Annotated in this window: 87 protein-coding genes (1 of these 87 cut by a window edge); 36 read left to right on the top strand and 51 right to left on the bottom strand. The window is 49.7% G+C overall.

What is annotated here, in order from left to right:
* From purD to envZ, 6 genes are all read left to right on the top strand, one after another.
* Positions 1-1,112: the 3' portion of a phosphoribosylamine--glycine ligase gene (gene purD / locus G441_RS0109880; protein WP_026376203.1), read on the top strand. Its footprint begins 175 nt before the window's first position; the window shows 1,112 of its 1,287 coding nt (coding positions 176-1,287); its start codon lies beyond the left edge, outside the window; it ends in the stop codon at positions 1,110-1,112.
* A 114-nt stretch (positions 1,113-1,226) separates the two neighbouring features.
* Complete coding sequence (locus G441_RS0109885) at positions 1,227-2,177, top strand: ion transporter (protein ID WP_026376204.1); 951 nt, start codon at positions 1,227-1,229, stop codon at positions 2,175-2,177.
* An 89-nt stretch (positions 2,178-2,266) separates the two neighbouring features.
* Entirely contained in the window at positions 2,267-3,172 is a 906-nt protein-coding gene (locus tag G441_RS0109890; RefSeq protein ID WP_026376205.1) for a phosphoribulokinase, read from the top strand.
* A gap of 125 nt (positions 3,173-3,297) precedes the next feature.
* Positions 3,298-4,227 carry a GAF domain-containing protein gene (locus G441_RS0109895; RefSeq protein ID WP_026376206.1) on the top strand — a complete coding sequence of 310 codons (930 nt, stop codon included), beginning with the start codon at positions 3,298-3,300 and terminating at the stop codon, positions 4,225-4,227.
* A gap of 106 nt (positions 4,228-4,333) precedes the next feature.
* The gene (gene ompR / locus G441_RS0109900; protein WP_026376207.1) at positions 4,334-5,068 is read left to right on the top strand and encodes an osmolarity response regulator transcription factor OmpR; all 735 of its coding nucleotides are present in this window, start codon (positions 4,334-4,336) and stop codon (positions 5,066-5,068) included.
* Positions 5,069-5,077: 9 nt separating this feature from the next.
* Complete coding sequence (gene envZ / locus G441_RS0109905) at positions 5,078-6,376, top strand: two-component system sensor histidine kinase EnvZ (RefSeq protein ID WP_026376208.1); 1,299 nt, start codon at positions 5,078-5,080, stop codon at positions 6,374-6,376.
* A gap of 1 nt (position 6,377) precedes the next feature.
* Here the strand turns inward: envZ and G441_RS0109910 are convergent, their stop codons facing one another.
* The 3 genes from G441_RS0109910 to hslR all read right to left on the bottom strand — a co-directional run bounded on the left by G441_RS0109910 (position 6,378) and on the right by hslR (position 9,486).
* Positions 6,378-7,940 carry a phosphoenolpyruvate carboxykinase gene (locus G441_RS0109910; protein ID WP_051275471.1) on the bottom strand — a complete coding sequence of 521 codons (1,563 nt, stop codon included), beginning with the start codon at positions 7,938-7,940 and terminating at the stop codon, positions 6,378-6,380.
* Between the two features lie 239 nt (positions 7,941-8,179).
* The gene (gene hslO, locus G441_RS0109915; RefSeq protein WP_026376210.1) at positions 8,180-9,070 is read right to left on the bottom strand and encodes an Hsp33 family molecular chaperone HslO; all 891 of its coding nucleotides are present in this window, start codon (positions 9,068-9,070) and stop codon (positions 8,180-8,182) included.
* Positions 9,071-9,081: 11 nt separating this feature from the next.
* Positions 9,082-9,486 (bottom strand): ribosome-associated heat shock protein Hsp15, encoded by a 405-nt coding sequence (hslR, locus tag G441_RS0109920; protein WP_026376211.1) that lies wholly within the window; start codon positions 9,484-9,486, stop codon positions 9,082-9,084.
* A gap of 113 nt (positions 9,487-9,599) precedes the next feature.
* Here hslR and gspC point away from each other — a divergent pair, with 113 nt between their 5' ends.
* The 13 genes from gspC to G441_RS0109985 are packed head-to-tail and all read left to right on the top strand — an operon-like array spanning position 9,600 to position 21,297.
* Complete coding sequence (gene gspC / locus G441_RS0109925; RefSeq protein ID WP_026376212.1) at positions 9,600-10,529, top strand: type II secretion system protein GspC; 930 nt, start codon at positions 9,600-9,602, stop codon at positions 10,527-10,529.
* 11 nt (positions 10,530-10,540) lie between these two features.
* On the top strand, positions 10,541-12,580 hold the full coding sequence (gspD, locus tag G441_RS0109930; RefSeq protein WP_034474792.1) for a type II secretion system secretin GspD: 2,040 nt from the start codon (positions 10,541-10,543) through the stop codon (positions 12,578-12,580).
* A gap of 53 nt (positions 12,581-12,633) precedes the next feature.
* Positions 12,634-14,157: a type II secretion system ATPase GspE gene (gspE, locus tag G441_RS0109935; RefSeq protein WP_276201944.1), complete on the top strand. Its 1,524-nt coding sequence runs from the start codon at positions 12,634-12,636 to the stop codon at positions 14,155-14,157.
* Between the two features lies 1 nt (position 14,158).
* Entirely contained in the window at positions 14,159-15,373 is a 1,215-nt protein-coding gene (gene gspF, locus G441_RS0109940) for a type II secretion system inner membrane protein GspF (RefSeq protein ID WP_026376215.1), read from the top strand.
* A gap of 12 nt (positions 15,374-15,385) precedes the next feature.
* Positions 15,386-15,811, top strand: a complete 426-nt coding sequence (gene gspG / locus G441_RS0109945; RefSeq protein ID WP_026376216.1) for a type II secretion system major pseudopilin GspG — start codon at positions 15,386-15,388, stop codon at positions 15,809-15,811.
* A gap of 16 nt (positions 15,812-15,827) precedes the next feature.
* Positions 15,828-16,436 (top strand): type II secretion system minor pseudopilin GspH, encoded by a 609-nt coding sequence (gspH, locus tag G441_RS0109950; protein WP_276201943.1) that lies wholly within the window; start codon positions 15,828-15,830, stop codon positions 16,434-16,436.
* Complete coding sequence (gene gspI / locus G441_RS0109955; protein WP_026376218.1) at positions 16,433-16,819, top strand: type II secretion system minor pseudopilin GspI; 387 nt, start codon at positions 16,433-16,435, stop codon at positions 16,817-16,819. The genes gspH and gspI overlap by 4 nt, the downstream gene beginning before the upstream one ends.
* Positions 16,816-17,439, top strand: coding sequence for a type II secretion system minor pseudopilin GspJ (gene gspJ, locus G441_RS0109960; RefSeq protein ID WP_034474794.1), 624 nt, complete (start codon positions 16,816-16,818; stop codon positions 17,437-17,439). The genes gspI and gspJ overlap by 4 nt, the downstream gene beginning before the upstream one ends.
* Entirely contained in the window at positions 17,436-18,419 is a 984-nt protein-coding gene (gene gspK / locus G441_RS0109965; protein ID WP_338028393.1) for a type II secretion system minor pseudopilin GspK, read from the top strand. The genes gspJ and gspK overlap by 4 nt, the downstream gene beginning before the upstream one ends.
* Positions 18,420-19,616: a type II secretion system protein GspL gene (gspL, locus tag G441_RS0109970; protein WP_026376221.1), complete on the top strand. Its 1,197-nt coding sequence runs from the start codon at positions 18,420-18,422 to the stop codon at positions 19,614-19,616.
* A gap of 1 nt (position 19,617) precedes the next feature.
* On the top strand, positions 19,618-20,097 hold the full coding sequence (gspM, locus tag G441_RS0109975) for a type II secretion system protein GspM (protein WP_026376222.1): 480 nt from the start codon (positions 19,618-19,620) through the stop codon (positions 20,095-20,097).
* A complete protein-coding gene (locus tag G441_RS0109980) occupies positions 20,094-20,843 on the top strand; it encodes a type II secretion system protein N (protein WP_026376223.1) in 750 nt (249 codons plus the stop codon). The genes gspM and G441_RS0109980 overlap by 4 nt, the downstream gene beginning before the upstream one ends.
* Before the next feature lie 43 nt (positions 20,844-20,886).
* A complete protein-coding gene (locus G441_RS0109985) occupies positions 20,887-21,297 on the top strand; it encodes a CBS domain-containing protein (protein ID WP_338028394.1) in 411 nt (136 codons plus the stop codon).
* Here G441_RS0109985 and yrfG read toward each other — a convergent pair.
* Positions 21,294-21,983, bottom strand: a complete 690-nt coding sequence (gene yrfG / locus G441_RS0109990; protein WP_026376225.1) for a GMP/IMP nucleotidase — start codon at positions 21,981-21,983, stop codon at positions 21,294-21,296. The two genes, G441_RS0109985 and yrfG, sit on opposite strands and share 4 nt — an antisense overlap.
* 110 nt (positions 21,984-22,093) lie before the next feature.
* Between yrfG and nudE the strand changes: the two genes are divergently transcribed.
* The 3 genes from nudE to G441_RS0110005 are packed head-to-tail and all read left to right on the top strand — an operon-like array spanning position 22,094 to position 24,069.
* Complete coding sequence (gene nudE, locus G441_RS0109995) at positions 22,094-22,666, top strand: ADP compounds hydrolase NudE (protein ID WP_026376226.1); 573 nt, start codon at positions 22,094-22,096, stop codon at positions 22,664-22,666.
* Positions 22,667-22,670: 4 nt separating this feature from the next.
* Positions 22,671-23,495: a 3'(2'),5'-bisphosphate nucleotidase CysQ gene (gene cysQ / locus G441_RS0110000; protein WP_026376227.1), complete on the top strand. Its 825-nt coding sequence runs from the start codon at positions 22,671-22,673 to the stop codon at positions 23,493-23,495.
* Between the two features lie 7 nt (positions 23,496-23,502).
* Entirely contained in the window at positions 23,503-24,069 is a 567-nt protein-coding gene (locus G441_RS0110005; protein ID WP_026376228.1) for a YceI family protein, read from the top strand.
* A gap of 70 nt (positions 24,070-24,139) precedes the next feature.
* Here G441_RS0110005 and G441_RS18400 read toward each other — a convergent pair whose 3' ends face one another.
* Positions 24,140-27,403 (bottom strand): VPS10 domain-containing protein, encoded by a 3,264-nt coding sequence (locus tag G441_RS18400; RefSeq protein ID WP_051275475.1) that lies wholly within the window; start codon positions 27,401-27,403, stop codon positions 24,140-24,142.
* 196 nt (positions 27,404-27,599) lie between these two features.
* Positions 27,600-28,175, bottom strand: coding sequence for a cupin domain-containing protein (locus tag G441_RS19300; RefSeq protein WP_051275476.1), 576 nt, complete (start codon positions 28,173-28,175; stop codon positions 27,600-27,602).
* Between the two features lie 273 nt (positions 28,176-28,448).
* Between G441_RS19300 and G441_RS18410 the strand changes: the two genes are divergently transcribed.
* Entirely contained in the window at positions 28,449-28,787 is a 339-nt protein-coding gene (locus tag G441_RS18410; protein ID WP_240485117.1) for a DUF2750 domain-containing protein, read from the top strand.
* Positions 28,788-28,919: 132 nt separating this feature from the next.
* Here the strand turns inward: G441_RS18410 and G441_RS0110030 are convergent, their stop codons facing one another.
* The 6 genes from G441_RS0110030 to G441_RS0110055 form a co-directional block, all read right to left on the bottom strand.
* Positions 28,920-29,273, bottom strand: a complete 354-nt coding sequence (locus G441_RS0110030; protein WP_026376230.1) for a gamma-glutamylcyclotransferase family protein — start codon at positions 29,271-29,273, stop codon at positions 28,920-28,922.
* Between the two features lie 40 nt (positions 29,274-29,313).
* Positions 29,314-29,547 (bottom strand): YheU family protein, encoded by a 234-nt coding sequence (locus G441_RS0110035; RefSeq protein ID WP_026376231.1) that lies wholly within the window; start codon positions 29,545-29,547, stop codon positions 29,314-29,316.
* Positions 29,544-30,590 (bottom strand): hydrolase, encoded by a 1,047-nt coding sequence (locus tag G441_RS0110040; protein WP_034474801.1) that lies wholly within the window; start codon positions 30,588-30,590, stop codon positions 29,544-29,546. Before G441_RS0110040 ends, G441_RS0110035 begins: the two co-directional genes overlap by 4 nt.
* Positions 30,587-31,045, bottom strand: a complete 459-nt coding sequence (locus tag G441_RS0110045) for a TIGR02444 family protein (RefSeq protein ID WP_026376233.1) — start codon at positions 31,043-31,045, stop codon at positions 30,587-30,589. The genes G441_RS0110040 and G441_RS0110045 overlap by 4 nt, the downstream gene beginning before the upstream one ends.
* On the bottom strand, positions 31,035-32,939 hold the full coding sequence (gene abc-f, locus G441_RS0110050; RefSeq protein WP_026376234.1) for a ribosomal protection-like ABC-F family protein: 1,905 nt from the start codon (positions 32,937-32,939) through the stop codon (positions 31,035-31,037). The genes G441_RS0110045 and abc-f overlap by 11 nt, the downstream gene beginning before the upstream one ends.
* An 81-nt stretch (positions 32,940-33,020) precedes the next feature.
* Complete coding sequence (locus G441_RS0110055) at positions 33,021-33,311, bottom strand: YebG family protein (protein ID WP_026376235.1); 291 nt, start codon at positions 33,309-33,311, stop codon at positions 33,021-33,023.
* A 131-nt stretch (positions 33,312-33,442) separates the two neighbouring features.
* Between G441_RS0110055 and G441_RS0110060 the strand changes: the two genes are divergently transcribed.
* Positions 33,443-33,646: a YheV family putative zinc ribbon protein gene (locus G441_RS0110060; RefSeq protein ID WP_034474803.1), complete on the top strand. Its 204-nt coding sequence runs from the start codon at positions 33,443-33,445 to the stop codon at positions 33,644-33,646.
* A gap of 17 nt (positions 33,647-33,663) precedes the next feature.
* Here G441_RS0110060 and G441_RS0110065 read toward each other — a convergent pair whose 3' ends face one another.
* Both G441_RS0110065 and G441_RS0110070 read right to left on the bottom strand, forming a co-directional pair.
* Positions 33,664-33,888: a SlyX family protein gene (locus tag G441_RS0110065; protein ID WP_026376237.1), complete on the bottom strand. Its 225-nt coding sequence runs from the start codon at positions 33,886-33,888 to the stop codon at positions 33,664-33,666.
* Positions 33,878-34,879: a WD40 repeat domain-containing protein gene (locus G441_RS0110070; protein ID WP_034474805.1), complete on the bottom strand. Its 1,002-nt coding sequence runs from the start codon at positions 34,877-34,879 to the stop codon at positions 33,878-33,880. Before G441_RS0110070 ends, G441_RS0110065 begins: the two co-directional genes overlap by 11 nt.
* Positions 34,880-35,011: 132 nt before the next feature.
* Here G441_RS0110070 and fkpA point away from each other — a divergent pair, with 132 nt between their 5' ends.
* Complete coding sequence (gene fkpA, locus G441_RS0110075; RefSeq protein WP_026376239.1) at positions 35,012-35,770, top strand: FKBP-type peptidyl-prolyl cis-trans isomerase; 759 nt, start codon at positions 35,012-35,014, stop codon at positions 35,768-35,770.
* Positions 35,771-36,109: 339 nt separating this feature from the next.
* Here the strand turns inward: fkpA and greB are convergent, their stop codons facing one another.
* The gene (gene greB, locus G441_RS0110080) at positions 36,110-36,592 is read right to left on the bottom strand and encodes a transcription elongation factor GreB (RefSeq protein WP_026376240.1); all 483 of its coding nucleotides are present in this window, start codon (positions 36,590-36,592) and stop codon (positions 36,110-36,112) included.
* A gap of 124 nt (positions 36,593-36,716) precedes the next feature.
* On the opposite strand from greB, the gene G441_RS0110085 reads away from it, so the two are divergent.
* Positions 36,717-39,032 (top strand): Tex family protein, encoded by a 2,316-nt coding sequence (locus G441_RS0110085; RefSeq protein WP_026376241.1) that lies wholly within the window; start codon positions 36,717-36,719, stop codon positions 39,030-39,032.
* A gap of 23 nt (positions 39,033-39,055) precedes the next feature.
* Here the strand turns inward: G441_RS0110085 and G441_RS0110090 are convergent, their stop codons facing one another.
* The 3 genes from G441_RS0110090 to bioH all read right to left on the bottom strand — a co-directional run bounded on the left by G441_RS0110090 (position 39,056) and on the right by bioH (position 41,300).
* Positions 39,056-40,072, bottom strand: coding sequence for a putative metalloprotease CJM1_0395 family protein (locus G441_RS0110090; protein WP_026376242.1), 1,017 nt, complete (start codon positions 40,070-40,072; stop codon positions 39,056-39,058).
* Between the two features lie 4 nt (positions 40,073-40,076).
* Positions 40,077-40,409 carry a hypothetical protein gene (locus G441_RS0110095; protein WP_026376243.1) on the bottom strand — a complete coding sequence of 111 codons (333 nt, stop codon included), beginning with the start codon at positions 40,407-40,409 and terminating at the stop codon, positions 40,077-40,079.
* Positions 40,410-40,523: 114 nt separating this feature from the next.
* Positions 40,524-41,300, bottom strand: coding sequence for a pimeloyl-ACP methyl ester esterase BioH (gene bioH, locus G441_RS0110100; RefSeq protein WP_026376244.1), 777 nt, complete (start codon positions 41,298-41,300; stop codon positions 40,524-40,526).
* Positions 41,301-41,375: 75 nt separating this feature from the next.
* Between bioH and G441_RS18415 the strand changes: the two genes are divergently transcribed.
* A complete protein-coding gene (locus tag G441_RS18415) occupies positions 41,376-42,083 on the top strand; it encodes a ComF family protein (protein WP_084407336.1) in 708 nt (235 codons plus the stop codon).
* Here the strand turns inward: G441_RS18415 and G441_RS0110110 are convergent.
* Positions 42,061-44,640, bottom strand: a complete 2,580-nt coding sequence (locus tag G441_RS0110110) for a M14 metallopeptidase family protein (protein WP_084407337.1) — start codon at positions 44,638-44,640, stop codon at positions 42,061-42,063. The genes G441_RS18415 and G441_RS0110110 overlap by 23 nt on opposite strands.
* 188 nt (positions 44,641-44,828) lie before the next feature.
* Between G441_RS0110110 and nfuA the strand changes: the two genes are divergently transcribed.
* The 4 genes from nfuA (at position 44,829) to G441_RS0110130 (ending at position 47,009) form a co-directional block, all read left to right on the top strand.
* Positions 44,829-45,407: a Fe-S biogenesis protein NfuA gene (gene nfuA, locus G441_RS0110115; RefSeq protein WP_026376246.1), complete on the top strand. Its 579-nt coding sequence runs from the start codon at positions 44,829-44,831 to the stop codon at positions 45,405-45,407.
* Entirely contained in the window at positions 45,407-45,670 is a 264-nt protein-coding gene (locus G441_RS0110120; protein WP_051275484.1) for a hypothetical protein, read from the top strand. Before nfuA ends, G441_RS0110120 begins: the two co-directional genes overlap by 1 nt.
* A gap of 93 nt (positions 45,671-45,763) precedes the next feature.
* Positions 45,764-46,246, top strand: coding sequence for a DUF2165 family protein (locus G441_RS0110125; RefSeq protein ID WP_051275486.1), 483 nt, complete (start codon positions 45,764-45,766; stop codon positions 46,244-46,246).
* 76 nt (positions 46,247-46,322) lie between these two features.
* Complete coding sequence (locus G441_RS0110130) at positions 46,323-47,009, top strand: SDR family NAD(P)-dependent oxidoreductase (protein ID WP_026376249.1); 687 nt, start codon at positions 46,323-46,325, stop codon at positions 47,007-47,009.
* A 7-nt stretch (positions 47,010-47,016) separates the two neighbouring features.
* On the opposite strand, the gene G441_RS0110135 is transcribed toward G441_RS0110130, so the two are convergent.
* A complete protein-coding gene (locus tag G441_RS0110135) occupies positions 47,017-48,276 on the bottom strand; it encodes an MATE family efflux transporter (RefSeq protein ID WP_084407338.1) in 1,260 nt (419 codons plus the stop codon).
* 161 nt (positions 48,277-48,437) lie between these two features.
* On the opposite strand from G441_RS0110135, the gene G441_RS0110140 reads away from it, so the two are divergent.
* The gene (locus tag G441_RS0110140) at positions 48,438-49,427 is read left to right on the top strand and encodes a polysaccharide deacetylase family protein (protein WP_240485118.1); all 990 of its coding nucleotides are present in this window, start codon (positions 48,438-48,440) and stop codon (positions 49,425-49,427) included.
* Here the strand turns inward: G441_RS0110140 and G441_RS0110145 are convergent.
* From G441_RS0110145 to G441_RS0110170, 6 genes are read right to left on the bottom strand one after another with little or no spacing between them, the layout of a single operon-like run.
* Positions 49,424-50,011 (bottom strand): GNAT family N-acetyltransferase, encoded by a 588-nt coding sequence (locus tag G441_RS0110145; RefSeq protein ID WP_026376251.1) that lies wholly within the window; start codon positions 50,009-50,011, stop codon positions 49,424-49,426. The genes G441_RS0110140 and G441_RS0110145 overlap by 4 nt on opposite strands.
* Positions 50,008-50,664 carry an SCO family protein gene (locus G441_RS0110150; protein ID WP_026376252.1) on the bottom strand — a complete coding sequence of 219 codons (657 nt, stop codon included), beginning with the start codon at positions 50,662-50,664 and terminating at the stop codon, positions 50,008-50,010. Before G441_RS0110150 ends, G441_RS0110145 begins: the two co-directional genes overlap by 4 nt.
* On the bottom strand, positions 50,661-51,578 hold the full coding sequence (gene cyoE / locus G441_RS0110155; RefSeq protein WP_026376253.1) for a heme o synthase: 918 nt from the start codon (positions 51,576-51,578) through the stop codon (positions 50,661-50,663). Before cyoE ends, G441_RS0110150 begins: the two co-directional genes overlap by 4 nt.
* 10 nt (positions 51,579-51,588) lie before the next feature.
* The gene (locus G441_RS0110160) at positions 51,589-52,566 is read right to left on the bottom strand and encodes a COX15/CtaA family protein (protein ID WP_026376254.1); all 978 of its coding nucleotides are present in this window, start codon (positions 52,564-52,566) and stop codon (positions 51,589-51,591) included.
* An 11-nt stretch (positions 52,567-52,577) separates the two neighbouring features.
* Positions 52,578-53,141, bottom strand: coding sequence for a hypothetical protein (locus G441_RS0110165; RefSeq protein WP_026376255.1), 564 nt, complete (start codon positions 53,139-53,141; stop codon positions 52,578-52,580).
* Positions 53,125-53,892, bottom strand: coding sequence for an SURF1 family protein (locus G441_RS0110170; RefSeq protein WP_084407339.1), 768 nt, complete (start codon positions 53,890-53,892; stop codon positions 53,125-53,127). Before G441_RS0110170 ends, G441_RS0110165 begins: the two co-directional genes overlap by 17 nt.
* Positions 53,893-53,920: 28 nt before the next feature.
* Here G441_RS0110170 and G441_RS0110175 point away from each other — a divergent pair, with 28 nt between their 5' ends.
* Positions 53,921-54,130: a DUF2909 domain-containing protein gene (locus tag G441_RS0110175; protein ID WP_026376257.1), complete on the top strand. Its 210-nt coding sequence runs from the start codon at positions 53,921-53,923 to the stop codon at positions 54,128-54,130.
* A 50-nt stretch (positions 54,131-54,180) separates the two neighbouring features.
* Here the strand turns inward: G441_RS0110175 and G441_RS0110180 are convergent, their stop codons facing one another.
* From G441_RS0110180 to G441_RS0110285, 23 genes are all read right to left on the bottom strand, one after another.
* Positions 54,181-55,062 carry a cytochrome c oxidase subunit 3 gene (locus G441_RS0110180; RefSeq protein ID WP_026376258.1) on the bottom strand — a complete coding sequence of 294 codons (882 nt, stop codon included), beginning with the start codon at positions 55,060-55,062 and terminating at the stop codon, positions 54,181-54,183.
* 12 nt (positions 55,063-55,074) lie between these two features.
* A complete protein-coding gene (locus G441_RS0110185) occupies positions 55,075-55,656 on the bottom strand; it encodes a cytochrome c oxidase assembly protein (RefSeq protein WP_026376259.1) in 582 nt (193 codons plus the stop codon).
* Positions 55,657-55,665: 9 nt separating this feature from the next.
* Positions 55,666-57,279, bottom strand: a complete 1,614-nt coding sequence (gene ctaD, locus G441_RS0110190; RefSeq protein ID WP_026376260.1) for a cytochrome c oxidase subunit I — start codon at positions 57,277-57,279, stop codon at positions 55,666-55,668.
* A gap of 13 nt (positions 57,280-57,292) precedes the next feature.
* Positions 57,293-58,408, bottom strand: coding sequence for a cytochrome c oxidase subunit II (gene coxB / locus G441_RS0110195; protein WP_051275488.1), 1,116 nt, complete (start codon positions 58,406-58,408; stop codon positions 57,293-57,295).
* 367 nt (positions 58,409-58,775) lie between these two features.
* A complete protein-coding gene (gene lexA / locus G441_RS0110200) occupies positions 58,776-59,399 on the bottom strand; it encodes a transcriptional repressor LexA (RefSeq protein WP_026376262.1) in 624 nt (207 codons plus the stop codon).
* An 82-nt stretch (positions 59,400-59,481) separates the two neighbouring features.
* Positions 59,482-59,646 carry a hypothetical protein gene (locus G441_RS19675; RefSeq protein ID WP_169726071.1) on the bottom strand — a complete coding sequence of 55 codons (165 nt, stop codon included), beginning with the start codon at positions 59,644-59,646 and terminating at the stop codon, positions 59,482-59,484.
* A 92-nt stretch (positions 59,647-59,738) separates the two neighbouring features.
* A complete protein-coding gene (locus tag G441_RS0110205; RefSeq protein WP_026376263.1) occupies positions 59,739-60,977 on the bottom strand; it encodes an ABC transporter permease in 1,239 nt (412 codons plus the stop codon).
* Between the two features lie 2 nt (positions 60,978-60,979).
* A complete protein-coding gene (locus tag G441_RS18420) occupies positions 60,980-61,678 on the bottom strand; it encodes an ABC transporter ATP-binding protein (RefSeq protein ID WP_034474808.1) in 699 nt (232 codons plus the stop codon).
* 274 nt (positions 61,679-61,952) lie between these two features.
* Entirely contained in the window at positions 61,953-62,945 is a 993-nt protein-coding gene (locus G441_RS0110215; RefSeq protein ID WP_026376264.1) for an AgmX/PglI C-terminal domain-containing protein, read from the bottom strand.
* Positions 62,942-63,457 (bottom strand): ExbD/TolR family protein, encoded by a 516-nt coding sequence (locus tag G441_RS18425; protein WP_034474809.1) that lies wholly within the window; start codon positions 63,455-63,457, stop codon positions 62,942-62,944. The genes G441_RS0110215 and G441_RS18425 overlap by 4 nt, the downstream gene beginning before the upstream one ends.
* On the bottom strand, positions 63,457-64,017 hold the full coding sequence (locus tag G441_RS0110225; RefSeq protein ID WP_026376265.1) for a biopolymer transporter ExbD: 561 nt from the start codon (positions 64,015-64,017) through the stop codon (positions 63,457-63,459). Before G441_RS0110225 ends, G441_RS18425 begins: the two co-directional genes overlap by 1 nt.
* A gap of 12 nt (positions 64,018-64,029) precedes the next feature.
* Positions 64,030-64,692: a MotA/TolQ/ExbB proton channel family protein gene (locus G441_RS0110230; protein WP_034474810.1), complete on the bottom strand. Its 663-nt coding sequence runs from the start codon at positions 64,690-64,692 to the stop codon at positions 64,030-64,032.
* 133 nt (positions 64,693-64,825) lie between these two features.
* Positions 64,826-65,128, bottom strand: coding sequence for a hypothetical protein (locus tag G441_RS18430; RefSeq protein WP_034474812.1), 303 nt, complete (start codon positions 65,126-65,128; stop codon positions 64,826-64,828).
* Complete coding sequence (locus G441_RS19305) at positions 65,118-65,789, bottom strand: tetratricopeptide repeat protein (RefSeq protein WP_156896339.1); 672 nt, start codon at positions 65,787-65,789, stop codon at positions 65,118-65,120. Before G441_RS19305 ends, G441_RS18430 begins: the two co-directional genes overlap by 11 nt.
* A complete protein-coding gene (locus G441_RS0110245) occupies positions 65,786-68,593 on the bottom strand; it encodes a tetratricopeptide repeat protein (protein ID WP_169726072.1) in 2,808 nt (935 codons plus the stop codon). The genes G441_RS19305 and G441_RS0110245 overlap by 4 nt, the downstream gene beginning before the upstream one ends.
* A 65-nt stretch (positions 68,594-68,658) precedes the next feature.
* On the bottom strand, positions 68,659-70,635 hold the full coding sequence (locus tag G441_RS0110250) for a coiled-coil domain-containing protein (RefSeq protein WP_026376268.1): 1,977 nt from the start codon (positions 70,633-70,635) through the stop codon (positions 68,659-68,661).
* Positions 70,632-71,174 (bottom strand): hypothetical protein, encoded by a 543-nt coding sequence (locus G441_RS18440; protein WP_051275492.1) that lies wholly within the window; start codon positions 71,172-71,174, stop codon positions 70,632-70,634. Before G441_RS18440 ends, G441_RS0110250 begins: the two co-directional genes overlap by 4 nt.
* Before the next feature lie 7 nt (positions 71,175-71,181).
* Positions 71,182-72,312, bottom strand: coding sequence for a DUF3570 domain-containing protein (locus tag G441_RS0110260; protein ID WP_026376269.1), 1,131 nt, complete (start codon positions 72,310-72,312; stop codon positions 71,182-71,184).
* The gene (locus G441_RS0110265) at positions 72,299-72,541 is read right to left on the bottom strand and encodes a DUF4266 domain-containing protein (protein ID WP_026376270.1); all 243 of its coding nucleotides are present in this window, start codon (positions 72,539-72,541) and stop codon (positions 72,299-72,301) included. Before G441_RS0110265 ends, G441_RS0110260 begins: the two co-directional genes overlap by 14 nt.
* A gap of 4 nt (positions 72,542-72,545) precedes the next feature.
* Positions 72,546-73,061 carry a TlpA family protein disulfide reductase gene (locus G441_RS0110270; protein ID WP_026376271.1) on the bottom strand — a complete coding sequence of 172 codons (516 nt, stop codon included), beginning with the start codon at positions 73,059-73,061 and terminating at the stop codon, positions 72,546-72,548.
* A 15-nt stretch (positions 73,062-73,076) separates the two neighbouring features.
* Positions 73,077-73,706: an outer membrane beta-barrel domain-containing protein gene (locus tag G441_RS0110275; protein ID WP_026376272.1), complete on the bottom strand. Its 630-nt coding sequence runs from the start codon at positions 73,704-73,706 to the stop codon at positions 73,077-73,079.
* A complete protein-coding gene (locus G441_RS0110280) occupies positions 73,676-74,332 on the bottom strand; it encodes an SH3 domain-containing protein (protein WP_240485119.1) in 657 nt (218 codons plus the stop codon). The genes G441_RS0110275 and G441_RS0110280 overlap by 31 nt, the downstream gene beginning before the upstream one ends.
* Positions 74,333-74,415: 83 nt before the next feature.
* Entirely contained in the window at positions 74,416-77,097 is a 2,682-nt protein-coding gene (locus G441_RS0110285) for an HzsA-related protein (RefSeq protein ID WP_169726073.1), read from the bottom strand.
* Positions 77,098-77,662: 565 nt separating this feature from the next.
* On the opposite strand from G441_RS0110285, the gene G441_RS0110290 reads away from it, so the two are divergent.
* From G441_RS0110290 to G441_RS0110300, 3 genes are read left to right on the top strand one after another with little or no spacing between them, the layout of a single operon-like run.
* Positions 77,663-78,805 (top strand): hypothetical protein, encoded by a 1,143-nt coding sequence (locus G441_RS0110290; RefSeq protein WP_156896345.1) that lies wholly within the window; start codon positions 77,663-77,665, stop codon positions 78,803-78,805.
* A complete protein-coding gene (locus G441_RS0110295) occupies positions 78,806-81,268 on the top strand; it encodes a LamG domain-containing protein (protein ID WP_051275496.1) in 2,463 nt (820 codons plus the stop codon).
* A 25-nt stretch (positions 81,269-81,293) separates the two neighbouring features.
* Positions 81,294-82,910: a hypothetical protein gene (locus tag G441_RS0110300; RefSeq protein WP_026376277.1), complete on the top strand. Its 1,617-nt coding sequence runs from the start codon at positions 81,294-81,296 to the stop codon at positions 82,908-82,910.
* Positions 82,911-83,063: 153 nt separating this feature from the next.
* Here G441_RS0110300 and G441_RS0110305 read toward each other — a convergent pair whose 3' ends face one another.
* On the bottom strand, positions 83,064-83,273 hold the full coding sequence (locus G441_RS0110305) for a hypothetical protein (protein WP_026376278.1): 210 nt from the start codon (positions 83,271-83,273) through the stop codon (positions 83,064-83,066).
* A gap of 173 nt (positions 83,274-83,446) precedes the next feature.
* Positions 83,447-83,760: integrase core domain-containing protein (locus G441_RS0110310; protein WP_026376279.1), on the bottom strand; the 314-nt coding region annotated here is incomplete at its 5' end.

Consider the following 83,760-nt stretch of genomic DNA (forward strand, 5'->3'; position numbering starts at 1 on the left):
TTGCTCAAGAAAATCACATTGACCTGACCATTGTTGGTCCAGAAGCACCGCTGGTGGCAGGTGTTGTCGACAAATTTACTGAGGCTGGGCTGGCGATTTTTGGTCCAACACAAGCCGCCGCTCAGTTGGAAGGTTCAAAAGCGTTTACCAAAGATTTTCTGGCTCGTCACAATATTCCGACAGCGGAATATCAGAATTTTACCGACATTGATGCGGCAATTGCTTACGTGCATGAAAAAGGCGCGCCTATCGTCGTCAAAGCGGACGGACTTGCCGCGGGTAAAGGCGTTATTGTAGCGATGACAGTCGAACAGGCCGAGGAAGCCATTCGTGACATGCTGGCCGGTAATGCATTTGGTGAAGCCGGAAGCAGAGTGGTGATTGAAGAATTTCTGGACGGCGAAGAAGCCAGCTTTATTGTCATGGTAGATGGTCAGCATGTATTGCCTTTTGCGACCAGTCAGGACCACAAGCGCGTTGGAGACGGGGACAGTGGCCCTAACACAGGAGGCATGGGCGCCTACTCACCGGCCCCAGTGGTAACACCTGATATCCATCAGCGTATTATGCAGGAAGTCATCTTGCCAACGGTTGAAGGTATGGCTTCGGAAGGCATGCCATACACGGGCTTTTTATATGCCGGACTGATGATCATGGCAGATGGTACACCTAAAGTGATCGAGTATAACTGCCGCTTTGGTGACCCTGAGACCCAGCCCATTATGTTGCGCATGCAGTCTGATCTTGTTGAACTGTGTCTGGCTGCCTGTGCAGGCAAGCTAAATACGCAAACCATCGAATTTGACGCTCGCGCAGCAGTGGGAGTGGTGCTCGCCGCAGGCGGTTACCCAGGCAGCTATGCTAAGGGTGAGATCATTTCAGGCCTGCAGGTCTGTGAATCTATGCCTGGCAAAGTATTCCATGCCGGTACGGCTCGGCAGGGCGACGATGTTGTTACCAGCGGCGGTCGGGTACTTTGCGCGACCGCGCTTGGAGAGTCAGTGACTGACGCCCAGCGGGATGCGTATGAACTGGTCAAGGCAATATCATGGCGTGACCATTTTTATCGTACAGACATCGCGTATCGGGCTATCGCTCGCGAGCAGAACTAGCGACATTAGCGCAGCTATAAAGGCGACCTCGGTCGCCTTTTTTGATCCACCACACTCGACAGGGTGCTGCTATTCTGTATGGTAAGTAGCAGCACAACCTGTTTTGTGAAATTTATGTCCGGTTTTCGTCAGCGCACAGCTGAATTATTACAAGTCCACAAACGCGGTGACCATGTCAGTCACCTGTTCGACTGGTTTCTTATTTCACTGATAATACTGAATATTATCGCTGTCATGCTGGAAACAGTGGACAGTATTCATAACAAATATCACCTGCAACTGATTTGGTTTGAGCTCTTTTCTGTGGCTATTTTCACTATCGAGTACATCGCACGGGTCTGGTCCTGTATCGAGCTTGAGGAAAGTGATGAACCGCCGTGGAAACAGCGCATGCAATATATGTTGACGCCAATGGCGCTGATTGATTTGGCCGCTTTCCTGCCATTTTATTTAGGCTTTTTTATCAACGCCGATTTGCGCACCTTGCGTATTTTCAGGCTACTTCGTTTAATCAAACTCGGCCGCTACTCATCGGCAATGCAGTTGCTGTTTCAGGTCTTTCAGCGTGAATATCGGGTGCTGGTCGCTGCCCTGACGGTGTTGTTAATGATCATGGTGCTTGCCTCTAGCGGCATTTATCTCATTGAACATGACGTGCAGCCTGACAAGTTTGGTAGCATTCCTGCCGCCATGTGGTGGGCGATGGCGACGCTGACGACCGTCGGCTATGGTGATGTGACTCCCATTACGCCATTGGGAAAGTTCTTTGGTGGTGTGATTACATTGATGGGTGTCGCCATGTTTGCTCTACCAGCAGGTATCCTGGCTTCCAGTTTTTCCGACCAGCTCAGCAGACGACGCAATAAATTCAGTCAAAAAGTGCGTGAAGCATTGGCAAATGGCCACTTGGACTTTCATGATCTACGGGAGCTTGAAAAATGGCGCTTGCAACTCGGACTGGAACACGACGATGCAAAAATATTGATGGATGCCATCAAAGCCGGCACGCAGTCTCAGGAGCCCACACAATGCCCTCATTGTGGAAAGTCCTTGCATGAAAAATAGCCTGCATCAGAGAGCTCAACGTGCATTGCACTTGACCAACCGCACCCGCTTGCTTATAACTGACGTTCGCAAGCCACAACGGGCCGCCTATGTCTGTCAAACATCCGATCATTGCCATCACTGGTTCATCGGGAGCAGGAACTACCACTACGACTAACGCCATCAGGCATATTTTTCGTAACCTCCGAGTCAACGCTGCCGTCGTTGCAGGCGACAGTTTTCATCGCTATACCAGACCCGAGATGGAAGTAGAAATCCGTAAGGCGCAGGAGCAAGGCAGGCACATCAGCTATTTCGGTCCCAAAGCGAACGATTTTGCCTTGCTGGAAAGCTTATTCAAGGAATATGGCGAGACAGGCACCGGCAAGTTCAGACAATATCTGCATACTTTTGATGAAGCGGTGCCCTTTAATCAGATGCCGGGCACCTTTACACCGTGGCAAGACCTGCCGGCTAATACCGATCTTTTGTTTTACGAAGGATTGCATGGCGGTGTGGCGACCGAAGATATTGATGCATCTAAATTTGTTGACTTACTGGTAGGCATGGTACCTATCGTTAACCTGGAATGGATCCAAAAAATCGTTCGCGATACGACAGATCGTGGCCATAGCCGTGAGGCGGTAATGAGCAGCATCGTTCGAAGCCTGGATGACTACTTTAATTACATCACACCGCAGTTTAGTCGCACCCACATCAATTTTCAGCGAGTGCCTACCGTTGATACCTCAAACCCCTTCTCTGCCCGTGAAATTCCCACGCAGGATGAAAGCTTTGTGGTAGTGAGATTCAGGCGGGAAATGCGTAATGTAGATTTTCCCTATCTGCTGCAAATGATTGATGGTTCTTTTATGTCCAGGATCAATACGTTAGTTGTGCCAGGCGGTAAAATCAGTCTTGCCATGGAGCTAATCCTTGCGCCTCTGATTGAGGAGCTGATGGATAAAAAGCGCCGGGCCGGATTCCAGATGGATTGGTTAGCCGAAGGCGAATAGTTTTCAATATCGGTTGAGATTAGATTACACTTAATTAGTGTCCTTAAAGCCCGTGTGGTTAATGTGATCTATTTTCTTTGCCATACTCGTATTGTTTTCGTCATTGCTCATAAATGTGGTGTGTGATGTTACATCCTGAGTTACCTGCCAATGAAAACCAGCGTATTGCCACGTTGCAATCGTTAAGTTTGCTGGATACCCCGGCCGAAGAAAAGCTCGACCGCATTACGCGCATGGCATCGAACATCTTCGATGTGCCCATTGCTTTAGTGAGCCTGGTGGATGCCAATCGTCAGTGGTTTAAATCCAAGGTCGGTCTAGACGCATGTGAAACCAGCCGGGAAATCTCGTTTTGTGGCCATGCAATCGCGCAAGGCGAGCTGCTGTGTATAGAAGATGCGCAGCAGGATGAACGCTTTGTCGACAACCCTCTGGTGACCGGCGACCCAAATATTCGTTTTTACGCGGGCCAACCGCTACGCCATCCTAATGGTTCGGCACTGGGCACCTTGTGCCTGATTGACTCTAAGCCCCGACACTTTAGCGCGGACGATGCGTCTCGTCTTAAAGAGCTGGCGGCAGTAACAGAGCTGGAGTTGTTACGCTCTTCATCGCCGACTATGGATGACATATCACAACTTACCAATAAAGAAGGCTTCCTGACCCTGGGCAAATTCAGTCAGGCCGTGTGTAAGCAATACAACCTTTCAATGTCTGTGGCGTTTTTACACTTGCAAGGGTTATTGGCCATCAAATACGACGAACAGAACTATCATCGGGCAGTAAGAAAGATTGCCGATAAATTTAAGGGGCACTTTCGAGGCTCAGATTTGGTCGCGCGCTATGACGAATTTAGTTTTGTAGCGCTAGTCCCCAATGCCTCTAAAGAATCGGTGTCTGTGCGACTCAATCAGGTTATCAACGAGCTCAATATTGAGTTTGCTCAATCTGAAAATTTCTCCGACTTACAACTGTGCGCGGGTTATGCGTCTTCTGTGCCGGACACATCTCTCGAATCATTGGTATTCGACGCATTTGCTTCCATCCAAATCTAAGTAACAGACACTATTTGTAACAAACACCCTACGTCCCTTACACAAGTCGACTTTTTCCCTGTCGTTATTTGACTTATAGTGAAGAAAAAACATAAGAGTCAAAGTTATGGGACAGGAAACACCTAAGATTCTGGTTGTTGATGATGACATGCGCCTGCGCAGTCTTCTGGAGCGCTATCTTGTTGAGCAAGGGTTTCAGGTACGCTCGGCAGCGAATTCAGAGCAAATGGACCGCCTGCTTGAACGCGAAAACTTCCACCTGATGGTACTGGATCTTATGTTGCCTGGCGAAGACGGTCTGTCGATTTGCCGACGTCTGCGCCAAAAAGAAAACCCGCTTCCTATCATCATGCTCACTGCTAAAGGCGATGAAGTTGATCGCATCATCGGTCTTGAAATGGGGGCTGACGACTACCTGCCCAAGCCGTTTAACCCACGAGAGCTGCTTGCCCGCGTAAAAGCCGTATTGCGTCGTAAAACGACTGAAGCGCCGGGAGCGCCTTCTCAGAACGCACAGTTGGTCGAATTCGGTCGCTATCGACTCAATCTGGCGACCCGCGAAATGACATCAGACGGCAAGCCGATGCCATTAACCAGTGGTGAATTTGCCGTACTGAAGTCTTTGGTCAACCATCCTCGCGAGCCACTGTCCCGCGATAAATTAATGAACCTGGCACGTGGTAGAGACTACAGCGCGCTGGAAAGAAGTATTGATGTACAGGTATCCAGGCTGCGTCGTATGTTGGAAGAGGATCCGGCGAACCCCCGTTATATTCAGACAGTCTGGGGGCTGGGGTACGTATTCGTGCCTGATGGTGAATCTGATTCAAACAACCCATAACCGGCCATCGTGAGGCTGTTTCCTACCAGTGCCTTTGGGCAGACTGTACTGCTAATAGGCGTTCTGCTTCTAATCAATCAGGTAGTGTCTTATCTGTCGGTCACCTATTACTTTATTCAGCCCAGCTATCAACAAATTAATGGGTTATTGGCGACACAGGTCAAGAGTCTGCTCTCCGAGCCAGATGTATTGCAAAATAAAGGGCTCCAGCAACGCATATTAAGTAGTTCAGGAATAAAAGTTCTTGATGAAAATGAAGCGCTAAAACAGGGGCTTGAACAAGCTACTTATTATCAGTTCATGTCTTCTCAAATAAGTCAGGAACTGGGTGGTGAGGCAGACGTTCGGATCAGCACCGGCGAGCCCTATGTCGCATGGATAAATCCGCCGCAGTCTGAGTCCACCTGGATTGCGATTCCTATTCTTGGCACAGGTGACGCCGATTTCTCTCCTTTGACCATGTATCTGCTGGTCATCGGCGTGCTATCTGTCGCCGGTGGGTGGCTGTTTGTACGCCGATTAAATAAACCGTTGCAGGCGCTACAGGTGGCGGCCAGACAGGTAGGTCAGGGCCGTTTCCCCGAACCATTAAAGCAGGAAGGTACCGATGAGCTGATTGCTGTGACCTCGGCGTTTAATCAAATGTCTCGTGGCATCAAACAGCTGGAGCAGGACCGTAACCTGATGACAGCAGGTATTTCTCATGACCTGCGTACGCCACTTACTCGGATTCGCCTCGCCACAGAGATGTTGCCTGACGATCAGGACTGGGTGAAAGACGGGATCATCAATGATATTGAAGACATGAACGATATTATTGATCAATTTATTGACTACGCCCGCTTCGACCAAAAAGAAGAGTTAGAAACAACCAACCTGAATGACCTGATTAAAGCCGCGACGCAGGCGCGTGACGTGGACAATGTCCATACTATCGATTTGGATCTGCATGCCTTGCCTGATATGGAAATTCGCAGAGTGGGCGTAAAGCGGGTGTTAGATAACCTGATCGAGAACGCGTTTAAATATGGCAGTGAACATATCATCATCCGCTCCCGATACGACAAAAGACAGCGCAGAGTTGAGTGTCAAATACGGGACTTTGGCCCGGGCATCCCTGAGCAGGAAATCAGCTCAGTGTTCGAGCCCTTTACGCAGGGAGATAAAGCAAGGGGAAGCGTCGGTTCGGGACTGGGGCTGGCGATAACCAAACGTATTGTCGATATGCATGGTGGTAGGGTAGTGCTGGCGAACCATCCCAATGGAGGGTTAGTCGCCAGCTTCCAGCTACCGCTTAATCAACCGTAGGTCACTCGCTACGCGGACCAGCGTTGCGGATCTCGTCCGACACGTCATACTTTGCGAAATTCTGAGCAAACTGAGCCGCCAGGTTTTTCGCAAACTCATCGTACTTCTGTTTGTCCGTCCAGGTTTCACGAGGATTCAGCAGCTTGCTGTCTACGTTTTCAACCGCAACCGGCACATCCAGATTCAACACATCGATATGCTGCGTTTCGACGTCACTTAGCGTGTCATTCACGATCGCATCTACAATAGCGCGGGTGGTTGGGATGTCGAAACGTTTACCTTCTCCATACGGACCACCGGTCCAGCCGGTATTCACCAGATACACTTTAGAGCCAAACTCACGCACACGCTTAATCAGAAGCTCTGCGTATTCGCCCGCCGGACGTGGGAAGAATGGCGCCCCAAAACAGGTCGAGAAAGTAGATTCGATATCAGCCGTTGAACCAATTTCAGTAGAGCCGACTTTTGCTGTGTAGCCACTCAGAAAGTGATACGCCGCAGCGTGCTCTGAAAGAATGGATACGGGTGGTAGTACACCACTGACGTCACAGGTTAGGAACACGACGGCTCTAGGCTCGCCACCACGGTTTTCCAGCACGCGCTTTTCAATATGCTCAAGTGGATAAGCGGCACGCGTATTTTGGGTGAGACTCACATCTTCGTAGTCTGGTACACCGTTTTCATCCAACACCACATTCTCAAGAATGGTGCCACGCTTTATAGCATTCCAAATCACCGGCTCATTCTTTTCTGACAAGTGAATACACTTCGCGTAGCAACCACCTTCGAAGTTAAACACGCTGCCTGGTGCCCAGCCGTGTTCATCATCACCAATCAGGAATCGCTTTGGATCGGCAGAAAGTGTGGTTTTGCCGGTACCGGACAGACCGAAGAACAACGTGACATCACCTTCCTCACCAACATTCGCCGAGCAGTGCATAGGCAATACCTGATGTGCTGGCAGTAGGAAGTTAAGCACTGAGAACATCGCCTTTTTCATTTCACCGGCATAGCGCATACCGGCAATCAACACCTTGCGTGCAGCGAAATTGATGATAACGGTGCCGTCGCTATTGGTACCGTCACGCTCGGGAACACAGGTAAAACCAGGCACATTCATGATTTGCCAGGGTTGTTCATCTTTAGGGTTCCAGTTATCCGGAATAATGAACAAATTACGCGCAAATATGTGCTGCCAGGCTGTTTCAGTGCGAACCACCAGGGGCAGCGCGTGTTGAGGGTCTGAACCAACCTGCAAATGAGATGTGAAGTAATCGAGGCTGTCGAGGTGCGATTCAACGCGAGCCCACAGTGCGTCAAATTTGTCGTCTGCAAAGGGTCTGTTTACCGGCCCCCACTCAATGTGATCCTGGGTTGTAGACTCTTTCACAATAAACCGGTCGGCTGGCGAGCGACCTGTGCGCTCACCGGTTTCCACGACCAGCGCGCCGTTTGCAGCAAGTCGGCCTTCGCCTCGCTCCAGTGCATATTGAATGAGAGCCTCGGTGTCGAGGTCAACGCGAGAAGAGTCTGGGCGTACTACGCCAGCCGGAATTGCAGTCATCTTGTAACCCTTTATAAAACTTTCAGTGACACTTACAGAATTCGATAAGTCGCGAATTGTAAAGCATTACGGGGGGTTCACAAGCGTTAATATTTACAGGTTTGACCAGAATTTTGTAAAGTTTCAGTTTTTTTAACCAGTTATTAGCAGACACTCAGCGCTTCCTTGCGTTATAAACTCCGCCAATGAATGGTTAATATTTTAGCCTTATCAGTAGGTTATCGAAACCTTACTATCGTTCACTGGAGTCGTGAAGAAGAGCTGTTGTGAGCATGTAAACTTTCAATATCGACCGCGTCAAATACATATTCACGATGACAATATTGACAATTCATACGAATTTCGCCGTCTTGTTCGAGCATAGACAACAATTCTTGTTTGTCGATGCCTGCCAAAGCGTTGGCGCTGCGTTCTTTGCTACAGCCACAGTTAAACGCAATCGGCTGTGGGGGATAGACTCTGACCTGTTCCTGGTGGTACAGACGATGCAAAATGTCATGGGCAGGCAACGCAAACAACTCACTGGGCTGAAGCGTGTCATTGAGGTGGCAAAAATGCTCAAACTCCGGCACATCGTCAACATGTGTAGCCGCACTGTTTTGTGGCAAAACTTGTAGCAGTGTGCCACCTGCTAGTTTCTGTTCAGTGTCGGCAAACAACCTGACCTGAGTCGCCAGTTGTTCGGACTGAATAAAATAATTTTCTATACAGGCTGCCAGTGATTCCTGTTCGAGCGCCACTACCCCCTGATATCGCTCACCTTTTCTGGGCGTGATGGTGATCACGAGCAAGCCTTTGGGTAACAGGTCGTTAAAAGTATCGGGCAAGGTTTCAAGGCTTTCATCATAGCGTGCAACGCCGCGCAGTTGCTGGGTATCTGTACCATTAATGACCGCATATTTTACCGGCCCTTCACTTTGCAGTTGCAGCGCGATATCTCCACTGAATTTTAGCGTCGCTGTCAGCAATGAACAGGCCGCCATCAACTCTCCAAGTAGGCGCTGGACCTGCTGTGGATAGGGGTAGGATTCGAGTATCGAACGATAGCTGTCTTGTAACCGGACAATTTCGCCTCTCACATTGGCCTGTTCAAAGGTGAAACGTATCAGGTGATCGAGTTCATTATTCATGGCTTTTCCTGCTATTGGTGCTTTATTCGCAACAATTCTCTTCGCTGCTTCTTATCAGGTTTATGTTCCGGTCTGGGACTATGAAATGCACTGAGCTTGCGCGCAGTCTGGTTACTCTCTCTCTGTGCCAGACTTTGCGCTGTCTCTTCATATAACTGTTGTGCGATTGGTGCACCCTGCCGCTGATCGCTAAGCGCTTTCACAATGACTTCTTTGACATCATACCCCTGTGGCACGCGCAACGTCGCACCCACCTCGACCAGTTTCCCAGGTTTACAGCGCTGTCCGTTCATACTGACTTTGCCAGCCTGAATGGCATTACGGGCCAAAGAACGCGTCTTGAAAAATCTCGCAGCCCATAGCCACTTATCCAAACGGACAGATAGCATTGAATTGTTTTCTTTTTGGTCAGTCATAGCTATTCATGTGTAATTATTTTGTTATCCACCGCGAATAGAGTTGTTAGCCCTTTTACGACTGGCTATGATGGTCAGGTTACAGCCAGTTCCTAATTTTATAATAAGACAGAATGACAGTCGGCAATTTTAACATCGAGCAAGTCGGTTTTTTCCTCTCACGACACCAGAAGCAAATCAACATGTTGATTGTTGCATTGCTGTGTCTGTACCTGATTGCGTTTGCCGCGGAAATGACCTGGAAAGTCATTCCGGCGCCCGATATTGCTGAGCAGTCTACAGTGAGCACCAGTGTGCCTCAGTCGAACCGAAGCGACAACGCGTCGTTAAACATCACAAAATTACAGCGACTTAACCTGTTTGGTGATGTAGTAGAGGCGCCACAGCAACAACAACAGGTGTCTGAAGCGCCAGAAACCAGACTCAACCTTACACTCACTGGCGTCGTGTCCTCCAGTCAAGCGGATATGGGGGCAGCCATTATAGAAAACAACAACAGGCAAAATACCTATGGGGTTGGTGATAAAATCGACGGCACCAATGCGACGCTTCAGGAAGTCTATGTTGACCGTGTGATCATCAAGAACGGCATCAATCGTGAGACGTTGATGTTAGACGGTCTTGACTACGATAAGCGCGCCACAGCAAGCGCTCGACCTGTGCCGGTCAGACCCGTGCCTGAACCTGAGCCTGACGAACCGGTCAGAAGATTGAGCGATGAAGCGGTAGAACTTACCCAAGAACTACGCAATCAACCTGGCAGCTTCACTGATTTCATTGCCATTTCGCCTTTCCGGCAAGATGGCCAACTGGAAGGCTACCGTGTCAGTCCAGGCAAAAACCCGGCGTTATTTGAGTCTGCCGGACTCAGTGCCGGTGACATCATTACCGAAATAAACGGGTTGGACTTAACCGATATAGAGCAGTCAATGGAAGCCATGGCGGCGCTGCGCGAAGCACAGTCACTGCAACTAACGGTTCGTAGAGGGGATGAGCTAATGACACTGTACTTAGACATTCCAACACCCGATCAGACATTTTAAAGGATAGGATTATGAGGCTTACCAGCCGGGACATTCTTAAAGGCTTGGGTATCACCCTTTTTACGCTGGCATTTTCTGCTTCCAGCTACCTGAGTGCGGCCGAGTATTCGCCCAACTTTAAAGATACCGATATTAATGAATTCATTAATATCGTCGGTAAAAATTTAAGACGAACCATTATTGTCGATCCCAATGTGCGTGGTAAAATTTCCGTACGCAGCTACGATCTGTTAAATGAAGAACAGTACTACCAATTTTTCCTGAACGTTTTGCAGGTTTACGACTTTGCCGTGGTTGAAATGCCCAGTGGTATTCTCAAAGTCGTACGTTCCAAAGACGCAAAAACATCAAACATTCCGGTAATCGAAGGCACCCCGTTTGACGGCGATGAGATGATCACTCGGGTCGTTCCCGTTTATAACGTGCCAGTGCGTGAACTTGCGCCTATTCTGCGCCAACTCAACGATCAGGCCGGCGGTGGTAACGTCGTCAGCCACGATGCCTCAAACGTGATGATGCTGACCGGTCGCGCGGCGGTGGTTAATCGGCTGGTCGAAATTATTGAGCGGGTTGACCGCGCGGGTGATGAAGAAGTCGAAATTGTTAAACTCAAATTCGCTTCAGCATCAGAAATGGTGCGTATCGTCGAAAGCATTAACAAATCTCAGGCCAATCAGAACAATGCCAAGGCGGCGCCAAGACTAGTGGCAGATGACCGCACAAACAGTGTCATTGTCAGCGGTGATATCAAAGCCAGACAGCGCATTATCAACCTGATTGAACGGATGGATCAGGAGCTGCAAACCAGCGGCAATACTCGTGTAATCTTCCTGAATTACGCTAAAGCCGAAGATTTGGTGCAGGTACTCAAGGGCGTCAGCGCCAGTATTCAGGCTGAAGAGCAGGGTACGGGTTCTAATCGACGTTCTACAGCGAATCGCGAAGTCAGTATTGATGCCCATGAAGATTCTAACTCGCTGGTGATCACCGCTGAGCCAGACATGATGCGCTCGCTTGAAGAGGTTATTCGTCAACTTGACGTGCGTCGTGCACAAGTGCAGGTTGAAGCGATTATTGTTGAAGTATTTGAGGGTGATGGCACCACATTTGGCGTGCAGTGGGGCTCAGAAGCGGGCGGCGGCACCCAGTTTACCAACGGCGTAGCACCAATTGGCGCTCTTGGTGTCGCGGCCTACCGTGCCAGTGACCGTGAAGTCACCCGCACCACCACTACTGCAAACGGACAGGTGGTTGAATCAACCGACACTATCGAAGGTGATGTAACCGCGCTGGCACAGTTACTTGGCGGTGCCAACGGACTCATCGCCGGTATTGTTGATGGCGGTTGGGGTGCGGTTGTGCAAGCAGTAAGCAACGACACCAACTCAAATATTCTTGCTACGCCACACCTTACAACCATGGATAACGAAGAAGCTTTCTTTATCGTCGGCCAGGAAGTGCCGATTATCACTGGCACAACAACTGGGTCAAACAACGCCAACCCCTTCCAGACAGTTGACCGTCAGGAAGTCGGTATCAAACTGAAAGTCACGCCGCAAATCAATGAAGGTGATGCGGTTCAGCTGCTAATTGAACAGGAAGTGTCCAGTGTCAGCGGTGCCACCGCGGTAGATATCTCGATTAACAAACGTGAAATCAAAACCACCGTTATTGTTGATGATGGCGGCACCATTGTACTGGGCGGCCTGATTGATGAAGATGTGCAGGAAAGCATTGCTAAAGTGCCGCTGCTCGGTGATATCCCGATTCTCGGCCACTTGTTTAAGACAACATCTTCGACAAAGCGCAAGCGCAATCTGATGGTCTTCATTCGCCCGGTGATTGTGCGTGACGGTGTGACCATGAACAAGATCAGCCATCGTAAGTATAACTTTATACGTGCACAGCAGCTTAACCGTCAGTCTGAGGGTATCCCCCTGATGCCGAATGCAGAAGGTCCTTCATTGCCGGAATGGAAAGACGAGCTGATTCTGCCTCCAAGTTTTGAAGAGTACCTTCAATCGAAAGATAAGAAGGAACAGGAACAGTGAGCATCGACTCAACCCCATCACATGATGTGACAGTGGATGACGAGGCCCAGGATATTTTAGAGGTCGCCGTGCCGGAGGAAGACTTGCATGCCGATGAGCATGACGGGCACAAGCAGTTGTCATTCAGCTTTGCCAAGCGACACCGGGTATTGCTAGATACCGGCATTGACCCTGTCACTCTCTATCACACAGATGAAACCAACTTCCCGGTTTTTGCAGAGGTCAGGCGCTTTCTTGGCCAGCCATTTGTGATGAAAGAGATCCATCAGGATGAGTTTGAACAGCTGTTGACCAAAGCCTTCCAACGCGACTCATCTGAAGCCAAGCAGCTGATGGAAGATCTGGGCAATGAGAGCGATCTGTTTTCCTTAGCGGAAGAGCTGCCCGATACCGAAGACTTGTTGGAAAGTGAAGATGATGCGCCCATCATCAAACTGATCAATGCGATGCTCAGTGAAGCCATTAAAGAAGGCGCGTCTGATATTCACATTGAAACCTTCGAAAATCAGCTGGTAGTGCGTTTTCGGGTTGATGGCGTGCTGCGTGAGATATTACGTCCAAACCGCAAACTGTCGTCTATGCTGGTATCCCGTATTAAGGTTATGGCAAAGCTGGATATCGCCGAAAAACGTGTACCCCAGGATGGCAGAATTACCTTGCGCATCGCTGGTCGCCCAGTTGATGTGCGCGTTTCTACCATGCCCTCCAGCCACGGCGAGCGTGTCGTACTGCGTTTGTTGGATAAAAATAATGCCCGCTTGAATCTGCAGGATTTGGGTATGACCGAGGCAAATCGTCATCACTTCTCAGGCTTGATCAGAAAGCCGCACGGTATCATTCTGGTAACGGGGCCAACGGGCTCTGGTAAAAGTACCACGCTATACGCGGGGTTGAGTGAAATTAACTCTAAAGATCGCAACATACTCACTGTTGAGGACCCCATTGAATTTGACTTGCCGGGGATTGGCCAAACCCAGGTTAATCCGCGGGTTGATATGACCTTTGCCAGAGGCTTGCGAGCCATCCTTCGTCAGGATCCGGATGTGGTGATGGTGGGTGAGATACGTGACCTCGAAACCGCACAAATCGCTGTGCAGGCCAGTTTAACTGGCCACCTGGTGTTGTCTACGCTACACACCAATACCGCTGCTGGTGCAATTACCCGTCTTGAAGACATGGGTATCGAGGCATTTCTGTTGTCTTCGAGCCTGCTGGCCGTGCTGTCACAGCGACTGGTAAGAACGCTTTGTGCTGACTGTAAAGAGCCTCACCTGCCTAACGAGCAGGAGGCAAACATTCTGGGGTTAACCGAGACTCAGGCCAGTAGCCATCAAATTTATTCTCCCAAAGGTTGTGCAGCGTGTAATCAAACCGGCTACCGGGGACGAACCGGCATACACGAACTGCTACTGGTTGATGAGCAGATCCGTGAAATGATGCATGCTGGCCACGGCGAGCAAGCGATTGAAAAGTATATCCGCAAGCATACTCCGAGCATTCGTGAAGATGGCTGTGCCAAGGTACTACTCGGCATCACCTCATTAGAGGAAGTACTAAGAGTCACCCGCGAGGACTAGTATGGGAGCGTTTGCATACAAAGCGCTGGACGCGCAGGGGCGTAATAAACGCGGCGTACTGGAAGGCGACAACGCCAGACAAATTCGTGCACAACTGCGCGAACAGAAACTGATCCCGCTCGAAGTTGAGCAGGTCGCCGAAAAAAATCGTAAGAGTGAAAGCTCGTTCTCACTGTTTAAACCGCGCATATCAGTTGCCGACCTGGCGTTGTTGACGCGACAGCTTGCGACACTGGTTGAGTCTGCACTTCCCATCGAAGAAGCGCTGTTAGCGGTAGCCGAACAGTCTGAGAAACCTCGTCAGAAAAATATGATGATGGCGGTGCGCAGTAAAGTCGTCGAAGGGCATGGTCTGGCCGAGGCCATGGCTGAATTCCCCAATGTCTTTGATCAACTTTACCGCGCCATGGTTGCAGCAGGAGAGAAGTCGGGCCACCTTGATACGGTACTCAATCGACTCGCCGATTATACTGAGCGTCGTCAACAGGTGAAAAGCCAAATCACCCAGGCGATGATTTATCCGGTCATCATGCTGGTCGTCGCGATTGGCATAGTCAGCCTGCTATTGACCTATGTGGTGCCACGAATCGTGGGTCAGTTTGACAATATGGGGCAGGAACTACCGGGTGTGACGCTGTTTTTGATTGCACTATCTGACGGCGCCAAAAACTACGGTTTATTTATCGTACTATTTCTGGTCTTGCTGTATGTCATCTACCGGCAGGCTATGAAAAATCAGGCTTTTCAGATGGCATCGCATCGCATCAGATTACGTATGCCGGTATTGGGCAAAGTATTGCGCAGTGTCAGCACATCACAATTTGCCAGCACGTTGAGTATTTTAACCGCCAGTGCGGTCCCAGTATTAGAGGGTATGCGCATTGCCGGACAGGTCCTTAGCAATGTCTATTTGCGAGAAATTATCACTGAGGCAGCTGGCAAAGTGCAAGGCGGCAGCAGCTTACGAGCGGCGTTGGAGCAAACAAAGGTGTTTCCACCGATGATGATGCATATGATCGCATCGGGCGAAAAAAGTGGTGAACTTCAGGATATGCTGGCGCGCGCGGCTACTAACCAGGAGCGCGAGCTGGAAGCGCAGGTTAATATTGCGCTAGCGATAATGGGACCGGTACTTATTTTGGCAATGGCAGGCATCGTATTTTTCATTGTCATCGCGATCCTGCTACCGATTATCTCCCTTAATAATATGATTTAGAGGACGCAGTAAATGAAACAACAGGGCTTTAGTTTGATTGAAGTAATGGTGGTGATCCTGATCATCGGCATTATGACGGCTATCGTTGCGCCAAATATTCTTGGTAACCAGGAAGAGGCGCAGCTCAAAAAGGCAGCGGTGGATATTCAGCAGCTCGAGAGCGCACTGGAAATGTATAAATTGCGCAATAATGTTTTCCCCACAACTGAACAAGGGCTGGACGCACTGGTCACTGCACCGACAATTGAGCCTATCCCCAGAAACTACCCGGAAGATGGCTTTATCCGTCGTCTGCCTGACGATCCTTGGGGCAACCCTTACCAGTTACTCAGTCCAGGTGAACTGGGCCGTATTGATATCTTCTCCAACGGTCCTGACGGTCAGCCGGGTACCGACGACGATATCGGTAATTGGAACATCAACGATTTCTTGAATTAACACAGGAATCTCTGTCTTGATCGCCAGGCGCGCCGGTTTCACCTTGCTGGAAATTATGATCGTGCTGCTGTTTATCGGCCTGGCGGCCAGCTATGTAGCATTCAATGCTTTCGGTGTCAGTCAGGTTGACCAACTCGAGAAAGAAGCGCGGCGCTTCCAGGTCGTATTTGATATGGCCAGCGATTTTGCGATTCTGAATCAGCGCGAGTTGGGTATCCGCGTAGATAAAGAGGAAAATCAATACGTCTTCCTATACCTCGACGACGAGCAGGAATGGCAGGTATTAGAGGATCAGGCTTTTTTTGAATCATATGTTTTGCCCGAGCCCTTCACGCTCGACTTAACGCTGGACGACCTGCCCTGGCAGGAGGACGACTCATTGTTCGACCGAGAACTGTTTGATGAGGAACTGTCGGTTTCCGATGCCGATGTGCGTATCGGCGAAGATGAGCCTCCACCACCAGAGCCGCCACAAATCTTTATCTTATCCAGCGGCGATATCACGCCATTTAGTATGATTTTCAAATACGAGCCGGAGTTCAGTGATGATGAGCCTGCCTACTTCAGGATCAATGGCATCGACACGCCCCCACTAGAGCGGCAGGGACCGCTGGACCGGTTATGAAGCAGACGGGTCTGACACTTATAGAAGTGATGGTGGCACTATTCATTTTCGCCGTGACCGGCAGTGCCGTGATGAAAGCCGCTGGCGATCATCTTAATAGTGTCAGTCAAATTGAACAGATTACCTTTGCTACCTGGGTGGCAAATAATCGATTGGCTGACATGACGCTAGAAGATACCTGGCCACCACGTAACAACCAGCGTGGCAGTGAGGAAATGGCTGGACAAACCTGGTATTGGCAGCAAAAGGTGTTAAAAACCAATGATGACGATTTGCGTGCTGTTGAAGTCTCAGTAGGATTGGACCGCGATTATGCGGACACGGTCACAACGGTCACGACCTACGTCGCCAAGCCGACGGAACGCAAGGGGTTAAGCGAATGATCCCTACAGCTTCAAAAGGCTTCACCTTACTTGAAATTCTGATATCCATGGCGATTTTCACCATCATCGGTATCGCCTCAACGGCGCTGTTGTCCACCGTTATTGACAGCGATGAATTGTCGGCAGATCGGTTCGAAAAACTGACCACATTACAGAGAGCCATGACGCTGATGGAGCGCGACTTTCTGCAAGCACTGCCCCGTCCGGTGCGAGTTCAGGGTGAACTTAATGAAGTGGTATTCAGAGGTGGGCGTGATCAGTTTGAAAGTGAGACTGACGGTGTCGGTTTCGTACGAGGCGGCTGGCATAACCCGCAGTTGATGCTGCCACGTTCTACCTTGCAAGGTGTGGCCTACCGACTCAACGAACAAAAGCTGGAACGGATGTATGGTAACTATCTGGACAACGTCATTGGCTTTGAGCCCAAAATAAAAGTCATCCTTGAGGGGGTCACCGACTTTCAGGTTGAATTTTTAAGTGCCGCTGATGAAGAGTTTGATGAAGACAACTGGCAGGAAACCTATCAGGGCACGCAGTTACCTAAAGCCGTGGCCGTCACCATCACGACCGAGGAATTTGGCACCATCACCCGGCGTTTTGTGTTGGGGACGCAGCAATGATGAAGCGTCAGCGAGGGGTTGCACTGCTCATTATTCTTTTGATTGTGGCCTTGGTCAGTGTATTGGCGACAGATATGGGGGCGCGTTTACAGCTGCAGATCGCTCGCGTGACGAATATCAAAGATGCTAATCAGGCTTATTGGTACGCGATGGGCGCGGAACATTTTGCGCGCAAGTCCATTCAGCAGGTAATGGAACTGGACAATGGCGTGGTAAGCCTCAGCCAGCCCTGGGCACAGGAAATTGCCTATCCGCTAGAAGGCGGTGGCATCGAGGCTGAGTTAAAAGATTTACAAAGCTGTTTTAATATCAATGCCCTGCAAGATAACCGTGAACCCGGCGCCAGTGGCGATGAGGCGGAAAACGAAGCGATTCAGGCCTTTCATTTGTTATTACAAAGACTACCTGCGAATATCCCTTCGTTCGAGGCCGATACGTTCCGAGATTCAGTCGCAGACTGGCTGGACAATGATGGCAACCTGCGGCCTTATGGTGCTGAAGATAGTGACTACGAGTCGCTGGAGCACCCGTATCTGGCAGCGAACGCACTGATGGTAAACAAGACCGAATTACGCATGGTCAATGGTGCAAACATGGAATGGTTACCCGCGCTACTGCCGGTAGTATGTGCGATTCCGAGCACTACCGAGCTGCAAATTAACATTAATACTCTGACTGAAGATACGGCTGCGGTGCTGGCTGCTGTGACAGGTTTATCCCTCGAAGATGCGAAAAATCAGATAAGAAGCAGACCAGTGGATGGTTACGATGATATAGCTGACTTTTACGCTCAGCCAGAGATCCAGGCGCTGCAGTTGAGCGATACCCGCCGTAATTGGCTGGTGACCAGCACAGAGCATTTTATTTTAACCACAAAGACCCGTTACAATAACGCATCGTTTGTTATGTCGTCTGTCTTCAAAGTCGGTGAAGACAATCAGGTTTCAGTGATCCGGCGCGAGTTTGGAGGAGTGTACTAAATGGAACAGTTAGTTGTTCGGCTTGGCGCTGATCGACAGGATCCGGTGTACTGGATTGTCTGGTCCAGTACAGAGCAAGAAATTATAGCATCTGGTCAGCTGCCTGACGCCGGTCATCTGGATACGTTGTCGGAACGAGCAGGGCAGCGACCCGTCACCGCACTTGTCAGCGGCAGTGAGGTGCTGCTGAAGCGCGTCACCATGCCAGCCAGAGGGGGTCGTAAGGCGATTGCCGCCATTCCTTATATGCTTGAAGACGAACTTACCGGTGATATTAACGACCAGTTTTTTGCATTGGGTAACAAACAGGGTCAGCAACAGGATGTCGCCGTGGTCAGACGGGAGCAAATGCAGCGCTGGAAAGCGATGCTCGATGATGCAGGACTTTACTGTGGTGCGATGTTGCCTGATGTACTTGCATTGCCGGAACATGAAGGGCAATGGACCATCCTCAATCTTGACCAGCAGCTACTGGTACGGCAGGACAGCTGGCAAGGCATGCAGGGCGAAATGCAGTGGATGCTAGATGCCATCAGCTATTATGCAAAGCGACAGGAAGAGCCCCTAAAGATTGCCAGTTACTGTGATCATGACCTGCCGACATTGGCCAATACTGACATTACTCAGCCAGTACAGGACATGCCGATGAAAGTGCTGGTGCAACATGCCCTGGCGACACCGTTTAATCTGCTGCAGGGCGATTTCAAAGTTAAAAAACGACGCACCAACAATGCGCTGTCGCAGTGGCGCCTGGCAGCTATCCTGGCGACCGTCGCGCTACTAAGTACCTTTGTTGATAAGGGCATTGAATTACAGTCTCTGAGCAGTAAGAAAGATGACTTAACCGCACAGATTAACACCGAAGTTGAGCGTGGTTTCCCCAACCTGGGCCCATATCGAGACTTGCGGCGCAAACTCAATGAGGAAATGCGCAGTCTTGAACAGGGTGGCAGCGGCGTATCTATGCTGGTGATGTTGTCTCAGTTGGCAGATGCATTTGCCAGCAGCAAAGTGAAACCGCAAACACTGCGGTTTGATAAAACGCGTGCAGAACTGCGAATGCAGGCGCAAGCGTCAAATTATGAGGCGCTGGAACGCTTTAAACGCGAGGCGGAAAGCCGTGGGTTTACTGTTGAACAGGGTGCCATCAACAACACTGACAACCAGGTGGTTGGCTCATTGGCGATAAGGAGTTAGGGTGGATAAGCTAATAGCCAAGTTTCAGGCGTTGACTGAGCGTGAGCAGCGACTGGTGATTGCCGCTGCCGCCGCCATCATTGTCGGCATCATCTATTTCGGTATGTGGTCACCGCTTTCCAGTGCCGTCGAGCAAAATCGTCGTGCCGTAGAATCCCAGCAATCGTTGCTGGACTGGGTGCAAACCCAGACCAACAAAGCAATGCAGCTCAGAGGCTCTGGTGCCCAGTCCCGCTCCTTCTCCGGCTCATTACCACAAGCCGTAAACCAGACCAGTGCCCGTCATAGCATCAGCATTTCACGAATGCAGCCGCAGGGTGAAGAGCTTCAGGTTTGGGTCGACCAGGCCCCGTTTAACGATGTGTTGGCCTGGCTACAGGCATTGGAAAGACGCGGCGTGATTATCTTACAGGCTGACTTTGCCGAAGCAGACGCGCCTGGCTTGATTCGTATACGTCGATTGCAGTTAGGTAAGCCATGAGTCGAGTGGTCTGGATTGCGCTGGGTTGCCTGGCGTATGTCATATTTTTGCTGGCAAACCTTCCCGCCTCTCAGGTGATAGGTCGTCTTTCACTACCTCAGGATATTTCCTTTACTGGCATCAATGGCACCATCTGGGATGGGCGTATCGACAGCGCAGTAGTGCAGGGCATACCGATTAAAAATGCCAAATGGCAACTGGATGCATTACCGCTACTGTGGGGCAGCATCAGTATACACCTAGACGTCGGCAACCACCGTGAGGCCGATGATATTTCCGCCTTTGGTCCGCTGACAATCAGCGCTCTCAATACAGATAACATCAGTGCAGAGAATTTGCATGTGTATGTCCCGGTTGAAATGCTAATAGCCCGTCTACCTCTCCCTCTGCCAGTCAGAGCCAGTGGAAGATTACACGTCAATCTTACTGAGCTAGAGATTGACGGCCAATGCCAAACAGTGATTGGCAGCGGTAGCTGGTTAAATGCTCAGGTCAGTGGTACGCAGGGAATGATCGACTTCGGTCAATATAACGCACAGCTGGACTGCGAAAGTGGTGCATTCGTGGTGATGCTTGATGGCAATAACCGTCTTGCGCTTGAAGCCCGAGCAGTCGTCAGTGATATTAACAACATCAGCGTGTCAGGGCGTTTTAAGCCGGACCCTCAATTCCCGCAGGAAGTGCATCAGGCAGCAACATTTTTTGGACAGACTGATGCAGATGGGTACTACACTGTAAAGTTGTAACCGTATAAATGGGTAAAAGTGCAGGATGAGCATAGAGCGTATAATGAGCAAACGCGTGGTCACTGTGCCAATGGATTGCACCCTCGCCAGTATCAAAGACATTTTTGAGCACACGCGTTTCCATCATCTTCTGGTGACCAGCGAAAAAAAACTAATGGGCGTGGTGTCTGACCGCGACCTACTCAAGCACTTAAGCCCCTTTATTGATACGCCAGTTGAGCGACAACGAGACCTATCCACACTGCAAAAGCGCGCCCATCAGGTCATGACGCGAGACGTTATCTCTCTGCCTCCCAATGCGGGGATCATAGATGCCATAAAGCTATTTAATCGCCATACTCTTTCATGTCTGCCGATTGTTGATGTGCATAACCATCCCGTAGGCATTGTGACATGGAGAGATATTCTGCAATACGCAGAGCAGATGGTAGAGGAGCGAAAAGCGCCTGACTAGCGACGCACAGAAGGAAGTTGCGAGCGTATTTCGTTGACCAACGGGCGATAGTCGTCAACCGCGGGGAACGCGTCAATTTCTCGATGAGCCTGCTTACTGTCCGGATTTTTTACCGCCAACACATACTTAATGCCAAAGGTCTGCGCGGCCTCTAGTATCGCCAGGCTATCGTCAACGAATAACGTATGGTCTGGGTCGAAGCCAAGACGCTGTTGCAGTTGCTGCCATAGCGCCTGAGATTCTTTGGTTACACCGAACTCATGGGTTGAGATGAGTGTATCAATATGCGCATCCAACTGAGTATGCTCAATCTTCAGCGACAAACTGTTAGGGTGAGCATTGGTGACCAGTACTACCTCACGCCCTGAGTCGTGCAGTGCATCAAGAAACGGCAACGTGTCGGGCCGCATAGAGATAAGATGTTCAATCTCACGCTTAGCCTGCATGATGTCGATGTCCAGTTTGTCTGCCCAATAATCAAGACAGTACCATTCCAGTGTTCCCATCACGCGCTGATATTCTGCCCCCATCATTTGTTTGGCTGCCGCAATACTGATCCCTTCTTTCTCAGCCAGCTTAACCGGCAGGTGTTCTAGCCAGAAGTGATTGTCGAAGTGCAGATCAAGCAGCGTTCCATCCATATCCAGCAGGACGGTATGGATATCGGACCATGGGAAAATTGGCAATGTACTATCCTTAGGTTAAAGTATTGAACCAGACCGATTCATTCAACGTTTCAATGTCATGAATCGCGTCAGATGATTACCTGACGGGCGTAGTTTATCGTGATGGGCCAATGAGTAAAATAGATCAACACAAACCCTTACCGCAGATCCATCAGCGAGAAATCGTTGCTAGGAGTGGTTTGTTTCGGGTCGAACGAGTTGACCTTGAGTTCTCTAACGGCGCGACACGTCAGTTTGAAAGAATGGCCGGCACTGGGCGTGGTGCAGTAATGATTGTGCCACTGCTTGACAACGAGACCATGCTGCTGGTTAGAGAATATGCTGCCGGCACCCACTCTTATCAACTTGGTTTTCCTAAAGGCCTCATTGACCCTGGAGAAAACCCATTACAAGCGGCTAATCGAGAGCTTCAGGAAGAAGTGGGTTATGCTGCAAACAACCTTACCGAAATACATCAGGTAAATATGGCGCCGACATTTTTTAATGCGCGGATGAACATTGTGCTGGCCACCGACTTGTACGAACAACGACTTGAAGGCGACGAGCCCGAGCCGCTTGATGTTATTCCCTGGCCATTGCAAGACATTGACGGCCTGCTGGCACGTGATGATTTCATTGAGGCGCGCTGCATTGCGGCACTGTTTCTAGTGCACAAGTGGCTGACAGAGAGGGAGAGCGCTTAACACTATGCCCGACGACGACCTACCCCAACTGCTGTCTATCGCCAAACAGGCAGCCCGAGACGCTGGCGACGTGATCCTTGATATCTACGATAAGGGCGACTACACCAGCCACCAGAAAGCCGATGACTCACCCGTTACCTCGGCTGACTTTAAAGCCAACGAAATCATTACCAATATTTTGCGCCAGCGCACTCCCAGCATTCCCATCATGTCGGAAGAATCTCGACATGCTGCACTATCAGAGAGACAGCATTGGCAGCGCTATTGGTTAATTGATCCTATTGACGGCACCCAGGAATTCATTGCCAGAAGCGGGGATTTTGCCGTCAATATTGCATTGATTGCTGATAATGAGCCCGTAATCGGCGTCATTTACTGGCCGCCCGGAGAGTCCCTTTACTACGCCAGCAAGGGCCAGGGAGCTTACAAAGAGTGTCCTTTAGGTAAAGTACAGCTGCACGTTAACGAGCTTGATGACCCGGCCACAAGTGCAGTAATGGTAGCGGTCAGTCGTCGCCAGTCGCGCGACAAGGTCATGTCCAAGATGAACCCCTCGCGCACTTATCAAACATTGCCTTTGGGCAGCTGTTCTCTGAAAGCCTGTTACATTGCCGAAGGAAAAGCGGACGTGTTTTTGCGTATTGGTGTTACCGGAGAATGGGATACAGGCGCTTCGCAATGCATCGTGAGTGAGGCTGGCGGCAGCGTATTAGCAGCCGATTTTAAACCCTTAACCTACAATCGCCGTAGCACTCTGGACAACCCGGATTTTGTGGTTCTCGGAGACCAGCGGGTTGACTGGCAAAGTATTGTTAAATATCAAAGCTGAGGAAATAATGAAACGACTAGCGACCTTGCTACTGTGTGGGTTAAGTATGAGCGCCGCCGCGCAGTGGCAGCTGCAAGAGGGCGCCTCCTCTCTGCATTTTATATCTGTCAAAAATGAACATATCGCCGAAACGCATTCGTTTGAGAAGCTTAGCGGAAGCATTGACGACAATGGCATGTTATCCGTTTCACTGCCACTCGGATCGGTCAATACACTTATCCCTATTCGCGATGAACGTATGCGTGAGCACCTGTTTGATGTAGCGAATAATCCTTCAGCGTCATTCACCGCTAAGTTGCCACAGACTGTTTTGTCGATGACAGCCGGCCAAAGTCAGGTGATGAGTATAAGCGGCAAGTTGGGTTTAAACGAGAACAATGTCGACGTTGTGTTTGATGTACTGGTGAGCCGTTTAAACGACAATACACTGCAAGCAACGACCATTAAACCGACCATTATTAACGCTGCAGATTTCGATCTGGTAGAGGGTATCAGCATGCTGCAGTCCATCGCCGGACTTAACAGTATTACCAAAGCGGTGCCGGTCAGTTTCTCGGTGACCTTTAATCAATAAGCATTCGAATCACGCCCGTTTCTACGGGCGTGATAGTAAAGAACCTCACTGAAATAAGACGGTTCCTATATCAATCCGTCAGCGACAATGCTCGGCCCGGCGTCCATGGGCTGCCTAACTCTTCCAGTTCACGCTCAAGTGCCTCAATTGAATTGGATGCGTCTCGCATTTGCTCAGCGACTCTATGATATTCACTCTCTGCAATTTGCATCGATGACATCAGGTTGCCTGATACGTCAAACTGACTCGACATGATTGACCAATAAATGAATGACGCTCGTCCTGATACTGACCATGGCACAGCTTCATTTCTCGATGATACAGTTCTATCGCCATTAAGCAGGACACTGATGGCATCAAGCTGCGCTTTTATGCTGTGCGCTGTTTTTGCGTGTGTATCGTTACTTTTTGGCGTTAGCCGCACCCCTTCAATGATGTGGTTAATACGGTTATTGAGCTCGCCGAAGCGTTTCTGCGCACCTTCTACCTTTCTATAAAGCTCTCCGGCACGTTGCTGTGCAGCCAGTAAAGCGTCTCTGTCACCGGTAATTTCCGGACTATTGTTTAACAGTTTCACGGTGAATGGCATGGGCTCGCTAAGCATGCGGGGCTCACCTTGTGCCCAAAGTATCAGGGTTGCCGTGTAGTCACCGGGAAGTGCAAGGGGGCCTTTTGGTGGTTTCAGCCAAGGCGGTACATACCCTGAAGGCTTTTTAAGGTTTACTGGTGATAAGGATGGATAGTGCATATCCCACGCAATGCGATGAAACCCTTTATTACTGTTTGCCGACACCCGTCTGACTACATCACCGCCTTTTCTTTTGATCTCAATGTAGACAGTCGGCGCATCTTCGTTGTCCTCTTCGCGTAACCTGTCCCAACCTGGATAGGGCGTATCCTTGCCTTCTTTGAGCAGCGCTTTTTCCTGTTCCTGACGCTGTGCTTTTAAGGTTTTGAATCCGTCTTTCAGGTAATACGAGAACACTACGCCGTACGGTGGATTACTCGCTGTGTAAAGCTCATTGCCGTTGGAGCCTTTCTGTTCGTCGCCGTATTGATAACCTTCCAGATACATCCAGGAATCTTTGACAGGGAAAAAAGTCGCTTCGTTTTCAGCCAGTGCGGATGACTTGGTTCTGAGCGGTGTGTAATCATCGAGAATATATATGCCTCTGCCGAATGTCCCTACCACCAGGTCATTTTCTCTGCGTTGAATTTCGAGATCTCTGACGTCAATCGTTGGGAAATTGCCGGTCATTTTCGCCCAGCTCTTGCCGCCGTTTTGCGTGACGAACAGACCGAATTCAGTGCCTACAAACAGTAAATCAGGGTCTACGTGGTCTTCTGCAATAGTGTGTGCTGATCCCCATTCGGGCAGGTTACTGCTGATTAATTTCCAACTTTTTCCGCGGTTGGTTGTTTTCAACACATAGGGCTTGTAGTCACCACGCTTATGATTGTCGAAGACGGCATAGGCAATGTCCTCATCGTGTACGGACGCAATAATGTCTTCCACTAATGACATGTCAGGCACGCCTTTAAAACTGTCTTCTGTTCGCCAGTTAGCGCCGCCGTCCTCGGTTACGCTGATCAGGCCGTCATCTGTCCCGACATAGATGAGTCCCTGCTTACGTGGACTCTCGTTAAGAGCAATAATCGATCCATACATTGACGTGGAATTGTTTTTAGCGATCGCGTCTACGCTCCATACCCGTCCCATCACTTCCAGCTTATTCCTGTCTAATTTACGGGTCAGATCGCCACTGATTGCTGTCCATGTATCGCCTCTGTCATCAGACTGGAACACTTTTTCTGCAGCATAGAATAATCGTGTTGATTGATGCGGACTGATAAGTAATGGAGAATTCCAGTTCCATTTGTACTCTTTTTCTCCACTTGCCGGATGTGGCGCAATCAACAAACGTTCTCGGGTACGTTTATCGTATCGGGCTAATCCGCCGTATTGGTATTGAGCATAAATAATATTCGGGTCGTTGGGGTCAATTTGCGGTTTATAGCCGTCCCCGCCAATCACAATGTTCCAATCGGCGTTGGTAATACCGTGTATGACCGTCGTGCGGGACGGTGCGCATAGCGAATTGTTGTCCTGGGTGCCGCCACAAACGTTGTAAAACGGTTCTGCATTGTCAGGCTGAATTCGATAAAACTGGGCGATTGGCAGGTTTTGTGCGTGTCGCCACAACATACCCCCATCATAGGTTTCGTACACACCTCCATCGCCACCAATGATCATGTGATCGGTATTATCAGGATCAATCCACAACGCATGATCATCAACATGTCTGAATTCATTGGAGAGAGGCTGAAAACTTTTTCCGCCATCTTTAGAAACATGTGTAAAGGTATCAACTGAATAGACCTTGTCAGGGTCCTTAGGATCGACAATTAACTCGTTGTAATATTGCGGACTGGACGTCATATGTCCCGACCGTTTTGACCAGGAATGGCCAAAATCGTCAGACCGATATACTCCCTTGTCTTTGTCATTCGCTTCAATGATGGCGTATAAGATATTCGAGGCGGACGGTGCCATGGCGATACCTATTCGTCCTAGCTCACCGCCAGGCAGACCGCTTGTCATTTTTGACCACGTCTTTCCACCATCGGTTGATTTATGGATAGCGCTTCCCGGTCCACCATTAATCAATGTCCAGACGTGCCTGCGGCGTTGATAGCTGCTTGCGACGATGTTATTGAAATCGTTCGGGTCTACGACAAACTCATTTACACCTGTGTACTGGTCAATCTCCAGAATACGCGTCCATGTCTGACCGCCATCGTTAGTTTTATACAGGCCGCGGTCCCCTCCATCGCTCCATAACGGGCCTTGTGCAGCAACCAGTACTTCATCGTGGTTGGTTGGGTGGATCCAAATCTGCGAGATGTGCCCCGAGTTTTTTAACCCCATATTTTTCCATGACTTTCCGCCATCCACTGATTTATAGACGCCGTCTCCATATGCCACAGATCGCTGCGCATTGTTTTCGCCGGTTCCTACCCACAACAGGTTGGGATTGCTCGCTGCCATTTCGACCACACCAAGCGCGTAAGAACCTTCGTTTTCGAATAAAGGCTCCCACGTGATCATATTATTGGTTGTTTTCCATAAGTTGCCTGATGATGTCGCGACATAAAATTCGTGCTTTTTTTCAGGATGAAAAGCGAAGTCAGAAATGCGACCTGAAATCATTGCAGGCCCTATGGTACGAAGTGGAATCGAGGCCAGAGGGTTGGAATCAGAATCGGCCGCGAGTAAATCCAGTGAACAGACCAGTATCAATAGAATCTGGCATTTAAGCAGTAGTGTCTTCATTGACAGAAACCTTATGCTTTACGGGTTAATTAGGGTTTTCACACGTACAGCATAGAGGTGTTGAGAAAACGAGTGACGCACGTTTATAAGCGTTTACAAGGTATAGTCGCTCAGGTGTTAAACATCAAATGCGTCACGCTTCCAAGGCAAGTTACGGTATTCTTCGCTGGTACTAAACGGCTCTAAACAACCTGATTTACTCTTTCGGTGGAGGCCCAAGTAGCGCTAAACCTGAAGGTGGAAGTTTCGACATGTCTACTATCACGCCATACTTTGCAGCGGTTTCAGCGATAATCTGACCTACCTGTGGCGGCGATTTGGGGCCACCTTCTGACATGTTTTTCTCAACCGCTCTGAAGAAATCTTCAAAATGCCCTGGTGCGGCTACCACTAGCAATGTTGCAGGTTCATCGTAGGGATTCCAGAAACCGTGAATATGTCCCCGAGGCAATGACGCAATCGTGCCGGGACCCGCCTTAACTTCTTTTTCACCGCTCAAAAAATGGACTTGTCCATTAAGCACAATAAAAATCTCGTCTTCATTACTGTGAGTATGGGGTGGCGCACCAATAGATTTAGGCGGCAAGGTTTCCTCAAACAATGCGATATTGGACGGGAGATCGCCAACGCTTACATGGTGGTGAATATCACGTCCAACATAGTGAGTGATGTCCCCCTCGCCAAGCTGAGAAAACTTCGGGGTATGGCCATGGTTGTCTGCACCATTGGTTTTAAAGGCGAGTAAAGCAATGATACAAATAAGGTATTTCATAAAGAAGTCCTTTTCGAAATGTCTCGTTAACTATAGTTCGATAGCGAAAAGACGCAAAACAATTCAAAAGGCATTGAAAAACCTTACGCAGGCCGAAAATTACTCCAATCACAAGCGCGTCGTCGAGCCCTTCTGCGTCAGTAAACCAGTTCACTACCTTGATGAATATAAGAATCTTGTTGGTACGGTCAGTTCAAGAGATATTTCCAGAGCCGACGTTGTTTGTTTGCTTAACGTTCAAAAGAGCATGTTAAGCTTACTGTAGAAAACATAGTGATTTGGAAAAAAATGTTGGACAACGATACCCAAGCTGCAATCTCGCAAATGCGCGACAGCGATGCGATATGGATTTTAAAAGACGCCGATGGTTGTGTCATGCTAACGTCAGAAGATGAAGATGGTGTACCTATTTGGTCAAGTAAGTCATTGGCTAAATCCTGGGCTAATGAAGAATGGTCAGATTGTGAGGCTGTCTCTATTGATATTGATACCTGGATTCGAAAATGGACCGCTGGCTTAATTCAGGACCATTTAATGGTAATGATTAACCCTTCCCAGTTTGAAGAGGAAGGAGTGGTAATTACACCAGAAGAGTTTGCTGAATCTCTGTAGTAGTGGCGCTGGTCAATATTAGTCATTGCTACTGACAATGACAGCACGGCTGACTGTTTAAATTGAACCACAATGATGAGCGACTTGCAGTCGACGGACTTTTTAAAGTTCAAAGCCCGTCTAACAGATTATTTAAGACTTACCCAGTTCGCTTGCTCGGCATACATAGGCCCAGGCCTGGCGCCCAGAGGTAAACGTTCCCATAACGCGGAGGTATTCCTCTACCTCATATTCATCGGCCTGCATCAACTCTTCAGGCGTGAGCTCAAATACGGTTCCAGCCACGATATCACTGGCATTTCCCGTGTACTTAAGAATTGGGTGAGTATCGGTACCGCTGGTTTGAATGACTCCAGGGTCGGTGATTTTGATCTCGGAAAGAACATAACCAACCAACGCGTCTTTTTTACCACTTAACAGACGGCCACATGTTTCCTGTTGGACCTTTGGCATCTGTAACGTCCCATATGAGAACAAGTGCTCCATACTTACCCCTCAATAACTATTGGCGCAAACGGCATGGGCATTACTCGCGCTCGCTGCGTAGAGCCCACTCTTGTTTGCTAATAATGTCGATACTTTCGTGCAGTTCTGAGTAAATCAGTACCGCTTCGCCTGAGCGTAATTGCTCGAGGACCTGATTAACTTTTTCTTCATGGCTGGTCTCTTCAAAGCCATAATCTGTGCCTTCTCGCAGCACAAAGGCTTCTGCCACATTACGTAATGTATCCGGCGCAAGTTCGTTTATTGGTATCTTCATTCCGTTGCCAGGTGTTGGTTAACGAACTGCCTGAGGCGTTCGTGCAGCCAAATTTTTGGACGCCATGGGCTACCTTGCATAAAGCCGACGTGTCCGCCTTTTTCGCTCAATTCCAGTCTTACACTCGGCGATAAAGCCTCTTTGCGTGGGATCACATTATGATTCATAAAAGGATCGTCTAGTGAGTGTACAATGAGCGTGGGCGTTTCAATCTTGCTCAAGTAGTCGTGAGAGCTGCAGACCTGGTAATAATGCTCTGCATTGGCAAAACCATGGAGAGGCGCAGTCACCCACTCATCAAATTCCCTAAAACTGCGCATACTCTTGATCCGTTCAAGGGTCAGGCTTTTGAGGCCAGAGTAATCTAGCTTGGAAAACTTTTTCAGCAGTGTGCCACGCATGCTTTCCAGTAAGTAACGCTGATAAAAGCGCGAGAAACCATGGTTAATACTTTCCGCGCATTCCGCCAGGCGCATTGGCGGAGAAACCGCCGCTACAGCATTTAGCCACTGCTGCTTAGGCAACTCTCCCAGCATTTTCAATAACATATTTGCTCCTAAAGAGAAGCCAATAGCAATTTTTCTGCTGCTGGGAAAGCGCTGCTGAATGTACTCAAGAAAGTACTGCGCATCTTCTGTTTCGCCAGAGTGATAAGCTCTCGTTGTGCGGTTTGGTTCTCCACTACAACCGCGGAAATGCATCATAGCCACCTGATAACCTTCGTCAGCCATGACGGCCATCACATCATTAGCGTAGTGACTGCGAATACTGCCTTCCAATCCGTGAAAAAGCAGAACGACACCCTCTTTTTTTACATTATGCTGTGACCAGGCAACATCAACAAAATCGCCATCTGGCAGCTCCATGCGCTGCATGCGATAGTGGAGTTTTCGTCGTTTCTGCATAAATCGAGGCCATATGGTCTGTACATGGCGATTGCGTGCCCACCATGGTGCCGCAAAACCGCTATCGACAATGTCTCCATACTCGTTCTGCCGAACTTCAGGTTCGATGCCTTCAGTATGTTGTTTTTGGAAGGTCATTGAAGGTGGTTTTCCTCAAATTGAATACGATGTTCTTGAATGTTTCTTATACGCTGCTTTGCCATATCGGGTTGAACCACCGTCGTTAAATTAGCCAGACTCTTTTTTCCGGCACTTAACGCCATGTTGTTTGCCGCTTCGATCAATCTTTGTTGTTGCCGCTTTTCAAGCTCAAGTTCGCGGCGAAGCGCATCGGCGTATTCAGATGCGTCCTTGCTTAGTGACCTGCGCATGTGGCGGTGCTGCTGAGTTACCTCATCTAGTTCGTTAAGGCTTTCTCGCAGTGCAAGTATTTGCTCAACAGATAGCGTTATATTGCAATAGTCAGCATATGCACAGCACAGTATAAGATTGACGTTAAGCCCATGGTCGTCCTGCAACGACAAACAGTCCTGCTTGACTGGTCTAATACCGTAAAACTCAATCGAGAATTGCCAGAATGACTCAGCTTGCAAGTTGGCTCTCCAGTTCTTGCTGCGCGTCCTCTAACGCTTCCTGGGCATCCAGCCACACCTGCTCTGCCTGTTGTTCTTGCTGTTTCAATGCTACCTGCTCTGCCAACAATGATTTCAAGGTGTGCTTATTTGCATCATCATAGATGTCAGGGTTTGCCAGCTGATTTTCAACGTCGTTAAGCTTCTCAGACACCGACTGCATCAGCGCTTCTTGTTTCTTGATAGTGTCGCGCAGTGGTTTCGTAGCTTGTCTGAATTCTGCTTCCAGGCGTTTGACGTCTTTTCTGTCCAGTTTAGGTTTTTCGATTTCGACAGACGCTGAGGATCTTGCATCACTTACTAACCAATCACGGTAGTCGTTAAGATCACCATCAAAACGGTCGACCTGACCAGAGTCAACCAGATAGAAATCCTCGCATACCGATTCCAGCAAAAAACGGTCGTGAGAGACCAGCACCATAGCGCCGCTAAAACCCTGTAAGGCAACATTCAGGGCGTGGCGCATTTCCAAATCAAGGTGGTTGGTTGGTTCGTCTAGCAATAATAGATTTGGTTGCTGATACACTAACAGCGCCAGTACCAGACGTGCCTTTTCTCCACCAGACATAGGCTCAACGGCAGACAACGCCTCATCACCGTGAAAACCGAAACCGCCCAGAAAATCCCTCAGCTGCTGTTCTGTAGCCTGCTCGTCCAGACGTTGCAGGTGTGCCAGCGCAGTGTCTTCTTTACGCAACGTATCCAGTTGATGCTGGGCAAAATAACCTATACGCAATCCCGCAGCGGTGTGATAAGCACCGCTCAGAGGATTCAACTTGCCGGCCAGTAGTTTAATCAGCGTGGATTTACCTGCGCCATTACGCCCGAGAAGTCCAATTCGGCTACCTGGAACCAGATTCAGCTTCACTCGTTGCAGAACGGCAACATCATCATAACCAACCTGAACTTCTTCCATACTGATCAGTGGATTGGGTAATTTGGGAGGCTCAGGAAACGAAAAACTGAATTGGCTCTGTGCATGAGCCGGCATCAGTTCCTGCATTTTTTCCAATTGTTTTATTCGGCTTTGTGCCTGCTTTGCCTTACTGGCTTTAGCTTTGAAACGGTCAATAAACGACTGCAGATGGGCACGTTTCTCCTGCTGCTTCTGGTACTCAATATCCTGCAAACGCAGGCGTTCTGCTCGCTGCTTTTCAAAGCTCGAATAGTTGCCGGTGTATTGATATAGACGCTGTTGTTCTACACTCAGAATTTGACCGACACAGCTGTCTAAAAACGCCTTGTCATGAGAAATGAGCAACAGGGTTCCGGTATATCGCTGAATCCACCTTTCTAACCAGATGACGGCATCAAGATCGAGGTGGTTGGTGGGCTCGTCAAGCAGCAGGAGATCAGAGTCCAGCAACAATGCTCTGGCAAGGTTCATGCGCATTCGCCAGCCACCCGAAAACGCTGCAACAGGGCGATGCAAACTGTCGTTTGCGAAACCTAAACCCGCTAATATTGTGGCAGCACGCGACTCAATGTCATAACCCAGCTGCTCCAGCTCGCTATGTGCAATGGCAATCGCATCACCGTTACCCTGCTGCTGAGCATCAGTCAGTTTTTGTTGCCAGTGTCTGTATGTTGTGTGTCCGTCAACCACATAATCTAACGCAGAACGTTGTGACGAAGGGGTCTCCTGCGCAACCGAAACAATTTTCCAACCCGCCGGGATCTGACAACTACCTGCTTCTGTATGGAGCTCTCCACGTAGCAGCGCAAACAAGCTGGATTTGCCACTGCCGTTAGCGCCTATCAATCCGACTTTGTGCCCCGGAAACACATCGGCATTGGCATCCTGCAGCAAGACTTTTACGCCTCGTTGCAGCGTCACGTTGGAAAGCTTGATCATCAACACGCCTCATCTCTATTTCAGGCGCGGCATTCTATCAATAAAGCGTGACGCTGTTGATCCCTAAGTGTGTTTGCTGCCTTACGCAGAACGCTTTTTCAGAGCAACGACATCGGCTTGCTCGTCAGTTAGTACCTGATCTGCAGATTTGCCACGCAGTATTTGACTCACCGCATCTTTACCTGATGCAAGGGTAATCGCCAATTCTTCGAGACTGTCGTCGTCAAGCTTAGTACCTTTAGCAGAAAGATAGACGGCCAGGTTATCTGCAATCTCTAACATCTTGTCGTATTTATCGGCTTCTTTTTTATCGGTTGTCACCAGCTTTTCAACCCCCTTATGCGTAACGACATACTGCAGTGTGATAGCCATAATTCAGCTCCTTTTGGTTGGTGTTTCATTACGCTAACATGATAACTGTATTTATGTACAGTATTTAGTTCTGATCTCAGGTTGAGAGTCTGGGGTATAATGGCCAACTAAGTTATTTGTAGGAAATAACGTTGGCACGACAACGAAAACGATTTATTGCGGGCGCTACCTGTCCCAAATGTCAGTCAGTCGATACACTAATGCTTTACATCCAGAATAATGTTGAAACTGTTGAGTGTGTCAGCTGTGGCCATCAACGCACCCAGGCTGACGACAAAGTACAATCCAAGACGCGCGCCAGTGAGTCGGTTATCGGCGTATTCAAGCCGGACTAATCACCCATCATCACTATTCAATAGTGCGGCGGAGGGGTTTCTTCAGACAGGTCAGCAATTTGTGAGGATGGCATTTGTTTAAGCCGTTCAATGACATGGTTAAGTTTGAAGGTCATATCATCGATTTGCTTTTGCTGTGATGTCAGGGCGTGATTCAGCTGATCGATGGTATGCTCCTGATAGGCAACCTTAGTCTGTAACTCATCAATATGCTGCTGTAGTTCTTGTACGTCATTGCTCACTATTGATCTCCCACACCTCGGCCAGACCGCTGCTACTCACGGAAAGCACACGATTATCCGGCAAAAAGCTTACGCCGTACACCACTGCCGTGCGTGGAGATGCCCCCTCACGGGGCGTGACGCGCCACTCCTGAATCTGTTCACCGCTATGCAAGTCCCACAAACTAAGGCCACGTGAAGGAGAACCTGTAAGTAGGTACTTACCATCAGCGGAAAATTCAACATCAGTGAAGATTTTCTGGCGCTCAATGAATTTCAATGTGCTGATAGGCTCGCCGGTCTGCACATTCCAGACTCTGGCCTGCTTTTGACTGTCGGCGGTAAAAGCGAATCTGCCCTTGTCATCCAGAGCCACTTTGGTTACGCGACTAGGATGACTGAAACGGTGTATAACCTGACCGCTTCGGGTGCTCCACAGATACGCAACGTAGTCATTACCGCCCGTCAATGCAAAGCGTCCATTGGGCGAGATGTCAACGCTATTGATTTTTTCCTGATGACCGAGAAACTCTATGCGTCTGCCGCTATCGGGCTCAAAAAACAGAACCTTACCGTTGCCACGCCCAACCAGAATACCCGCCGCGCTGCTGGCGACCGCCACGTCTCTAACGCTGGACTCATCGATTCGCCAAAAGCCCATAGGCTCTCCACTGGCAACATCCCATAAGGCAAACGCTTCACGGTCGGATGTCAGGACATAGTTGTTATCTGCCGCAATATGCACGGTAGTCACAAGGTTTTCGCCATCTCCCTGATGTGACCAGTTATAACGCGCCTCTTTTTCACCCTGATACCATACGGACACGCCGTTACTCACATCGGATACCACACTGAACTCGGCATCGGTGGCAATATCAGCGGCCATAGCTCCTTCTTCGGCATAGCGCACAGCGCTTATTGGCGTAGCCAGATACCCTGAACAGGCACTTATCAGCAGGCTGCCCAAAAGCAACCAAATCGTCTTATATGATGGGTTTAGATTTAGTGACATTCCGTTTAGACTATGCAACGACTATCTGCTTATTTATTAGCGATAACGACAAGGTTACCGCTGCATATGCGTTTAATCCACTCATAACAATAGACTTCAAATTATAAAGCATTTCATTCGGAGAGTTTTTTTATGAAAAAGGCAGCCATTGCATTATTAATGGGTTCTGCACTAGGTTTGGCAGGTTGTCAGCAACCTGCTTCAACAGACACCGCTGAACAATCTGCACAGGACGCCCCTGTCACACTTGAAACCGATGCACAAAAACAAGCTTACGCGCTTGGCGCCAGCATGGGAACGTACGTACAAAACCGTCTTAACGCGCAAAAAGAAATGGGCCTCGAGTTCGATAAACCCACACTTATAAAAGGTTTTGAGGACGCTGTGGCTGGCAATGCTCAGTATACTGTCGAAGAAATGCAGGCACTGACGCGCGCTGCAGACGCGGCGCTGCAGAGTAAGCAGCAGGAACAAGCCAACATGGCCGCTGAGGAAAACAAGACGGCAGGACAGGCTTACCTGGCAGAAAATGCTAAACGTGAAGGCGTCATGACCACCGACTCAGGCCTGCAATACGAAGTTCTTGAAGCGGGTGAAGGTGACAAGCCAACCGCGCAAGATACGGTCAAAGTGCACTATCGCGGCACGTTGCTAGACGGCACTGAGTTTGATTCGTCCTACTCTCGTGGCGAACCCGCCGTATTCCCGCTTAGCCGGGTGATCGCAGGTTGGACTGAAGGTTTACAGCTGATGAGTCCAGGCGCAAAATATCGTTTTCATATTCCTTCAGAACTAGCATATGGTGAGCGTGCGACGGGGCGCATCACACCCAACAGCACGCTGGTATTTGATGTAGAACTGCTTGAAGTAGTGGACACTGGCGCAGAATAATCTATCGCCAAAAAGAGAATAAAGCCGGGCGTCACTATGGCGTCCGGCTTTTACCCATCTACAGCTCTTTCCATGCTGACCTTTGTCCCCTATTTATGTTTGGCCCTTCGAGTCGGACCGGGTTGCCTGGCCTGATTGCCAGGTTAATTTCATGTCGTCTGCAAATTGTTTGTCGCCAAATTAGCGACTGACTTATCAGTAACGCCTGACCACGAAAGCGACGACTAAACCCTCATGACAGGGTCGCTAAACGCGCATCAAAGCTCCACAATCGGATGCTTTTTGTCGTGCGTTTTGCTGACTTTAACTATAGTAAAAATGAGCCGAATTTCCTGTCAATCAGGGCGTTTTCTTGTAATAAATTGAACTAATAAAATAGGTTTTATTCCCAGATGGAGTATGCACTGTTACTTCATCATCGACCTGTTTTCCGATCAGAGCGCGTGCCATTGGCGAGTCGATACTTAACTTGTTGTTTTTCAAATCGAACTCGTCAGGGCCAACAAGCTGATACTCAAATAAGCAACCTGCGTCGTCCTCCAATTCGACGTATGCGCCAAAGAACACCTTGCCCTCTTGTTGCGGTGAAGGGTAAACAACCTGTAGCTGATCCATGCGTTTGGTAAGAAATCTGACCCGCCTGTCTATTTCGCGCAGCCGTTTCTTGCCATATATATACTCTGCGTTCTCAGAACGATCGCCCAGTGCCGCAGCATCGGATACAGCCTGAGTGACCCTAGGCCGCTCTTCTTTCCACAAGTATCTCAACTCTTTTTCAAGCTTGTCCCAGCCTTCGCGAGTGATATAATTCGAGCGTTTCATGGCGAGCGGTCCTTACATAGTTTGAGACACAGCCAATAAGAGTCTAACCCATTATTTTTCATTCATACCGCTCACAGCGTTTATTAACAACGAACAAATCACAGTCTCATCAACGAGTACCAGCATGATCATAGAGAAAATTGCCAGCGAACTGCAGGTTAAGAACGAGCAAGTCGCGGCCGCCGTCGCACTGCTTGACGATGGCGCTACCGTCCCCTTCATTGCGCGATATCGAAAAGAAGCCACACAAGGTTTAGATGATAGCCAGTTGCGAAACCTCGAACAACGGTTGGGCTATTTAAGAGAATTGGAAGAACGCCGTCAGGTTATCATTAAGTCCATTCAGGAGCAGGGCAAACTCAGTGAAGAACTGGCTGGCAAAATTCATGCAGCCGATAACAAGACCACCCTGGAAGATCTCTACCTGCCTTATAAACCGCGTCGTCGAACCAAAGGTCAGATTGCAATTGAAGCGGGGCTTGAACCACTGGCGGACAGTTTATTCAATGATCATAGTCTGGTGCCAGAAGATGTTGCCGAGCAATACATCTCGGCAGACAACGGCGTCGCGGATGCTAAAGCGGCACTTGAAGGCGCGCGCTACATTCTGATGGAACGGTTTGCCGAAGATGCGGAGTTGCTAAGCAAAATACGCCGTTCTCTACAAAACCAGGCCCACATTAAGAGTCAGGTAGTAGAGGGTAAGGAAAAGGAAGGCGCCAAGTATTCTGACTATTTCGCACATACCGAAAAGCTTAAAGATACGCCATCACATCGCGCCTTAGCGATGTTCCGTGGTCGTAATGAAGGCTTTTTACATGTGTCTCTGGATGCAGACCCGCAAAACGAACAAGACAATCGTCACTCTCACTGCGAAGACATCATCGCACAACATATCGGACTGGTGGACTCTGGTAAGCCAGCGCACAGCTGGCTCAAACAGGTCGTGCAGTGGACCTGGCGAATCAAAATATTGTTGCACATGGAAACCGAACTGTTCGGTGCATTGCGGGAGCGTGCCGAACATGATGCCATCGAAGTTTTCGCCAAGAATCTGAACGATTTGCTGATGGCAGCACCGGCCGGAGCAAAGGTGACCATGGGATTGGACCCAGGCTTACGTACGGGTGTCAAAGTGGCCATCGTTGATACCACCGGTAAGGTCATCGCCACCAACACCATTTATCCACATGCGCCGCAGAATCAGTGGGATAAATCGGCACGCACGTTGGCCAATATGTGTCAGCAGTACAAGGTCCAATTGATTAGCATTGGAAACGGCACGGGATCTCGCGAGACCGACAAGCTGGTTGCTGAGCTCATCAAGGCAAATCCAGAATTGAAGTTACAGAAAATCGTTGTGAGCGAGGCCGGTGCATCGGTGTATTCCGCCTCTGAATTGGCCAGCCAGGAATTACCTGAGTTAGATGTATCTTTGCGTGGTGCAGTGTCAATTGCTCGTCGTTTGCAGGATCCGTTGGCAGAACTTGTCAAAATTGAGCCCAAAGCCATTGGCGTGGGTCAATACCAACATGACGTCAGCCAGTCTAATCTCGGTAAGTCTCTGGACAATGTCATAGAGGACTGCGTTAACGCCGTCGGCGTGGACGTCAATACGGCTTCACCGGCACTGCTGGCCCATGTGTCCGGGCTAAATCGCACGTTGGCACATAACATCGTGCAGTATCGTGACCAGCATGGCGCGTTCGGTGACCGTAAAGGGCTGTTAAAAGTTGACCGTCTGGGGCCCAAGGCGTTTGAGCAGGCGGCTGGTTTTTTACGCATCGTCAACGGCGAGAATCCGTTGGATGCCTCAGCTGTGCATCCAGAAGCCTATCCGGTTGTCGATGCTATCGTGAGCAAATCAGGTGCCGCAGTAAATGACTTGATAGGAAACAGTGCATTGTTGAAAGCATTATCTCCTGAAGAGTTCACCAGCGACGCATTCGGATTGCCGACGGTGCAGGACATTATCAAAGAGTTGGATAAACCAGGTAGAGATCCTCGCCCTGAATTTAAAACCGCCAACTTTAAAGAAGGCGTAGAGTCGATTAGCGACCTCAAGCCCGGCATGATCTTGGAAGGTGTCGTGAGTAATGTGGCGAACTTCGGCGCTTTTGTGGATGTCGGCGTCCATCAGGATGGTCTGGTGCATATCTCCGCGATGACCAATAAGTTCATCAAGGATCCCAGAGAGGTCGTTAAGGCCGGTGACATTGTCAAAGTGAAGGTCTTAGAGGTCGATGTGCAGCGCAAGCGTATTGCGTTTACCATGCGTCTTGACGAGCAACCTGCTGCCAAAAAGCCACAGTCGGCAGCGAACAGGCAGAATCATGAAACCAGGCCACGATCTGCAAAAAGCAGATCAAGTACGTCAGGGCAGGGCAATAGTGCGATGGGTAATGCGTTTGCAGAAGCCTTCGCCAAAGCGAAGAAATAATACTCACCGCCAGGGAGCGGCGCTTAAGCAGTTTGACGCAACCCTTCAGGGCGAGGGGTTGCCACTGAGCCGTAGAACTGTTGAATGACTGCTACCCTGCGACCAATAGTGGGATCCTGAGTGGGTGTTTCCAGTCCGGCGGCTTCAGCTACAGGGTCTTCTCGTAAGGTACGAGCGCCCAGTGCAGACTCCGCCCGGTCAGATTGGCGTTCCTGTACTTCCTCAAGGCTGACAGACTCAGCCGCACCACCGCTTAACGAGCGAGTTGGCGCACCGTTGTCTACGCCCTCCACGATATCGTCTAATTCTGGCGCCAAGCTGTCTACGCGAGGCTCACCAGGGTCACGCTGTGAAGCATTTTCAAGCTGCTCACGACTCTCTTCAATAATGTCACGTCGGGCTTCAGATGCACGCTGAGCCGCTTCATTTGCGACTCGCAGATCCTGTGGAGACGGCTCTGCCGGTGCCAGCGCGGCCGCTCTGACCTGTTGCATCTTCTGTAAGGTTTCTTCCGGTGAATCCTCTTTAGAAATATCGATGGAGACTTCGCCGCCTATGGCATAGCGCTGTCCGTCAGGACCGGTTTCAAACTCATAGCTGGGAGCTCCAGCGTATTGTCCGCCGACTGAAGCATGGGCTTGTTCATGCGCGCGTACTTCCTGATCTCGTTCTTTGAGAGAACGAATTTCTTGTTGTTCGGCCCGTTCTTGCTGCTCTTGCTGACGAGACTCTGCATTTTCTCGTCCAGCGCTGGGGTCGTCAGCATTGTCTTGATCAATTGACTGTCCGAGTCCGGAGTTGGCATCAGCTTGCCCCTGAGCGTTGGATTGCGGGCGCTCATAGGTTACGGGTTGCGGTGGTTGTCCTTGCCGTCTGGCACGATCAGATTCCGAGCCCAGCCCCGCTTCGGCTGCAGAGCCGTCGGTATTTGCTGTTTGTGGTACGGTTTCACGCAATACGTTATCGCGACGAGCCGATTCGGTATTAACGTTTGCCGTCGTGAAAACAAGTGATGTAGGGACTGGCGTGACAATGTTCATAAGATTACGCCAGCTCATCGATGATACGGCCAACCGTATCATTCACCGTATCAAGTACTTTAGCAGATGCCTGAGCGTTGATGCTGTTGACCGACAATCCAACCAGGTCATTGGTCAAGCTATCTCCTCCTGAAGGTAACACCTGTCGTATTGACGAAAGAGACTGAGAAGCCGCATCGGCAAGCACATCATTCACATCACGCGGTTGGCCAGGGGATGCCCCCGCAACGCGTTGTGCGATGTTTGTCGACGCTTGTGTAATACCATCAGACGCGCGCTGCAGACCTAACTGGCCTGATACGATGGCGGCATTCACATTGTTACTTAGTGCATTCAAGACACACTTCTCCTCAATACCTCACGGTTAATTATTAACCAATTTGCCTTATTTTTAAAGTCTGTCGTTAGGCTGCTTTCTCATCACGGTGTAAAGATTTATTGCTGTCGGTTATTACAGACCGTTACCGATGTGTATCAGCAGTCGATAAATCTCCTGCGGGTGAGAAATAAATGGGGCGTGAGACGCATGCTCAATAAGGTGACTTTGCGCACCCGGTTGCAGTTGCTCAATGCGCCTATGCAAAGTGCGTGGCACCAGACTATCAAGACGGCCAAAAATCCAATGGCTCGGAACCGAAATTTCGGCAAGTCGTTTGCGATGATCAACGGTAGATAACAGCATCAGTCCTTTGCGCAGTGCGTCAACGTTAGGTAAAGGATATTGAGAAATTGCCTGGCTGATCGCCTTCATATCCCGTCGTGCAGTTGCGCTACCCATGGCCTGAATGGCAAGAAAACGTTCTAACGTTTTACTGAAATCATGTTCCAGTTGCTGTTCAAACTGTTGCAGTATGCTGGGTTTTATACCAGGCCAGTCGTTTGTTTCAACAAACTGTGGCGTGCTGGTCATCATTACCATCATGGATAAATTAGCCATTCGATGAATAGCAATGTGCTGTGCTATCAGCCCCCCCAAAGACCAGCCCATCAGCATCGCTCCCTGTGGAATGTGAGGCGCAATCAAATCAGATACGGCTTCAAGACTATAATGGCAAGGCATAATATCTGCATTGCGGCCAAATCCGGGCAGATCAATAAAATGCAGCCGAAAATCGCCGTACAGTGATTCTGCAAATTTTTCCCATGCACCACTGTTCATGCCCCAACCGTGCAACAGCACCAAATCAGGGCCAGAGCCGCGGGTTTCGGTAAAAAGCCGTAGAGTCATACTATCCTTTTGTGCAGTTGTGTCGGTAATCAACACGGCTGACACTGCGTTGTTTTGCCAATTTTGTAAACGCGTATGTTATCACTTCTTCAACGCCTGTTAGAGAACCGTTCTTGTTTGCTGTGCTATCAGCCTAGTCGAGACCTTATCTGTCCTTACTGCTATGACGACCTGCCGGTAGTGGATTGGCAGAGTTGCCAGCACAATTTGATGTTACTGCCCAAGGTTCAGCGCAGTTTACCTGGCGTGAGCTTTCCCCGACTGCTATCTCCTTTGTATTATCAGCCCCCAGTAAACCGCCTGATCAAGGGCCTGAAATATTCAGCCAGGCTGAGCCATGGTCGGGCCTTGGCTCATATTTTCTGCGATCTTGCTCAGCAACACCTCATCGATCCGCCTGACGCGCTGATCCCGGTTCCTCTGCACTGGACCCGTTGGCTAACGCGTCGTTTTAATCAAAGCACAGAACTGGCCTCGCAAATCGGCAAGCAATTGCGCATACCTGTGGACCAGAGATGTATATCCCGAGAGAGGCGTAGTGCGCCTCAGGTAGGACATGGAGGTGAAGCGCGACGCAGGCGCATGCATAATGTATTTAGATTGGAGCAGGCACCTGCGGTCAACCATGTCGCCATCGTAGATGACGTGGTGACGACCGGCTCAACGCTGCAAGCCATTTATCGCCTGTTACATCGCGCTTACCCATCGTTGCGCATTGATTGTTGGGCGATGGCCATCACACCACCGCCCAATCAAGGTGCTAGTTGGCGCGAGCGTCGATGAACTCGGCCATGTAAATTGCATTGCTCATCATTTTGCTGGTGCCATACCAGTAGCCCCGAAAATTCAGGTTATCCAAAAAGCCAATCACGCGGCCCTGACCGACGCGATGAGCAACAACGGCGGCGGAATTGGCAACCATCTTCTGCAGCGGCTCTGCCGTGTAACCCGCCATTAATGGAGACTCTGTGTACGTCGCTGGAGTAATAAACGGCGAGTCTGGGGTTTTCATGATCGCATTGCTGGTTTTGAACATTGGCAATTGCGTACGCTCGAAGCCGTAAGCCAGCGGATGGCTTAAGTCGAGCTGCGTTTTATACACCGCACCTGCGATAAGCTTTTGTGCACGCAATGCTTCACGATCTTCATACACCATACTGGACGTATCGAACGCATCGTCAATGGCATCATTACTGACGAACTCAGCATTGAGCCACTTTTGTGTGGCAAACCACTGCGTAGCCGATTTTTGACCAATAAGTACACCACCGGCTTTCACCCAATCGCTAATCTTGTCAGCGGTGCGCTCTGATACGCTGCTGTAACGTCCTGATGCGAAAATAATATGGGTGTAATTGTCGAGTGCCGTGCTTCCCAGGCGGTCAAGATCGACCAGTGTTGCGGCAACGCCAACCCGGGTATCCAGGTAATGCCTGATTTCCCCCACTTCATATTGGGAGGTGCCAAGTCCGCCAACCAACAGGATTTTTGGCGCATTCACAGGCTGCATATTGCGGCTACCAAGATCAATCCCGGTAGGCGTCAGGCCACTTGTTACCGACCACAGAGTTATATTTCGCTGCGCGGCCTGCTCCTGTATAAGCTGCTGCCAGTTCACTGGCTGCTTCAATGCAGATGGGATAACCACAGTGCCACGGCTAAACTCACGTACTGTTCCGCCAACATCAGCACTGAAAGGCTCGCCTGCCAATCTGACCTGCACACCATTAACAAGCAGCGCCTGTAGCAGTGACGGCGACTGATAGTCATGCCAGTCAAAAGCATAGGCAACAGCTGCACTGTTGAGCTCTGGCAGTTGCTTAGAAGAGAATTCAGGCGCTGAATCTATTCGACGTATCTGACGCTTGGTTAAGCCAGCGAAATCCAGATTAAACGCCAGCGCCAGATTCCAGTTGGATACATCATAAAAGGTGTTGTCATCAAACAGCTTGCGGGTAGAAAACAATGATTTAATCAGGCGATGCTGGGGCTGGTCCAGACTCACGAATAAACTGTCTCCGGCCGGGAAAGTTTGTCCATCTGCCTCGACCGATTGCTGCAATACAGAAGAAGCAATCTGATGACGGTTGAGGATATCACGCATGGCATCGAAACGGCTGTGATCTTTGCCTCGCTTGATGACATAGCCACCCAGTTCGTCGGACTTAATCATGTCGTTGGTGCTATTGAAAAATTCAACCTGATATTCCTGTAGCGCCTGCTTATTGGCCAGTGCGCCAGCGAACGTCGACATAGATGTCGTGACCTGGTTCTGGATAGTCTGGGGGAAGCTCAGCGGGCCATTGATAGAGTCCTGCAGGTGCCCTCGGCTGCTGGCCTGCTCGAACAATATGCCTATGGTGCCGTGCGCATCGGGGTAAGTAGAACCTTTGCCATAATAAAAATCATCAAATGACTCTTCAGTAAAATATAACGCGCCAGCGGCATCTAGGGCGTCGGCATGAAAACGTCCCAGAGCTTCTGTTAAGCGCACGTTAGTCATAGGCGTGAGCGGGTGTTTTCGCGACGGCACACCGGGCTGGAAGAAATAAGTACTGTTGGTACCCATCTCATGAAAGTCGGTTAACACGTGAGGGCGCCACTGGTGATATTGTGCGATGCGGGCTCTTGATTCAGGATGGGTAAGCAACAACCAGTCACGGTTTAAATCGAACCAATAGTGGTTGGTGCGTCCCGAGGGCCAGCGCTCATCATGCTCCCGATGGGCTGGGTCTGACACCAGCGTTTTGCCTCTGTGCATATTCGCCCACTGGGCAAACCTTGATAATCCATCTGGATTAATCGACGGCTCCATAATGATAATGGCATTGTCTAACAAGCGTTGTACCTCACCGCCCTGACCGGCAGCGAGATAATAAGCGACTAGCATGGAGGCATTGGCACCTGATGGCTCATTGCCATGCACACTGTAACCCATCCACAACACCAGTGGGTCATCCTCATCCGCTGCCTTACCACTGGCAATCCTGTCCAGATGTTTCTGTCTGATTTGTTCAACGTTTGCCATCTTTTCTGGATCGGCAAACGTCATAATCAATAGCGGTCTGTTCTCGTGCGTGGTACCAACCTGTTTGACGGAAACTCGGTCTGAGGTTTGTGCCAGCGTGCGCATATACTGAGCGAGTTGGTCGTGGCGTACATGCCAGGTCCCCACAGGCGCACCGAGTATTTGCGAAGGGGTAGGTACATTAGGGTCATACGAAATATTGTCAGGTAAATACTGCAAATCAGATTCTGCTTTCATCACCGCTTGTGCAGAATGAATCGTCAGCAGCACACTGAAAACAGTGAACGCATATGCAAGAAAATGTCTTCGCATAAGGTAGGATCCTATAGGTTTGTTGTTGTGATTGTTAATCTTTTACCTTACCACAACCAAAAACGATCGTTGATGTTTCAAAGGTCTGAATGTTTACCTGAAAGACAGCGACTCGAGCATATACTTGAGTGATTTACTCAAGTAATTTTGTTATCCTTAGCGGCAAGTGAATTTCAGGAAGTTAACCAATGATTTCTATTTCCGAAGAAGCTCAGGCACATTTCGGCAAACTATTGGCTAATCAAGAGCCGAACACACACATTCGCGTCTTTGTGGTCAACCCTGGTACCCCTACCGCTGAATGCGGCGTGTCATATTGCCCGGCGGACGCGATTGAAGAATCGGATACACGCCTGCCATTCAATGGCTTTGATGCCATTGTTGATCAGGAGAGTGCGCCATTTCTTGAAGAAGCAGAAATTGACTTTGTGACTGACCAGATGGGCTCGCAATTAACATTGAAAGCGCCGAATGCAAAAGCTCGTAGAGTGGACGATGATGCACCGCTGATTGAGCGTATTCAATACATGATCGAGTCGGAAATTAACCCACAGTTGGCAGCGCATGGCGGCATGGTCGCGCTAATGGAGCTGACCGAGGATGGCGTTGCCATATTGCAGTTTGGCGGTGGTTGTAATGGTTGCTCGATGGTAGATGTGACCCTGAAAGACGGCATAGAGAAGCAAATGCTGGAACGCTTCGCTGGTGAAGTGACAGCGGTGAAAGATGCAACCGAGCATGAGGCGGGTGAGCACAGCTATTATTGATGCGCGAAAAAATACGCCTGACTTTGTTCAGGCTAGGTAGTCACCCACAAAAAAGCTGGGCCCACTTTAAAGTGGGCCTGATTGTATTTTTTGTAGGAGCACTGTGCATTCAGTTCAGCCCACAATTTATTGAATATCTTTATCACGCCGGGATTGCCATCGTGTTAGCAGGCTTTGCAATCGCAATGTATGGTTATGTCGGTATTTTTGCCAACCGTTTTTCCCGTTTCATCGAACGTCGCCCACGCCCTCCCAAGTTTTAACATCTCAAATGGAAAGTAGGTCAATTATTTGCCCTAATTGCTGAAACACCACTACGCTTTCTTGACACTCTGTTAGACAACTAAGGAGCGTCCATGAATCGCGCAATAAAAATTCTGCTCGCCTTGTTTGCATCATTATTCTGTCTTTTCTACGCCATTCAGAATATTGCCAATCTCAGCGCAGCGCAGTGGTTTGTTGGTACGATGACAGCGATGGAAGGCCATCAGGCCTACCCTAATACATTTGGCTTCGCAGTAACGTCTCCATTGCTTGTGCAAATCATGCTGTGGATCATTATTTTGCTTGAACTCGCTGCCGGTTTGCTGGCTGGCAAGGGTGCTATTGATATGTTTGTGCGGCGCAATGCCGATTCAGCTACGTTCAATCAAGCTAAAACATTGGCATTGGCCGGGACCAGTCTGGCCGTAGTGATATGGTTTGGAATTTTCGGCGCCTTTGGGGGCGCATTTTTTCAGATGTGGCAGGTAGAAGCCGGTGTTAATGCCTTGCGAGATGCATCATTTTTCGCCCTTCAGCATGGGGTAGTATGGCTGATTATTCGTGCTGATGATTAACACAGCGCTAGTTGATTATCTGCGCTTTCACTTCTAGCCTAATACTTAAGTCTACTCATCACTAAGAAGTATACGAATGACGAAATGCGCGCTAATCACCGGGGGTAATCGAGGTATTGGTCTGGCGATTGTTGATGGGCTATCCAAACTGGGCTACAAGGTGCTGCTCGGTGCGCGCGACACTGAGCACGCTGAGCAGGCATTGACGCACATACCCAGTCAGGACGTACATGTTGTCGACATGGATTTAGCCAGTGAGCAGTCAATTGCGGATCATTTCTCACGCGCAGTGGCAACCTACGGCGACATTGATATTCTGATCAACAATGCTGGTATTAACCTTGATGAGCCATTTCTTGGCAGCAATATGCAAAAAATGCAGGAATCAATGCAGGTGCATGTATTGGCACCGATGCAGCTAACCAAACTGACATTACCCGGTATGCTTGAACGAAACTTTGGCCGTATTGTAAATCTATCCTCAGGCTATGGGTCGTTTTATGAAGGGTTAGCCGGGCCGCTTAACTATTCAACATCCAAAGCAGCGCTGAATGCGCTTACGGTCACCAGCGCAAAAACCGTTGAGAATACCAATGTGAAAATTAATGCGATGTGTCCCGGCTGGGTACACACCCGCATGGGCGGTAAAGATGCGCCTCGCACACCGGAGCAGGGAGCAGATACCGCTATATGGCTGGCTTGCATTCCTGAAGACGGACCTAACGGTATGTTTTTCAGAGATAGAACGCCGATAAAGTGGTAGCCGCTACTTAACCGTAACGTCTATGGAACAGGTAGCCCAGTGACAGTCCGCGTGCCGCGAAAAATGCCAGCAGTGCGGTCCACAAGCCCCAGTTTCCGTAGTGCTGCGCGCTCCACCATACAGGAAAATACACAGCAATAGCGCTGATTATCATAGTATTGCGCATCGACGCTGCGTCTGTTAATCCAACAAAGACGCCATCGTAAAGAAAGCACCAGTGTGCAATGACAGGCAATAACCACACGATAACCAGAAATTGAGAGGCGTGTTGTTGCAACTCAGGTTGGTCTGACAGCAGGACGATAATGGCATCGCCGAACACAAAAAATACCGCACTGTAGGATAGGGCAAACAATCCTGACCACAACAGTCCCAGATAGGTTGCGCGCTGTAGTTGTGAGCGGTCCTGACGTCCTTTTGCTTCACCAACCAGAGCTTCCACGGCGTAGGCAACACCGTCCAAACCTAGCGAAATCAACACAAAGAACTGCATCAGAATGGCATTGGTCGCCGCTGTCATTTCACCGATACGCGCGCCCTGAAACGCCATAAACGCCAGACATAGCTGTAATGCCATATTGCGCAGTAACATATTGCCGTTGATCTTTAGCATATCGCGCAATGAAGACACGCTCAGCCACATCCACAGGCCACTTAATAACAGCCGTTGACGCAGTTTTGGCAACGCGACAAGCATCGCCAAAAAGAGGCCCGTATATTCTGCAATGACGCTGGCTGCCGCTACGCCTTCAACCTGCCAGCCAAACCGATAAACAAATAGAAGATTCAGGGCGGCATTAAGCAGGTTCATAATGATTTGGATGAACATCACCTGTCGGGTCTGTTGCTGACCGACAAGAAAACCAATCAGTGCAAGGTTAATCAGTGCGGCCGGGGCACCCCAAACACGCACCTGAAAGTAATCAGTAACACTTTGTGCCATTAATCCCTGACTGTCAGACAGCGCCAACCCCGCCTTCAACAAAGGGACTTGCAACGCAATGATCATCAGTCCCAGCAGCAGTCCTGCACTGACCCCCTGAACAAACACCTTTGCCGGACCATCGGGGTTATGACCTAGCTGGCCTTTTGCCTGGGCGCTCAGACCGGTGGTTGCCATGCGCAAAAATCCACACAGCCAGTAAAGTTGTGTGAGGATCAACGCGCCAATCGATGCACCGGCTAAAAAATGGCTGTCTCCCATTCTTCCAAGCACAGCGGTGTCTACCAGACCGAGTAGAGGCGTGGTGACATTGGCCAGAATCATCGGCGCAGCCAGGCCGATAATCTTTGTGTGACTGACGTGCGTATTTGCCTTGCTAATGGTAATGTTCCGCCCAAGTACAACAGGGCCAATGTGGGTGAAAGATGGGTAGATTTCAATGCTTTTTGTTCGTATGTCTGTTATTCGCAGGGGCGGTAAGGGCGATGGATAACGCAACAATCCTCCTGTACCACCATGTTGGCAGTGAAACACCGCCTTCCACCACGGTAAGCGTTGAAACATTCAAAACACACCTGGAGTACCTTGATAAACACACCACAGTGCTGCCTTTACAGACCATCATTGAGGCGTTACAAGCTGGCGAGGCACTGCCTGACAATGCCGTTGCGATCACCTTTGATGATGGTTATCGCAACATTTATGAAAACGCGTTTCCCTTATTAAAGCGTTACGACATGCCCTTCACGGTGTTCGTTAACCCGCCAATGATTGACACTTTCAGTTATCAGATGACCTGGGAACAGATGCGTGAGATGCAAAAGCATGGTGCGCAGTTCGCCAATCACACCAATGAGCATCTGCATTTACTTGATCGCCAAAAAGATGAGTCCCACACAGCCTGGCTGAATCGTATCAGACAGGATATCGTCAGCGCCGAGCAGCTATTGCAAGATAAGCTGGGCTACAGCCTTAAGTATCTGGCTTATCCATTTGGGGAATACAATCGGGCCATCCAGCAGCTCGTCAGTGAGCTGGGCTTTATTGGCTTTGCACAGCAGTCAGGTGCCGTTGCCAGCTACAGTGATTTTACGGCCCTGCCAAGATTTCCCGCTGCCGGGATTTATGCCAATCTGAATACACTCAAAAACAAAATACACAGCCTGGCAATGCCGGTAAGCCAATTGCCGTTTGACGACCCTCAGCGTCAGTCGACAGAGTCGCCGGGAAGCTTTTCTTATCTGCTATCTCAGACTGAAGATGTTCGCATTAAACAGACCGGCTGCTATTTCTCGGGTGATAGGCTGGATGTGACAGTAAATGACAATAAAGTCACAGTGCAATTTGACAGCCCGCTGCCGGTGGGACGCTCAAGAGTTAACTGCACTGCACCAAGCGTCAGTCAAGCAGGTCGATTCTATTGGTTTTCACAACCGTTTTTTGTGCCCAGATCCGACGGTAGTTTTCCCGATTAGAGCACATAAATCATGCGTAGATAGCCGTCAGTGCTAGCGCCTCTGATAAACCCGTTCGCTAAATAGAGGCCTATCGCTGGCTGGTTGTTCAGTGCAACATCCAGCACGACGTGGGTTTTGGCAATCTGTCTGGCAAAGGCGATGGCGTCGGCCAGCATGGCGCGGGCAATGCCGTGACCCCGATATTTCATATCCACCGCAAGATGACCTATGCACAATTGATGGGCCTGCGGTGGTGTAAAAAAGCGGGTGCTTTCCCTGCTCCTAAACATTATATTCATCGCCTCCTCGATACCAAAAAAGCGATGTATCGAATCGACTGTGGCACGATCAAAATCTGCCGGCAATTTGTCATGCCAGCGGCAATACACGCCTGCAATATTTGAATCTGAGATGGCTACGATATGATTGGCATAGCCAAACTGACCGTCTGGCTGCGCGAGACTGGATTGCAAAAACTCTCGGGGTTTGACGTCGTCTCCGTGACCAAAAACAAAGGTGAGAATGTCAGGTGCGGAGCACATAATCAGCTCTGCAACGGTTTCTGCGTCACTAGCCTGTGACGGGCGAAGCGATATGTTCAAGGCCCGGCAATAAGAACGGGGAGGTCATGCAAAATCTGCTCTGCGTCGCTGATCGACAACTGCCCAGGCTCATGCTCTGGTTTAAAGCGACCAATGACCTGTCCTTTCGGATTCACCACGACCACTGAAGCGCTATGATCAACCAGATAGTTTGGATTGTCTGTGCTGTCCGCCATGGCGTACATCATGCCCATGCTTCTTACCAGTGGGAACAATTGCGCATGCTCGCCCGACGCGGCAATAAAGTCGGGGTGGAAGAAGTTTATATACTGGTTCAGGCGTTCCGTCGTATCTCGTTTTGGGTCGACTGAAATCAATATAACTTGCAGTGCATCTTTACCGGTTTTCTCGATCAGTTGTGGATAAATGCGCTTTAACTCGGCCAACGTTGTGGGGCAGATATCGGGACAAAATGTGTATCCCACAAACACGATGCTCCATTTGCCAAGCAAATTCTGGTTGGTAAAAGCCTCGCCATCATGATCGGTTAGTTCAAATTCGGATAGTGCCCTGGGCTGTGGGTATGTCTGCAGATAGCGGGTCGACAACGTACGCTGATTGCCTGCAGAAGGAGGCGCTATCACTGTACTGACATATAAGCCAACGCCTAACGCCACGATAGCGATAATGCCTATCAGGGTGTGTTTATTCATAGCGTAAATTTCGCGTAATGATCTACCAGCAATACCACAAACAAAATCATCAGATGCAAAATGGAAAACTTAAACGTCTGCATCGCCGTGTTTTCATCCGGATCAAATTTCAGTTTCCACGCATAGTATAAGAAGCCCATATTCAACAGCGTCGAACCGCACAGGTAAATAAGCCCGGTCATGCCAACCAGATAAGGCATCAGACATATTAACGTCAGCAGGATGGTATACAGCAGCACCGACGTTTTAGTGAATTCGATGCCATGAGTGACTGGCAACATTGGCACTTCAGCCTTTGCGTAATCTTTTTCTCGATGGATAGCCAATGCCCAGAAATGCGGTGGCGTCCAGGTAAATACAATCAATACCAGTAACAGTGCGTATGCATGAACTTCGCCCGTTACCGCGGTCCAGCCAAGCAGCGGCGGCGCCGCACCGGCCAAACCGCCGATCACAATATTCTGCGGTGTGGCACGCTTTAAAAACATGGTGTACACCACGGCATAACCAACCAGACTGGCCAGAGTCAGCATGGCTGTCAGGCGGTTTACCCAGAGTTCCAGGCATACATAGCCAAGTACGGCCAATACAAATGCGAATACTAAGGCCTTTTGCGGTGACACCTTGCCCTTTGGAACCGGACGGTTAAAGGTGCGCGCCATTTTGCTGTCAATACGGCGATCGACAACATGATTAATCACCGCCGCGGAGGAAGACAGCATACCGATACCTGCCAGTCCGGCGGTAAGTACCTGCCAGCTGATCCAGGTATCGCTGGCTAAGCACATGCCGACCAACGCTGTTAATAACAGTAACAGCACCACTTTCGGCTTGGTCATTTCATAATAGTCACGCCACCCTGCTGAAACATGTGTGGTAGCTTTTTGCTGCGAAACTGCAAGTGTTTTACTCACCTTGCCTCTCCTATGTTTTTCGGTACAACGTGTAGGTCAGCATCACCAACACTAATAATAAACACGCGGCAACAGCGTTGTGTGCGACGGCAACGGCAAGTGGCAGGCTATATACCACATTGCTCACACCCAACAGGATTTGCACGCCCAATACGCTTACCATTAACACAGACAATGAGCGCACCAGGCCCGACGCTGCGTTAGAATAAAGTTTGAGTGCTAACCAGCACAAATAGATAAAGGTCACCAACGCACCGAAGCGATGCACTACGTGCATTGTCATTCGTTCGTCGTAGGGGTGGACACCAAATTCATAGTTATCCGCTTCCGGTATACTGAATGCGCCGGAGAAATTAAGGTTCTCTACCCAGTTGCCTTCACAAACCGGTAATTCGGTACACGCCAGCGCAGCATAGTTGGCCGACGTCCATCCACCCAGGGCAATTTGCACGGTCAAAATGCCAATACCAAGCAGCGCAAAATTAGCATATTTACGCATATGTGAGTCGCCGCCGGGGATACGGTAGGGTGTGAGTCGCAAGTACAGCAAGAACAAACAGGACAACACTGAAAATCCACCCAGCAGATGCCCCATGACCACCGCCGGCAATAAATTTAATGTCACTGTCCACATGCCGAGCGCGCCTTGAAACATAACCAGTAACAGCAAAAACAACGGCAGTTTTAATGGTGACTGATAACTGCGTTTAACTACGCTAATAGCAAAAATAATCACAATCAGCAGCCCCAGTGTGGCGGCAAAATAGCGATGGATCATTTCGTTCCAGGCCTTTTCCGCTTCTACGGGTCTGTCCGGAAAAGCTGCGTTGGCGCGTTCGATATGTTCATCGGTTTGCGGGATGGTTAAATGGCCATAGCATCCAGGCCAGTCTGGACAGCCAAGACCCGCGTCCGTCAATCGTGTGTATGCGCCCAGCACAATCACGACCATAGCCAGAATAATGCTCGCAAGCACTAACTTCTTCATGAAACTTTTTCCTAACCGATGCGCGACAGCTTGAGGAGTTTACGCATGTCCGCGAGGATATCGCGACTGTGCAGTACTGCTTCTTGCTGCTCTTGTTGTGTGGCATAACGAAGCACAGCGTTATGCATGGTATCCAGTACGAAAATACCATCCACAGCGCCATCTTTAAACACTTTATTTACAGTTTCATTATCAGACGTTAACACTTTTAGCTGATTGGATTCGGTAAGGCTACTCAATGCATTGACATCGCTGTTTTCCACCATCACCGCTAGCGCTTCAGCACGGTCCATCTCTTTGCCAAGCGCCTGGAATACCTGATTTATGCTGAATAGCGCATTAGCACAGGTCGCTTCACAGTCTTCTGGCACCACATAAAGTAGCCGCCACTTCGGTGGTAATTCTCCGGTCAGAGCAGAGGCATCGATGACAGGGTCTAATAATTCTCCCTTGTTGGTGGCAGCGCGGTTAAACCAGTCATTGTCCAACGCTAATTTGGCGAGAATAACGGGCACAACAAACACAACAATCAATAGGATAAAGCTGAGCTTATTTTTTTTATTTGCTTGAATCATAACGTCTCATTCGGTTTTTTACTGCAAACAGATACACAACTAAACAGGCTATCGCGAGGCCAAACCACTGTAACGCATAGCCAATATGCTTTTCAGCCGGCATGACGACAGGCTGCCACTGGCGTATGAACCCCTCAGGTGACTCATCTGTCAGTTGCATGATAAAAGGCAACACCGGCTCATTCAGTGCCTGTGTAATAAATGAAAGATCGATTTGCTGAATGACCATCGGCCAGGCTCCACCTGGCTGGGCGGTTTCTCGTATAAATGCATTGGTGGACGGGATTGCTGCAATACCTTGCCAAACGACAGGTTCGCTGGCTAACGACACCAATGGCAACGTGTCCCGTCTGCCTGTTCCTTCAATCCAACCTAAGTTAACCAATAGGGTACCCGCGTTTGTCTGCGCAGGTACAAGTACCTCATACCCTATTCTCCCCTTGTGAGTGCGGTTGTCCAAAAATAGTAGTTTAGACGTATCAGGTTTTAAGCTTGCGTAGAAGGGCATATCCCTTATATCGCTATTTTTGACTTTGGCTGCGACGATCTCGACAGACTGCGTGCGCTGACTGGCCATTCGCTGTATATGTGCCTGCCTTGCAGATTTTTGTTCGGCTCGGTCAAGCTGCCACAAGCCCAGTGATGTCAGGATGACAACGCTTATGAAAGCGACTAAGGTTGCAATTATCGGAAAGTGACGAAAACGAGTCGAGGTACCCTGATTCATATTCTGGTTTTTGGTTGGGGACATCTACACGCGCTGTTGTAAGGGGAAAACGTTGTTCGTAAAAATTATCATTGGGTTACTGCTGGTGTTTATGATCTTCAATCTTGGTAAGGCGTTTTTTATCATGATACGCCACGAACCGGGAAAGGAGCCGATGAGTAAATTTATTGGGCGTCGGGTTATGACGTCAGCCCTCATTATCTTGCTCATCTTAATTGCTGTAGCCACCGGGCTTATTGAGCCAAACCCAAGGCCTTATTGATCCCTCCCGTCTGAAAAAAAGAGGCTCAACAGCGTTGAGCCTCCAAACCATCAGAGAATATAAACAAAGATAAACAGCATTACCCACACCACATCGACGAAGTGCCAGTACCAGCTCCCCGCCTGAAATGCGAAATGATTCTCAGGCGTAAAGTGTCCTTTCAATATCCGCAAGAATAGCACCATCAATATGATGGTTCCCAAGGTCACATGCATGCCGTGAAAACCGGTCAACAGAAAGAAGGTGTTGCCATAAACGCCCGATTGCAGTGTTAGTCCCAGATCACGATATGCATGGATGTATTCGTAGACTTGCAGTCCAAGGAACAAACAGCCAAGTAAGATAGTTGCGCCTAACCACATCGTCAGTTTGCTACGCTCATTCTTCTCCAACGAGACATGAGCAAAGTGACAGGTGACGGACGACACCATCAAAATGATCGTGTTGTACAGCGGCAATCCGGCCCAGCCCATTGCTGTTGTAGTCGTGCCATCTGGTGTCGATGTCAGTGGCCACATGGCTTCAAAGGTTGGCCACAACACCTCATTGGTCATAGCATTGTTGCTGGCTCCGCCAAGCCACGGCACGGCAATTGTACGGGCATAAAACAGAGCACCGAAGAATGCGGCGAAGAACATCACCTCAGAAAAAATAAACCAAGCCATGCCCTGTCGGTAGGAGCGGCCTAGCTGATCGCTGTAAAGACCAGACATTGACTCATCAATCTGGTTTTTAAACCAGCCTACCAGCATCACTAGTAGGGTAAGTAGACCGAGACTGAGTACTATGCCACCGCCTTTCCATGTTTCACTAACGGTTTGCATCACAAACAAACCCGCTCCTACTGCTATGAGGAACAGGGCGACCGCGCCAACAATTGGCCAGACGCTTTGTTCGGGTACATAATATTTTTGATATTCTTGCTGGGCCATGGTGTTCTCCTTTTACCTTTGCGTCATGGCTATTTTTTCTGTTTCTGTCGCGTTAGCTGTGACATCAAACAAGGTATATTGGACAGTAAAAAAGCTAATGTCTTCCGGCAGTTGCGGGTCAACATAAAACTGCATTGGCATTAATGCCTCTTCACCAGCTTGTAACGGCTGGTGGTTAAAACAAAAACATTCGGTTTTATTTAAGTAAAGCGCGGCAGTACCTGGTGACACTGAGGGTATCGCCTGACCGATAATGGGCCTTGAAGCAGGATTACGCACATAAAACTCGACCGTATTGAGCTCTCCAGGGTGGACCTCAATGCGCTGCGTTTGCGCCTCAAACTTCCAGGGCATACCGGTGTGCGTACGAGTAAGAAACTCCACGGTCACAGTACGACTGTCATCAACGATGACAGATTCATACACGGCTGCGGTGTTATCTGTCTTACCATTGATGCCGGTAATTTCGCAAAACACGTCATATAACGGAACAAGTGCAAACCCGAAACCGAACATGCCGACAACGATGGTCACCAGTTTGATGACCATCTTGCCGTTCCGATTATCGGGCCGTGTCGCCTGCTTTTCGCTCATCAAAATGGCTTACTTCACAACCGGCGGCGTATCGAACGTATGATAAGGCGCTGGAGATGGGATTTCCCATTCAAGTCCTTCGGCACCTTCCCACACTCGGTCGTCTACAGGCTCACCCTGTTTACGGCTGGCTTTAATCAATACTGCCAGGAAAATGAGTTGTGACAGTCCGAATGCGAACCCACCAATACTGATCCATTTGTTGAAGTCAGCAAACTGCAGCGAGTAATCTGGAATACGGCGTGGCATGCCCGCAAGGCCTACAAAGTGCATTGGGAAGAACAGCAGGTTCACGGAGATAAGTGAACACCAGAAGTGCCATTTCGCCAATGTCACATCAAACATCTTGCCCGTCCATTTTGGTAACCAGTAATACACTGCCGCCATGATGGAGAAGATTGCACCGGTAACCAGTACATAGTGGAAATGGGCAACCACAAAATAGGTATCGTGGTACTGGAAGTCTACGGGCGTAATGGCCAGCATCAAGCCTGAGAAACCACCAATGGTAAACAGAATAATAAAGGCCAGTGCGAACAGCATAGGCACTTCAAAAGTCATCGACCCGCGCCACATGGTAGCGACCCAGTTAAATACTTTCACGCCCGTCGGCACTGATATCAGCATGGTAGCGAACATAAAGAACAGCTCGGCACCAACCGGCATGCCCGTGGTAAACATGTGGTGCGCCCATACGATGAATGACAGCAACGCAATAGATGCGGTGGCGTACACCATGGAAGCGTAGCCAAACAGTTTCTTACGGGAAAACGTTGGAATGATGTGTGAAATGATCCCGAACGCAGGCAGGATCATGATATACACTTCGGGGTGACCGAAGAACCAGAAGATATGCTGGAACAGCACCGGATCGCCACCGCCGGCAGCATCAAAGAAGCTGGTACCAAAGAACTTGTCTGTCAGTACCATGGTGACAGCACCCGCCAACACCGGCATGACCGCTATCAACAAGAATGCAGTTATCAGCCATGTCCACACAAACAGCGGCATTTTCATCCACGTCATGCCAGGAGCCCGCATGTTGAAGATGGTCACGATAACGTTGATCGCGCCCATAATCGACGAGATACCCATAATATGCACAGAGAAAACGAACAGTGCAGTGCTGTCATTGGAATACGTGGTTGATAATGGCGCATAGAATGTCCAGCCAAAGTTAGGTCCACCACCGGGCAGGAATAACGAGCCGATCAGGATCAAAAATGCGAAAGGCAGGATCCAGAAGCTCCAGTTATTCATTCTGGGCAGCGCCATGTCCGGTGCACCAATCATCATCGGTACCAGCCAGTTAGCAAGACCCGTAAACGCAGGCATTACCGCGCCAAAAACCATGATTAAACCATGCACGGTTGTCATCTGGTTAAAGAAATTAGGATCCACGATCTGCAGACCTGGCTGGAACAGCTCAGCTCTGATAACCATGGCCATGGCGCCACCAATCAGGAACATAATAAACGCAAACCACAGGTAGAGCGTGCCTATGTCCTTGTGGTTAGTGGTGAATAACCAGCGTGTTATGCCACTTGGTGCATGGTGAGCGTGGTGATCATCATGGTGGTCGTGTTGCAAATCTTCATTTGCGGTGTCGGTTGCAGTACTCATGTCGCCTACCCCCCTATTGTCCGTTCATAACTGCATAAACGTCTTTAGGCTGCACCACATCACCTGTGTTGTTGCCCCATGCGTTTCGCGTGTAAGTAATAACTGCTGACAGCTCGCTGAGTGACAGCTGCTTGCCGAATGCCTGCATTGCAGTACCCGTACGGCCGTTTATCAAAATATCGATATGTGCTGGCTTGTCTGCTGTAGTAATTGGGCTACCTTTCAGTGCTGGGAATACGCCAGGCAAACCTTCACCATTTGGCATGTGACACGCTGCGCAGTTGGTTTGATATACGCGCTCGCCAGTTGCCATCAAATCTGACATTTCCATATTCATCGACAGTAAGCGCTGCTCCTCTTCACGAGCCTGTTGCTGCAATGCAGCCTGCTGTGCCACCCACTGCTCGAACTCTGCTGGCTCTTTAGCAATGACCACGACTGGCATGTATCCATGGTCTTTACCGCATAGCTCCGCGCACTGTCCACGATATACACCAGGTTCATTAACGACCGTCCAGGCTTCATTTATAAATCCAGGGTTGGCGTCTTTTTTGACCGCAAAATCCGGTACCCACCAGCTATGGATCACGTCATCAGAGGTGATCAGGAAGCGGACTTTCTGGCCTGTCGGAATGACCAATGGTCTATCAACCTCAAGCAGATAGTTTTCGCCCTTGGCGAATTTGTTATTGATTTGCTCACGCTGAGTGGCGAGTAGCGAATAATACTCGACATCGTGATCCATATACTTGTAGTGCCATTTCCACTGTGAGCCGGTAACAAGTACAGACATATCCGGCGCGGTCGTATCTTCCATCGCGATCAGCGTTTTCGCCGCAGGCACTGCCATAAATATGAGGATGATGAAGGGCACAACCGTCCACGCCACTTCAACTTTTACGCTTTCATGGAAGTTTGCAGGCTTATGGCCTTTCGATTTGCGGTGTAGGAACATCGAAATGAACATCACCCCAAACACAATAACGCCAATGACGACGCAAATGGTGAACATCAACATATGCAAGTCATACACCTGTTGACTGATATCAGTAACGCCTTTGGTCAGGTTTAGCTGATAGGGGTCTTTGCTGCTGGCCGTTTCAGCCAACACTGCGTGACTGCTGAGCATTGTCAGCAGTATTGTCAGACTGGTCAGGGTCTTCTTCACTCAACACCTCCGCTGTCTTTTCAAGCCATTTCTCCATAACCAATGTCGCGTAATTTGTTAGCAATCTCGATCATTTGTGAATGGATAGACAGTAATTTGTTATGCACTTGTTAAACAGTGTCTAAGAATTACCCAAAGCGAAATGTTAGTCTAGTCCTTTGTCTGGTTTTTTAATGTTTTTGGTGATTATTTAGTCAATTAAGCCTTAAACAGGCGTTACATTAAATAAATGTTAGCATTCAATGCCTTATCATTTGGCGAAGACATAAAAAAACGGGCCATGTGGCCCGCTCTCCTAATCGTTCGAAAATATCGATGAATTGAGGTGTTACATCCAGTCTGCGTTGCGGATCACGCCCACCGCAATTCCTTCAATATTGAAAGGTTGTGAGGCCAAATCGACCTTAATTGGTGAAAAGTCATCGTTTTCAGCATGAAGTACGACTTCACGCCCTCTTTTCTCAAGCCGTTTTACTGTTACATCTTCATCAACACGAGCAACAACGACCTGGCCATTGTGTACATCTGTAGTGCGGTGCACGGCTAACAGATCGCCATCAAGAATACCGATGTCTTTCATACTCATACCGTTGACCCTGAGCAAAAAGTCAGCGCTGGGATGGAATAGGTTTGGGTCAACCTGATAATGCGCTTCCACGTGCTCTTGCGCCAGAATAGGCTCACCTGCGGCAACGCGACCGATTAACGGTAAACCAAGCTCTTCCTCATGTTCATCTAGGGGTACGTTGAGTTTTATCCCTCTGGACGTACCGGGCAGGATTTCCAGCACACCTTTACGCTGCAAGGCTTTTAAATGCTCTTCCGCGGCGTTGGCCGATTTGAACCCAAGTGTTCGGGCAATCTCTGCGCGAGTGGGTGGCATACCGGTGTCTGCCATAGTGGATTTAATGAGCTCGAGAACTTCTTCTTGTCTGGGAGTTAGTGGACGCATAACCAGCCTGTTTTTCCATACAGTTCCTGGTAGTATATACAGTTATCAAGGAAGTGCAACGACAACTATCAAGCCTTGTTGATTAGCGACACCGCTGCTTTCTATCCAACGCCTGTACTGACATATAGGCCAGAACCGGTAACAATACGACGGACAATAACACTGAGTCAGCAAGAATAGCCGATGCAAGAATGGCCGCTGCCCACAAAATACTTATCTCAACCTTACTACTCAATGCCTTCATCATCTTCTCCAATGGCTCGATCGTTCAGACGTGTTGTCTGTCATATCCTATTGGTAAGCCAGGCCGCGCATTTCTTACAGACTTTTTTAAATAATTTATTTATTGCCTGACAACTGACTGTGCAAAGATGATTTATAGGCTTCCATTGCGGGAAACAATGACGTAATCACAGAGGCTACGAGCACAACACCCATCGCTCCCCATAACTGGGGGGTAAGGATGTTGGTTGTCAAAAACAGACCAAACTCAGCCGCCAGCCAGCCTTTCAAAGTAACTATACCAAGCGCTAACACAACAAGGGCGACAACTACCGCCGCCAGCGTCATCAGCATCGACTCGAGCATAATTAGCAGCATAATTTTTGCTGGCCCCGCTCCGAGCACACGTAACACGGCGATTTCACCTTTACGCTCCCGCATAGACGCAAGCAGCATAGTTGCGAGCCCGAATAATGCTGAAATCAACACTAGTGCCGCAATACTGCGTAGCACGTTTTCCATTGTGCCAACCAGCTGCCACAGCTCAGCAAGGGCCACGCCTGGTAACACGGCCATCAGTCTGTCTTGTGGATAGGTATTAATTTGTTGCTGAAGTCTCAGTGTTGCGAACTTGGATGTCAGGCCCAGAAATACAGCGCTCAGTTTATCAGGCGCTAAAGCAATCGCGTCAGGATCATCATGTAATTGCTCTAGTTGATGAGGCGGCAAATGCATTGCTTCAACACCGCGCAAACTGACATGCACTGTCTTGTCGACTGGCGTACCTGTCGCATTCAGAATCCCACTGACAATAAATGGCGATTGCTCATGTTTATGAAAGCTTGTATGACCAATACCGTGCGCAACTACAAGACTGTCACCGACTTCATAGCCAAGCTGCCTGGCAACATCAGCGCCTATCACCGCCTCAAACACTGTTTCAAATAGTTTTCCATCCCTGAAGCTAAGCCAACGCTTATCGCCGTATTTGAAATGTTCAAAATAAGCAGAGGTCGTGCCTAACACACGAAACCCTCTGTGCGCATCGCCCAATGAAACCGGTATCGCCCATTCTACCAACTCACTATCTGACAGCATTTGATAACTGTCATATTTGATACTGTTTGTCGGCGTACCTATTCTGAATACGGTGTAGAGCAACAAGTTGAGCTGACCACTCGGCGCACCGACGATCAGGTCTGTATCAGAGATCGTGCGGTTAAAGCTGTCTTTTGCCTGCACCCGCACCGTCTCAACAGCAAATAACACCAGCATAGAAATCGTCAGAGATACGAGAGTGAGTAACACGGTTTTTTTGCGGCTAAGCAGGCTTAAACGGGCTAGGGTAAACAACATGTCTAGTGTTCCTCCTGCCCGGTAAGTGCATTGATATCGGTAATAGTCGGAAAGTACGACATCAGGCTCTTATCATGGCTGACAAAAATCAGTGTGGTATTGGTCTGTCTAACCACCTCGGTCAATACCTGCATGAAGGCGTCACGGGCTGAGGCATCCAGCGCAGAGGTCGGTTCATCGACCAATAATATCTCGGGCGAATTGATTAACGATCTGACAATTGCCACGCGCTGCTGCTGTCCAATACTTAACTGATTAACCGGCTTATCCAGCACACTGACGTCCAAACGCAAATTTCTTAATAACTGTTGCGCTTTTTCACGCACCTGAGAAAGGTCCTGCTTGCCAAAATAGGCGGCCAATTGAATGTTTTTAAGTACCGGCAGATAGGGGATAAGGTTGAACGTCTGGAACACCACACCGATATGTCTGGCGCGAAACGCATCTCGCTGCGAGCCACTCATTGTAGTCAAGGATTCTCCCAACAATGATATTTCGCCGGAGGTTGGACTTAATACACCAGATAACAGATTGAGCAGAGTCGACTTACCTGAACCAGAATCTCCATGTAAAAACACAATATCGCCCTGCTCAACTTGCCAGTGCGGAATAGACAGAACATGCCCGTCATTATGCTTACCGCCCTTATAGCGGTGCAGGAGGTGGTGCAGCGTAATGGCTGGGACCGAAGGCGTACTCATACCAGTTTTAACGTTCTCATAAAAAGTGTCATGTCGCGTAAGTAAACGCATTTTACATGGATAAAGATCGGGGAACAGGGTAAGTCACAATAGGAATCGAGTTTCAGATGGTGTTTTGTAGACAGCCGCCTACGCGGCTGTGACATAAATATGCGCAGCTATGACTAAAAGGGAATAAGGCGGCAGTAAAAAAATACCGGCGCCTCTGCCGTCGATGAGAGCGCCGGTGCAAGGACACCAGGTTGTTTTTGCCTGTTATGCCTGGTGCCAGAAATCAATAAGGCAGGAAATTAAATGCGTATTCCAGTTCAGTGGTGGTCACAGTCATAGCGCCGAAGTTGATCATCGCAATGCGTGCCAACAATTTTGATTCCAGTACGGTGTCACCCAGTTCGCTGTCCACCATGACCACGTCCGTCAGACTACCATCCGGCGCAATCACTAGCTTGACCGTGACCTTACCTTCCAGCCCAGGATTAGCACGAAGGGCGCGACGATAGAGTGAATAAACAGCTCCTTTATTGGCATCAAGGACTTTACGAATAGATTCCAGATCGCGATTGCCAATCACCTGATCAGGCTCTTCGATACGCTGAGCAGCCAACGCAGCAACGCCTTCTGTGGGGGCAGAGAATTCTGTGGTGCGTCGCCCTTCTAATTGCCCTCGCGCGCCAAAGTCGGATGACAGGTTAGCAACGGCAATGCCTCCGCTGGTTGAGTCGATGTTTTGCCCAATCAGCTTGCGCTGCGCGGCCGCTGTTGCACCCGCACCTTTGGTCTGCTGAGTATTGGCTAGATTGTTCAGGTTTACCTGCTGACGCAGACTGGCCAGATCATCAGCAAACGCCATAACGCCAGATTTCTTAGCCGTCTCCCTTGCTTTTCGAACCTTTTCCTGTTCACTTCGCTCGGGCTTTTTTTCAACCACAGGTTTGGGCTTTGGCTTCGCCACTTCCGGCTTAACCGGCTCTGGTTTTACTTCCGGCTCAACCGTCTTTACGGGCTCAGGCTTAAGCGGTTCTGGTTCAGGCTCAACAATGGGCGGCGGTGGCGGCGTTTTCGCCTTTATTATCCGGGCCAACTGGAGAGGCAGCGCTTCTTTTTGCTCTCTGGGTTGTTCTGGTAACTGTTGCCATTTCACCCACAGCGCAAAAACACAGGTCAGCACAAGCGCAATCATCGTAATGCGACCAAAGCGCTGGTTTTCTTTTGCGCTGCTGGACCAGGGAAGTTCGCTGATATACGTCGGTGTTGTGGCGATGCTCATGTGCTTGCCTCCGTCACCGTGCCGGCAATATGCTCAACCGCGAGTGAAATGTTGGTATAGCCTGCGCTGGCGCACGTTTGCATAATTTTTTTCAATAGCTGATAAGGAACAGCCTCGTCACCCATAATCGTAATGGCGCGCGGCGCGCTTTTGTCGTCATCGGGTGATGCCGCTTTTCCCGCTTGATAAGTGAGTTCCTGAGCTAAAGAGGCAATATTATCGTCGCTGGTGGCCAGCACATCGGGCACGCTGGCCACCTTTCTGCCTTGCAAAATTAACTCCTGCTGATTGACCATAAGGAGCAATGTCTCCTGCGCGGCAGTATCCGCGCTCGACTCTGGTAGCGTGACTGACTTGTGGTTATCCAGCACCTGCACATCCGAAGCATTTAACATCAGAAAGAACACCAGAATGGTAAAAATGTCCATCAGCGACACCAGACTCAGCTTCGCTGGCTGCTTCATACGCTTATGGTTCCTGGCCATGCGTTTAGCGCGCATCGATTGCTTCATTACTGTCCCTCCCGGCTCGCTGATGCCAACACGCTGGCAGCAGGCGCATCGGCAAGAGCAACATTTGGAAACAGTTCCGCATCGACAACTGACGCGGCCACCACGTCTTTATATGAACGTGTCGCATCCATGACAGAGATGATGGTTTGATAAGGCACATCATCTTCCATCAGCAACGTGATGTCCTGCTTCTCGACGCCTTTAGCGAGCAGGGTTTGTTTAATTTGCTTCAGTACTGCTTGAAGTGACGCATAGTCATGCTGAAGGGAGTCTTGTTCACCAATGACAGGTTCAATTTCGGTGACCAGATACCCCTGCGGGAAATACACAGACAATCCACTGTTGCTGACCAGCAATTCAAGTTGCTCCTGGGCGATTGAGTCGGCGCTGTGCGTATCGCTTAGTCCAGGCAGTTGCAGCTGCACCACCGTAATGCGTGAGAACACCATCATCATTAACAATACCGGCACCAGCACAATCATCAGGTTCATAAACGAGGTGATGTCGAGCTGCGCGTCTTCCTTTGCTGCTCGTATACGTCGTTTGTGTTTGCCAATCATGACAGGCTGCCTTTAGTCAGTCGCACGAGTTTGCGGAGACAGACTGTTGCGTGAAATGAGCAGGTTCAGGCATTTGACGCCAGCCATCTCCATGCTGTCGACGATTTCCGTGGTTTTTGTCTGCAGCAGTGAGTGAAAGGCCAGCAATGGAATAGCAGCAATCAGTCCAAATGCCGTGGTATTCATGGCAACCGATATGCTCTGTGACAGCAGGCTGGCTTTCTCAGCAGGGTCGGCATTAGCCACTGCTGAGAACGCAGCAATCAGGCCGATAATGGTACCAAGTAGTCCTAGCAGGGTGGAGATATTTGCCAGTGTGCCCAGATATCCGGTGCGTTTCTCAAGTCGCGGGACGGTTTCCATCAACCCTTCTTCCATCGCGTATTCAATATCTTCCCTGCGCGGACTGACTTTCAGGCGACTTATGCCTGATGCGATGACGCGGCTAATGGGGGCACTGTCTGCTTCTCCCATTTTCACCACATTATCGAAGGCGTTTTTAAGCAACAAGGGTTCGATTTGACTGAACGCTCGCTGATTGGTTCGTTTCGCAAACGACAGGAAGACGAAACGCTCCAGCGCAATGGCAATACCCAGTGCCAGCACAATGGCAATTGGGAACATAAAAGGTCCGCCTTCCTGAAAAAAACGAACAATGATATTGATAACTTCCATACGACCACCTCACTTGATCATCGTAATAGCAGCATTGCTAAGACGGCTTTTATAACGAAAGTAAGTACCAGCATACATTAATAATCACGGCTATTAGGTATGCGCAAATGTGACCTGTCACCCAGTCACATAACTATTTATTGTCCTCGCCAGTGTTGGCTTCTCTGGCATACAGCGCCTGATGACTGCGCAACGCTCTCAAAAAAGCCTGACGCTCCAACATTGCGGCGTTGGTCAGGTCCGTTGACCAAGGTTTTTGTATTTTTATGCTGCGGTGCTCCGGCAGCTGCCATGGAACAATAGACAGCACTTTTGGCTGCTCTTTGTCGGCCCGAATTGTGGCCTCCAAACGCAATATGTTGTCATCACTCTGTTGGGCCAGAGCGGTTGGCAACACTAGCGCGAGAAAAAGTAAGCCAATGAATCTAGTCAGCATGTTTCGCCACCTGTGATAAATCCTCGATTTGCCGGGTTAAATCTGCGATCCAGCCCTTCACTTGGTGCGACGCGTCGCCCCGCCGTGCTAATAGTGTTTGATAAGCATGATAGTCGTTCAGTGCGGCGACCTTATCGCCTATATACAGATCAAAAAGGATGGCTCGGTTTCGGTACGCAGGCGTAAAATCCGGCCACGCCTGTAGCGCCAGGTCATAGTGCTGAAGGGCGTCACCAAATCGCCCCTGCTGACGCAACACACCGGCAAGCCGATTATGCGCATGATAGTTATAGGGTTGACGTTGAATGGCCAAATGATAAAACGAGGCAGCAGCCTGTTGTGCGCTTTCTGTTGAGCTACGTAAATAAACGTCACCGCATAGCACATACCATTGTGATGGCATAACATGGGTCTTGTTTAACGCTACACAGTTTGCAACTGCATCCGCCACGTCATTATTATCCAGGCTGGATTTCACCCGTAAAAAGTGCTGAAGGTCGTTACCACTTATTGGCTGTTTGTGGCGTAAAAACAAATTGATGGAGTCAGCCCTCTGAACAGTTTCAGCAGCGACGTCCGCAGAGTCCTGACTGCCCATCATCTCTGGCGAGCTTGTGCAGCCAGTTAATGCCAGCAAGACGATTATGATTAGTGCTCTCACAGTGACAGCTCCTCATAGATCTCTGATTTCTGATAACGGGCAGGCACCAGCTGTGCAAGTGTATCCAGGCTATGCTGTACCCATTGGTCATACAATCCCTGCCAGCTGCGCTGCGCATTGAGTTCATGTAAATCGATAGCCTGCTCTTCGAAAGGAAAGGCCTGCTCTTCCAGCAACATGTCATATTGACTGAGCTCCAACGCGCTGAGTCCCTGTGGGCGGCTGGAATCCATCAAATCGGTAGCCAGACGACGATAAATTTCGCCCAGCTGAAAGGTTGCCGCACTGGAAAACTCGGCAATACCGTAGTCCACCACCTGCTGGTAGCGCGCAAGCGCGGTCTGCATGGCGCTGCGCTTTTTGCTCAAGCTGCGCTCCAGTGGCAGTGACAAAGTAATGGTGTCGAACTTATGCCGCGCATCGTCTGCGAAGACCAGCGCGGACATGGCAGCCAGATAGCGTGAGCGTTGAGTACGCTGAGCCGCCTGTTTATCAATATCAATCAATTTTTGCAGCCAGAAGCGGCGTTTACTGTCCTCGCCGCTGTGACGATAAAACTCACTCATTCTGAATCGTGCTTCGACCGCGAGATCAAACGGTTGCGGATAGCTGTGTGCATAGTCCCGTAGGGTCAGACGCGCCTTGTCAGTCTCACCACCGCGCTGGAAATACTCTGCTGCCAGATACAGTGCTTCGCGCCCGGTGTCGCTATCAGGTTGTTGTTGCCAACGTTGTAGCAACATATTGGCTGCCGGTAGCCAGCGCCCAGACTGCTCATAGGCAAACAATAGCTTGCCGGGGATGTCACCTGCAGACTCATGTTCCGGGAAGCGTTGTGCGAAATCACTAAGCTGTATAATCGCCTCGGCGTAGTTGCCCACACGCAGTAAATAGGTCGACAGATCAAATTGTGCAGCTGTGCGTACCAGGGTGTCCGGCGTATCGGTCAGGATGCGCTGCAAATGCGCGATGGCAGACGTGAAATCCTCAGTCACGAGGGCTTGCTCTGTCTGTTTGAACATGGTGGCCGCCAGGCGCTCTCGTAGCGCACGACTTTCTTCATCGTCAGCAGATATGGAGGCGAGCAGGGTGCGATAGCCCACTTCCGCTTGTACGTATTGCTCAAGCGCGAACTGACTATGCGATAGCACCAGCTGAGCGCCCCTCTCTTTCAACGCATGTGCAGGATCGTCCTCACCGTCACTGAATTGTGCCAACAGCCACTGTGCCCAGTGGCTGGCGGCGTGATAATCCTGCTCATCGAAGCGTGATTGCATCATGACCTCTGCAACATCCAGCGCGCGCGGGTCCTGATCGAAGGTCTTAACAAATGCCTCGCGTGACAGCTGTCTTTTCTGCAGCCAGTCGGCTGATGGGTTTTTGTCAATCAACGAAGCATAGGTTAACAGTGCATTGAAGGCCGCGTCTGCGGCATCAGCATGTTCTGAATACTGATAAGCAAAGCGCTCATAGGCGGCAATGGCCATTTTGTGTCGACCTGCATCGCGAAGCGCTTCGGCCAGATAAAAGCGCATTTGCACTGCGGTATCATCGTCAAAGGTATCGATGTATTCCTGATACCAGCGGGACGCATTAAGGAATGCCTGCTGCGACTGCTTGCTGATGCGCTTTGTCATATCGGGTCGGGTAGTGTCACTAAGCTGCTGAGCGAGCGTCTGCGCCAGGCTGTGCTCTGACTGCGCCAACTCGGTCAGATAGGTTTGCAAATAGTGGTGCACCTGTTGTCGTCGGGTCGCTTGCCATTTAGAGTAGAAAGCGCCATTCACACCGTAGGTTTCTACAAACCCCTGTTTGGCTGGCAACACCAGGGTTGGAAAATCTCCCAATACATAGGCATCAATATGTTTAATGTAAAATTCAGGGGCTTTGTCGTGCTGAGGCTGCCAGGTGGCAAAACTTAAATAGGTATCAGCACTGTCTTTAAAGCGGCTGTCGTCTAGATACTGCTGGGCGAGCTCATCGAATACCAGATAGACATAGTCTCTGGCACCATACTCACTGTAAAAGTCAATAATGGCCTCGCCGCTGCCCTGATAGGAGAACAGCAGCGCCATAACTCTGAGCGTATCCTGAACCTGCTTTTTGCTGCCCTTGCCCAGTTGCGCGAGCGGACCGTTAATATCATTGAGATTGATCCGTGCCAGGCTGATGTCCAGCATCTGACTGAACGCCTGTAATGATGTTTGATAGGACTGACGTTTCAGCTCACTCCACCCCAGCATGTAAGCAGCGATCGCTCGGTAGTCATGTTGTTTTGAATGCAAAGCGCGCTGATAAGCATCGCTGGCTTGTCTGTAGTCGCCCTGAGCGTAGTAATGTTCACCTATTCTGAAATCGCTTTCCTGCACATATCTGCTGTTGGAAAAGCGCTGTTGCAGCTGTTCAAGTGTGGCGATTGCCTGCTGACCCTGCCCTTGTAAATCATAGGCACGCGAAAGCTGATAGAGCACCTGTTCGTTATCCGGTGCAAGAGGATAGTTTGCTAATAACTGACGGTATTCATCGATCGCCGTCTGATAATAATTGGCGCTCGGTACTGACTCTCCTTGTTCCTGTGCCTGTTCAGCCAGTAACATCTCTAGATCCGCAGCACGGTAAGTCATATCTGCCAGAATGTCTTTATTTTTCACCTGACTGAGCAGCTCACGATACTGGTCACGCACTTGCCGAAGAGACGTCGGAGGTAATACTTCTCGCTCAATCCGGACAGGTGCAAGCGTCAGGTCTTTCAGCCTCTGCGGTTTAGCTTGCTCTGCAATTTCGGCAGATTCTTCGGACGTCAAAATACATCCGCTTAAGTTTACCCATGTCACTGCGAGCACACAGCACATGAGGCTGTGACGGGATCTCATGGCTGACCTCCGGAGTGGGCCAGCAGTGCGCTGTCCTGCATTCTTAACATGGACAGTCGGGTTTGCAGCAACTGTTCGTTTAGTTGTGTGTGACGTGCTGCCAGTGCCTGAGAGACCTGTACCTGAATCGCGTCGGTCAGGCGGGAGGCGAGTGTTATCTGCTGGTCTGTGACCTTGGACAAAGCATGATTTAACGCAAGCAAACGCTGTTTCTGTTGCTGGATGTCATCGCCTTTCTTACGAATGTCTTCAATCCGGGCCAGTTGCTTCTGCGCTTTGTTAATGTGCTGATGAAGCGACGCTACGCCCTTTTTAGCCTGCCACAATCTGTCGGAAAAACGTTCTTGTAGCTGCCAGGCCAACACCCCCTGAATGCGGTTAAACCGGTCACTGTAGGCCTGCTTATTGTGCTCATCTAATCGCTCAATAATGCGCTCGGCACGGGTGAGCCGTTCAAGCTGAGCCTTTTCATCCGCGCTGGCAAAGTGGGCGCCGTCAAACTGACGCTCCGCCGTAACTATCCCTTGCGACAGACTGGCGACCTGTTTCTGCAAATTGGTCAGCTTTGCTGCAGGTTGCTCAGCGTCTATTGCGTCCAGGCGCCGGCGACGCTCAATGCTGCGCTCACTCAACAACTGTTGCATCGCTTCTGCGCGCTTTTTATACTCGTTAAGCAAGTGTGTTTGCTGCTGAAGCCGCGACATTTGCTCAAGTTGGTCACCCACCTCACCCGCTAGCAGCCCACTCAATACATCGCGATGCTGTGCCGGCCATAGTGTCTGAAGTTGATTATCATTTTGCAGACTAAGTGCCGCCGCCAGTTGCTCATAATATCCTTCATTATCGATAGAAAGAGCGAGCCCTGATGCTGCCAGCAATGCCTGTTCCAATGTGCTTACGGTAACTTCAAGTTGCGCAAATGCCTGGCGTTGAGCTCCACGCTGTTCGAAGCCCCATGCAAGTGCGTGACTGGCCTGTATGGCGTAGACAGATTCATAGCGGCGCGACAAGTACTGCCATACTGACATGGCATCATCCAGGCGTTGATGATTGGCCAGCGTCCAGCCGTAGCTGAGCAAAGCCTGCTCAGACTCCATACTCTCTTGACGCACAGAGGTAAAGGCAGTCAATGCCTCGCTAACCAGCCCCTGGGCGGCGAAAACCTGTCCGCGAAGTAGCTGTATTCTGTCTAGTAACGCCTGCGTTTCAATATCGACACGTGACGTTTCGCGAGCATCGGCAAACCAGTCAAACCAGCCGCCTTGCTCGGATGTGGAGAGAGAGCTTTGTGCGCGAGTCAGTGCCTGAAGGCCTTCCTGCCATTGAGATTGAGTCAATAATTGCGCAGCCTGATTGAACTGCAGATAACTACGGAAGCGACTTTGCTCTGGCAACAGCGAAAACGCTGTGTGCCAGTCAGGGTTGTTATTCATCTGCATGACGAAACTTTGCTGATACAGCCATTGCTGTCGCTGATCTGGTGACAAATAGGTTTGCATCAGGGGCCAGTCGGCGGACGCCGCGATTTGACTGCTCAGTGCATAATGTTGCTGCGAGAATGCCAGATAGGCCGTCCAGTAAGTGGCCTTTGCTACTAGCTCAGGATCGTGCAGTGAGTCTTTTACTTGTGAAAAAATCTGCGCGGCCTGACCGGGCATACCGGCGTGAATGCTTGCTGCGCCCTTTATCAGGGAAATATGTTGGGTATTTTCAAGCGCAACGCCTTGCTGTTCGGCCACAGCAATCTGTTGCAGCGTCGCTAATGCATCCTGCTGAAAATAGTTGTACAGGATCTGGCCACACTGCAAACGTTGTCTGTTATCCTGTGTCGCAGAAGTCAGCTCCTGTGCCTGTGCAAATGCCAACGTCATCTCGTGATAAACGAGATATGCCGCTATCAATAGCAGGACCACCATACGCACAAGTCGACTCGTGCGAATTTTTTTGTTGCGGCGATACTCCAGCTTTTTCATAGCTCAACAAATCGAAACTCGGGTTGCTCTGAGCGGCTGTCATCAAGAATTTGCAGTTCTACCGCTTTGGCGTCACTGTCTTTATTAAAGGTGACCGACACTGCCCGCTTGTACTCGCGGTTCTCAGGTCCAATACCAACCATAAAGGCACTGAGTTGATGCTCACCCTGATTGATATTGCCGATGTAAAGGCGCTGAACACCGCCGCGGGCAAGCGCATCTACCTGTCTTTCTGTATATAGATAGTGCGTGACCTGCTCGTCATTAATTTTCAGCTCTACCGCATCAAGTCTGAACAGTTGTCCCGCATCTACCGATAAATAGACAGCCAGTTGGGTGCTGGAAGGGAACAACAGATCTTCTTCCAGAATGAATAAATCGCGATTGAGCTCAATCAGTTGCTGCTGCAGTGATTCCACGTCATCAGCCAGGGTGGCAGCCTTTGTATTCTTTACCACCGGCGCAAGTTCAATATCCTGCGCAGACAAAACCCCATGCAAAGCCAAAAATAATAGTGTTGTTATCAAAACACGCATCATGCTCTCCTTAATACCAAACTGACACAAAGGCCCGGATCACATTGGCGTTGAAACCAAACAGTGGCTCCTCACCAACTGGCGCGTTGGCGGTGACATCGCGGAAATTGTCATATTCAAAGCGCATATGGTCCCATTCCAGGTGTACGCTGCTCTTTTTCACCAGTGCATCAGGAGAAAATTGCCACTCGTAGGCTAGGCTTAATCCCGCGGTCAGCCCGGAAAAACTGCTCAGCTCTTTATCACGAGCCATAAAATTGAACTCGTTCTCACGGGTGAACAGATCCTGATAAAAATCGGCTTTTTCCTGACTGTAGTGACGCACAAAGCCCTCCAATACCCAGTCATCACCAAAGGTATGGATATAGCCAAGCTTGATATTCATTGCGTCTATGCCCCAGGTATCCGTGTACCAACGCCCTTCTGCGTAGAGTGCAGCACGATAGGGCAGGTAGTAGTGGGCATTCAGCGACACGGCATTGCTGGTGCGGGTATCCGGATATTTTTCAGTCACAAAGCGAAAGCCCCGTTCGCTATTGGCGTCTAAAAAGCGGATTGAACGATACGGGTTATTCAGATATCCCTGATCGGAAATATTCTCCACGCTGAATCCCAGAATGAGGTTCTTGGTGGCGACCTGAGTGATACCCAGACCGAACTTTTGTCTGTCAGCCTGCTCTGCGAAATCCGGATCGCCGGTTTTGCCGACTTCATCCCAGCCCTTGGCATAACTCAACGATAAGGTGGTCAGGTCACCGAAGAAATCCTGACTGACGCCGACATACACCGAGTTGGCTTCAAAATCATTCTCAGAGCTGTTGGTGTAACTGACGCTCATCAGGGTTTTGTTATGTAAAAAATCAGCACCCAGCGTGGTTTCTTTGCGCTCCTCCTGATAAGGGCTGGCGGTCGCCCGCACGTCAATAGACGCCCCAGACACCGTATCTACATAATAATTGGCGGACAGCGAGACTTTGTTATGAACCTTCTTGCGCAGCAGAATGGATGGGCCGTCAATGCTAACGCCGTCACCTTCATAGCGGTGGTACATCACATCGGAGCGATCCTGTGGTAATACTGCCGCCCCCCCTGAGTGACAGATCAACAGTGCTATCAGGATTACACGCTTAGTTACAGCCACAGCCGCCTCCCGCCGCACCATCGGCACCGCGTGCGCCCTCACGAGACTCAAATACATGTTTGATGTATGCCAGAGCAATCGGATTGCGGCTCATGCTCATGATGGGATCGGCCAGATTGCTGCGCTCATAGGGTTTTACCCATGGCTCCAGTTCCCACTGTGTGGATGCGCAGCCGCTGAGTCCTAGCGCACAGGTAATGATAAACAGTTGAGTTAACCGGCGACGCATGATGTTACTCCCGCATCAGCAGTTTGATGGCTTTCTCGTACTTGCGCTCGTCACCGGATTGATAGCCTTTGTGGGTCATGCGCGCCATGCCGTCCCGGTCGATGATGACCGTAGTCGGCATTGCCGATACGTCATACATCTGGCTGACATCACCCTGGGGGTCAAACAGCACCGGAAATGACACATCAATGTCATTCAGCAGCACATTCGCCTTGCTCGGATCGTCGTCAACATTGACGGCAAATACGGTGAAGCCGAGCTTTTCATACTCTTTCTGAAGCGCTTCCATATGAGGCAGTTCTTCTCGACAGGGACCACACCACGAGGCCCAGAAATTGACCAGCACGATATTGCCGCGCTGTTCGGCCAGGCGCATATTGCTGCCTTCACGACTTTTTAGCGTAAAGTCAGGGGCTTGCACTGCGGTTACCGCCGCACTTGTGGTGGTTGCCGTAAAAACGGTGAGGACCACGACCAACATGGCCAGGAAAGAAAAGTCGTTGTGTAATTTTGGCTTCATGGCTGACTCCTGAATTTAGAAGAAAAAGGTTGCACTTACCGAGTAGGCAAGATTGTGTGTTGCCTTCTCTTCGCCAATTAAATCGCTGTTGAAAATGTGATCCCGCACATCCAGACGAAGCGCAAAGTAGTCCGTCAGCAGCAGTCGATACCCGCCGCCAACGCTGATAGTAAAGCGATCGTCTCCACCGAATTCGGTACTACCACCACCAACAAGCAGGTAAAAATCGCTGTTGAGCACCAACGAGTCCGTCACGAACACTTCACCGTTAATGTTGTAGCCAACGGACAGGTCATAGTAGGTGTAATCCCGCTCTTCATCGGTCAAAAAGGGTGCGCCGCCTGACAGCACTTCAAAGCTGGTCTGCCCAGCAGTGGCAAAGCCTGCGCTTGCTTCAACAAAAAGATTTTCACTGATGTGATAGGCCAATCGTGCCCCGACCACAGTGTCCTGCTCGAAATCTTCAATGCTGACGACGCCCACAAATGCCCCAATCTCAAAGTTCTCGCTATCGATGTCGGCTTCATTGAATTCGCGGCGCTCAACCTCTGGTTCATAAATTGATTGCTGCGCTTGTGCTGCTGGGCTGCCGAGTGAAATCATGGCCAGTGCACTTAAAAAAATACGGCGAAACCAAGTTTCCATGATTCCAACTCCTCTTGCTCATCACGCTCAATCAGTGCCAACAATCGTTGGTACTCCAGCCGAACGACATAATTTTTGGCCAGGTAGTAACGAAACCCGACCCCCGCTTCCAGTAAGTCGTTTGTGCGACTTTCACTACCGCTTTGCACCAGATTTGCCCGAGGCGTGGTGCGGATCTGACCTACGCCTAGCGTGACGTAGGGGCTAAACCGCCACTCGGGAAAAGTAAAATGATGCAGGCGCACACTGGCTAACTGATTCTCTGAAAAACTGCCTAATGCCTGGGTGTAAGCGATTTCTGTGACAATGTTCTCTGTCACAACCCAGGCAGCGGAAACAGACAGCGCAGTGGTGTTTTCAAGCACGCCTGCATATAACCCGAACTCCCAATCGCGTTGCCGGGACTGTTCAAATGAAGGCTGTGTCAGAGTGATTTGTTCGCCGTCTTCAGCAAAAGTACGCGTCAAAGAGCGGGCCGATATCCAACCGCTCTTGCCCGATTCGGTTGCGACTTTGTACCAACCGGTGCGCTCCTTTAGCACACTTATCCACTCGCCTTTTTCTACGACGTGGAAGCGCGGGTATTCACTGGCAGGCCCGGTGTGCATATCTGCGTAGCTATCCATTACTTGTACGCGAACGCCTTCAGCCCTCGCCGGGGAGCATGTGAGGCAAAACAGCATCATCAGAAGCAGAGCGGCTGACGTCTTCATTGCGCTGCCACCGAATCAAAGGGGTTGTTGTAATACTGACCGCCAATATCCAGCCACTCGGCGAACAGTTTGCGCTCAACGGGCGACAGCCAGTCAGCATGGATTGCACCTGATAAGAAAACGTTAAAGAAGCGCTGACTGCTTCGTGATCCGTTCGGATTCATCGAATTGCCCACTCTGACCGTGGTCATTACAGGAATAGGGTTACCCTCTGCATCGAGAATGAGTTCTCCGTCTTCATCGGTTTCAAATACGGGATTGCCGTCTTGATCCACAACCGGAATGAGACGGTCAATAAGCACACCGTCGATCACTTCCTGCTCGTTATCGGCAAACATCAGTTCCCGATAGGCAGTGAGAATATCGGGGTTATCGCTCGAAGGTGTACCTGTCAGATCTAACTGACCGGCAGGTACCTGAGCACCACCCAACTCGTCTTGCGGGGCATGGCAGGTGACACACGTCCGGTCTTCGATTAGATTGTTCTCGGCATCTCGCAGCTCACGGTTGTGTTCAAACAGGGGCTGAATATGCTGAGGAAAGTTCACCACGATGCGACATAGCGCCGTCCAGTTTTGTGCACAGTTTTGTGAGACAGGCAGCGGCGTAGCAAGGTCTTGATAGGCGATCGCAAAAGATGGCGCAGGTTCAGTGATCTCAGGGTCGCTCCAGATATCAATAAACGTAATATCTTGCGAGGGATACGGCGCACCATTCAGGCGCGCGGCGACCTGGGCCATGGTTTCCCCCACATCCGCAAACAATGATGGATTGGTGTTAGGAAAAGGGATGCCGCTTGCCGGCGCACCATGGTTAACCGATTCAGATTCAGCATCCAGTCGACCGTGAGGCACCGTACTGTTTGGTGTATGACAACCGTTACAGGTTTTCACTTCACCCGCAGCCACCTGAATCCAATTGTTATGGCGCGGCGAAATGCGCTTGCCGTCAGCGTCAAGAATGCTTATCGCCAGAGGTATATTAGCCGGTACCTGGAACAGCGCAGAGCCATCGGGCTCTATCGGCACATAACCGACTATTTCCCGCATCAGGTTAGCCCGTGAACGGCCAAAAGCAGACCGTTCAAAATCGAGCACCTCATCATCCGGAATGGATACGGCCTTGCTGATACGCAAAAAGCGTGCGGGGCGCTGAGCCACACTCACCAGAGTCGGGTCTGCCATCGCAGGCAGACCAGCAGGACTGGTATCCTCACCACCGATATCGTACACACTGCGAATATGCAGCAAGCCAAGGTTAGCGTCTTGCAGTTCAATCACTTGTTCTGGCTGAGGGGCATTGGCAGGATAGGGACGTGATTCCATCGCGACTACCTCAGTAATGGCAATCCCTTCCTGTGCGACGGTCAGAGGCAGCTGAGTGTTTTCAACAGGATCGTACATCCACAACCCATACAGCGGGGCTGCTGGAGCGATATCCTCACGCGTTAATACTTCGTCTGTACAGGGCAATATGCGCGCCTGCTGCTCACTTTCTTCAGACAATACTTCGCGCACACGACACTGACTCCAGCTGAACAGCTGGCGACCACTTCCATCCCAAAGAGGGTAAAGGGATGCGAAGTAGCCGCCTGCTGAAAACTCAGACGTGGCGTCGATATTGTCGAAAAGAGCAGGAAGCTGTGCCTGACCGGAGCCGCCCGGATTTGAGGCGATAGGAACGTTGATATCAGTAAAGCCGGCGGTATCGAGAATGGCATAATCGCCACCAAAACGTTGTGGCATGAACTCGCGCAAGGCAACCAGAATGTTCTCATCCGGCGTCTCACGACTTTCGATGAAGTGAATATTCTGGCCATTTTGCTGGTGACTGTGACGACCGAATAACAGCTCTACATCACTGCCATCAGGGTTCATCGTGTACAGATGGATCCCTTTGTTACCACCAGCCTGATCCCAACGGCTGAACAATACCTTACCATTGCTGAGCACGACCGGATCAAGGTCGTGACTTTGATTGAACGACACCTGCTCAATGCCAGTGCCGTCACTGTTCATCACATGTAAGACTGAAGCTTCGGTCCGCAGACTCTCTTCCAAACCGGAATACTGAGGCTTGCCCTCATCAAGTAAACGCGCCTGATTACCACGCTGGCGGGTTGAACTAAACAGGATCCTACCATCTCGCAGATAGACCGGACCGGTATCCTGCCCCGCTTCAGCGACCAGATCTGAGCCAATAACCCGACGCAGCGTATCGGAAGGCAAATCATACTCCCAGATATTCCAGGTTGGCTCTTGGTCCTGGCCATCTTCTTCTGGCGCCCGCATGGCAAACAGCAATTTGCTACCATCATAAGAGGTTTCTAAATCCCTTACGTCGTAAATCGGCGCGTTTTCTGTTTCCTCCTCGGTGACAAAGGCTCTGTCTGTCACATTTGTTTCAAGCGCGCTGGCACTGGCCCGTGCTTTCACAACCAGTGTAGCGCCGGGAGTAAACTGTGTAGGGTCGCGCAGGTCCCGAGGTATCAGCGGTGATATATCTTCATCCACAGTACGCTTGATATACGCAATGGGGATGTCGACTACGACAGGATCCGGTTCCTGCTGCTCCTGCTCCACAACGCTACCACCACATCCTCCTAACACCATTGTCAACGCTATCACGCTGGATAAGCGTGTCGCTGACATCGAGTTAAGTTGATTACGTACTGGCATCGTTGTGTCCGGTTATGTTCGTGTCAGTCAACATCAGGCTGATGGAGACTTCGGTCTTTTTTCAGCTTTTCACCAGTTTGAAAAACGAGCAATAACGGGATCTATATTCAGGAATATTTTTTAATACCAGAAAAGAACCTTCCGGAAAAGGCACATGTAAAAACATTTAACTTCATGAATGTAAAGAAAAAAGCAGCGTGAACTTTACTAAGAACACAATTGCAAATGCTTTGTAACCTTATGTATTTGTTAGTTTTTAGTACTTATGATCTATTTAAATTAACTAATAAAATTATTTGAATCAGAAAAAATGCGGAGAAAATAACTCCAAGCGGGCAATTTTAGAATTATGTCGATTTATTATTCTTTGTTATGAAATAAAAGACCTATCAGGTCACAAAATTAGGTAAAAATATAGCCACTGGTGTTCTGCAAATGCAGAGCGAATCTGTCAATACAAAGAGGGTAATTTGATGGAGTTAATGCTGTGGTTACATTACCCTTTTTGCGCATTCTTCCCAGTCTGGTATTAGTCGCCAGTCTCAGCCTGTCTGGCACCCACGTTATGGCTGGAGACCGGGAGCAAGCAAAGCGTATTCATGACCGTATTGCAGGTGTACCGCCGAGTGCTGACATGCTCGATAGCATGCAGGGTCTCGTTGCACAGGGTCGAGCATACGATGCGGCAATGCTGGCAATGCAGCACCCGGATTTCTATCGCACCACCTTGAAAAACTGGGCGACGCCATGGACGAACGAAGAGTTCGATATCTATGCGCCGCTCAATGATTATTCAGCCACCGTCATTGGCATGGTACGTGATGACATTGATTTTCGCCTGCTGTTAAGCGGCGATATATTGTATGTTGGAGACAGTGCATTAGGGGTACCCGCATACAACATTTCTGATAACCGGCATTACGAAGCACTGGACGAGCAACACGTTGACTTGGCGCGTTTTCTGGTGGCGACAACGCAATCCAGCGTCATGGGTCTACCTGTTGAGGCAACCGCTGGTGTGATGACCTCGCGCGCTGCTGCCAAGGCGTTTTTCAAAGACGGGACAAACCGCGCCATGTTCAGGTTCACCCTAATCAATCACATGTGTACCGACCTGGAGGGACTGAAAGATACCAGTCTCCCACCCGACCGTATTCGTCAGGATCTGAGTCGCAGCCCCGGCGGAGACAGTCGGATTTTCATTAATTCCTGCGTGGGCTGTCACTCGGGTATGGACCCGCTCGCTCAGGCATTTGCCTATTACAACTATTCATATGACGAGCAATCAGATCCTGAGGGTCTGAATGGAAGACTGACCTATAACCAGCAAGGTCAGCTCGATCCGGTAACGGGACTCCGTGTGCAGGAGAAATATTGGATCAATGCGAACAACTTTCCGTTTGGCTATGTGACGTTGGATGACCGCTGGGATAACTACTGGCGAGAAGGTATCAACCAGCTACTCGGCTGGTCCGAATCCCTTCGTGGCTCTGGCAACGGCGCAAAATCGATGGGACAGGAGCTCGCTCACAGTGAGACATTCGCGCACTGCCAGGTTGAAAAAGTGTTTGAGGCAGTATGTTTACGTCCTGCCCAGGACAGTGCCGATCGTCAGGCCCTGAATGCGATGACAGACAGCTTCAAAGCCAGTGGTTATCAGGTAAAAGATATTTTTGCCAATGCAGCTGACTACTGTAAGGGGGAATAAATGATGTTTTACAGAAATCCGTTGAAATGCCTTTCCCCTGCGGCCCTGTTTATCCTGTTTAGCTGCGGTGGCAGTCAGACAGAAGTGAAAGAAACCCCGTTGCCACCACCGGCAAATCAGGTCGTATCGAATTATAGTGGTCCGCCACCGGCCACCGATGACGTGCAAAACTTTAAGTTATCACTATGGGATAACGTGGCGACTACCGATCGCTGTGGCGCCTGTCATGTGCAAGGCGAACAAGCGCCGTTTTTTGCGCGCAATGACGATATCAACGAAGCCTACTCTGCAGCCAACGGGCTAGTTAATTTTGATTCGGTACAAGACTCACTACTGGTCAGCAAAGTAGCCAATGGACATAATTGCTGGTTGACCAGTGATACAGCCTGCGCTGATATTATGACCACCTGGATAAGCAACTGGGCAAGTGATCAACAGGCTGTTGCAACAAGCATTCAATTGCAAGCACCGCCAATAAAAACGCCAGGCGCAAATAAAAATTTCCCGGCTGAGCCAGATTTGTTCGCAAACACGGTTTACCCCCTGCTTGAACAGTTCTGTGCTGACTGCCACAGCAACTCATCCAGCATACCTATCTCACCTTATTTTGGTTCAAGCGATGTCATGGAAGCATATGAGGCCGCCAAAGCCAGGCTGAATCTGGATAACCCTGCCGAATCACGCATTGTTGGCAGGGTACGTGATGAGTTTCACAACTGCTGGTCTGACTGTGACAGCGATGCGCAGGCGCTGATCAATGCAATACAGGCGATGGCAGATGACATTGAAGTCACGCAACTGCCCGACACATTTATCAACTCGTCGGCACTCACATTGTTTGATGGCACATTGGCCAGCGGCGGAGGCAGATTTGAATCTAACCTGATTGCCAAATGGGAGTTCAAAACTGGTAGCGGGAATATTGCTTTTGACACCAGCGGCATCGAGCCTGCGTTAGATCTGACGTTAAGTGGCGAATATAGCTGGGTCGGCGGTTGGGGCATTCAACTCGGCAATGGTAAAGCACAAGGCGCGACCCGTGACAGCAAAAAGTTACGGGATCTGATTGTCGCGACCGGCGAGTTCGCCATTGAGGCCTGGATCGCTCCGGCAAATGTCACGCAAGAGGGGCCGGCACGTATTGTCAGCTACTCTGGAGGTCGTGACAGGCGAAACTTTACGCTGGGTCAGACGTTATATAACTATGACGCACTATTGCGTAATGACAATACAGACAGTAATGGCTTGCCGGCATTGTCTACGGCTGATGCGGATGAAGATCTACAGGCTGCTCTGCAACACGTTGTATTCAATTATGATCAAATCAATGGCCGCAGAATTTACGTTAACGGTCAGTTTACGGGAGATGTAGACACAGCAGAGCCTGCCGGAATGGCAGATTGGGATGAAACCTTTGCATTAGTGCTGGGCAATGAAGCATCGGGTGACATGCCCTGGGCAGGCACTATCAGAATGGTGGCTATCCATAACCGCACGCTGGATGACGCGCAAATTGCCAGGAACTTTGATGTCGGAATCGGTCAGAAATTTTTTCTGCTGTTTAATATCAGCGAGCAAATAGATCTGCCAGATAGCTATATCGTATTTGAGGCCAGTCAGTTTGATAGCTATAGCTACCTGTTTACTGAGCCATTTTTTATCAATCTGGCGGGTACACCTCCCCCACAGGATTTGTCATTGCAGGGCATGCGGCTAGGCATCAACGGTAGAGAGTCTTCATTTGGGCAGGTATTTGCCACGCTGGATACGCGGTTGAGCGCAGATAATTATGATGCAGAAACAGGCCAGATATTATCGTCTCAGGGAACCATCATTGCGGTAGATAAAGGCCCACAGCAAGATGAATTTTTTCTGACCTTTGATCGCTTGGGTCAAAAGGAATATGTACGCATCAAGGCGTCCCCCCCTGCACCTGCAGCACCAGTGGACTTATCGCCACAGGCTCAAGTAGGTGTGCGAGATTTTGCCGAAATTAACGCCAGCATGGCCAGTCTGACCACCGTGCCGCTGACCAACAGCAGCGTCAACGACACCTACCGTGCGCTGAGTCAGCAGCTACCGTCTGTGACCAACCTGGACGGTTACCTGGCTTCACATCAAATGGCAGTCACCCAGCTCAGTATTAAATACTGTGATCAGCTGGTTGAATCTGAGGCGTTAAGAGCCAGCTTTTTCCCTGACTTTGACTTTGCTCAACCTGCAGATCGGGCCTTTGATGGCGCAGCACGAGAAGCCGTAATTATGCCAATTATCGAACGCATTATAGGCAATGATATAGCTGATCAGCCTGACCTCACTGACATAACGTCTGAACTCGACCAGCTTATTGAACGATTAACGCAGTGTGATGCGTCACGACAATGCGACACCTCCTATACCAGTACGGTAGTAAAAGCAAGCTGCGCGGCGGTGTTGGGCAGTGCCGCTATGTTACTGCAATAGCCATGCTGAGATTAGGGAGACAACTATGACCCGCAAATTCTTTACCAAACTCACTCAGCGTGCTGAGCTCAACCCAGACGCACCAATGTTTCACGACGACCATGCCAAACCGATGACTCGTCGCGATTTTATTGCGCAAAGTTTTTGCGCAGGTGCTGCCACACTGACCAGTGGCTCGATATTCAGCTTATTCGCCAACCCCGGCCGTGCGCATGCTACCTTATCCGCCGACCTTGAAGCATTAAAGGCAAGCTGTGGAATAGCCACACAGGGTGCCGGACGGATCCCGTTTATCGTATTTGACCTGGCAGGGGGAGCCAACATCGCAGGCTCCAATGTGTTAGTTGGCGGGCGTGGCGGACAGCTGGATTTCCTGTCTACAGCCGGCTACGGCAGGCAAGGACTGCCGGGCGATATGGTCCCAGGCCTGACCAACCCTGACACTGGATTATCGGAGTTTATCAACAACGAGCTGGGTCTCGCATTTCACTCCGACAGCGCGTTTTTGCGTGGCATGTTGGATAAGATTGCGGTGGGTAATCGAGCCAATATCAATGGCGCCGTTATTCCAGCTCGCTCCGAAAATGATACAGGTAATAATCCACATAACCCTATGTATGGCGTGAATAAGGTTGGTGCAGACGGCTCGCTTCTGACATTGATTGGGTCAAGAAACAGTGATTCGGGGGGCAATTCAATGGCCCCTGCCAATATGATTGATCCTGCTAAACGACCTACCAAAGTGGACCGTCCATCCGATGTGACCGGGCTGGTTGATACCGGTGACTTGGTTGGCCTGCTCAGCCAACAGGATTCTGTCGCCGTGATGGAATCCATTCAGCGCATCAGTGATATGAAGTTGGCGAGGACCGACACTGGCATCAGTTCCGACGAAGTACTTAAGAATATGGTGCGCTGTGGCTATGTCAAAAGTGCAGACATTACCGACCGATTTGGCGATCCGAGTACCCTAAATCCCGCACTTGATCCTGTCATTGTCGGCGACAACGGCATTTTTTCTCAACAAGAGTTCGATAGTGATGGCGAATTCAGAAAAACCGCCTCAGTGATGAAACTCGTGATAAACGGATTTGCCGGTGCCGGCACCATTACAATGGGCGGTTACGATTATCATAATGGCACGCGCGCAACCGGAGAGGTGCGGGATATGCGAGCAGGTCGCTGTATGGGCGCATGCCTGGAATATGCCGCACGTGTGGGGCTGCCGCTGATGATGTATGTCTGTAGTGATGGATCTGTTTTCAGCAATGGCATGATAGATGACTCCCCACAAGGTCGTGGTAAAGGTGTGTGGACCGGAGATAATTCATCTACAGCAGCCAGCTTTTTTATGGTCTATAACCCTGGCGGCGCCCCACAGCTGTTAGGCGCAACCGCAGATGAAATGGCACGTCATCAGCAAATTGGATATATGCGCAGCGACGGGTCCGTTGAGACAGCATCAACCCCAGCGGCCAATAACGTTAACCTGCTGGTGGAGACCGTCGTGCTGAATTACCTGGCACTACATGGCGAACAGGGGCAGTTTACCAATTATTTCCCAAATCATGGGCTCGGCAATTCAGCATTAATGGACAGCCTGACCGCGTTTGAGCCAATTGTGAATGGCAGGCTTGTATAGTTTGTTCCCCTCTATTGTTTACGCCTTTAGTAAATCGCAAAAATCAAACGAAGTTTTAATTACTCCCACTGACTAAAGTCAGTGGGAGAAGCTTAGCAAAGTGAAAATTTTTAACTCCTAACTGGAAGTAATATTTAAGTCTGATTAAGAATTCTATGGTTTAATATGTCCAGGCTTCTTTGGATATGTTGGGCTGATGGGATTTACTTCGTTTTCCCACTCTGCATCTTTGAAAGTGTCGACAGAATAACTGCTCCCCCCGACAACCTTATCTAAATCGTTTTGATTCAACTCGATTAACTTTGATCCTGCATGCTCTTCTTTTTTTATAAGTTGCGCTTTCTTAATAAGTTGTCTATTCATAATTTAATCCTCAAATTTACAATTTCACCTGAATTTCGGCGAGTTGTATCTTAAAGGTTATGAAATTTGGTCTTTTGTAGCATGTGAATTTGAGCCAATAGCAACGAAAAATGGGACACATTATCCAAGGTAGGAGCGATGACTAGTCCTAAAATAAATTGACACTTTTTAGGTTACGTAAACGCCCGGTGTACTTCATCGGGCGTTTTGTATTTTAAGGCCATATGTGGCCTTTGCTCATTATAGAGCGCTACTGACTCTGCCACCATTTTCTTTGCTTCTTCCAGATCCCTTGGCTTCGTTACTAGGTATTCCATTTTGAGTATTCCGTTTATTCGCTCGGCTAATGCGTTCTGATAACAATCATATCCGTCAGTCATAGAACATATGATTCCATGTTTAATGTGCAGTCGCTGATACTCTTTGGAGCAGTATTGTGCTCCTCTATCTGAGTGGTGAATGAGCTTCCTTTGAGTACATCGGCTCC

This window comes from Aestuariibacter salexigens DSM 15300 (genome assembly GCF_000429145.1).
In the GTDB taxonomy this organism is placed as follows: domain Bacteria; phylum Pseudomonadota; class Gammaproteobacteria; order Enterobacterales; family Alteromonadaceae; genus Aestuariibacter; species Aestuariibacter salexigens.

Excerpts from the sequence above, each read along its gene's own strand:
- G441_RS0109885 (WP_026376204.1), top strand. The coding sequence starts at position 1,227 with ATGTCCGGTTTTCGTCAGCGCACAGCTGAATTATTACAAGTCCACAAA.
- G441_RS0109890 (WP_026376205.1), top strand. The coding sequence starts at position 2,267 with ATGTCTGTCAAACATCCGATCATTGCCATCACTGGTTCATCGGGAGCA.
- G441_RS0109895 (WP_026376206.1), top strand. The coding sequence starts at position 3,298 with ATGTTACATCCTGAGTTACCTGCCAATGAAAACCAGCGTATTGCCACG.
- ompR (WP_026376207.1), top strand. The coding sequence starts at position 4,334 with ATGGGACAGGAAACACCTAAGATTCTGGTTGTTGATGATGACATGCGC.
- G441_RS0109910 (WP_051275471.1), bottom strand. The coding sequence starts at position 7,940 with ATGACTGCAATTCCGGCTGGCGTAGTACGCCCAGACTCTTCTCGCGTT.
- hslO (WP_026376210.1), bottom strand. The coding sequence starts at position 9,070 with ATGAATAATGAACTCGATCACCTGATACGTTTCACCTTTGAACAGGCC.
- hslR (WP_026376211.1), bottom strand. The coding sequence starts at position 9,486 with ATGACTGACCAAAAAGAAAACAATTCAATGCTATCTGTCCGTTTGGAT.
- gspC (WP_026376212.1), top strand. The coding sequence starts at position 9,600 with ATGACAGTCGGCAATTTTAACATCGAGCAAGTCGGTTTTTTCCTCTCA.
- gspD (WP_034474792.1), top strand. The coding sequence starts at position 10,541 with ATGAGGCTTACCAGCCGGGACATTCTTAAAGGCTTGGGTATCACCCTT.
- gspF (WP_026376215.1), top strand. The coding sequence starts at position 14,159 with ATGGGAGCGTTTGCATACAAAGCGCTGGACGCGCAGGGGCGTAATAAA.
- gspG (WP_026376216.1), top strand. The coding sequence starts at position 15,386 with ATGAAACAACAGGGCTTTAGTTTGATTGAAGTAATGGTGGTGATCCTG.
- gspI (WP_026376218.1), top strand. The coding sequence starts at position 16,433 with ATGAAGCAGACGGGTCTGACACTTATAGAAGTGATGGTGGCACTATTC.
- gspJ (WP_034474794.1), top strand. The coding sequence starts at position 16,816 with ATGATCCCTACAGCTTCAAAAGGCTTCACCTTACTTGAAATTCTGATA.
- gspK (WP_338028393.1), top strand. The coding sequence starts at position 17,436 with ATGATGAAGCGTCAGCGAGGGGTTGCACTGCTCATTATTCTTTTGATT.
- gspL (WP_026376221.1), top strand. The coding sequence starts at position 18,420 with ATGGAACAGTTAGTTGTTCGGCTTGGCGCTGATCGACAGGATCCGGTG.
- G441_RS0109980 (WP_026376223.1), top strand. The coding sequence starts at position 20,094 with ATGAGTCGAGTGGTCTGGATTGCGCTGGGTTGCCTGGCGTATGTCATA.
- G441_RS0109985 (WP_338028394.1), top strand. The coding sequence starts at position 20,887 with ATGAGCAAACGCGTGGTCACTGTGCCAATGGATTGCACCCTCGCCAGT.
- nudE (WP_026376226.1), top strand. The coding sequence starts at position 22,094 with ATGAGTAAAATAGATCAACACAAACCCTTACCGCAGATCCATCAGCGA.
- cysQ (WP_026376227.1), top strand. The coding sequence starts at position 22,671 with ATGCCCGACGACGACCTACCCCAACTGCTGTCTATCGCCAAACAGGCA.
- G441_RS0110005 (WP_026376228.1), top strand. The coding sequence starts at position 23,503 with ATGAAACGACTAGCGACCTTGCTACTGTGTGGGTTAAGTATGAGCGCC.
- G441_RS18400 (WP_051275475.1), bottom strand. The coding sequence starts at position 27,403 with ATGAAGACACTACTGCTTAAATGCCAGATTCTATTGATACTGGTCTGT.
- G441_RS19300 (WP_051275476.1), bottom strand. The coding sequence starts at position 28,175 with ATGAAATACCTTATTTGTATCATTGCTTTACTCGCCTTTAAAACCAAT.
- G441_RS0110030 (WP_026376230.1), bottom strand. The coding sequence starts at position 29,273 with ATGGAGCACTTGTTCTCATATGGGACGTTACAGATGCCAAAGGTCCAA.
- G441_RS0110035 (WP_026376231.1), bottom strand. The coding sequence starts at position 29,547 with ATGAAGATACCAATAAACGAACTTGCGCCGGATACATTACGTAATGTG.
- G441_RS0110040 (WP_034474801.1), bottom strand. The coding sequence starts at position 30,590 with ATGACCTTCCAAAAACAACATACTGAAGGCATCGAACCTGAAGTTCGG.
- abc-f (WP_026376234.1), bottom strand. The coding sequence starts at position 32,939 with ATGATCAAGCTTTCCAACGTGACGCTGCAACGAGGCGTAAAAGTCTTG.
- G441_RS0110055 (WP_026376235.1), bottom strand. The coding sequence starts at position 33,311 with ATGGCTATCACACTGCAGTATGTCGTTACGCATAAGGGGGTTGAAAAG.
- G441_RS0110070 (WP_034474805.1), bottom strand. The coding sequence starts at position 34,879 with ATGTCACTAAATCTAAACCCATCATATAAGACGATTTGGTTGCTTTTG.
- fkpA (WP_026376239.1), top strand. The coding sequence starts at position 35,012 with ATGAAAAAGGCAGCCATTGCATTATTAATGGGTTCTGCACTAGGTTTG.
- greB (WP_026376240.1), bottom strand. The coding sequence starts at position 36,592 with ATGAAACGCTCGAATTATATCACTCGCGAAGGCTGGGACAAGCTTGAA.
- G441_RS0110085 (WP_026376241.1), top strand. The coding sequence starts at position 36,717 with ATGATCATAGAGAAAATTGCCAGCGAACTGCAGGTTAAGAACGAGCAA.
- G441_RS0110090 (WP_026376242.1), bottom strand. The coding sequence starts at position 40,072 with ATGAACATTGTCACGCCAGTCCCTACATCACTTGTTTTCACGACGGCA.
- bioH (WP_026376244.1), bottom strand. The coding sequence starts at position 41,300 with ATGACTCTACGGCTTTTTACCGAAACCCGCGGCTCTGGCCCTGATTTG.
- G441_RS18415 (WP_084407336.1), top strand. The coding sequence starts at position 41,376 with ATGTTATCACTTCTTCAACGCCTGTTAGAGAACCGTTCTTGTTTGCTG.
- G441_RS0110110 (WP_084407337.1), bottom strand. The coding sequence starts at position 44,640 with ATGCGAAGACATTTTCTTGCATATGCGTTCACTGTTTTCAGTGTGCTG.
- nfuA (WP_026376246.1), top strand. The coding sequence starts at position 44,829 with ATGATTTCTATTTCCGAAGAAGCTCAGGCACATTTCGGCAAACTATTG.
- G441_RS0110120 (WP_051275484.1), top strand. The coding sequence starts at position 45,407 with ATGCGCGAAAAAATACGCCTGACTTTGTTCAGGCTAGGTAGTCACCCA.
- G441_RS0110125 (WP_051275486.1), top strand. The coding sequence starts at position 45,764 with ATGAATCGCGCAATAAAAATTCTGCTCGCCTTGTTTGCATCATTATTC.
- G441_RS0110130 (WP_026376249.1), top strand. The coding sequence starts at position 46,323 with ATGACGAAATGCGCGCTAATCACCGGGGGTAATCGAGGTATTGGTCTG.
- G441_RS0110135 (WP_084407338.1), bottom strand. The coding sequence starts at position 48,276 with ATGATTCTGGCCAATGTCACCACGCCTCTACTCGGTCTGGTAGACACC.
- G441_RS0110140 (WP_240485118.1), top strand. The coding sequence starts at position 48,438 with ATGGATAACGCAACAATCCTCCTGTACCACCATGTTGGCAGTGAAACA.
- G441_RS0110150 (WP_026376252.1), bottom strand. The coding sequence starts at position 50,664 with ATGAATAAACACACCCTGATAGGCATTATCGCTATCGTGGCGTTAGGC.
- G441_RS0110160 (WP_026376254.1), bottom strand. The coding sequence starts at position 52,566 with ATGAAGAAGTTAGTGCTTGCGAGCATTATTCTGGCTATGGTCGTGATT.
- G441_RS0110165 (WP_026376255.1), bottom strand. The coding sequence starts at position 53,141 with ATGATTCAAGCAAATAAAAAAAATAAGCTCAGCTTTATCCTATTGATT.
- G441_RS0110170 (WP_084407339.1), bottom strand. The coding sequence starts at position 53,892 with ATGTCCCCAACCAAAAACCAGAATATGAATCAGGGTACCTCGACTCGT.
- G441_RS0110180 (WP_026376258.1), bottom strand. The coding sequence starts at position 55,062 with ATGGCCCAGCAAGAATATCAAAAATATTATGTACCCGAACAAAGCGTC.
- G441_RS0110185 (WP_026376259.1), bottom strand. The coding sequence starts at position 55,656 with ATGAGCGAAAAGCAGGCGACACGGCCCGATAATCGGAACGGCAAGATG.
- ctaD (WP_026376260.1), bottom strand. The coding sequence starts at position 57,279 with ATGAGTACTGCAACCGACACCGCAAATGAAGATTTGCAACACGACCAC.
- coxB (WP_051275488.1), bottom strand. The coding sequence starts at position 58,408 with ATGCTCAGCAGTCACGCAGTGTTGGCTGAAACGGCCAGCAGCAAAGAC.
- lexA (WP_026376262.1), bottom strand. The coding sequence starts at position 59,399 with ATGCGTCCACTAACTCCCAGACAAGAAGAAGTTCTCGAGCTCATTAAA.
- G441_RS19675 (WP_169726071.1), bottom strand. The coding sequence starts at position 59,646 with ATGATGAAGGCATTGAGTAGTAAGGTTGAGATAAGTATTTTGTGGGCA.
- G441_RS0110205 (WP_026376263.1), bottom strand. The coding sequence starts at position 60,977 with ATGTTGTTTACCCTAGCCCGTTTAAGCCTGCTTAGCCGCAAAAAAACC.
- G441_RS18420 (WP_034474808.1), bottom strand. The coding sequence starts at position 61,678 with ATGAGTACGCCTTCGGTCCCAGCCATTACGCTGCACCACCTCCTGCAC.
- G441_RS0110215 (WP_026376264.1), bottom strand. The coding sequence starts at position 62,945 with ATGAGCATCGCCACAACACCGACGTATATCAGCGAACTTCCCTGGTCC.
- G441_RS18425 (WP_034474809.1), bottom strand. The coding sequence starts at position 63,457 with ATGAAGCAATCGATGCGCGCTAAACGCATGGCCAGGAACCATAAGCGT.
- G441_RS0110225 (WP_026376265.1), bottom strand. The coding sequence starts at position 64,017 with ATGATTGGCAAACACAAACGACGTATACGAGCAGCAAAGGAAGACGCG.
- G441_RS0110230 (WP_034474810.1), bottom strand. The coding sequence starts at position 64,692 with ATGGAAGTTATCAATATCATTGTTCGTTTTTTTCAGGAAGGCGGACCT.
- G441_RS18430 (WP_034474812.1), bottom strand. The coding sequence starts at position 65,128 with ATGCTGACTAGATTCATTGGCTTACTTTTTCTCGCGCTAGTGTTGCCA.
- G441_RS0110250 (WP_026376268.1), bottom strand. The coding sequence starts at position 70,635 with ATGAAAAAGCTGGAGTATCGCCGCAACAAAAAAATTCGCACGAGTCGA.
- G441_RS18440 (WP_051275492.1), bottom strand. The coding sequence starts at position 71,174 with ATGATGCGTGTTTTGATAACAACACTATTATTTTTGGCTTTGCATGGG.
- G441_RS0110265 (WP_026376270.1), bottom strand. The coding sequence starts at position 72,541 with ATGCGTCGCCGGTTAACTCAACTGTTTATCATTACCTGTGCGCTAGGA.
- G441_RS0110270 (WP_026376271.1), bottom strand. The coding sequence starts at position 73,061 with ATGAAGCCAAAATTACACAACGACTTTTCTTTCCTGGCCATGTTGGTC.
- G441_RS0110275 (WP_026376272.1), bottom strand. The coding sequence starts at position 73,706 with ATGGAAACTTGGTTTCGCCGTATTTTTTTAAGTGCACTGGCCATGATT.
- G441_RS0110280 (WP_240485119.1), bottom strand. The coding sequence starts at position 74,332 with ATGGATAGCTACGCAGATATGCACACCGGGCCTGCCAGTGAATACCCG.
- G441_RS0110285 (WP_169726073.1), bottom strand. The coding sequence starts at position 77,097 with ATGCCAGTACGTAATCAACTTAACTCGATGTCAGCGACACGCTTATCC.
- G441_RS0110290 (WP_156896345.1), top strand. The coding sequence starts at position 77,663 with ATGGCTGGAGACCGGGAGCAAGCAAAGCGTATTCATGACCGTATTGCA.
- G441_RS0110295 (WP_051275496.1), top strand. The coding sequence starts at position 78,806 with ATGATGTTTTACAGAAATCCGTTGAAATGCCTTTCCCCTGCGGCCCTG.
- G441_RS0110300 (WP_026376277.1), top strand. The coding sequence starts at position 81,294 with ATGACCCGCAAATTCTTTACCAAACTCACTCAGCGTGCTGAGCTCAAC.
- G441_RS0110305 (WP_026376278.1), bottom strand. The coding sequence starts at position 83,273 with ATGAATAGACAACTTATTAAGAAAGCGCAACTTATAAAAAAAGAAGAG.